This window comes from Microvirga mediterraneensis (assembly GCF_013520865.1).
Lineage (GTDB): Bacteria > Pseudomonadota > Alphaproteobacteria > Rhizobiales > Beijerinckiaceae > Microvirga > Microvirga mediterraneensis.
On sequence record NZ_JACDXJ010000001.1, the window covers coordinates 1,012,882 to 1,125,198 of the forward strand.

105 protein-coding genes and 1 tRNA gene (2 of these 106 cut by a window edge) are annotated in these 112,317 nt (G+C 65.3%); 57 read left to right on the forward strand and 49 right to left on the reverse strand.

The genetic code is table 11. From position 1 onward, the window contains the following. The 6 genes in view from H0S73_RS04785 to H0S73_RS04810 are tightly spaced (at most 17 nt apart) and all read left to right on the forward strand, a layout consistent with a single transcriptional unit that may run on beyond the window. Positions 1-667 carry the 3' portion of an ABC transporter substrate-binding protein gene (locus H0S73_RS04785; RefSeq protein ID WP_181051088.1) on the forward strand. The gene continues 341 nt to the left of window position 1, outside the view, so only the last 667 of its 1,008 coding nucleotides appear in the window; its start codon lies off the left edge, out of view; the stop codon is at positions 665-667. 17 nt (positions 668-684) lie between these two features. Further along, entirely contained in the window at positions 685-1,497 is an 813-nt protein-coding gene (locus H0S73_RS04790) for an ABC transporter ATP-binding protein (RefSeq protein ID WP_181051089.1), read from the forward strand. A 5-nt stretch (positions 1,498-1,502) separates the two neighbouring features. Continuing rightward, positions 1,503-2,891, forward strand: a complete 1,389-nt coding sequence (locus tag H0S73_RS04795; protein WP_181051090.1) for an enolase-like domain-containing protein — start codon at positions 1,503-1,505, stop codon at positions 2,889-2,891. Between the two features lie 10 nt (positions 2,892-2,901). Beyond that, on the forward strand, positions 2,902-4,089 hold the full coding sequence (locus H0S73_RS04800) for a Gfo/Idh/MocA family protein (protein WP_181051091.1): 1,188 nt from the start codon (positions 2,902-2,904) through the stop codon (positions 4,087-4,089). Further along, a complete protein-coding gene (locus tag H0S73_RS04805) occupies positions 4,076-5,266 on the forward strand; it encodes a dihydrodipicolinate synthase family protein (protein WP_181051092.1) in 1,191 nt (396 codons plus the stop codon). The genes H0S73_RS04800 and H0S73_RS04805 overlap by 14 nt, the downstream gene beginning before the upstream one ends. A gap of 3 nt (positions 5,267-5,269) precedes the next feature. Next, a complete protein-coding gene (locus tag H0S73_RS04810; RefSeq protein ID WP_181051093.1) occupies positions 5,270-6,136 on the forward strand; it encodes a sugar phosphate isomerase/epimerase family protein in 867 nt (288 codons plus the stop codon). A 188-nt stretch (positions 6,137-6,324) separates the two neighbouring features. Here the strand turns inward: H0S73_RS04810 and H0S73_RS04815 are convergent, their stop codons facing one another. Both H0S73_RS04815 and H0S73_RS04820 read right to left on the reverse strand, forming a co-directional pair. Beyond that, positions 6,325-7,437 (reverse strand): Ldh family oxidoreductase, encoded by a 1,113-nt coding sequence (locus H0S73_RS04815; protein ID WP_181051094.1) that lies wholly within the window; start codon positions 7,435-7,437, stop codon positions 6,325-6,327. A 78-nt stretch (positions 7,438-7,515) separates the two neighbouring features. Then, on the reverse strand, positions 7,516-8,766 hold the full coding sequence (locus H0S73_RS04820; protein ID WP_181051095.1) for a Gfo/Idh/MocA family protein: 1,251 nt from the start codon (positions 8,764-8,766) through the stop codon (positions 7,516-7,518). A 363-nt stretch (positions 8,767-9,129) separates the two neighbouring features. Between H0S73_RS04820 and H0S73_RS04825 the strand changes: the two genes are divergently transcribed. From H0S73_RS04825 to H0S73_RS04850, 6 genes are all read left to right on the forward strand, one after another. After that, complete coding sequence (locus tag H0S73_RS04825; RefSeq protein ID WP_181051096.1) at positions 9,130-10,410, forward strand: ABC transporter substrate-binding protein; 1,281 nt, start codon at positions 9,130-9,132, stop codon at positions 10,408-10,410. A gap of 86 nt (positions 10,411-10,496) precedes the next feature. Next, entirely contained in the window at positions 10,497-11,438 is a 942-nt protein-coding gene (locus tag H0S73_RS04830) for a carbohydrate ABC transporter permease (RefSeq protein ID WP_181051097.1), read from the forward strand. Next, positions 11,431-12,291 carry a carbohydrate ABC transporter permease gene (locus tag H0S73_RS04835; RefSeq protein ID WP_181051098.1) on the forward strand — a complete coding sequence of 287 codons (861 nt, stop codon included), beginning with the start codon at positions 11,431-11,433 and terminating at the stop codon, positions 12,289-12,291. Before H0S73_RS04830 ends, H0S73_RS04835 begins: the two co-directional genes overlap by 8 nt. Before the next feature lie 11 nt (positions 12,292-12,302). Further along, positions 12,303-13,334 carry a Gfo/Idh/MocA family protein gene (locus H0S73_RS04840; RefSeq protein ID WP_181051099.1) on the forward strand — a complete coding sequence of 344 codons (1,032 nt, stop codon included), beginning with the start codon at positions 12,303-12,305 and terminating at the stop codon, positions 13,332-13,334. After that, positions 13,334-14,212 carry an SMP-30/gluconolactonase/LRE family protein gene (locus H0S73_RS04845; protein WP_181051100.1) on the forward strand — a complete coding sequence of 293 codons (879 nt, stop codon included), beginning with the start codon at positions 13,334-13,336 and terminating at the stop codon, positions 14,210-14,212. The genes H0S73_RS04840 and H0S73_RS04845 overlap by 1 nt, the downstream gene beginning before the upstream one ends. A 125-nt stretch (positions 14,213-14,337) precedes the next feature. Next, positions 14,338-15,141 carry an NAD-dependent epimerase/dehydratase family protein gene (locus H0S73_RS04850; protein ID WP_181051101.1) on the forward strand — a complete coding sequence of 268 codons (804 nt, stop codon included), beginning with the start codon at positions 14,338-14,340 and terminating at the stop codon, positions 15,139-15,141. Positions 15,142-15,213: 72 nt separating this feature from the next. Here the strand turns inward: H0S73_RS04850 and H0S73_RS04855 are convergent, their stop codons facing one another. Beyond that, positions 15,214-16,314 (reverse strand): Gfo/Idh/MocA family protein, encoded by a 1,101-nt coding sequence (locus H0S73_RS04855; protein ID WP_181051102.1) that lies wholly within the window; start codon positions 16,312-16,314, stop codon positions 15,214-15,216. 307 nt (positions 16,315-16,621) lie between these two features. Between H0S73_RS04855 and H0S73_RS04860 the strand changes: the two genes are divergently transcribed. Together H0S73_RS04860 and H0S73_RS04865 are read left to right on the forward strand one after the other, a co-directional pair. After that, positions 16,622-17,677, forward strand: a complete 1,056-nt coding sequence (locus tag H0S73_RS04860; RefSeq protein WP_181051103.1) for a sn-glycerol-3-phosphate ABC transporter ATP-binding protein UgpC — start codon at positions 16,622-16,624, stop codon at positions 17,675-17,677. 157 nt (positions 17,678-17,834) lie between these two features. Then, positions 17,835-18,929 carry an FAD-dependent oxidoreductase gene (locus H0S73_RS04865; protein ID WP_181054241.1) on the forward strand — a complete coding sequence of 365 codons (1,095 nt, stop codon included), beginning with the start codon at positions 17,835-17,837 and terminating at the stop codon, positions 18,927-18,929. Here H0S73_RS04865 and H0S73_RS04870 read toward each other — a convergent pair. Further along, entirely contained in the window at positions 18,919-20,325 is a 1,407-nt protein-coding gene (locus H0S73_RS04870; protein WP_181051104.1) for a sodium:proton antiporter, read from the reverse strand. The two genes, H0S73_RS04865 and H0S73_RS04870, sit on opposite strands and share 11 nt — an antisense overlap. Positions 20,326-20,582: 257 nt before the next feature. Between H0S73_RS04870 and H0S73_RS04875 the strand changes: the two genes are divergently transcribed. Beyond that, entirely contained in the window at positions 20,583-21,371 is a 789-nt protein-coding gene (locus tag H0S73_RS04875) for a class II glutamine amidotransferase (protein ID WP_181051105.1), read from the forward strand. Positions 21,372-21,404: 33 nt separating this feature from the next. Here the strand turns inward: H0S73_RS04875 and H0S73_RS04880 are convergent, their stop codons facing one another. The 6 genes from H0S73_RS04880 to H0S73_RS04905 all read right to left on the reverse strand — a co-directional run bounded on the left by H0S73_RS04880 (position 21,405) and on the right by H0S73_RS04905 (position 31,024). Further along, entirely contained in the window at positions 21,405-21,686 is a 282-nt protein-coding gene (locus H0S73_RS04880; RefSeq protein WP_181051106.1) for a hypothetical protein, read from the reverse strand. Positions 21,687-21,776: 90 nt separating this feature from the next. After that, complete coding sequence (locus H0S73_RS04885) at positions 21,777-22,487, reverse strand: glutathione S-transferase (protein ID WP_181051107.1); 711 nt, start codon at positions 22,485-22,487, stop codon at positions 21,777-21,779. A gap of 185 nt (positions 22,488-22,672) precedes the next feature. Next, positions 22,673-25,099, reverse strand: coding sequence for a calcium-binding protein (locus H0S73_RS04890; RefSeq protein WP_181051108.1), 2,427 nt, complete (start codon positions 25,097-25,099; stop codon positions 22,673-22,675). 1,063 nt (positions 25,100-26,162) lie between these two features. Next, a complete protein-coding gene (locus tag H0S73_RS04895) occupies positions 26,163-26,645 on the reverse strand; it encodes a GNAT family N-acetyltransferase (protein ID WP_181051109.1) in 483 nt (160 codons plus the stop codon). A gap of 27 nt (positions 26,646-26,672) precedes the next feature. Continuing rightward, positions 26,673-29,732, reverse strand: coding sequence for a DNA polymerase I (polA, locus tag H0S73_RS04900; protein ID WP_181051110.1), 3,060 nt, complete (start codon positions 29,730-29,732; stop codon positions 26,673-26,675). A gap of 74 nt (positions 29,733-29,806) precedes the next feature. Beyond that, positions 29,807-31,024 carry an ROK family protein gene (locus H0S73_RS04905; protein ID WP_343058232.1) on the reverse strand — a complete coding sequence of 406 codons (1,218 nt, stop codon included), beginning with the start codon at positions 31,022-31,024 and terminating at the stop codon, positions 29,807-29,809. A gap of 215 nt (positions 31,025-31,239) precedes the next feature. Between H0S73_RS04905 and xylF the strand changes: the two genes are divergently transcribed. From xylF to H0S73_RS04925, 4 genes are all read left to right on the forward strand, one after another. Then, positions 31,240-32,283, forward strand: a complete 1,044-nt coding sequence (xylF, locus tag H0S73_RS04910; RefSeq protein ID WP_181051112.1) for a D-xylose ABC transporter substrate-binding protein — start codon at positions 31,240-31,242, stop codon at positions 32,281-32,283. A gap of 157 nt (positions 32,284-32,440) precedes the next feature. Further along, complete coding sequence (locus H0S73_RS04915; protein ID WP_181051113.1) at positions 32,441-33,742, forward strand: sugar ABC transporter permease; 1,302 nt, start codon at positions 32,441-32,443, stop codon at positions 33,740-33,742. A gap of 11 nt (positions 33,743-33,753) precedes the next feature. Continuing rightward, a complete protein-coding gene (locus H0S73_RS04920) occupies positions 33,754-34,533 on the forward strand; it encodes an ATP-binding cassette domain-containing protein (RefSeq protein ID WP_181051114.1) in 780 nt (259 codons plus the stop codon). Positions 34,534-34,667: 134 nt separating this feature from the next. Further along, the gene (locus H0S73_RS04925; protein WP_181051115.1) at positions 34,668-35,420 is read left to right on the forward strand and encodes an SDR family NAD(P)-dependent oxidoreductase; all 753 of its coding nucleotides are present in this window, start codon (positions 34,668-34,670) and stop codon (positions 35,418-35,420) included. Positions 35,421-35,605: 185 nt separating this feature from the next. On the opposite strand, the gene H0S73_RS04930 is transcribed toward H0S73_RS04925, so the two are convergent. The 5 genes from H0S73_RS04930 to H0S73_RS04950 form a co-directional block, all read right to left on the reverse strand. Beyond that, a complete protein-coding gene (locus tag H0S73_RS04930) occupies positions 35,606-36,958 on the reverse strand; it encodes an AmpG family muropeptide MFS transporter (protein WP_425488213.1) in 1,353 nt (450 codons plus the stop codon). Between the two features lie 55 nt (positions 36,959-37,013). Continuing rightward, positions 37,014-37,727: an SGNH/GDSL hydrolase family protein gene (locus H0S73_RS04935; protein WP_181051117.1), complete on the reverse strand. Its 714-nt coding sequence runs from the start codon at positions 37,725-37,727 to the stop codon at positions 37,014-37,016. Positions 37,728-37,777: 50 nt separating this feature from the next. Then, positions 37,778-38,935 (reverse strand): OpgC family protein, encoded by a 1,158-nt coding sequence (locus H0S73_RS04940; protein ID WP_181051118.1) that lies wholly within the window; start codon positions 38,933-38,935, stop codon positions 37,778-37,780. Positions 38,936-39,260: 325 nt separating this feature from the next. Then, positions 39,261-40,109, reverse strand: coding sequence for an S-formylglutathione hydrolase (gene fghA / locus H0S73_RS04945; protein ID WP_181051119.1), 849 nt, complete (start codon positions 40,107-40,109; stop codon positions 39,261-39,263). A gap of 14 nt (positions 40,110-40,123) precedes the next feature. After that, positions 40,124-41,236 (reverse strand): S-(hydroxymethyl)glutathione dehydrogenase/class III alcohol dehydrogenase, encoded by a 1,113-nt coding sequence (locus tag H0S73_RS04950; RefSeq protein WP_181051120.1) that lies wholly within the window; start codon positions 41,234-41,236, stop codon positions 40,124-40,126. Between the two features lie 117 nt (positions 41,237-41,353). On the opposite strand from H0S73_RS04950, the gene H0S73_RS04955 reads away from it, so the two are divergent. Further along, on the forward strand, positions 41,354-42,019 hold the full coding sequence (locus H0S73_RS04955; protein ID WP_181051121.1) for an MBL fold metallo-hydrolase: 666 nt from the start codon (positions 41,354-41,356) through the stop codon (positions 42,017-42,019). 222 nt (positions 42,020-42,241) lie between these two features. Here the strand turns inward: H0S73_RS04955 and H0S73_RS04960 are convergent, their stop codons facing one another. Beyond that, positions 42,242-43,708 (reverse strand): catalase, encoded by a 1,467-nt coding sequence (locus H0S73_RS04960; RefSeq protein ID WP_181051122.1) that lies wholly within the window; start codon positions 43,706-43,708, stop codon positions 42,242-42,244. Positions 43,709-43,805: 97 nt separating this feature from the next. Between H0S73_RS04960 and H0S73_RS04965 the strand changes: the two genes are divergently transcribed. Next, positions 43,806-44,717 (forward strand): LysR substrate-binding domain-containing protein, encoded by a 912-nt coding sequence (locus tag H0S73_RS04965; RefSeq protein WP_181051123.1) that lies wholly within the window; start codon positions 43,806-43,808, stop codon positions 44,715-44,717. 24 nt (positions 44,718-44,741) lie between these two features. Here the strand turns inward: H0S73_RS04965 and H0S73_RS04970 are convergent, their stop codons facing one another. Next, positions 44,742-45,977 (reverse strand): YeeE/YedE family protein, encoded by a 1,236-nt coding sequence (locus H0S73_RS04970; protein ID WP_181051124.1) that lies wholly within the window; start codon positions 45,975-45,977, stop codon positions 44,742-44,744. 216 nt (positions 45,978-46,193) lie between these two features. On the opposite strand from H0S73_RS04970, the gene H0S73_RS04975 reads away from it, so the two are divergent. After that, positions 46,194-47,225, forward strand: a complete 1,032-nt coding sequence (locus H0S73_RS04975; RefSeq protein ID WP_181051125.1) for a cysteine synthase A — start codon at positions 46,194-46,196, stop codon at positions 47,223-47,225. A 175-nt stretch (positions 47,226-47,400) separates the two neighbouring features. Here the strand turns inward: H0S73_RS04975 and H0S73_RS04980 are convergent, their stop codons facing one another. From H0S73_RS04980 to H0S73_RS04995, 4 genes are all read right to left on the reverse strand, one after another. Continuing rightward, positions 47,401-47,871, reverse strand: coding sequence for a hypothetical protein (locus H0S73_RS04980; protein ID WP_181051126.1), 471 nt, complete (start codon positions 47,869-47,871; stop codon positions 47,401-47,403). A 129-nt stretch (positions 47,872-48,000) separates the two neighbouring features. Next, entirely contained in the window at positions 48,001-48,768 is a 768-nt protein-coding gene (locus tag H0S73_RS04985) for a sulfite exporter TauE/SafE family protein (RefSeq protein ID WP_181051127.1), read from the reverse strand. Positions 48,769-48,881: 113 nt separating this feature from the next. After that, positions 48,882-49,418: a GNAT family N-acetyltransferase gene (locus H0S73_RS04990; RefSeq protein WP_181051128.1), complete on the reverse strand. Its 537-nt coding sequence runs from the start codon at positions 49,416-49,418 to the stop codon at positions 48,882-48,884. Positions 49,419-49,426: 8 nt separating this feature from the next. Beyond that, positions 49,427-50,026 carry a helix-turn-helix domain-containing protein gene (locus tag H0S73_RS04995; protein WP_181051129.1) on the reverse strand — a complete coding sequence of 200 codons (600 nt, stop codon included), beginning with the start codon at positions 50,024-50,026 and terminating at the stop codon, positions 49,427-49,429. 181 nt (positions 50,027-50,207) lie between these two features. On the opposite strand from H0S73_RS04995, the gene H0S73_RS05000 reads away from it, so the two are divergent. The 4 genes from H0S73_RS05000 (at position 50,208) to minE (ending at position 52,595) form a co-directional block, all read left to right on the forward strand. Then, positions 50,208-50,465 carry a hypothetical protein gene (locus tag H0S73_RS05000; RefSeq protein WP_181051130.1) on the forward strand — a complete coding sequence of 86 codons (258 nt, stop codon included), beginning with the start codon at positions 50,208-50,210 and terminating at the stop codon, positions 50,463-50,465. A 315-nt stretch (positions 50,466-50,780) separates the two neighbouring features. Continuing rightward, the gene (gene minC, locus H0S73_RS05005) at positions 50,781-51,503 is read left to right on the forward strand and encodes a septum site-determining protein MinC (protein ID WP_181051131.1); all 723 of its coding nucleotides are present in this window, start codon (positions 50,781-50,783) and stop codon (positions 51,501-51,503) included. Positions 51,504-51,519: 16 nt separating this feature from the next. After that, entirely contained in the window at positions 51,520-52,335 is an 816-nt protein-coding gene (gene minD, locus H0S73_RS05010; RefSeq protein ID WP_181051132.1) for a septum site-determining protein MinD, read from the forward strand. Next, positions 52,332-52,595, forward strand: a complete 264-nt coding sequence (gene minE / locus H0S73_RS05015; protein WP_009763025.1) for a cell division topological specificity factor MinE — start codon at positions 52,332-52,334, stop codon at positions 52,593-52,595. The genes minD and minE overlap by 4 nt, the downstream gene beginning before the upstream one ends. Positions 52,596-52,647: 52 nt before the next feature. Here minE and H0S73_RS05020 read toward each other — a convergent pair whose 3' ends face one another. From H0S73_RS05020 to H0S73_RS05035, 4 genes are all read right to left on the reverse strand, one after another. Then, entirely contained in the window at positions 52,648-53,760 is a 1,113-nt protein-coding gene (locus H0S73_RS05020; RefSeq protein WP_181051133.1) for a thermonuclease family protein, read from the reverse strand. Then, the gene (locus tag H0S73_RS05025; RefSeq protein WP_181051134.1) at positions 53,753-54,556 is read right to left on the reverse strand and encodes a hypothetical protein; all 804 of its coding nucleotides are present in this window, start codon (positions 54,554-54,556) and stop codon (positions 53,753-53,755) included. Before H0S73_RS05025 ends, H0S73_RS05020 begins: the two co-directional genes overlap by 8 nt. Positions 54,557-54,717: 161 nt before the next feature. Further along, positions 54,718-55,050 carry a septal ring lytic transglycosylase RlpA family protein gene (locus H0S73_RS05030; RefSeq protein ID WP_343058443.1) on the reverse strand — a complete coding sequence of 111 codons (333 nt, stop codon included), beginning with the start codon at positions 55,048-55,050 and terminating at the stop codon, positions 54,718-54,720. Positions 55,051-55,318: 268 nt separating this feature from the next. Continuing rightward, the gene (locus H0S73_RS05035; protein WP_181051136.1) at positions 55,319-56,551 is read right to left on the reverse strand and encodes an MFS transporter; all 1,233 of its coding nucleotides are present in this window, start codon (positions 56,549-56,551) and stop codon (positions 55,319-55,321) included. A gap of 259 nt (positions 56,552-56,810) precedes the next feature. Here H0S73_RS05035 and H0S73_RS05040 point away from each other — a divergent pair, with 259 nt between their 5' ends. Then, positions 56,811-57,737 carry a DMT family transporter gene (locus tag H0S73_RS05040; protein ID WP_181051137.1) on the forward strand — a complete coding sequence of 309 codons (927 nt, stop codon included), beginning with the start codon at positions 56,811-56,813 and terminating at the stop codon, positions 57,735-57,737. 6 nt (positions 57,738-57,743) lie between these two features. Here the strand turns inward: H0S73_RS05040 and H0S73_RS05045 are convergent, their stop codons facing one another. After that, on the reverse strand, positions 57,744-58,028 hold the full coding sequence (locus tag H0S73_RS05045; protein WP_181051138.1) for a hypothetical protein: 285 nt from the start codon (positions 58,026-58,028) through the stop codon (positions 57,744-57,746). Positions 58,029-58,260: 232 nt separating this feature from the next. On the opposite strand from H0S73_RS05045, the gene H0S73_RS05050 reads away from it, so the two are divergent. From H0S73_RS05050 to H0S73_RS05070, 5 genes are all read left to right on the forward strand, one after another. Further along, positions 58,261-58,599, forward strand: a complete 339-nt coding sequence (locus H0S73_RS05050) for a hypothetical protein (protein WP_181051139.1) — start codon at positions 58,261-58,263, stop codon at positions 58,597-58,599. A 281-nt stretch (positions 58,600-58,880) separates the two neighbouring features. Next, on the forward strand, positions 58,881-59,090 hold the full coding sequence (locus H0S73_RS05055; RefSeq protein ID WP_181051140.1) for a cold-shock protein: 210 nt from the start codon (positions 58,881-58,883) through the stop codon (positions 59,088-59,090). Between the two features lie 89 nt (positions 59,091-59,179). Further along, positions 59,180-59,398 (forward strand): hypothetical protein, encoded by a 219-nt coding sequence (locus H0S73_RS05060; protein ID WP_343058233.1) that lies wholly within the window; start codon positions 59,180-59,182, stop codon positions 59,396-59,398. A gap of 61 nt (positions 59,399-59,459) precedes the next feature. Then, positions 59,460-60,374 carry a class I SAM-dependent methyltransferase gene (locus H0S73_RS05065; RefSeq protein WP_246388731.1) on the forward strand — a complete coding sequence of 305 codons (915 nt, stop codon included), beginning with the start codon at positions 59,460-59,462 and terminating at the stop codon, positions 60,372-60,374. Continuing rightward, positions 60,371-61,120 (forward strand): pseudouridine synthase, encoded by a 750-nt coding sequence (locus tag H0S73_RS05070; protein WP_181051141.1) that lies wholly within the window; start codon positions 60,371-60,373, stop codon positions 61,118-61,120. The genes H0S73_RS05065 and H0S73_RS05070 overlap by 4 nt, the downstream gene beginning before the upstream one ends. 30 nt (positions 61,121-61,150) lie before the next feature. Here the strand turns inward: H0S73_RS05070 and H0S73_RS05075 are convergent, their stop codons facing one another. Then, positions 61,151-61,570, reverse strand: a complete 420-nt coding sequence (locus H0S73_RS05075; protein ID WP_181051142.1) for a nuclear transport factor 2 family protein — start codon at positions 61,568-61,570, stop codon at positions 61,151-61,153. 283 nt (positions 61,571-61,853) lie between these two features. Here H0S73_RS05075 and H0S73_RS05080 point away from each other — a divergent pair, with 283 nt between their 5' ends. The 4 genes from H0S73_RS05080 (at position 61,854) to H0S73_RS05095 (ending at position 64,176) form a co-directional block, all read left to right on the forward strand. Then, complete coding sequence (locus H0S73_RS05080; protein ID WP_181051143.1) at positions 61,854-62,198, forward strand: hypothetical protein; 345 nt, start codon at positions 61,854-61,856, stop codon at positions 62,196-62,198. 193 nt (positions 62,199-62,391) lie between these two features. Next, positions 62,392-63,072 (forward strand): TerC family protein, encoded by a 681-nt coding sequence (locus H0S73_RS05085; RefSeq protein ID WP_181054244.1) that lies wholly within the window; start codon positions 62,392-62,394, stop codon positions 63,070-63,072. 172 nt (positions 63,073-63,244) lie between these two features. Then, positions 63,245-63,321, forward strand: a tRNA-Arg gene (locus H0S73_RS05090). Positions 63,322-63,765: 444 nt separating this feature from the next. Then, positions 63,766-64,176: a hypothetical protein gene (locus tag H0S73_RS05095; protein ID WP_181051144.1), complete on the forward strand. Its 411-nt coding sequence runs from the start codon at positions 63,766-63,768 to the stop codon at positions 64,174-64,176. Between the two features lie 44 nt (positions 64,177-64,220). Here the strand turns inward: H0S73_RS05095 and H0S73_RS05100 are convergent, their stop codons facing one another. Further along, positions 64,221-64,388 carry a YqaE/Pmp3 family membrane protein gene (locus tag H0S73_RS05100; protein ID WP_181051145.1) on the reverse strand — a complete coding sequence of 56 codons (168 nt, stop codon included), beginning with the start codon at positions 64,386-64,388 and terminating at the stop codon, positions 64,221-64,223. 191 nt (positions 64,389-64,579) lie between these two features. Between H0S73_RS05100 and H0S73_RS05105 the strand changes: the two genes are divergently transcribed. Further along, a complete protein-coding gene (locus H0S73_RS05105) occupies positions 64,580-65,032 on the forward strand; it encodes a host attachment protein (protein ID WP_343058234.1) in 453 nt (150 codons plus the stop codon). Between the two features lie 15 nt (positions 65,033-65,047). Here the strand turns inward: H0S73_RS05105 and H0S73_RS05110 are convergent, their stop codons facing one another. The 5 genes from H0S73_RS05110 to H0S73_RS05130 form a co-directional block, all read right to left on the reverse strand. Then, positions 65,048-65,239 carry a hypothetical protein gene (locus H0S73_RS05110; RefSeq protein ID WP_181051147.1) on the reverse strand — a complete coding sequence of 64 codons (192 nt, stop codon included), beginning with the start codon at positions 65,237-65,239 and terminating at the stop codon, positions 65,048-65,050. A 56-nt stretch (positions 65,240-65,295) separates the two neighbouring features. Next, positions 65,296-66,099 carry a 5-deoxy-glucuronate isomerase gene (gene iolB / locus H0S73_RS05115; protein ID WP_181051148.1) on the reverse strand — a complete coding sequence of 268 codons (804 nt, stop codon included), beginning with the start codon at positions 66,097-66,099 and terminating at the stop codon, positions 65,296-65,298. 12 nt (positions 66,100-66,111) lie between these two features. Continuing rightward, the gene (iolE, locus tag H0S73_RS05120) at positions 66,112-66,996 is read right to left on the reverse strand and encodes a myo-inosose-2 dehydratase (protein WP_181051149.1); all 885 of its coding nucleotides are present in this window, start codon (positions 66,994-66,996) and stop codon (positions 66,112-66,114) included. 22 nt (positions 66,997-67,018) lie between these two features. Then, positions 67,019-68,866: a 3D-(3,5/4)-trihydroxycyclohexane-1,2-dione acylhydrolase (decyclizing) gene (gene iolD / locus H0S73_RS05125; RefSeq protein ID WP_181051150.1), complete on the reverse strand. Its 1,848-nt coding sequence runs from the start codon at positions 68,864-68,866 to the stop codon at positions 67,019-67,021. 91 nt (positions 68,867-68,957) lie between these two features. Continuing rightward, complete coding sequence (locus H0S73_RS05130) at positions 68,958-70,871, reverse strand: bifunctional 5-dehydro-2-deoxygluconokinase/5-dehydro-2-deoxyphosphogluconate aldolase (protein ID WP_181051151.1); 1,914 nt, start codon at positions 70,869-70,871, stop codon at positions 68,958-68,960. Between the two features lie 146 nt (positions 70,872-71,017). Between H0S73_RS05130 and iolG the strand changes: the two genes are divergently transcribed. Further along, positions 71,018-72,007, forward strand: coding sequence for an inositol 2-dehydrogenase (iolG, locus tag H0S73_RS05135; protein ID WP_181051152.1), 990 nt, complete (start codon positions 71,018-71,020; stop codon positions 72,005-72,007). A gap of 766 nt (positions 72,008-72,773) precedes the next feature. Here iolG and H0S73_RS05140 read toward each other — a convergent pair. Beyond that, entirely contained in the window at positions 72,774-73,619 is an 846-nt protein-coding gene (locus H0S73_RS05140; RefSeq protein ID WP_181051153.1) for a MurR/RpiR family transcriptional regulator, read from the reverse strand. Between the two features lie 281 nt (positions 73,620-73,900). Here H0S73_RS05140 and H0S73_RS05145 point away from each other — a divergent pair, with 281 nt between their 5' ends. The 4 genes from H0S73_RS05145 (at position 73,901) to H0S73_RS05160 (ending at position 78,126) form a co-directional block, all read left to right on the forward strand. Continuing rightward, on the forward strand, positions 73,901-74,842 hold the full coding sequence (locus H0S73_RS05145) for a sugar ABC transporter substrate-binding protein (RefSeq protein WP_181051154.1): 942 nt from the start codon (positions 73,901-73,903) through the stop codon (positions 74,840-74,842). Between the two features lie 72 nt (positions 74,843-74,914). Further along, positions 74,915-76,057: an ABC transporter permease gene (locus H0S73_RS05150; protein ID WP_246388732.1), complete on the forward strand. Its 1,143-nt coding sequence runs from the start codon at positions 74,915-74,917 to the stop codon at positions 76,055-76,057. Further along, the gene (locus H0S73_RS05155; protein ID WP_181051155.1) at positions 76,057-76,842 is read left to right on the forward strand and encodes an ATP-binding cassette domain-containing protein; all 786 of its coding nucleotides are present in this window, start codon (positions 76,057-76,059) and stop codon (positions 76,840-76,842) included. The genes H0S73_RS05150 and H0S73_RS05155 overlap by 1 nt, the downstream gene beginning before the upstream one ends. Positions 76,843-77,013: 171 nt before the next feature. Next, positions 77,014-78,126, forward strand: coding sequence for a Gfo/Idh/MocA family protein (locus tag H0S73_RS05160; protein ID WP_181051156.1), 1,113 nt, complete (start codon positions 77,014-77,016; stop codon positions 78,124-78,126). A gap of 58 nt (positions 78,127-78,184) precedes the next feature. Here H0S73_RS05160 and recQ read toward each other — a convergent pair whose 3' ends face one another. Together recQ and H0S73_RS05170 are read right to left on the reverse strand one after the other, a co-directional pair. Beyond that, entirely contained in the window at positions 78,185-79,987 is a 1,803-nt protein-coding gene (gene recQ / locus H0S73_RS05165; protein WP_181051157.1) for a DNA helicase RecQ, read from the reverse strand. After that, complete coding sequence (locus H0S73_RS05170; protein ID WP_181051158.1) at positions 79,984-81,258, reverse strand: TIGR03862 family flavoprotein; 1,275 nt, start codon at positions 81,256-81,258, stop codon at positions 79,984-79,986. The genes recQ and H0S73_RS05170 overlap by 4 nt, the downstream gene beginning before the upstream one ends. 152 nt (positions 81,259-81,410) lie before the next feature. Between H0S73_RS05170 and H0S73_RS05175 the strand changes: the two genes are divergently transcribed. Beyond that, a complete protein-coding gene (locus tag H0S73_RS05175; RefSeq protein WP_181051159.1) occupies positions 81,411-81,875 on the forward strand; it encodes a CAP domain-containing protein in 465 nt (154 codons plus the stop codon). 60 nt (positions 81,876-81,935) lie between these two features. Continuing rightward, the gene (locus H0S73_RS05180) at positions 81,936-83,714 is read left to right on the forward strand and encodes an SLC13 family permease (protein WP_181051160.1); all 1,779 of its coding nucleotides are present in this window, start codon (positions 81,936-81,938) and stop codon (positions 83,712-83,714) included. Between the two features lie 60 nt (positions 83,715-83,774). On the opposite strand, the gene H0S73_RS05185 is transcribed toward H0S73_RS05180, so the two are convergent. Next, positions 83,775-84,026 carry a hypothetical protein gene (locus H0S73_RS05185; RefSeq protein ID WP_181051161.1) on the reverse strand — a complete coding sequence of 84 codons (252 nt, stop codon included), beginning with the start codon at positions 84,024-84,026 and terminating at the stop codon, positions 83,775-83,777. 234 nt (positions 84,027-84,260) lie between these two features. On the opposite strand from H0S73_RS05185, the gene H0S73_RS05190 reads away from it, so the two are divergent. Next, positions 84,261-84,995 (forward strand): hypothetical protein, encoded by a 735-nt coding sequence (locus H0S73_RS05190; RefSeq protein ID WP_181051162.1) that lies wholly within the window; start codon positions 84,261-84,263, stop codon positions 84,993-84,995. Between the two features lie 69 nt (positions 84,996-85,064). Next, positions 85,065-86,024: a DMT family transporter gene (locus tag H0S73_RS05195; RefSeq protein ID WP_181051163.1), complete on the forward strand. Its 960-nt coding sequence runs from the start codon at positions 85,065-85,067 to the stop codon at positions 86,022-86,024. Here the strand turns inward: H0S73_RS05195 and H0S73_RS05200 are convergent. Next, positions 85,987-86,946, reverse strand: coding sequence for a hypothetical protein (locus tag H0S73_RS05200; RefSeq protein ID WP_181051164.1), 960 nt, complete (start codon positions 86,944-86,946; stop codon positions 85,987-85,989). The two genes, H0S73_RS05195 and H0S73_RS05200, sit on opposite strands and share 38 nt — an antisense overlap. A gap of 255 nt (positions 86,947-87,201) precedes the next feature. On the opposite strand from H0S73_RS05200, the gene ribA reads away from it, so the two are divergent. Both ribA and H0S73_RS05210 read left to right on the forward strand, forming a co-directional pair. Next, positions 87,202-88,314 (forward strand): GTP cyclohydrolase II RibA, encoded by a 1,113-nt coding sequence (ribA, locus tag H0S73_RS05205; protein ID WP_181051165.1) that lies wholly within the window; start codon positions 87,202-87,204, stop codon positions 88,312-88,314. Between the two features lie 157 nt (positions 88,315-88,471). Beyond that, the gene (locus H0S73_RS05210) at positions 88,472-90,154 is read left to right on the forward strand and encodes an L-lactate permease (protein WP_181051166.1); all 1,683 of its coding nucleotides are present in this window, start codon (positions 88,472-88,474) and stop codon (positions 90,152-90,154) included. A 122-nt stretch (positions 90,155-90,276) separates the two neighbouring features. Here H0S73_RS05210 and H0S73_RS05215 read toward each other — a convergent pair whose 3' ends face one another. The 6 genes from H0S73_RS05215 to H0S73_RS05240 form a co-directional block, all read right to left on the reverse strand. Continuing rightward, positions 90,277-91,446, reverse strand: a complete 1,170-nt coding sequence (locus tag H0S73_RS05215; RefSeq protein ID WP_181051167.1) for a M20 aminoacylase family protein — start codon at positions 91,444-91,446, stop codon at positions 90,277-90,279. Positions 91,447-91,537: 91 nt separating this feature from the next. Next, a complete protein-coding gene (locus tag H0S73_RS05220) occupies positions 91,538-92,749 on the reverse strand; it encodes a peptide ABC transporter permease (RefSeq protein ID WP_181051168.1) in 1,212 nt (403 codons plus the stop codon). A gap of 332 nt (positions 92,750-93,081) precedes the next feature. Continuing rightward, positions 93,082-93,972 carry a 3-hydroxyisobutyrate dehydrogenase gene (gene mmsB / locus H0S73_RS05225; protein ID WP_181051169.1) on the reverse strand — a complete coding sequence of 297 codons (891 nt, stop codon included), beginning with the start codon at positions 93,970-93,972 and terminating at the stop codon, positions 93,082-93,084. A 46-nt stretch (positions 93,973-94,018) separates the two neighbouring features. Continuing rightward, the gene (locus H0S73_RS05230; RefSeq protein WP_181051170.1) at positions 94,019-94,390 is read right to left on the reverse strand and encodes a DUF5367 family protein; all 372 of its coding nucleotides are present in this window, start codon (positions 94,388-94,390) and stop codon (positions 94,019-94,021) included. After that, positions 94,387-95,538 (reverse strand): isobutyryl-CoA dehydrogenase, encoded by a 1,152-nt coding sequence (locus tag H0S73_RS05235; RefSeq protein ID WP_181051171.1) that lies wholly within the window; start codon positions 95,536-95,538, stop codon positions 94,387-94,389. Before H0S73_RS05235 ends, H0S73_RS05230 begins: the two co-directional genes overlap by 4 nt. 149 nt (positions 95,539-95,687) lie before the next feature. After that, positions 95,688-97,184, reverse strand: a complete 1,497-nt coding sequence (locus H0S73_RS05240; protein ID WP_181051172.1) for a CoA-acylating methylmalonate-semialdehyde dehydrogenase — start codon at positions 97,182-97,184, stop codon at positions 95,688-95,690. Positions 97,185-97,305: 121 nt separating this feature from the next. Here H0S73_RS05240 and H0S73_RS05245 point away from each other — a divergent pair, with 121 nt between their 5' ends. Both H0S73_RS05245 and tal read left to right on the forward strand, forming a co-directional pair. Beyond that, positions 97,306-98,196: a LysR family transcriptional regulator gene (locus tag H0S73_RS05245; protein ID WP_181051173.1), complete on the forward strand. Its 891-nt coding sequence runs from the start codon at positions 97,306-97,308 to the stop codon at positions 98,194-98,196. Positions 98,197-98,390: 194 nt separating this feature from the next. Beyond that, the gene (gene tal / locus H0S73_RS05250; RefSeq protein ID WP_181051174.1) at positions 98,391-99,362 is read left to right on the forward strand and encodes a transaldolase; all 972 of its coding nucleotides are present in this window, start codon (positions 98,391-98,393) and stop codon (positions 99,360-99,362) included. A 69-nt stretch (positions 99,363-99,431) separates the two neighbouring features. Here tal and H0S73_RS05255 read toward each other — a convergent pair whose 3' ends face one another. The 4 genes from H0S73_RS05255 to H0S73_RS05270 form a co-directional block, all read right to left on the reverse strand. After that, complete coding sequence (locus tag H0S73_RS05255; protein WP_181051175.1) at positions 99,432-99,689, reverse strand: YjhX family toxin; 258 nt, start codon at positions 99,687-99,689, stop codon at positions 99,432-99,434. Positions 99,690-99,867: 178 nt separating this feature from the next. Further along, positions 99,868-101,547 carry a thiamine pyrophosphate-binding protein gene (locus tag H0S73_RS05260; protein ID WP_181051176.1) on the reverse strand — a complete coding sequence of 560 codons (1,680 nt, stop codon included), beginning with the start codon at positions 101,545-101,547 and terminating at the stop codon, positions 99,868-99,870. A gap of 75 nt (positions 101,548-101,622) precedes the next feature. After that, entirely contained in the window at positions 101,623-103,173 is a 1,551-nt protein-coding gene (amaB, locus tag H0S73_RS05265; RefSeq protein ID WP_181051177.1) for an L-piperidine-6-carboxylate dehydrogenase, read from the reverse strand. A gap of 317 nt (positions 103,174-103,490) precedes the next feature. Further along, entirely contained in the window at positions 103,491-104,624 is a 1,134-nt protein-coding gene (locus tag H0S73_RS05270; protein WP_181051178.1) for a saccharopine dehydrogenase family protein, read from the reverse strand. 114 nt (positions 104,625-104,738) lie between these two features. On the opposite strand from H0S73_RS05270, the gene H0S73_RS05275 reads away from it, so the two are divergent. Both H0S73_RS05275 and H0S73_RS05280 read left to right on the forward strand, forming a co-directional pair. Next, the gene (locus H0S73_RS05275) at positions 104,739-105,167 is read left to right on the forward strand and encodes an Lrp/AsnC family transcriptional regulator (protein WP_181051179.1); all 429 of its coding nucleotides are present in this window, start codon (positions 104,739-104,741) and stop codon (positions 105,165-105,167) included. Beyond that, positions 105,164-106,372, forward strand: a complete 1,209-nt coding sequence (locus H0S73_RS05280) for an NAD(P)/FAD-dependent oxidoreductase (protein WP_181051180.1) — start codon at positions 105,164-105,166, stop codon at positions 106,370-106,372. The genes H0S73_RS05275 and H0S73_RS05280 overlap by 4 nt, the downstream gene beginning before the upstream one ends. On the opposite strand, the gene H0S73_RS05285 is transcribed toward H0S73_RS05280, so the two are convergent. Beyond that, positions 106,369-107,091, reverse strand: a complete 723-nt coding sequence (locus tag H0S73_RS05285; RefSeq protein WP_181051181.1) for a hypothetical protein — start codon at positions 107,089-107,091, stop codon at positions 106,369-106,371. The two genes, H0S73_RS05280 and H0S73_RS05285, sit on opposite strands and share 4 nt — an antisense overlap. Positions 107,092-107,296: 205 nt before the next feature. Between H0S73_RS05285 and ugpB the strand changes: the two genes are divergently transcribed. From ugpB to H0S73_RS05310, 5 genes are all read left to right on the forward strand, one after another. Then, entirely contained in the window at positions 107,297-108,604 is a 1,308-nt protein-coding gene (gene ugpB / locus H0S73_RS05290) for a sn-glycerol-3-phosphate ABC transporter substrate-binding protein UgpB (protein WP_181051182.1), read from the forward strand. A gap of 126 nt (positions 108,605-108,730) precedes the next feature. Then, positions 108,731-109,612, forward strand: coding sequence for a sn-glycerol-3-phosphate ABC transporter permease UgpA (gene ugpA / locus H0S73_RS05295; RefSeq protein WP_181051183.1), 882 nt, complete (start codon positions 108,731-108,733; stop codon positions 109,610-109,612). Beyond that, positions 109,612-110,457, forward strand: coding sequence for a sn-glycerol-3-phosphate ABC transporter permease UgpE (ugpE, locus tag H0S73_RS05300; RefSeq protein ID WP_181051184.1), 846 nt, complete (start codon positions 109,612-109,614; stop codon positions 110,455-110,457). The genes ugpA and ugpE overlap by 1 nt, the downstream gene beginning before the upstream one ends. 114 nt (positions 110,458-110,571) lie before the next feature. Continuing rightward, positions 110,572-111,648, forward strand: a complete 1,077-nt coding sequence (locus H0S73_RS05305) for a sn-glycerol-3-phosphate import ATP-binding protein UgpC (RefSeq protein WP_181051185.1) — start codon at positions 110,572-110,574, stop codon at positions 111,646-111,648. A gap of 275 nt (positions 111,649-111,923) precedes the next feature. Then, a protein-coding gene (locus H0S73_RS05310; protein ID WP_181051186.1) for an HAL/PAL/TAL family ammonia-lyase crosses the window boundary here: on the forward strand, positions 111,924-112,317 show its beginning. 1,238 nt of this gene lie beyond the right edge of the window; the window shows 394 of its 1,632 coding nt (coding positions 1-394); it begins with the start codon at positions 111,924-111,926; its stop codon lies beyond the right edge, outside the window.

The following is a 112,317-nucleotide window of genomic DNA, read 5'->3' on the forward strand; positions in this document are numbered from 1 at the left end:
GTCCGTGATGGGCTTCTCCGAGAAGAACATCCGTAAGGCCGAGGACCTGCGCGGCAAGACGGTGGCGACGACACCGGGCGATTCCATGTCGCAGATCTGGCCGCTCTTCCTGAAGAAGGCTGGCCTCAAGGAGAGCGAGATGCGCATCGTGTCCGGTGATGCGCAGACGAAGCTCAATGCGGTGATCAACGGCCAGGCCGACGTTCTCCTCGGCTATGTCATGGACCAGAGCATGAAGATCAAGGACGCGACGGGCAAGAACGTCACGCCGGTCATGTTCGCGGATTACGGCGTCAACCTCGTGTCCTCCGGCATCATCGCGCACAAGGATACCCTGAAGGACAAGGCCGACCTCGTGCGCCGCTTCATGAGCGCCACCACCAAGGCGATCGAGGGCGCGGAGAAAGCCCCGACCGAGGCCACGCAGGCCGTGCTGAAGGCCCTGCCGAAGGCCGGAAAGCCCGATACGCTGCAGGAGGGCTTCGAGCTGACGATCCCGCTCTACCGCACGGAAGAGACGAAGAATCAGCGCCCGTTCAACGTCACCGACGCCAACATGGCCGAGACGGTGAATCTCCTCATCGAATACGGCGGACTCGATCCGGCCGCGAAGGAGAATCCCAAGGCGTTCTACACCCGCGACTTCCTGCCGAAGGCCACGCAGTGAGCAGGACCGCGCGCGCCATGGCACATCTTCGTGTCATACCAAAAAGCGAGGCGTCCGCGCCTCGCAACATGATCGAGATCCGCAACCTTGCGAAAACCTATCGCACCCGGGGCGGCGACGTTCCATCCCTGCGGCCGATCAACCTCGACATCACCGACGGCGAGTTCGTCGCCGTGGTCGGGCCGTCGGGCTGCGGCAAGTCCACGCTTCTGAAGCTCGTGGCGGGCCTCATCCCGTCGAGCGAGGGCGAGGTCCAGATCGGCGGTGTCGCCGTCCGCGAGCCGCCGGACGACGTGGGCATCGTGTTCCAGAGCCCGGTGCTGCTGCCCTGGCGCTCGGTGCTGCGCAACGTGATGATGCCCGTGGAGGTGCGAAAGCTCGACCGGGAAACCCATCTCGCCCGCGCCCGCAAGCTCCTGTCGATGGCCGGGCTCGAGGACTTTCAGAACAAATATCCCTGGCAGCTTTCCGGCGGCATGCAGCAGCGCACCGCCATCTGCCGGGCGCTGGTGCATGATCCGAAGATCGTGCTCATGGACGAGCCTTTCGGCGCGCTCGACGCCATGACGCGCGAGCGCATGAATCTCGAATTGCAGCGCATCCACCACGAGACCGGGAAGACGATCCTCCTGATCACCCACTCGATTCCCGAGGCGGTGTTTCTGGCGGATCGCGTGGTCGTCATGTCCGAGCGGCCGGGTGCGATTGCGGCGATCTACGACGTGACGCTGCCGCGGCCGCGCAACCTGGAGATCATGGGGCACCCGACCTTCGTCGATCTCACGCAAAGGATCCGCGCTCATTTCTACGCCCGCGGTCACTTGGACTGAAGACCATGTCAGGCATCAGGCTTCGCATTCGTGACATCGAGATCTTCGAGCGCCCCATGCGGTTCGCACGGCCGTTCCGGTTCGGTCTCGTGACCGTCGACGAGGCGCCCCAGGCTTTCGTGCGGGTCGTGGTCGAGGTGGAAGGCACCGGAACCGCGACCGGCGTCACGGCCGAGATGATGATGCCGAAATGGTTCGACAAAAACCCGGCGAAGTCCCCGCAGGACACGATCGCAGACCTGAAGGCGAGCCTCGGTGAGGCTGCCCGCAACTATGCACAGGCTGAGGACTGGGACACGGCCTTCGGCCACCATGCAGGCGGTTTCGCGGCCCAGAAGATGTGGGCGGCCGACCACGGGCTTCCGGGACTCGTCGCCTCCTTCGGACCCGCGCTCGTCGACAAGGCGGTCGCCGATGCGCTCCTCAAGGCCCTGGGCCTCGACTTCGCCGAGGGTCTGCGTCGCAATGTCTTCGGCATCGACGCTCGTCTTACGACGGACCTCGCGGAGGAGCGTATCCGGTCCTTCCTGGCGGACGTCCGGCCGGTTGGCGATGTTCTTTTACGGCATACGGTCGGGCTGCTCGATTCCCTCGACGGCGCGGGCGGTCTCGAAGACGAGATCCGGCTGGCGACGCTAAGGCTCTTCAAGATCAAGATCGGCGGCGACGTTGATGCGGATATCGCGCGCTTGGCGGCCATCCATAACCTCCTGTCGCGGCACGTTCCCGACTACCGCGCCACCCTCGACGCCAATGAGCAGTACGATCCGCAGCGCCTGCGGGTTCTGCTTCAGGAAATGAACAGCGGCGCCTTGCGCGCCTTCCGCGATCATCTTCTCTACATCGAGCAGCCCTTCGACCGGGCAGGGACCTTCGCCGCCCCTTTGGGCGACCTCGCGGACGAGATCCCGTTCATCATCGACGAGGCGGACGGCGATTACGATGCTTTCCCGCGCGCGGTGGAACTCGGCTATCGCGGCGTGTCCTCGAAGGCCTGCAAAGGGTTCTACAAATCCGTTCTGAACGCCGTCCGCGTATCGGTTTTGAATGAGACGCAGCCGGCGAAGTTCTTCGTCTCCGCCGAGGATCTCACCTGTCAGGCGGGGCTGGGGATCCAACAGGATACGGCGCTCGTCGCGGCGCTCGGCCTGTCTCATGCCGAGCGCAACGGACATCACTACGTCGAGGGTTTCGGCCCGGCATCGGACGCGGAAGCGGCGCGCTTCTTAGCCGCGCATCCCGATCTCTACCGGAAGCAGGGCAAGCGGATCGGCCTTGCCTTCGAGCGAGGATCGCTCCCGACCGTTTCTCTTCTGTCCGCTCCGGGCTTCGCCAGCGGCGCCGAGCCCAACTGGGACAGTCTCGTTCCGCTCGCACAACACCATCTTTCATAGGGGATATATTATGGCACAGCGCAGATTGGGCATCGTGATGCACGGCATCACCGGCCGCATGGGCATGAACCAGCACCTCATCCGTTCCGTCGCGGCGATCCGCGCCCAGGGCGGTGTCACGCTCTCGGACGGGTCGAAGGTGCAGCTCGATCCCATCCTGGTCGGCCGCAACGCGGACAAGATCCAGGAGCTCGCCAAGACCTACGGCATCGACCGCTGGACGACCGACCTGGATGCCGCCATCGCCGATCCGAAGGACGAGATCTTCTTCGACGCGGCCACGACCCAGATGCGCCCGACCCTGCTGGAGCAGGCGATCAATGCCGGCAAGCACATCTATTGCGAGAAGCCGATCTCCACGAACCTGCCGGAGGCCTTGAAGATCGTCCGCCTCGCCCGTGAGAAGGGCGTGAAGAACGGCACCGTGCAGGACAAGCTGTTCCTGCCGGGCCTGCAGAAGCTGAAGATGCTGCGCGATTCCGGCTTCTTCGGCCGCATGCTCTCCGTGCGCGGCGAGTTCGGCTATTGGGTGTTCGAGGGCGATTGGGGCCAGCCGGCGCAGCGTCCGTCCTGGAACTATCGTGCCGAGGACGGCGGCGGCATGATCCTCGACATGGTCTGCCACTGGCGCTACGTGCTCGACAATCTCTTCGGCGAGGTCCGTTCGGTCTCCTGCATCGGCTCGACGCATATTCCCGAGCGCGTGGACGAGAAGGGCAAGACCTATCAGGCGACAGCCGACGATTCGGCCTATGCCACCTTCATGCTCGATGGCGGCGTGATCGCCCACATCAATATGTCCTGGTGCACCCGCGTCTATCGCGACGATCTCGTCACCTTCCACGTGGACGGCACGCACGGCTCGGCCGTCGCCGGCCTCACCGATTGCGTGATCCAGCCGCGTCAGGCCACGCCCCGCCCGGTCTGGAACCCGGACCAGAAGCAGACCATCGATTTCTACGACACCTGGCAGCCGGTTCCTGACAACACGGTCTACGACAACGGCTTCAAGACCCAATGGGAGATGTTCGTCCGCCACGTGGTCGAGGATGCACCCTACAAGTACACGCTGGTGGAAGGCGCCAAGGGCGTGCAGCTCGTGGAATGCGCGCTGGAAAGCTGGCGCGAGCGCCGCTGGGTCGACGTGCCGCCGCTGAACGTGGGCGCCGCGAAGGAGAAGCAGCATGAACCGGCCTGAGTCCATCAGCGCCCTGTCGATCCGCCTGCCGCAGACGGATCGCAGTCTGGAGACCTACAAGCTCTCCGCGCCGAAATCCTTCCCCGAGAAGGCAAACGGGCCGATGAACCGCATCGCGTTCTCGGCCGCCCATGTGGTGGCCGATCCGCTCGCCGATGCGGATCCGTGGCTGCAGGCCGCCATCGACTGGGACAAGACCATCGCCTATCGCGAGCGCCTGTGGGATCTCGGCCTCGGCGTGGCGGAAGCGATGGACACCGCGCAGCGCGGCATGGGCCTCGACTGGCCCACCTCCCTCGAACTGATCCGCCGCTCGGTTGGCGCCGCCAAGGCGCGCGGCGATGCCCTGGTGTTCTCCGGCGCCGGCACGGACCATCTCGCACCCGAGGCGGCGCGCAGCATCGACGACGTGATCCGTGCCTACGAGGAGCAGTTCGCCGCCATCGAGGCGGTCGGCGGACGCATCATCCTCATGGCCTCGCGGGCTCTCGCGCGCGTCGCCCAATCGCCGGACGATTACGTCAAGGTCTACAACCGGATCCTCGGCCAGGCGAAGGAGCCCGTGATCATTCACTGGCTCGGCGACATGTTCGATCCGGCCCTTGCGGGCTATTGGGGCACGGCCGATCTCGATGCCGCCATGGACACGGCCGTGTCGATCATCAACGACAACGCGTCCAAGGTCGACGGCGTCAAGATCTCCCTCCTCGACAAGGACAAGGAGATCGCCATGCGCCGTCGCCTCGACGGGCGCGTGCGGATGTATACGGGCGACGACTTCAACTATGCGGAGCTGATCGCCGGCGATGATCAGGGCTATTCGCATGCGCTGCTCGGCATCTTCGATGCCATCGCGCCCGCGGCTTCGTCCGCGCTCGTGAGTCTCGCGGCCGGTGATCTCGATGCGTTCCACGAGACCCTCGCGCCGACAGTCCCGCTGTCGCGGCACATCTTCCGGGCGCCGACGCGGTTCTACAAGACCGGCGTGGTGTTCATGGCCTACCTCAACGGCCATCAGGACCATTTCACCATGGTCGGCGGACAGGAGAGCGCGCGCTCGACCCTGCATCTCGCCGAACTCTTCCGTCTGGCGGACAAGGCCGGCCTGCTGCGGGATCCGGATCTCGCGGTGGAGCGCATGCGCTTCGTCCTCGCCACGCACGGCGTGGAGGCGTGACGCATGCGTGACTTTTCCGGCGATCACCGCGCCCTGTCGATCAACACGGCGACCGTGAGAAAGCAGGGCGATCTCGTGGCCATCACGGAGGCCTGCGCCCGGGCCGACATCAAGGCGATCTCGCCCTGGCGCGATCAGGTGGCGCATGTGGGTCTCAATCGGGCCGTGGCGGCCGTGAAGGATGCGGGGCTCGAACTCTCCGGCTATTGCCGCGGCGGCATGTTTCCGGCCGATGCGGCACGGATGCAGGAAGCCACCGACGATAATCGCCGCGCCGTGGACGAGGCGGTCGCCCTCGGCGCTCCCTGTCTCGTGCTCGTGGTCGGCGGCCTGCCGCAATATTCGCGGCCGGGCTGTCACGCCTCGAAGGACATCGATGCCGCCCGCGCTATGGTGGAGGACGGGATCGCGACCCTGCTCGAGTATTCCCGCCAGGCCGGCCTGCCGCTCGCCATCGAGCCGCTGCATCCCATGTATGCGGCGGACCGCGCCTGCGTGAACACCATGCGCCAGGCGCTCGACATCTGCGACCGGGTCGATCCGGAGCGGACCGGCATGCTCGGCCTTGCGGTCGACGTCTATCACGTGTGGTGGGATCCGGAGCTGAAGGAGCAGATCCGGCGCACGGGACAGGACCGGCTGCTCGCCTATCACGTCTGCGACTGGCTGGTGCCCACCACGGACCTGCTGCTCGATCGCGGCATGATGGGCGACGGCGTCATCGACCTGCGCGGCATCCGTGAGGCCGTCGAGGCGGTCGGCTTCGCGGGCTACTCGGAAGTCGAGATCTTCTCGGAAAACAATTGGTGGAAACGTCCGATGGAGGAGGTGCTCGCCACCTGCATCGAGCGTCACCGCACGGTCGTCTGAACCGACGCTATTAGAGCATCGTACGGAAAAGTGGATCCGGTTTTCCGTACGAACGATGCTCTCATCTGAGAGGAAGCATCGGATTCGATCCCAAAAGTGCAAGTCCACTTTTGGGTCCGATGCTTTAGGATCTTTGACATCGTGTCTTTGAACATTGGCTCCCGCCTACGGGCGGGAGCCGCACAATCTCACGCGGCGAGAACGGATCGCAGCAGATACGGCGCACCGGCTGCCTCCGCGATCTCCTGCACTTTCAGTTTCAATGTCTCGGGGATCGGGATGCCCGTTGCGAGACGCTCCTCTCGGGCCGCCCATTCCGGTTCGCCCGGTATCAAGACCGGCTCGTCCTCACGGATGGGCTTCGTGGCATGGAGCGTATCGACGATCGCTTCCACGTCGGCCTGGAACTCATCGAACGGCCTGAAGGCCGCCGGGTTCAAGGCCATGAAGAAATGGCCGATATTGTCGGGATCGGACGGCTTCTGCGTCCGGTTCCTCACCGGCGAGAAGGATGCGCCGGACAGGGTGCCCGACAGGATCTGGGCGATCAGGCCGAGCCCGTAGCCCTTATGGCCTCCCATATCGCTGCCGTCGCCCCCGATGGGAGTGAGGCCACCCTCGCGGCCCTCGAAAATCTGGCGAAAAGCCTGTCCTGAATCGGTGACCGGCTGCCCCTGGCCGTCGATCACCCACCCAGGGGGAAGCTCCTTGCCCTGGAGGGCATAGACCTTCACCTTGTTGGCCGCCACGACGCTGGTGGAAATGTCGACGCAGATGTCCGCATGGGATCCCGCCGGCACCGCGACCGCGATCGGGTTCGTGCCGAGCACGCGTTCGACCCCGTTCGTCGGCACGACGGAGATGACGCGGGTCGTGGAAGAGACGACGCCGATCAGCCCGCGTTGTGCCGCCATCGTGGCGTAGTAACCGGCGGCGCCGAAATGGTGGGAATTGAACACCGTCACGATGCCGACATCGTGCGCCAGCGCCTTCTCGATGGCGAGATCCATGCCCATCAGGGCGGCGGGATGGCCGAGGCCCGCTCCGCCGTCGATCAGGGCCGTGCTGGCACTCTGCCGGACGATCCTGGGCTCGGCCCGAAGCCGCAGCTGACCGGCTGTCTGCATCTGGGCATATTGGGTCAGCATCGAGATGCCGTGCGAGTCGATGCCGCGCAGATCGGTCTCGACCATCACTTCGGCGGTCAGGCGCAGCTTGTCCTCGCCCATGCCCCAAGCGCGCAGGATCGCCTCGATCTGGGCGCGAATCACATCCGCCGAGAAATTCTCGCTCGCGACCATCGCCTGTTCTCTCGCGTTTAAAGTCGTGGCTCCCCTAGGGAGCCGGTGCGGAGGTGGCCTGCGCCACCTCCTTGTTCATCAGGCCGCGATGGCCTGCGCCGGGTCGAGCAGCTTCGAGACGCTGACCAGCTGGCCCGTCTTCGCGCTCTGGAGCGCCGCGATGCCGCACAGGACCGACATGGCGCCGGCGCGCGAACCGGCGCGCTGGTTCAGCGGGTCCGGCGTATCCGGCTTGAAGAGCATGTCCTGCAGCTTCGGGTCGCCGCCGAAATGCCCGCCCGGCTCATGCGGGACCTTGATGGTCTCGGCGCCGCCGAAGTTCCGCACCAGCAGGATCTCGTCGTGCTCCGGCGTCTCCCAGGGCTGACGTTCGAACTGGCGCATCTGGATGCGGCCCTTCGTTCCGTCGAAGGCGATGAAGTGGCCTTCGATCGGCATGTAGGTGTTCACCGAATAGGTGACCTGCACGCCCTTCCGGTAGCGGATCATGGCCGACATGGTGTCGGGGATGTCGATCTCCTCGCGGAATACGCAGGCGTCGCGCACATAGCCGTCCTCGCGCGAGGGATCCTCGTAGAGAGCCTCGAGCCAGGGATCCTGGCTGATGTCCATATAGTAGTCGCAATAGCTGGCATGCGGGCAGGTCTTGCAGCGCTCGCCGCGGAAGGGGCCGGCCTTGCCGTATTTGCGCAGGCTGGCGAATGCGGACACGTCCTCCGGGTCATCGTCCAGGTACCAGTTCATCAGGTCGAAATGGTGCGTGCTCTTGTGCACGAACAGGCTGCCCGAATTCTCCTCGATGGCGTGCCAGCGGCGGAAGTAGTCGGCCCCGTGCTTGTTGTCGAGGAACCAGTGGAAATCGATGGAGGTGACGTCGCCGATCACGCCCGAAGTCAGGAGTTCCTTGATCTTACGAACGGTCGGGGCGTAGCGGTAATTGAAGGTCACGTCGACGCGCTTGCCCGTGCGCTTCTCGGCTTCGAGGATGCGGCGTACCTTCTCGGCCGTCGTGGTCATCGGCTTTTCGGTGATGACGTTCACGCCGGCTTCGAGCGCCCGCACGATCATCTCGTCGTGGTTCGAATCGCGTGTGCAGATGATGACCGTGTCCGGCTTGATGGCCGCGATCATCTCCTGGGCGTCGGCATAGATCGGGGCATCGATTCCCAGGAAGCTTCTGGCGCGCTCGGCGCGAAGCCTGTTGATGTCGCACAGGGCGACGATCTCAACGAAGTCGCTGTAACCCTTGACGACGTTGATCCCCCACATGCTCGTGCCGCGATGGCCTGTGCCGATGAGGGCAATGCGTTTCCTGTTCGCGCGGTCCATACTCTTGGGTTCTCCTGCTGCTTCGCTCGTGGGCGTTCGCTGAGCGATTGATTTGTCAGACAAATATGAGCTTCATTTATTGGCAAACCAGAGGGGAGGGATCTTCTCTGTCTGATCTTTCTTAGGGAAGCTTCCGTAAAGGAGCTTAGATCGGCAAATTACATCATACAACTGGTTGACATACAACCATTCTAAATTTTAGCTTCATGTCGGATGGCGACAAACGAAAAGCGCACGCGTAGCGTACGAGGCGGAGGGATCGAAGCCTCGGCGCGCCGCAAGCCAAAGAAAAGAACTGTCGCCAAGTAAGAGGCAACAAGGCCGGGCGCCCGCCAAGCGGCGCCCAAGAGGGAGATACGCCACATGACTCATGACCTTAACCGTAGGACTCTGTTGAAGGCGGCCCTCGGGTCTGCCGGCCTCAGCGCTCTGGGAAGCCTTCCGGCTTTCGCGCAGGATGCGCGCATTCGCCTGTACTGGTGGGGCTCGAAGGAGCGCGCCGACCGCACGCTGAAAGCGGTCGGGCTCTACCAGGAGCGGAACCCGGGCGTGAAGATCGACGGCGAGACCCTGGCCTGGGGCGATTACTGGCCCCGGCTCGCCACCCAGGCTGCCGGCCGCAACGCTCCCGACCTGATCCAGATGGATTATCGCTATGTCGCGGAATATGCCCGGCGCGGCGCCCTGATGCCGCTGGACGAGTTCATGGGAAAGTCGCTCACCATCGGCGATTTCGACAAGGCTTCCCTCGACAGCTGCAAAGTCGACGGCAAGCTCTACGGCATCAATATCGGCAACAATTCGAACGCTTTGATCTACAACAAGGCCGCGTTCCAGAAGGCCGGCGTGCCCGAGCCGATCGACGTGAGCTGGGACAAGTTCTTCGAACTCGCCGCCGCCGTCACGAAGGCGCATAACGGCGAATACTTCGGGACGTCGGACGGAAGTTCCGAGGAGACAGCCTTTGAGAACTGGCTCCGCCAGCGCGGCAAGGCGCTCTACACGGAGGACGGCAAACTCGGCCTCACCGAACAGGACGCGACCGACTGGTTCGCCATGTGGGCCAAGGCGCGTGAGTCCAAGGCCTGCCCGCCGGCCGACCTGCAGGCGCTGGACAAGAACAACATCGAGACGAACCTGCTGACCCAGGGCCGCGCCGCTTGCGCGTTCAACCACTCGAACCAGTATGTCGGCTATCAAGTTCTCAACAAGAACCCGCTCGGCATCACCATGTACCCGCAGGGCGCGGGCCCGAACCCCGGCCACTACCTCAAGCCGTCGATGATGTGGAGCATTTATGCCCGCTCCAAGGTGGCCGAACAGGCGGTGAAGTTCGCCAACTTCACCGTGGAGGACGTGGACGGCGCGAAGGTTCTCGGCGTGGAGCGCGGCGTGCCCGCCTCGCCCAAGGTCCGTGACGCGGTATCGGCGGAACTCGACGACATGGGCAAGCTCGTCGTGGGCTTCATCGCTCACGTCACGCCCAAGGTCGGGCCGATCCCGCCCGCTCCGCCGAAGGGCGCCGGCGAGATCCAGACGATGCAGCGCCGGATTGCCGAGCAGGTCAGCTTCGCGCGCCTGTCCCCGGCCGATGGCGGCAAGCAGTATGTCAGCGAAGCCCAGGCCATTCTGAGCCGCGCCTGACGCGACCGCCTTTGACTCACCAGGCCGACCCAGCCGAACCGGGTCGGCCTGTCCGTCTATCATGACATTGCTGTGAGCCATTCCGTATGACAACAACTGCTCAAATCCCTTTGACGATCAGCGAGCCGGAAAAGCGCAGCAAGCGCCGCGGAAGTTTGTCCCGGGCGCTTGTGTCGTATTCCTTTCTCGCGCCCTGGCTCATCGGCTTCCTCGGGCTGACCCTCGGCCCGACGCTCGCATCCCTTTATCTGTCCTTCACCAATTTCGACCTGCTGCAGGATCCGCAGTTCATCGGATTGGCCAATTACGAGCGCATCGTCACCAACGACGTGAAGTTCTGGCATTCCATGCAGGTGACGTTCACCTACGTCATCCTGGCGGTTCCGCTGAAGCTTGCCTTCGCGCTCGGCCTCGCGATGGTGCTCAACCGCGGCATCGCCGGCCTGCCCCTGTACCGGGCTCTCTTCTATCTGCCCTCGCTGCTCGGCGCGAGCGTCGCCATCGCGGTGCTGTGGCGCCAGCTCTTCGCCAAGGACGGCCTCGCCAACGTGGCGCTGGGCCTCTTCGGCATCCAGGGGCCGAGCTGGATCTCCGACCCGAACTACTCCCTCTACACGCTGGTGCTGCTCAGTGTCTGGCAGTTCGGCTCGCCGATGATCATCTTCCTCGCCGGCCTGCGGCAGATCCCGCCTGACGTGTACGAGGCTGCGAACATCGACGGCGCCAACAAGATGCAGCAGTTCTTCAAGATCACCCTGCCGCTGCTCACGCCGGTGGTGTTCTTCAACGGCATCGTGCAGACCATCGATGCCTTCAAGGCCTTCACGCCGGCCTTCATCATCAGCGAGGGCACCGGCGGCCCGATCGACTCGACCCTCTTCTACACCCTGTACCTGTATCAGGAAGGCTTCGCCTATTTCCGCATGGGATATGCGTCGGCTCTGGCATGGATCCTGCTGATCATCATCGCCTGCTTCACCGCCTTCTCGTTCCTCACCTCTCGCTACTGGGTCCATTACAATGACTGATGCTGCAGCTACGACGCAGAAAGTCGGCGGCGCCCGCTCGCTTCTGTACCATGTGATCCTGTGTGGCGTGTCGCTGATCATGCTCTATCCGCTGCTCTGGATGCTCGCGAGCAGCTTCAAGCCGGATGACGAAATCTTCGGCAACGCCTCGCTGTGGCCGGACAGCTTTACCCTCGACGCGTATATCCGCGGCTGGAGCGGCCTGACGGTGAGCTTCGGAACCTTCTTCTGGAACTCCCTGGTGATCGCAGTGCTGAGCGTGATCGGCAACGTGATCTCCTGCTCGCTGGCGGCTTATGCCTTCGCGCGGCTGAGATTCCCGCTGAAGAACTTCTGGTTCGCCCTCATGCTCGGCACGCTGATGCTGCCGTATCACGTGACTCTGATTCCGCAATATGTGCTGTTCCTGAACCTCGACTGGGTGAACACCTTCCTGCCGCTGGTGGTGCCGAAGTTCCTGGCTGCAGACGCCTTCTTCATCTTCCTGCTCTACCAGTTCTTTCGCGGCATCCCGCGCGAGCTCGACGAGGCGGCGATCATCGACGGAGCGGGCCCCTGGCGCATCTTCTGGAGCGTCATGCTGCCCCTGTCGGTGCCGGCGCTGGCCACAGCCGCGATCTTCACCTTTATCTGGACCTGGGACGACTTCTTCGGCCCGCTCATCTACCTGAACGACGCGAGCCAGTACACGGTCCAGCTCGGTCTGCGCACCTTCGTGGACTCGACGGGCAAGTCCGACTGGAGCGCCCTGTTCGCCATGTCGGTGGTCGCTCTGATCCCTGTCCTGCTGTTCTTCGGTGTCTTCCAGCGCCTTCTCATCGAAGGCATCGCGACCACGGGCCTTAAGGGTTAAGGATCGAGCGAATGTCATCATCCGGTATTCGCTTTGCCGTGATCGGCATCAACCACAACCACATCTTCGGTCAGGTCGATGCCCTTCTCGGCGCCGGGGCCACGTTCGTGTCGTTCTTCGCCCCGGAGGACGACCTCGCGGCGCCCTTCGCGGAGCGCTATCCGCAGGCGGAGCGTGTTCATGATGCCCGCCGCATCCTGGAAGACGACGGCATCGCCCTCGTGCTGAGCGCCGCGATCCCCAGGGATCGCGCGCGCATCGGCATCGAAGTGATGCGCCACGGCAAGGACTACATGGTCGACAAGCCGGGCATGGTAACGCTGGAGGAGCTGGCCGAAGTCCGCCGGGTCCAGCGTGAGACGGGGCGCATCTACTCGATCTTCTACTCCGAGCATTTCAACAGCCGCGTCACCAACAAGGCCGGCGAGCTGATCCGCGGCGGCGCGATCGGCAAGGTGGTGAACACGCTCGGCCTTGGTCCGCACCGGCTCAATGCGCCCATCCGCCCGTCCTGGTTCTTCGAGCGCGAGGCCTATGGGGGAATCCTGACCGACATCGCGTCCCATCAATGCGAGCAGTTCCTGTTCTATACGGGCGCGAAGGACGCCGAGGTCACCTACGCGATGGTGGCCAACCGTAACAATCCTCGGACGCCGGGCCTCCAGGATTTCGGCGAGATGACGCTCAGGTCGAACGACGCCACCGGCTATATCCGCGTGGACTGGTTCACTCCGGACGGCCTGCCGACCTGGGGCGACGGGCGCGTCATGGTCGTAGGGACCGACGGGTACATCGAGATGCGCAAGTACATCGACATCGCCGGGCGCGAGGGCAAGGATCACCTCTTCCTCGTGGACAAGACAGGCACGCGCCATCTCGACTGCTCCGGCGAGGATCTGCCTTACGGGCGTGATCTTCTCAACGACGTGCGGGACCGGACCGAGACCGCCATGGGCCAGGAGCACTGCTTCAAGGCCATGGAGCTGACCCTCAAGGCGCAGGCGCTGGCGGAAGCGACGCTGCCCGGGCAGGGGCCCCGCTGATGCTCGCGTTCGGCCTGCTCAAGGATGTGCGGTGCGGGATCGGCGAGAGCCCGGTCTGGGACGATCGCCGCGAGGTCCTGTTCTTCGTCGACATCAAGGCTCCGGCCATCCATTCCATCCGGCTCAACGGCTCGGAGCATCGCACCTGGACGATGCCCCGGGTCGTCGGCTCCATCGGACTCGGCGCCAGCGGCCGCCTGGTCGTGGCGCTCGAGCGCACCATCGCGGTCTTCGACCCGGATGCCGAGAGCCTCGACATTCTCGCGGAGCTCCCCGGCGAGCCCTCATGGCACCGGCTGAACGACGGCAAGGTCGGACCCGACGGCGCGTTCTGGGTCGGGTCGATGGACGACCGCCCACAGAAGGAGCCGCGCGGCTCCCTCTACCGGATCGATGGGCGAGGCCGGGTGACCCGCGTTCTCGAACATGTCTGCCTCGTGTCGAACGGGCTCGCCTGGTCGGCCGATGGCCGCACCATGTTCCACTCGGATTCCCGTGGCCCCTGGATCGATCGCTACGACTTCGAGTCCGCCTCGGGCCGCCTCGCGAACCGGACGCGCATCGCCACGCTCGACGAGACGAGGGGGCGGCCGGACGGCGGCGCCTGCGACGCAGAAGGGTTTTACTGGAGCTGCGGGGTATCGGCCGGGCGGCTGAACCGGTTCTCCCGCGAGGGAGAGATCGTGGAATCTCATCCGGTTCCCGTTCCCGCGCCCACCATGCCGTGCTTCTGCGGCGACGACCTCAAGACGCTCGTGATCACGTCCCTCAAGCCGGACGATCCCGACGCTCTGGCCGCCGCCCCGCAATCCGGAAGCCTGTTCATCGCGTCGTCTCCCGTGGCGGGCGCACGGATCGCCCGGTGGGCGGACGCCTGACGGGCCGGCCTGATCGATAAGCGCATGAATTCAGAGCAATCTGCCGGGATCGGGGCGTCACTGTTCGAATAATTCATCATATATCCTATAAATATCCTTTCGATCATCAGCATCGTGAACCAGCCATGACCTCGAACCGAATCCTGATCACCGGGGCCGCCGGCCGCCTTGGAACGATCCTCCGCCAATCCCTTGCCGGACGCTTCGCCTTGCTGCGGCTGTCCGACATTGTTCCCATGGAGGCGTCCGGAGAGGGCGAACAGGTCGTTCCCTGCGACCTTGCCGACGCGGCGGCCGTTCGGGATCTGTGCGAAGGCGTGGATGCCATCATCCATCTCGGCGGCATCCCTTATGAAACCGGATGGTCCGAGATGCTGCGGACCAACATTGCGGGTACCGTCAATCTCTATGAGGGCGCGCGGCACGCCGGCGTCGACCGTGTGATCTTCGCCAGCAGCAACCATGCCACCGGCATGTATCCGAGCGACCGGACCCTGTCCGGCGACAGTTCGCCCCGTCCCGATTCACGCTACGGCCTGACGAAGGCCTTCGGAGAGGATCTCGCGGCGCTCTACGCCTACAAGCACGGCATCCGCAGCCTCTGCCTGAGGATCGGGTCGTGCCTGCCGAAGCCTGACAACAGGCGCGCCTTGTCCACGTGGCTGTCCCATGACGATTTCGTCCGCTTGATCGAGGTGGGCCTGAGCGCCGATTACGTCCACGAGATCGTCTACGGCGTCTCCCGGAACACGCGCTCCTGGTGGGACAATTCCGCTGCGTATCGTCTCGGCTACGAGCCGCTGGACAACGCGGAGGTTTATGCGGCGGAGGTCGAGAGCATCGAGCTCAAGGCGGAGCTTGCCCGTCTCTATCAGGGCGGGAACTTCGTGCCGGAGGAGTTCACGAGCCGCAAGGAATGGCTGGGCTGAGACTGCGTCTGCCATCGACCAAGAAAAGCCGGAGCGCCGCGAGCGCCCCGGCTTTTGACATGCGATCGAGAATTACGCCCGCGCCGCGTAGCGCAGGATGTCGGCGCCTTTGTTCGCGAGGCTCCAGTTCTGATAGCGCGGATGATCCGGGCCGACCTGCAAGGTCTGCGGGCGCTCGGTCTCGATGGATTGATAGAACGCCGTCAGCAGCTCCAGCGAGCGGCGCGCATCGGCCAAGGTGATGGGAAGTTCGCCACCCGTAACGAGCGCCTCGTGATACGGGGCGAACAACCCTTCGAAGCGCGTCGGAACGAACTTCCATCCCTCGAAGGCCCGATCGATTTTCGCCTGCACCTCGGGCGATGCGGGGATGATCTTCCACGGATCGTCGCCAGGGGCATAGGGCTTCTGGCAGCTCTCGAACGTCACGTTCTCGAAACAGAAGCGCAGGCGGCTGATCTCGTCCTGGGAGCCTAGGGTCGCGGCCGTGGACGCCAGGGCGCCATTCTGCATCTCCAGGCTGCCGACGACGCAATCCTCCACCTCGATGTCGTTCACGCGGGTCGCCGCGCGGGCGAACACGGATTTGACCGGGCCCATGATGAAGGTGAGCAGGTCGTGCAGGTGGATCGCATGGGTGACGAGAACGCCGCCGAGTTCGGTTTCCCAACGCCCGCGCCAGGGATTGTCGTAGTACTTCGCGGTGCGCTTCCAGAACACTTCGACGGAAGCGAGATAAGGCTTCCCGGCGATGCCCTGGTCGATGAGGTGCTTGGCTTTCATGATGCCGTTGCCGTAGCGATACTGAAAGATCGGCAGCACCCGGCCTTTGGATTGCGTCTCGGCCGCGATCACCTTGTCCACGTCCGCCACGGACCCAACGAGCGGCTTCTCGCAGACCACGTTCTTGCCGGCGGCGAGCGCCGCCAGGATCTGTTCCAGATGGACCGCCGGAGGCGTGCAGACATCGACGATATCCACATCCTCCATCCGGAGAACGTCTGCGAAATCCTTGGTCCGCCGCTCGATGCTGAACTCGTCGCCGATGCTCGCCAGGCGCTCGTCGTTGAGGTCGCAGATGGCGACCACACGGAATTTGTCCGGATGAGCCGCATAGGAAACAATGTGAGTGCGGCCAATTCCGCAGCCGACGACCGCAACATTCTTGATCATAAGCGCATTTCTCCCTTCGCTCCGGACCGTGCAGGCTTCTCGGAGCTTGCCGATGCAAAACGGCTCCTGTGCATCATGGCAGATTGATCTGCGAACGAACGACAGTGGCTCATTGCGGCTGAGCTTCAGGAACCGTAATCTTCGCGATGCAACGTCACTCCGGCTTGCATGTCAAGATTTGTCGTGCAACATGATATGTGCTTAACTTGATCAAGCCGTAAAAATACATACGTTAGCGTAGCCGCATCAGGGTTCTGCAGGGCACCCTGAGAGGGCCGCAAACGCACAAAGTTTTGGAGGAAGCCCCGTGGCCTCAGTTGAGATCCGCAACATCCGCAAGAATTTCGGAACGGTACCGGTCATTCACGGCGTTTCCATCGACATCCAGGACGGGGAGTTCGTGATCCTCGTCGGGCCGTCGGGCTGCGGCAAGTCCACCCTGCTGCGGATGATCGCCGGACTGGAGAGCGTCTCCGGCGGCGAGCTGCGCATCGGCCCCAAGGTGGTCAACGACGTCCCGCCCAAAGAGCGCGACATCGCCATGGTGTTCCAGAATTATGCGCTCTACCCGCATATGACGGTCGCCGACAACATGGCCTTCTCGCTCAAGCTCAAGAAGGCGCCGAAAGCCGAGATCAAGTCCCGCGTCGACCGCGCCGCCGAGATCCTCGGGCTGGGCAAGCTCCTCGACCGCTACCCGCGCCAGCTCTCCGGCGGCCAGCGCCAGCGCGTGGCCATGGGCCGGGCCATCGTGCGCGACCCGCAGGTCTTCCTCTTCGACGAGCCGCTCTCCAACCTCGACGCCAAGCTGCGCGTGGCCATGCGCACCGAGATCAAGGCCCTGCACCAGCGCCTGAAGACCACCACCATCTACGTCACGCACGACCAGATCGAGGCCATGACCATGGCCGACAAGATCGTGGTGATGCACGACGGCGTGGTCGAGCAGGTCGGCGCGCCGCTCGAGCTCTACGACCGCCCGGCCAACCTGTTCGTGGCCGGCTTCATCGGCTCGCCGGCGATGAACTTCCTCAAAGGGCACCTGCAGGGCGGGCACTTCGTGACCGCGAGCGGCACCACCCTTCCGGTGGCGAACGCGCCGGCGGCTTCGGACGGCCAGCCGATCATCTACGGCATCCGGCCGGAGCATTTCATCCTGGACGATTCGAACGGGATGCCGGCGGAGGTGGCCGTCGTGGAGCCGACCGGCTCGGAGACGCAGGTGTTCGCCAAGTTCGGCGGCTCGGACGTGGTCGGGGTGTTCCGCGAGCGCGTCAACGCGCAGCCCGGCCAGCAGATCCGCGTCACGCCCGACCCCAGGCTCGTTCATCTCTTCGACGAGCAGACCGGCAAGCGTCTCTGAACGGCAAGCCATGTGAGGGCGGCCCGCAAGATGCGAGGCCGCCTTTTTCGTGAGACCGGCAATGCGGTCATGGCCGGGGTGCCGCGGCTGCCGTGGCTCGTCCGGCCGTTTCGTTCTATGCCCCGGCACGGTGAATTCCGCAGAAGGGGAGGCGGTCATAGACATCCTGGTGATCGGCGCGGGAGTCGTGGGGCTTGCCGTCGCGCGCGCGCTCGGCCTCCGCGGCCATAGCGTGATCGTGGCGGAAGCGACCGGCGGCATCGGCAACGGCGTGTCCTCGCGCAACAGCGAGGTAATCCACGCCGGCATGTATTATCCCTCCGGCTCCCTGCGGGCGCGTCATTGCGTCGAGGGGCGGCGGATGCTCTACGCCTTCTGCGAGAGCCACGGGGTGCCGCACGCGAAATGCGGCAAGCTGATCGTCGCCACCAACGATCTCGAACAGGCCAAGATCGAGGGCATCTACGAGCAGGGGCTGGCGAACGGCGTCGAGGGGCTCGCCTTCCTGACGGGTGAGGAGGCGCGCGCCCTCGAACCGAACCTCGCCTGCACGGGCGCCGTGCTGTCGCGGGAAACGGGGATCGTCGACAGCCACGCCCTCATGCTCGCCCTGCAGGGCGATCTCGAGAATGCGGGCGGCGTCATCGCCTTTCACGCTCCGGTGAAACGCATCGCGCGGAACGGAACCGGATGGGACGTGCATGTCGGCGGGGCAGAGCCCGCCGAACTCACCGTCGATGCGGTGATCAACGCGGCGGGGCTCGGCGCACAGGCGCTCGCCCGCGCGACGGAAGGCTATCCCGAGGAGCGCGCCCCGCCGCTGGTGCTGGCGAAGGGCAATTCCTTCGGCTGCCTCGGCAGGCCCGCCTTCTCGCGCCTGATCTATCCGGCTCCCGTCGACGGCGGGCTGGGCACGCATGTGACGCTCGACCTTGCCAGCCGCATGCGCTTCGGCCCCGACGTGGAATGGGTCGCGCGGGAGGAATACGAGGTCGATCCGCGCCGGGCCGAGAGCTTCTACGCCTCCATCCGCCGCTACTGGCCGGGCCTCCCCGACGGCGCTCTCGTGCCCGATTATTCCGGCATCCGCCCCAAGCTCACGGGCGCCGGCGAGAAGGCCGCCGATTTCATGATCGACGGCCCGGCCGAGCACGGCCTGCCGGGCCTCGTGCATCTCTTCGGCATCGAGAGCCCGGGCCTGACCTCGTGCCTGTCGATCGCCGAGGACGTGGCCGCGAGGCTCACCCCCTGAAGAACAGCAGCGTCACGAGCAGGAAGGTCGGGATGAGGATCGCGCCCGACCAGAGCAGGTAGCCGAAGAAGCTCGGCATCTTCACGCCGCCTTCGCGGGCGATCGCGTAGACCATGAAGTTGGGCGCGTTGCCGATATAGGAGTTGGCGCCCATGAACACGGCGCCGGCCGAGATGGCGCTCAGCGTCAGCGCGCCCGCGGTCATCAGCTTCTGCGGGTCGCCGCCGGCGAGCTCGAAGAACACCAGGTAGGTCGGCGCATTGTCGAGGAACGAGGACAGGCCGCCCGTGAGCCAGAAATAGGCCGCGTTGTTGGCGCTGCCGTCCGGATTGGTCACGAGGGCGACCAGGGGCGCGAAGGCGCCGTCCGCGCCGGCCTTCAGCATGGCGAGCACCGGGATGATCGCGATGAAGATGCCGGCGAACAGCTTGGCCACCTCCTTGATCGGCCCCCAGGAGAAGCCGTTCTCGATGCGGTTGGCCTTCGGGGTCGTCTTGAGGGAGATGATCGTGACCACGATCATGATGAGGTCGCGCAGGGCATTGGCGAGCTCGATCTGAGCGCCGAGCAGGGTCACGCGGCCGAGATCGACGGTGGCGCTCATGAGGATGGCCGCGATGATGACGAAGATCAGCAGGAAGTTCATGCCGCCCGTGACGCGCACCGGATTGTCGGGCGTCGGGTCGGGGCGGACGCGGCCTTCCTTCTTGTAGATCGCCAGATCGATCACGAAGAAGAGGGCGAGGAGGAGAAGGCTCGCGAACAGCGTTTCCGGAAACAGGTGCGTGGTGGTCCAGAAGAATTCCACGCCGCGCAGGAAGCCGAGGAAGAGCGGCGGATCGCCGAGCGGCGAGAGCGAGCCGCCGATATTCGACACCAGGAAGATGAAGAACACGATCACATGGACGTTGTGCATCCGGTCGTCGTTGGCGCGCATGATCGGCCGGATCATCACCATGGAGGCGCCGGTCGTGCCGATGAAGCTCGCGAGCACCGTGCCGATGGCGAGCAGAATCGTGTTGGTGCCCGGCGCGCCATGGATGTTGCCGCGCACGAGGATGCCGCCCGCCACCGTGAACAGGGCCAGCAGCAGCAGGATGAACGGGATGTATTCCAGGAATGCCGTGTGGGCGAGGGCATGGATCGCCGTCACCGGGCCGAAGGCGAACGCCATCGGGGCCAGCACCAGCAGGCCCCAGGCGGCTGCGATCTTGCCCTGGTGATGCTCCCAGAAATGGGGGGCCAGCAGGGGGAACAGGGCGATGGAGAGCAGGATCCCCGCGAAGGGCAGGGCCCAGGCGAAGCCGAGGCTCGCCCCGTCGAATTCCGCCGCGAAGGCTGCCTGGGGCAGGAGGATCAGCGCGGCGGCCGGCGCCAGGCTCGAGAGGCGAAGCATGTTGTCGGGTTCCCCATGCCGGCCTGGCCGGCTTTTTATCGAATGATTGCGAATGCTTTTATGGGAATCGCCATGGTGCCGCAACGGCCCGCGCACCGAAGGGTGCGCTCGTCCAGGACCGAGCATCGGACAGATCCCGAAGGGGCAACTCCACGTTCGGGTCAGATGCTTTGCCCGTTAACCGGCTATTCACCATAAGTCAAAGATAGTACAACATCATTACAGGCCTCGCTGGGGTAAGGGGTTGCCGTCAAACCATGTGCCGCTTTCTCGCCTATAAGGGAGAACCCATCTTCCTCGACGAACTCGTCTGCGCCCCGGCCCATTCGCTGGTTCACCAATCGCTGCATGCGGTCGAGGCCAAGACGGAGACGAACGGGGACGGGTTCGGCATCGGCTGGTACGGGGAGAGGAGCGAGCCGGGCATCTACCGGGAGGTCCGCCCGGCCTGGTCCGACGAGAACCTGAGAAGCCTGTGCGAGCAGGTGCGGTCAAAGCTCTTCTTCGCCCATGTGCGCGCCTCCACGGGCACCTCGACCACGCGGGCCAATTGCCATCCCTTCGCCCATGGCCGTTATCTCTTCATGCATAACGGCCAGATCGGCGGCTATGGACGCATCAAGCGGCGGCTGGAAGGCCTGATCCCGGACGAACTTTACGACCGCCGCCTGGGCACCACGGATTCGGAGGCGATCTTCCTTCTCGCTCTCGCCAACGGGCTGCCCGAGGAGCCCGTGACCGCCATGGCGCGAACCCTCAAGCAGGTGCGCGGCCTCATGGATGATGCCGGCATCGACGAGGCTCTGCGCTTCACCGCCGCCTTCACCGACGGCGAGAATCTGTGGGCCTATCGCTGGGCCTGCGATGCCAAGCCTCCGACCCTCTACTTCCGCGAGGTCGACGGCAACCTGCTCGTGGTTTCCGAGCCCATCGACGACAAGACCCGGGGCTGGCGCGAGGTGCCGAAGGGCTGCAGCATCGTCGCCCGCTCCGGCAGCGTCACGGTCGAGTGCCTGAACCAAGCCATGGGGTGCCTGGCTGCCTAAAGCATCGGACGCAAAAGTGGGAACCGGTTTTCCTCAGTTCAGGCTGTCTCCCGGCCGCGCGATCAGGGACATCAGGGCGCCTTTCAGCGCTTCCATCTGAAGCTCCGTCTCGGTCCGGGATGATCCGTCATCCGGGCTGGCGAGGGACCTGAGCCGGGCATTCTCCGTGGCGAGCCGGTCGTTCTCGGCCATGAGGATCGCGATCTTCTCCTCGGCGATCCGAAGGCGGGCCTGGATCTCGTTCCGCTCCTGCTCGCGCAACTGCGCGCGGTCGCGCCAGAGACGGATCGCAACGCCCTCGGTGTCGTCGTTCATGGTCTGCTCCTGATTGCCCGTTAAATTCGAGAGGCAGCGTGGAGGAATTGAGGCATGACACCATCAGTCCTGCCGATCCTTAAAAAGCATTTAAGCATCCAGTTCGGGATAGTGCCGGAAGATGCCCTCCTGGTTGAACGGGATGCGGCGTAGGCTGCCGAGATAGGCTTCGATCCGCGGGCGCCTCGCCACCGCGGCATGGAGAGCGGCCACGCGCGGGGTGTCCTTCAAGGCGCGCCGCGCGGCCCTGGGGAAGGCGTAAGCCAGCCCCTCCACGACCTGGAACAGGGAGAGGTCCACATAGGTCAGCGAGCGGCCCACGAGATGCCCGTCGCCTGCGGGGTTGCGGGCGAGGATCGTCTCGAACCAGTTCAGGAATTTCGGGATCCGGCTGTCGCGGAATTCCCGGGCGCGCCGGAGCGCCTCGCTCATCTGGTCCTCGTAAGTGAGGCCGACGCCGACGGGATGATGCGTATCGTGAGCCTCGGCGACGACATCAGCGATGGTGAGCTGGATCTGGTGCGTCCAGAGTCCTCCGGCCGGATCCTTGGGAGCAAGGCCATGCCGCGCCCCGAGATAGAGCAGGATGGCCGCGCTCTGCCCGATGATCGTCTCGCCATCCTTGAGAAAGGGCGGCGCGAAGGGCGGGCGCTCCGCGTCGTCTATCATCCGCATCATCGCCGCGAGGCCCTCCGGTTCCCGGGCCACGTCGACATATGCGGCCCCGGCCTCTTCCAGCGCCAGCCTGACGAATTCCCCGCGCCCCTGGATGCTCGGCCAATAATAGAGTTCATAGGACATGGTGATCTTCCCGTATGGCTCTGACACCAAGGACGATGGGCCCCGAAGGGTTCCGCCCGACGCGCCGCGCCTGACCGGATCGTCCGATCGCATGGCGGAGCACCGCCGGGATGCAAAAAGGGCGCCCCGCGAAGCAGGACGCCCTGGGAAGCCGGGCCCGGCCCGAAGAGGCCGGGGAGCTCGGTTTAGATGACGAAGAAGTCCTTGTAGGTCATCTTCAGGTTCTTGGAGAGTGTGGCGATCTTGACCTGCGCCGCGGCGCCGTTGCCGTCCGCGTCGTAGTACAGGATGCCCTTCTTGTTGTCGTAGATGATCCGGTCGTCCGCGTCGTGCGCCTTCGCACCCTTGTAGAAGTGCTTGCCCGCCATCTGCTTGGGCTTCGTGAGCGTCCCGGAAGGCGTGACCTTGAAGTACTTGTTCTCCAGGTAGATCGAATCGTCCGCGACGTTGAAGTCCGAGATCCTGTCGACGTTGTTCGACTTGTGCGGCTTCTTGTCGAACACGAAGATGTCGCGCCCGGTGCCGCCCATGAGGATGTCGTTGCCATCGCCGCCGTGAATGCGGTCGTTGCCCGCGCCGCCGTTCAGGATGTCGTTGCCAGCATTACCGTAGAGGATGTTGGCCCCGTCGTTTCCGGTGAACACGTTGTTGCCGTCGTTGCCCGTCAGCGTGATGTCGATGGCGCCGATGCCCGTGATGTTCTCGATGGTGCCGAGGCGCGCGATGTCGTAGCTCACGGCGAGATAGACGGTGTCGACACCGGCTCCGTCGACGATCTGGTCGTTGACGTCGTCGATGTAATAGACGTCGTTGCCCGCGCCGCCGACCATCACGTCGGCTCCTGCGCCGCCATTGATCACGTCGTCGCCGTCGCCGCCATCGAGCCTGTCGTTGCCGTCGCCGCCGCTGAGGTTGTCGTTGCCCGCGCCGCCGGCCAAGGCATCGGCTCCGGCTCCCCCATCCAGCACGTCGTTGCCGTTGCCGCCATCGAGGTTGTCGTCGCCGCTTGCGCCGCGCAGGGTGTCGTTGCCGCCGCCGCCGATGAGCTGGTTGTTCGCCTCATTGCCGACGATGAGGTTGTCGCTCTCGTTTCCGGTGAGGTTGATGGCATTGGTACCCGTGGCGAACAGGTTCTCGAGATGAGCGGCCAGCGTGTAGGTGGCGTCGCTGTAGACCGTGTCGGTCCCGCCGCCCGCCGTCTCGACAAGCGTCGTGCCGGCCTTGACGAAATACACGTCGTCGCCCGCGCCGCCCTGCAGCGTGCTCGCGCCGTTGCCGCCCGTGAGCGTGTCGGCGAAATTCGAGCCGATGACCCTCTCGAAGTTCGTGTAGGTGTCGCCCGCCGCAATGCCGGCCGTTCCGACGCCCGCCGTGAGATCGACCGCCACGCCGCTGCCTGCCGCCTGGAAGGTCAGGGTATCGATGCCGTTGCCGCCATCAAGGGTGTCGTCGGCATATTCGGATGGAGCGTAGATGTCATCGCCGCTGGTACCTGTTACTGAGATATTGGCGGTTCGTGCATCGACAATGGTCGTAGAAAGATTGTCGCCGTTCCCAGCGCTGCTTGTGGGATCATACCAAGAGATTGAAAGACGACCGTCCGCCATTTCCGAGATTGTCGGAGTCCTCTGTGACATGAAGGAGTCTAGAGTATTCCGACCATTGACTTTGAGCGGTTGACCCACATTGCCGCTGGCATCGATGACCGTGATGTAGACATCTCCGAGGTCTCCAGCAGCAGGATCTGCCGCGATGTACGCAAGGGCGATACCACCCGTCTTCAATGCGACAGCTGAGGCGCAATCGAAATCCGAATTAGGCTTTGCATTCGCAATCAGGATGGGCCCGCCCACATTATCGCCCCCAGAATTAATCTTCTGAGCCGTGATTGTGGTGCCGTTGTCGTTGATCACATAGAACTCACCAGTCGGGGCGTGCGTCGCGGGATCGCGCAACGCCACAACGTCCATTGCTACCACTGATGCGAGGTTGGCAAGATTGCTAACCGTGGTGCCGTTCACGACATAAAGATCGGAGCCATTATTGGATTGATAGGCAACAATGTACTTTGCTCCACCAAGCCAAGTCACATCGAGCCCTGTCGATGCGCCCGCTATCGCGACAGGTACCGGATTGCCAACGGGATCGCCAGAGGAGTTGAACTCTCTGAAAACAACGTTTCCATTGTCGATATAAGCCGTGCCCCAGCCGCCGGTAGCATTCGAAGCCATTTGCGCTCCGCTTTTACCGGTTCCATTAGCAACCGTGACAGTTGCTGTCGGAGAGCCTCCGTTCGGGTCGTACGTTCTGCTATAAAGAGAAACGTTGCTGACCCCGCCCTCTGACCAAGTAACCGCAAAGCGTCCTTCCGAACCAATTGCTTCAACAGTTGCAAACCTCGGAGTTTCACTGGAAGCTGCGGCGACGACCTGGGGCTCTGCCCACATCGCATCTCCGTTGCCGTTGTAAAGCTGAAAGGCAAATTTCGTCCCGCCTTCCAACCACATGACGACATAGCTGCCATTGGGTAGGGCAGTGATGGAAGGCAGCGTCGGTGAAACGCCAGGCAAAGTCCGAACGACGTCTTCAGTACCCCAGATCTTGAGAGTCATTTGTGTATCCTCCTGAAAGGCGAATGCGCCAGATGATGAGAGATGGTGTGCACCGCCGAGCCTGGACTCGTCGGTGGCTACAGGCGTGGAGAACCCGGCCTTGGCCGGACTCGATGAAAGCAGAGTGAGCTTTGCCCTGTCGTGTCTTCGTTCAGACGCCGCTCTCTCGACCCGCAGCCGTTCAGGCTGCCGATTCATCGGAGCGATTTACGTAACGCTATATTGGCGGAGATTCGGCCTCACAACTCTCCGTTCAGAGAGGTGCGACCGAAAGAAGGGGCGATCTCCGGTGCCGAAGCCCGCCCAGATGTCTGCCAAGTGCTTGTCGCTGCATCAGGAAAGTCGCTGCCGACGGCGATGGACAGAGTCTCCGAGACCGAGCTTGGCTGTGTGCTGACGCACATCTTCATGCCTCCCTCCTGAACCCTCTCCGGCCTCATCCTGAGGAGGTCGCAGAGCGACCGTCGCGAAGGAGGGGCTGGAGGCGCCCTGATCCTTCGAGACGCCGCTGCGCTGCTCCTCAGGAGGAGGGCGCAGGGGGAAAGGCGATGTTGTGTTCTCACTTTGTTCTTGACAGGGCGGATAACCTTGGCTATATCGTTGCCCTAGATCTGCTCTGACGAGGGGCGCGCTCGCGAGGCGTCGCAAGAGTGAGAGCAGGCACGGTCCCGCCGCAGGCCTCGCACGCCTGTGGTCGCGGGAGGTCGACCTTGGGGGCTCCCCAGCTGGTCCACCTGAAAAGAACCGTGCGTGACGAGCAGTTCGGCTCTTCCATCAACACACACGAGCGAGCCGGGCTGCCCGACGCGCCACCCTCGAACCCGAAAGGCTCGCAGCGCAAGCTGCGGGCCCCAAGGGGCTGGCTCTTTGACACAAGCATCGGCTCCACCCGCGTCATGACCGGCCCCGGACTTGATCCGGGGATCAGTCCCGGCCACCGACGTCCTGGGAACCGCACCGCTGCCAAGGCGTGGGCTTGCCCCGACCGTCATCCCGGGGCCGCGCAGCGGAACCCGGGACCCAGATCCGCCTGCGCGGGGATAACAGCGTGGTGTTTACGACGTCAGATCCTGGCCAGATTCGAAAGGGCTTCTCCCTCAAGGCGCAGATGCCTGTGATGAAGGTCGCGCATTCCGATCCGTTCGTAGAAGGAGAGGGCGGGCCTTCCCTCCTCGACGAAGAGTTCGATCCGGATCCACCCGCGCTCCAGGGCGATCCGGGCGACCCCGGCCATCAATGTCCGCGCCGCTCCGGAGCGGCGCTCCTCCGGCAGAACGTAGAGGGCATGGACGATGCCCATGGGCTTGCCGCGCCAGCCGGCATAGCCGCGAAAGAACGAGACGAAGCCGATCGGCTGGTCATCGCGCTCGGCGATCAGGGCCTCGAAGAGCGGGTCGGAGCCGAAGCCGTTGATCTTGATATCCTCCACCGAAACCCAGGGCGGCTGTCCCGGCAGATGATCCTCGATCAGGCCCGCCGTGAATCGGAAGATCGTCTCCGCATCGCCGGCCACGGCCTTGCGCACGATGAGCGAGGAAGCCTGCATGTCAGGCATCCCGCGTGCTCATCCCGCTCAATGCGCCTCATCCCAGTTCTGCGCCGCGCGGGCTTCGACCGCGAGCGGGACCTTGAGGGTCACGGCCGGGAAGGGGGCTTCCGTCATGACGCGGGAGATCACCGGCAGCGAGGCGTCGACCTCGTCGTCGGGGACCTCGAACACCAGTTCGTCGTGCACCTGCAGCAGCATGCGGGCGGAGAGGCGCTCGGCCTTCAGCGCGTCCTCCATGCGCACCATGGCGCGGCGGATGATGTCGGCGGCGGTGCCCTGGATCGGCGCGTTGATCGCCTGGCGCTCCACGCCCGCGCGCTCGGAAGGATTGCCCGACTTGATCTGCGGGTAATGGCACACGCGCCCGAACAGCGTGGTCACGTAGCCCTTGTCCTTACAGAAGCGCTTCGTCTCGTCGATATAGGTGCGGATGCCGGGGAAGCGCTCGAAATACTGCTTGATGAACGCGGAGGCTTCCTGGTTCGCGATGCCGAGGCGCGTCGCGAGGCCGAAGGCCGAGATGCCGTAGATGATGCCGAAATTGATGGTCTTCGCCTGACGGCGCAGGTCGCCGGTCATCTGGTCGAGCGGCACGCCGAACATGGCCGAGGCCGTCGCCGCGTGAATGTCGATTCCTTGCGCGAAGGCTTCCTGCAATTGCGGAATGTCGGCGATATGCGCGAGCAGCCGCAGCTCGATCTGGCTGTAATCGGCCGAGATGATCTTGTGGCCTTCCTGGGCCACGAAGGCCTTGCGGATCTTGCGCCCGGCTTCCGTACGGATCGGGATGTTCTGCAGGTTCGGATCGGACGACGACAGGCGTCCCGTCGTGGTGGCGGCGAGCGAGAACGAGGTGTGCACCCGCTTGGTCTCGGGATGCATGTGCTCCTGCAGCGTATCCGTGTAGGTGGATTTCAGCTTGGAGAGCTGGCGCCATTCGAGGATCTTCGCGGGCAGCTCGTGGCCGGCCTGCGCCAGCTCGTCCAGGAGCGTCGCGGGCGTGGCCCATTGTCCGGACGGTGTCTTCTTCGCGCCGGGCAGGCCCATCTTGCCGAAGAGGATGTCGCCGATCTGCTTGGGCGAGCCGAGGGCGAACTTCTCGCCCGCCATCTCGTGGATCTCGTCCTCGAGCCGCGCGAGCGTCTGGGCGAAATCGCCCGACAGGCGGCTGAGGATCTGCCGGTCGACCATGATGCCGCGCATCTCCATGCGGGCGAGCGTGTCGACCATGGGGCGCTCCAGCGTCTCGTACACCGTGGCGCGGTGCTCGGCGGCGAGGCGCGGCTTCAAAAGCTGCCACAGGCGCAAGGTGACGTCCGCGTCCTCCGCCGCATAGGCGGTGGCCTTGGAGATCTCCACCTTGTCGAAGGTCACCTTGTTCCGGCCCGTGCCCGCCACCTCGGAGAAGGTGATGGGCGAGTGGCCGAGATGGCGGCGCGAGAGCTCATCCATGCCGTGCGAGCCCTTGCCCGCATCGAGCACGTAGGAGATCAGCATCGTGTCGTCGAAGGGCTGCACCTCGATGCCGTGGCGCTTCAGCACGACCCAGTCGTATTTCAGGTTCTGGCCGATCTTGAGGACGGACGGATCCTCCAGAAGCGGCCGCAGGGCGTCGAGCGCTTCGGTGATCGGGATCTGGCCCTTCACGAGACCGCCGCCGAAGAGATCGGATTCATCGCGGTGCTGGAGGGGCACGTAGCAGGCCTTGCCCGCTTCCAGCGCGAGCGAGAAGCCGACGAGATCGGCCCGGGTCGCGTCGAGGTCGCTCGTTTCCGTATCGACGGCGACGAAGCCCTGCTCGCGCCCCTGCGCGACCCATTCCTTCAGCCGTTCCAGGCTCGTGACGGTCTCGTAGGCCGTTACGTCGAAGGGCAGGGACGATGCTTCCGTTGCGCGTTTGGCTGCAAGCTGCGAGGGCGTGCCGATGCCGTCGACGGGCTTGCGCGGGGTCGCGGTCTCCGGCAGGTCGAGACCCGCGAAGGGATCGACCTCACCCGCAGCGGCATCGGCCTTGCCGAAGAACGGCACGGCGTCGTCGGTCGGCGCCGTCACGCCGGTTCCCTGGCCGTTGCGCTCCCAGCGGATCGCCTCGCCGCCGGGCATGAGGCGCGGGTCGGGCCCGATGGCGGCCGGGTCCGCCTCGTAGAGCTCGGCCACGCGCCGGGTGAGCGTGTTGAACTCCATGGCCTTCAGGAAGCCGATCAGCGTCTTCGGATCGGGCTCCGGCAGGCGCAGGTCGTCGAGGGGCACCGGGACCGGGGCCTCGCAGTCGAGCGTCACGAGCTTCTTGGACAGGCGCGCCGATTCCGCATTGTTGATGAGCGTCTCGCGGCGCTTGGGCTGCTTGATCTCGGGGGCGCGCTCCAGCAGGGTTTCGAGGTCGCCGTATTCCTTGATCAGCTGGGCGGCAGTCTTCAAGCCGATGCCCGGCACGCCCGGAACGTTGTCCGAGGTGTCGCCCATGAGGGCGAGCACGTCGCCGATCTTCTCCGGCGGAATGCCCTCCCACTTCTCGATGACGGCGGCCTCGTCCAGGTTGCGCTCGGGCCGGTAGCCCGGCTTGCCCTTGGAGCCCGATTCAAAATCGTAGAAGCACACCTTCGGGCCCACGAGCTGCATCAGGTCCTTGTCGGACGAGATGATGAGCACGTCCGCCCCGCGCGCTTTTGCCTGCTGGGTATAGGTGGCGATCAGGTCGTCGGCCTCGTAGCGCTGCAGCTCCACCGGTTCGAGCCCGAAGGCCCGGATCGCTTCGCGCATGATCGGCATCTGGACCTTCAGGTCCTCCGGCGCGTCCGGCCGGTGACCCTTGTAATCCTCGTAGAGCTCCTTGCGGAACGAGCCCTCGGACTTGTCGAGCACGATGGCGAGATGCGTCGGCTTCAGGCCCGCGGCCCCGTCGCGCATGAACTGCAGGAGCTTGGACACGAAGAGCCGCACGGCTCCCGTGGGCATCCCGTCCGACGAGCGGGCATTGTACTTCTGGTCCTGGTTCATGGACTGGAAGTAGGCCCGGAAGATGAAGGAGGAGCCGTCGACGAGGAAGACGTGGTCGCCGGCTTGGACGGGACGGGAGGAAGCCATGGGTCTCTTTTGGTGAGAAATCGACCCGTAACAGATAGTGTTTTTGAGGCCCGATGGCTACGCCCGTGGCGGGGTTATGCAGCCTTGAGGCGGGCGAGGTCCAGGTCGAGTTCGCGCAGGGCCTGGATCACCACCCCTTCCGTCAGCAGGTCCATGGAGGATTCCACCACATGGATGGCGGCGAGCGCCCGCAATTCGGGAATGGTCTGCGATTCGAGCGCGGCCTCGAAGGAGGGGCGCAGCAGGTCCATGGCCCGCGTGCCGGGGCCGCAGAGGACGATGTGGTCGGGCTCGAGCGTCTGGATCAGAATGCCGACCGCATCGCCCAGGACTTCGCCCGCCGCCTGGAAGAGATTGAGCAGGGCGGGATCGCCCGCCCGGGCCTGCTCGACGATGGATCCCATCGCGTCCTCGCCCGGCAGCAGCAGGGTCGGGGCGGGGCGGTGGTCGATGAGCTGGGCGTCCCGGTGCAGGGCGTAGTCGGCCAGATAGGCCTCGATGCAGCCGCGGCCGCCGCAGCGGCATTGCGGGCCGCCGCGGCGCAGGCGCACATGGCCGAACTCGCTGCCGCCGAAACGGGCGCCGCGATAGAGCTCTCCCTGGATGAGGAAGCCGAGACCCACGCCGTCGCCGATCATCAGGCAGGCGGTGCGCCCGGAGCGCAGCTCCGCGTTCCGCTGCGTGATGGCGAAGGCCATGGCGCTGGCGTCGTTCTCCATGAGGACGGGCTTGCCGAGCCTTTCGCCAAGCCCTGAGGCCAGCGGCAGGTCGCGGGTGCCGAGCACCGGGCTCCAGGCGACGATGCCGTCCCGCGTGTCCACATAGCCCTGGCAGGCGAGGCCGATGGCCTTCACGTCGTGGGCGCCGGTCTCCTGAGCAAAGGCCGTGATCGTGTCCGCCAGAACGTCCATCAGCTCCTCCGCCCCGAGATTGCGCAAGGGACGTTCGATATGGCGGCTGGCCCGGTTGTGCCCGGCGCTGTCCACGAGCCGCAGCTCGATGCGGTTGAAGCCGGTCCAGACGCCGATCACGGCGCCGAGGGTTTCGGCGAAGTAAAGGCGGGTCTTGGGCCGTCCGCGAATCAGCCCGGAAGCCTGATCGGCCGTCTCTTCCGCGACCAGGATCCCCTCGTCGAGGAGGCTCGCCGTCAGTTCGGACACGGAGGCCGGGCTCATGCCGAGATGCTGGCCGATCTCCACCCTGGCCATGGGACCTTCCCGGCGCAGAGCATCGAGCAGGCGCCGCCGGGCCGATTCTCGTGGGGAAAGAGGGATTAGGGTTATCGCGGTCATTTGTTCGATCTACGAATAAAACTATTCCAGTGTGATTGGATATCAGACGAAAAGATAAGCTCGATGGTGCTTGAAGGCGGTCATGGCTGAGATAATTATTTCTCCGCTCGAACTATAAAGCATGGCAGAGCGAGCCTTACCGTCGATCCGGCTGGATCGACAGCCTGCCATGAGCCACGGACCTGCAAGGGAACGCAAGGTCCAGGAGGAAGCCGATGCTATCGAAGAAACACGCCCTGATCAGCCTTGCCGCCCTGGCTCTGTCCGCCACCGCCGCCTTCGCCCAGAAGGGCCCGGTCATCGGCGTCAGCTGGTCGAATTTCCAGGAGGAGCGCTGGAAGACCGACGAAGCCGCCATCAAGGCCGCCGTCGAGAAGGCCGGCGGCACCTATGTGTCGGCGGATGCGCAATCCTCGCCCGCCAAGCAGCTCACCGATATCGAGAGCCTCATCTCCCGCGGCGCCAAGGCGCTGATCGTGCTTGCCCAGGATTCGGACGCGGTGCGCCCGGCCGTCGAGAAGGCCATCGCGGAAGGCATCGCGGTCGTCGGCTATGACCGCCTGATCGAAATCCCGCAGGCCTTCTATCTCACCTTCGACAACGTCGAGGTCGGCCGCCTCCAGGCCCGCGAGGTCCTCAAGGTGAAGCCCGAGGGCAACTATGCCTTCATCAAGGGCTCGGGTTCCGATCCGAACGCCAACTTCCTGTTCCAGGGCTCGATGGAAGTGCTGAAGCCCGCCATCGATGCCGGCAAGATCAAGAACGTGGGCGAGGCCTACACGGATGGCTGGCTCCCGGCCAACGCGCAGCGGAACATGGAGCAGTTCCTCACCAAGAACAACAACAAGATCGACGCGGTGATCGCCGCCAACGACGGCACCGCCGGCGGCGCCATCGCGGCTCTCGCGGCGCAGGGCCTGGCCGGTTCAGTGCCGGTTTCCGGTCAAGACGCCGACAAGGCGGCTCTCAACCGCGTCGCGCTCGGCACGCAGACCGTTACGGTCTTCAAGGACGCGCGTGAACTCGGCCGCAACGCGGCGGAAATCGCCGTGCAGCTCGCAGGCGGCAAGAAGCTCGGCGAGATCCAGGGCGCGAAGCCGTGGAACCTCGGCCCGAAGAAGCAGAACATGACCGCTCTCTTCCTCACCCCGGTGGCGATCACGAAGGACAATCTCGACGTGGTCATCAAGGCCGGCTGGGCGTCCAAGGAGGTCGTCTGCCAGGGTGTGAAGGCCGGCACCGTGAAGGCCTGCGACTGATCGAAACTTGCTCCGTATCATCCCCGGCGAGCCTTCAGGCGAGGGAAAGGGATCCATAGCGCAAAGCGTGCGAATGGATCCCCTTCCCCTCCGCTGACGCTCCAGCCGGGGATGACATTTTTCATGAGACTTTTCATTCGTCTTTCAGCGTGACGTCATGACCGCACCCATTGCCACGACAGCCCCGCCGCCGCCGAGCACCGCGTCCGGGTCGCTCCTCTCGAAACTCGAAATCGACGTTCGCATGCTCGGCATGCTGGCGGCGCTCGCCGTGATCTGGATCGGGTTCGACATTCTCTCCGGCGGCGTGTTCCTGACGCCCCGCAACCTCTGGAACCTCTCGGTCCAGACGGCCTCCGTGGCCGTCATGGCGACCGGCATGGTGCTGGTCATCGTCACGCGCAACATCGACCTGTCGGTCGGGGCGATCCTCGGCGTCGTCGGCATGATCATCGGCGTCGCGCAGGTGCAGTGGCTGCCGGCCTATCTCGGCCTCGAGCATTGGCTGACGGCGCCGCTTGCCGTGCTGATCGCGCTCGTGGCCGGCGGCCTCATCGGCCTGTTCCAGGGCTGGCTCATCGCCTATCTCGGCATTCCCTCCTTCATCGTCACCCTGGGCGGCCTGCTCGTGTGGCGCGGCGCGGCCTGGTGGGTCACGACGGGCCAGACCGTCGCGCCGATGGATTCGCGCTTCAAGGCCTTCGGCGGCGGCGTGGAAGGGGCGCTCGGCGCCACGACCACCTGGATCATCGCGGCGATTGCCTGCGGGCTCATCATCGTGGGCCTGGGCCTGACGCGCCGCCGCCGCCTGCGCTTCGGCTTCCCGGTCCGTCCCGGCTGGGCCGACGCGGTGATCGCCATCGTCGCCTGCGGGGCCGTTCTCGCGACGGCTGCGGTCTTCAACGCCTATCCCATGCCGATGGGATCGGCCCGGGCCTGGGCCGAGGCTCGCGGCATCGCCTGGCCCGAGGGCGGGCTGTTCATCTCGCAGGGCGTCGCCCTGCCGGTGCTGATCGCCGTCCTGGTCGGGTTGGTGATGACCTTCATCGCCACGCGCCGGCGCTTCGGCCGCTACGTCTTCGCCATCGGGGGCAATCCGGAGGCGGCCGAGCTGTCGGGCATCAACACCCGCTGGACACTCATGAAGGTGTTCGGCCTCATGGGTCTGCTCTGCGGCATCTCCGCCTGCATCTCGACCGCGCGCCTGAACGCGGCCACGAACGCGGCCGGAACGCTCGACGAGCTGTACGTGATCGCGTCCGCGGTGATCGGCGGCACGTCGCTCGCCGGCGGCATCGGGACGATCGCGGGCGCCATGCTCGGCGCCCTCGTCATGCAATCGCTGCAATCGGGCATGGTGCTGCTGGGCGTCGACACGCCGCTGCAGAACATCGTCGTCGGCGCCGTGCTCGTGCTGGCAGTCTGGGTCGACAGCCTCTATCGCCGTCGCATCAAGTAGGGAGGCGCATCATGCACACCAATGGAACGACGCCTCTCGTCGAGATGCGCAACATCTCCATCGCGTTCGGCGGCATCAAGGCCGTGGACGGCGTGTCCGTCGATCTTCGCCCGGGCGAGGTGGTGGGCCTGCTCGGCCACAACGGCGCCGGCAAGTCGACACTGATCAAGATCCTGTCCGGCGCCTACAGGCCGGACTCGGGCGAGATCTACGTCAACGGCGAACAGGCCGACATCGCGACACCCCGCGACGCCAAGCGCTACGGCATCGAGACGATCTACCAGACGCTCGCGCTCGCCGACAACATCGACGCGGCGGGCAACATCTTCCTTGGCCGCGAGGTTCTCACACCCTACGGCACCCTCGACGACGCGACGATGGAGGCCGAGACCCGCAAGGTCATGGCGCGCCTCAACCCGCATTTCCGCCGCTTCAAGGAACCGGTGAAGGCGCTCTCCGGCGGCCAGCGCCAGTCCGTGGCGATCGCGCGCGCAATCTACTTCAATGCGCGGGTGCTGATCATGGACGAGCCGACGGCCGCGCTCGGCCCGGCCGAGACGCAGCAGGTCGCCGACCTCGTGCTGCAGCTGAAGAAGGAGGGCATCGGCATCTTCCTCATCAGCCATGACATCCACGACGTCTTCGGCCTCGCCGACCGGGTGAGCGTGATGAAGAACGGCAGGCTCGTGGGCTCGGCTAACGTGCAGGACGTCACGCAGGACGAGGTCCTCGGCATGATCATCCTGGGCAAATGCCCGCCCGGCGCAACGCCGGGACCGGGCGCGAGCTGATCACGTCATCCCGGACGAAGCATAGCGAAGATCCGGGATCGGTTGCAGAATGAGGCCCGATTCTGTTCTGTCGTCCTGGATTCTGCGGCGCAGCTCCGGGATGATGGAACGCCATTTCAATCAAGTGAGAAATCATGACCCAAACGACTTACGGCTCCCTGAAGGGAAAAACCGTTCTCATTACCGGCGGCGCCAGCGGCATCGGCGAGAGCATCGCGCGCTCGTTCCACGCGCAGGGCAGCAAGGTCGCCATTCTCGACTACAATGCCGAGGCCGGTCAGTCCCTGGCGAAGGAGCTCGGCGAGCGCGTGCATTTCGAGCACAGCGACGTGCGCGACATCCCGGCCTTCCAGGCGGCGATCCGCCGCGCGAGCGAGGCGCTGGGGCCCATCACGATCCTCGTCAACAACGCCGCGCGCGACGACCGCCACACCATCGATCAGGTGACGCCGGAATATTGGCGCGAGCGCTTCGCCACCAATCTCGACCACCAGTTCTTCGCAGCCCAGGCCGTGCTGCCCGACATGGAGAAGGCCGGTGGCGGCTCGATCATCAACATGGGCTCGACGAGCTACATGGTGAGCGACGATTCCTTCGCCGCCTACAAGACGGCGAAATCCGCCGCAATCGGCCTCACCCGCGCCCTCGCGCGCGAGCTCGGCCCGAAGAACATCCGCGTGAACTGCCTGGTGCCCGGCTGGATCATGACCCAGCGCCAGATCGATCTGTGGCTCACGCCGGAAGGCGAGAAGGAGCTGCTCAAGCGTCAATGCGTGAAGCGCAAGCTCGTGCCGCAGGACATCGCGAACTTCGCCCTGTTCCTCGGCGCGGACGATTCCAGCGCCATGTCGGCGCAGACCTATCTCGTGGACGGCGGCTGGGTTTAATCCAAAGCCTTGAGAGACGTCGCCGGACGCAGCCGATAAGGAATGCTCTCCGTCATGGCCGGGCCTGTCCCGGCCATCCCGATCGGAGGAGCGCGGCGCCGTTCAAATCGAGATCACCGGCACAAGGCCGGTGATGACGTGGTGGGTGCCATGACCAATCACGCTTACTGTCATGACGCCCGACCTCAAGCCCTCGAGCCGGCGCCGACCGGCGCGGTTTCGAGTCCGGCCGCTTCCTCTTTCTCCGCGACCGTCTTCATCGTGTCCCGCCGGATGACGATGCACAGGATCACCAGCGGAATGGCGATGGTGGCCGTGCCGGTGAAGAGGGTCGGATAGCCGAAGTTCTCCACCACGGCCCCCGAAGCTCCGCCGATGAGCTTGCCCGGCAGGGCATAGAGCGAGCTGAGAAGCGCGTATTGCGTCGCGGCGAAGCCGGGTGAGGTCAGGCCCGACATATAGGCGACGAGGGCCGCACCCGCGAAGCCTCCGGCGAAATTGTCGACGCTGATGGAGAGCGTGAGGCCCCAGAGCGTTGCGTGTCCGGAGGCGAGCCAGGAGAACATCAGGTTCGATCCGGCCGCGATGACGGCGCCGATGAGCAGGGTCCACCACAGGCCGATGCGGGTGAGCGCCAGTCCGCCGGCGAAGGCGCCGATGATGCCGATCCAGACCCCGTAGAGCTTCGACACGTTGGCGATGTCGGCCTTGCTGAAGCCGAGGTCGATGTAGAGGGGATTGGCCATGATGCCCGACGCATAATCGGGAATCCTGTAACAGGCGATGAGCGCCAGGATGGGGATCAGCATCGGGCCCTTGCGCCGGAAGAGGTCGACCAGCGGCTCGACGATGGCCTTGGCGATGGGCAGGCGTTCCCGGGCCGGTCCTTCGTCGATGCGGGGCGCGAGCAGGGTGCCGATCAGGCCGACAACCATGAGCCCGGCCATGGCGAGGTAAGCGCTGCGCCAATTCGCGAACTCGGCAATATACAGCGCGCCGGCGCCGGCCGTGATGAGGGCGAGCCGATAGCCCAGCAGCAGGGCCGCCGCCATCATGCCCTGGCGCTCGGTCGCGGCGGCATCGATGCGCCAGCCGTCGATGACCACATCCTGGCTCGCCGAGGCGAAGGCGACGAGAACGGCGAAGAGGATCGTGAAGGGAAGGCCCGATTGCGGATCGGTCGATGCCATGCCGATCAGCCCGGCCGCGACCCCGAGCTGCGTCAGGACCATCCACCCGCGCCGTCGCCCGAGAAGGCGGGAGAGAACAGGAACGTCGTAACGATCGACGACGGGAGCCCAGAGGAATTTGAGGGAATAGGCCAGGGCGACCCAGCTCATCATGCCGATGACGGTCAGCGAGATCCCCGCTTCCCGGAGCCATGTCGACAGGGTGCTGAAGACGAGCAGGAAGGGCAGCCCCGAGGAGAAGCCGAGGGGCAGCATGAGCGCGACGCGTCCGTCGGTCAGGACGTCGCGCAGGGACAGACGGCGTTTGGCTGAGGCGGTGATGGGAACCCCCGAACATGGTTGCCGCAGGCCCGCCCCGGAATGGGCGAGCGAGCGGTTCTTCCGCTATCGTCCCGCAGAGGCGTTAACGATCTCTCACGGAAGCGGCGGCCGTGACGGTCGGCTTGGCCTCGGCGACGGACTGCTCCACCATGGCCTGAAGGGCGCCAGCCATGCAACCGGCCAGGTGATCGTAGCCCTTGTCGCCCATGTGGAAGCCGTCCGCGGAGAGCATGGAGCGCAGCTCCTCGGGGGAGCGGCTGTTCCATTCCTTCATGAGGGCATAGCGCGAGAACACGCCGACCTTGCGCTCGAGGCCGGTCACGCTGACGGCGTTCACGAACCGCTCGTAACGGGCGAGGTCCTTGATCGAGGGAAAGTATTGCTGGTCGAGGAGAACCATCTCGGTCCCGGCCTGCCGGACGGCCGAGATGCCCCGGTCGAGCAGGGCCCGGAACGATTCCTCGTCGACGCCCTTGATGGCATCGTTCGTGCCGACCTGCCAGATCACGAGGTCGTACCTGTCGGCCTTGAGGGCGGCCTCCAGGCGCTCGATGGTCTGGATGACGGTTTCGCCGCCCTTGCCGGAATTCACCACCGTGACCGGCTCCTTCCAGAGCGCCGCGAGGTCGTCCTCGAGCTGGGCCGGATAGGTATAGTCGGGCGAGGAAGCGCCGATGCCCTCGGTCGAGGAGGAGCCGATGGCCAGGATGCGGATGGGCTGGTGCCGGGACAGCTTGCCGGCCAGGGCCGGGATGGCGCTCTGCCCCTTCAGCCGGGCGGCGACGCCGGAGCACATGGGGGCGTTCTCGGCTCCGGCCGGAGCGCCTGCCCCCAGGAATGCGAGACTTAGGAGAACCGCCCCTGAGAGGCGGGCAATCCGAGATCCTTTGCCATTCCCTTCGGAGGAGCGGCCACGTTGAGCTTGTTCCATTCGAGATATCGCGCCAGCGCAAGAAGACCAATGATGCCGATGATGGTGAATACCATCCCGATCATGTGCGGACTAGCGGAGGATTTCACGGCGGCCAGCGTCATGGTGACCTGTCCCAGGGCGCTCAGGAGCGACCCGGCGGCGAAGATCATGAGCGCATTGCGGCCCAGTCGCTTCAGGTCGGGGCCGACGAAGGTGCGCTTGAGGACATCGCCCACGGGGAACTGGGTGAGGACATAGGCGAGGGCGAGAAAATGCACGATCCGGCCGAGCCCCAGGTCGTGCTTCGTCAGGTCGAAGAGCGCCTGGGCCGTCTCGGGCAGATGCGGGAAAAGCCCGAAGCCCGCCGTCGTGAACAGCAGCGACAGGGCCACGACGAAGAAGGACGCGAGCATCAGGGGGCGGCTGTAGAAGCTCTGCCGCCGGAACATAAGGATCCCTGTCACGATCCCCATGGTGAACAGGACCTGCCAGGCGAAGGGATTGAAGAACCAGGTTCCCGGCTCCGGCCAGCTCCGCAGGGTGAGAAGCTCCAGGCGGGCGAGGCCGTAAATGCCGGCTGATACCGCGAGGGCCAGGCCGAGATGGATTCGCGCCAGGACCAGCGCCACCGGAGCCCATAGCATGAGCATGATGTAGAGCGGCAGGATGTTGAAATAGCCGAGCTGGTGGCCGAGCAGGAGGATCCCGGTCACGCCCTTCGCCGTGTCGCCGAAGACCATGCTGCGGCCATGCTCTTCGATGAGGCCGATCTCCTCGCTCAGCTCATAGCCGATGGAGAAGAGCGCGATGGCGCCGGCCGTGAGGAGGAGATGCATGCGATAGAGTTCGAAGGCCCGCCTCAGGCATCGCTTCACGACGCCGACGATGTCGCCCTGCGGGATTTTCGGATAATAGACGAGTGCGACGGACAGGCCGGAGATGAAGATGAACGCCTCGGTCGAGTCGGAAAATCCGAAATTTCGCGGCGTGACATGCTCGATGAGATTGCCGGGAATGTGATTGACGAAGATGATCACGAGGACAAGCCCGCGCCAGAAATCGATCGTCGTGTTGCGTCCCAAGACCTTCATCGACCCACTCTTGAACTTGTCCCCGATGGCAACGCCAACAAGGCAAAGGGGTTGCCCAGGAGCAAACGCGCCTGTGCAGGAACCCCGCGAATCTTCTTGAATGGATGAGTTCTAGCACAAAAGCTTGACGGGTCGAGATGCGGCGTCATCACACCTGTATGATCGGGCCCGGATCCCGGGATCAGGTCCAGTGATGTGATCACGTGAGGATCTAGGGATGTCTCCACGAAAGTGGAAACATCTATCTTCTTTGCCGAGCCGCATTGTCTGACGGTGAACCGGATCCACTTCACCGAAAATGCTTTAACAATCGCCGTTCAAGCTCTCAGCTCGCGCCGAGCCGCTGCGCATGCCAGCGCAGATGGTCCTCGATGAAGGTTGCGATGAAGAAATAGGAATGGTCGTAGCCGTCCTGCATCCGCAGCGTGAGAGGCTGGCCCGCCTTGGCGCAGGCGGCTTCCAGGAGCTGCGGTTTCAGCTGACTGTCCAGGAACCCGTCGGCCGTGCCCTGATCGACCAGGAGATCCGGGAGCCGGGCGCCGCCTTCGATCAGCGCGCAGGCATCGTAGTCGCGCCAGGCCGCGCGGTCGGGCCCGATATAGCGCGACAGCGCCTTCTCGCCCCAGGGGCAATTCAGGGGCGAGGCAATCGGCGCGAAGGCCGAGACGGCCCTGAAGCGCTCAGGGTCGCGCAAGCCGATGGTGAGCGCGCCATGGCCGCCCATCGAATGGCCCATGATGCCCTGCCGGCTCATGTCGGCGGGCAGGTGCTCGGCGACGAGGTCCGGCAGCTCGCGCTCCAGATAAGAGCGCATGCGGTAGTTGCGCGCCCAAGGCTCCTGCGTGGCATCCACGTAGAAGCCGGCGCCCAGGCCGAAATCGTAAGCGCCTTCGGGATCGTCCGGTACGGCCTCGCCGCGGGGGCTGGTATCCGGGGCGATCAGGATCAGGCCGAGCTCAGAGGCCACCCGCTGCGCGCCCGCCTTCACGGTGAAGTTCTCTTCCGTGCAGGTGAGCCCGGCGAGGAACCACACCACCGGCACCTTGGCGGCGGCGGCCTGCGGCGGCACGAAGACCGCCACGCGCATGGGCGTGCCGGTTTCCTCGGAAAGATGCCGATAGACGAACTGCGTGCCGCCGAAGCTGCGCGCTTGCGAGACGGTCTCGAAACTCAACCCGTATCTCCCGATCAGTACACGATCACGGAACGGATCGACTTGCCCTCGTGCATGAGGTCGAAGGCGGTGTTGATCTCGTCGAGCGGCATCTTGTGCGTGATCAGATCGTCGATGTTGATCTTGCCCTCCATGTACCAGTCGACGATCTTCGGCACGTCCGTGCGGCCCCGCGCGCCGCCGAAGGCCGTGCCCTTCCAGACACGACCGGTCACGAGCTGGAATGGGCGGGTGGCGATTTCCTTCCCGGCTTCCGCCACGCCGATGATGATGCTCTCGCCCCAGCCGCGGTGGCAACATTCGAGCGCCTGGCGCATCACGTCCGTGTTGCCGGTGGCGTCGAAGGAGAAATCCGCGCCGCCGCCGGTCAGATCGACGATGGCCTGCACGACCTTGTCGTTGCCCACCTCTTTCGGGTTGATGAAGTCGGTCATGCCGAACTTCCTGGCCATCTCGACCTTGGCCGGGTTGATGTCGACGCCGATGATCTTGTCGGCGCCGACCATGCGCGCGCCCTGGATCACGTTGAGGCCGATGCCGCCGAGGCCGAACACCACGACGTTCGCGCCGGGCCACACCTTCGCCGTATAGATCACCGCGCCGATGCCCGTTGTGACGCCGCAGCCGATGTAGCAGATCTTGTCGAAGGGCGCGTCCTCGCGCACCTTGGCAAGCGCGATCTCCGGCAGGACGGTGAAGTTCGCGAAGGTCGAGCAGCCCATGTAGTGGAACACGGTCTCGCCGTCGCAGCGGAAGCGGCTCGTGCCGTCGGGCATGACGCCCTGGCCCTGCGTGGACCGGATGGCGGTGCACAGATTGGTGCGGCGCGACAGGCAGGATTTGCAGTTGCGGCACTCGGGCGTGTAGAGCGGGATCACGTGATCGCCGACTTTCAGCGTCGTCACGCCGGGGCCGACCTCGCGCACGATGCCCGCGCCCTCGTGGCCCAGGATCGCCGGGAACTTGCCTTCGGAATCGAGGCCGGAGAGCGTATAGGCGTCGGTGTGGCAGACGCCCGTCGCCATCACTTCCACGAGCACCTCGCCGGCCTTGGGGCCTTCGATGCGGATGGTTTCGATGGTGAGCGGCTTGCCAGCCTCCCATGCCACGGCGGCCCTGGTTTCCATGCTCGTGTCCTTAGCTCGTGATTCGATGCCGGGACTATGTGAAGCCGGGCTCCGCAAGGTCAATAGACGCGAGCCTTTCCAGCCGCCTCCGCAGCACCTATGTGTGGATGCGACACGATGAAGGAATCGCCTGTGCCAGACGTCAGCGCCACCATCATTCCCGTGACGCCCTTCCAGCAGAACTGCACGTTGCTGTGGTGCGAGAAGACGAAGAAAGCGGCCGTGGTCGATCCCGGCGGCGATCTTGACCGCATCCGCGAGGCCATCGCGCAGGCCGGCGTCACCGTGGAGAAAATCATCCTCACCCACGGCCATATCGATCATGCCGGTGGCGCGGCCGAGCTGCGCGAGGACCTCGGCGTTCCAGTCGAAGGCCCCCACGAGGCGGATCGGTTCCTGCTGGAGCGCCTCGCCGAGCAGGGGCAGGTCTATGGTTTTCCCGCCCGCGCCGTCACGCCGGATCGCTGGCTGAACGAAGGCGATACGGTCACGGTCGGGGACCTCACCCTCGAAGTGCTGCATTGCCCTGGCCACTCCCCGGGCAGCGTCGTTCTGGTGTCGCCGTCGCAGCGCTTCGCCCTCGTGGGCGACGTGCTGTTCCAGGGCTCCGTCGGCCGCGTGGATCTTCCCGGCGGCGACGGCAAGGCGCTGATCGCCTCGATCAAGGACAAGCTTCTGCCGCTCGGCGACGACATCGCCTTCATCTGCGGCCATGGCCCCATGAGCACCATCGGCCAGGAGCGGCAGACCAACCCGTTCCTGCAGGGCGAGGGGTTGCTTTGAAGCCCTCCAGTCATTCCGGGGCCGCGTAGCGGAACCCGGAACCCATAACCACAACGTCTCAAGAAAAATCGATCACCATCACGCCTCTCCCTAAACCGTCAGTGGTTATGGGTTCCGGGCTCGCCTGCGGCGCCCCGGAATGACAGTGGTGCGACAAACAAAAAAATCGGCCCGGGATCGCTCCCGGGCCGCTCCGTTTTGCCCCTACGGATATTTATTCGCTTATTCCGCAGCCTGGATCATCACGGCGCCCTTGAGGCCCATGCGGTCCGCCACGCCGAGGCCGTAGGCCTTGTCGGCGAGGTAGAAGTGGACGATCTGCCGTTTCACGATGGCCTCGGGCACGCCCTGCATCGCTTCCGCGATGTTGTCCATGAGCTGGCTCTGCTCGTCGGGCGTCATGAGACGGAACAGGTCGCCCGGCTGTTTGTAGTCGTCGTTGCCGGCGCGGTGGTCGTAGCGGTCGGCATCACCCGAGATCCTGAGCGGCGGTTCGGCCGCGCGCTGCGTCTGCACCGGGCCGCCGAAGGAGTTCGGCTCGTAATAAGCATCGCCGCGGTTCGGGATGTCGAACAGCATCGGGCCGTCTGCATGATAATGGTTCACGGCGCTGCGCGGACGGTTCACCGGCAGCACCTCGTAATGGGTGCCGACGCGATAGCGGTGCGCATCCGCATAGGCGAAGATCCGGCCCTGAAGCATCTTGTCCGGCGAGAAGCCGATGCCGGGCACGATGTTCGACGGTGAGAACGAGGATTGCTCGACCTCGGCGAAGTAGTGCTGGGCGTTGCGGTTGAGCTCGAGAATGCCGACCTCGATCAGCGGATACTCCGCATGCGGCCACACCTTGGTGACATCGAACGGATTGTAGGAGGTCTTCTCCGCATCCGTCTCGGGCATGATCTGGACGCAGAACTTCCAGCGCGGGAAATCGCCGCCTTCGATGGCCTCGTAAAGGTCGCGCTGGGCGCTCTCGCGATCCTTGGCCACGACAGCCTCGGCCTCGCGGTTCGTCCAGGTCTTGATGCCCTGCATGGACTTGAAGTGGAACTTCACCCAGAAGCGCTCACCGGCCTCGTTGATGAACGAGTAGGTGTGCGAACCGAAGCCGTGCATGAAGCGGTAGCCCTGGGGCAGGCCGCGATCCGAGAACAGGATCGTCACCTGATGCAGGCTCTCGGGGCTGAGCGACCAGAAATCCCACATGGCGGTCGTCGAGCGCAGGTTCGTCGCGGGATGGCGCTTCTGCGTGCGGATGAAGTCGGGGAACTTGACCGGGTCGCGCACGAAGAACACCGGCGTGTTGTTGCCGACGATGTCCCAGTTGCCCTCTTCCGTGTAGACCTTGAGCGCGAAGCCGCGCACGTCGCGCTCCGCATCGGCCGCGCCGCGTTCGCCGGCCACGGTGGAGAAGCGCAGGAACACCTCCGTCTGCTTGCCGATCTCGGAGAAGACCTTCGCCTTGGAATATTGCGTGATGTCGTTGGTGATGGTCAGGGTGCCGTAGGCGGCCGAGCCCTTGGCATGGACCACGCGCTCGGGAATGCGTTCCCGGTTCTGGTGCGCCAGCTTCTCGATGAGCTGGTAATCCTGGAGCAGCAGAGGGCCGCGGGTTCCGGCCGACAGGCTGTTCTGGTTGTCTGCAATCGGCGCCCCCGCCGTCGTGGTCATGGTGGGTGTTTTTGTCATCGTCGTCCCCATTGAGTGCCGCGCACCATGCCGGAGAGGCCCGATAAGGTCCAATTGGATTGATTGCGGTGAGCGATCAGATATTCTGATCCATGTCATGATCACCCTCCGACAGCTCCGATATTTCGAAACACTCGCGCGCACGAAACACTTCGGCATGGCGGCCGATCAATGCGCCGTCACGCAGCCGGCCTTGTCCATGCAGATCAAGGAGCTGGAGCGGGAACTCGGCATCGCGCTCGTGGAGCGGCGGGGAAACACGGTGGCGATCACCACGGCCGGTCAGGACATCGCATCGCGGGCCGAGGCGATCCTGAACCAAGTGCGCGAGCTGTCGGAATATGCGCACCAGCACCAGGGTGTCCTGACGGGGCCGCTTCGGCTCGGGATCATCCCGTCCATCGCCCCCTATCTTCTGCCGGCGATCCTCACCGAGGTGGCGCGGCATTACCCGGCTCTCGATCTCCAGATCCGCGAGACGCAGACGGGGGCGCTCGTCGAGGAATTGGTGCGGGGCGATCTCGATGCGGCCCTCCTTGCGCTGCCTATCCCGCAGCCGCAGGTGGAGACCATGGCGCTGTTCGACGACCGGTTCCTCATCGCCGTGCAGAGCAAGGCGGCCAAGGGCTGGACGGGCGGCGACCTGCGCGCCCGCATGGAGCGGGAGCGCCTGCTTCTCCTGGAGGAAGGACATTGCCTGCGGGATCAGGCCCTGCAGTTCTGCCACATCGCCAATATGCAGGCCCGCAAGGCACTGGGCGCCGCGTCGCTCACCACCATCATGCAGATGGTGGCGGCGGGCCATGGCATCACGCTGCTGCCCGAACTCTGCGCCCAGACCGAGGTCGACCGGCAGCGGGTCGCTCTCATCGAGTTTCCCGAGGATGCGCCCATGCGCAAAGTCGGGCTGGCGTGGCGGCGCAGCTCGACCCGCAAGGGCGATTTCACCGCCTTGGGCGGCCTGATCCGGGCAATCAAGCAGCCGGACGGGGAGATGGACAGGGGCTGAGATCGATCTCAGCCCCTTGTCTGTTCAGCAGCCGGTGAGCTTCACGCGCTCCACTTCGAGGCCGAAGAGGGGGCGCAGGCGTGTGCCGAAGACGTTGCCGGCGAAGGCGGCGACGAGCCAGACCCAGCCGTGGAAGCTGCCTGACGCGATGCCGGAGAAATAGGCCCCGATGTTGCAGCCATAGGCGAGCCGCGCCCCGTAGCCGAGAAGCAGGCCGCCGACGATGGCCGCGACGGCGGAGCGCAGCGGCACCTTCCAGGTGGGGGCGAAGCGGCCGGCGAGGGAGGCGGCGAAAAGCGCCCCGAGGATGATGCCGAAATTCATCACCGTGGTGATGTCGTTGAAGATGCTGCCCTCGAGCGCGGCCCGGCTGGCCGGGCTCGACCAATAGGGCCAGCTCGCCACATCGAAGCCGATGGCGGCCGCGATCTTCGAGCCCCAGAGGGCGAAGGCGGAGGTCACGCCCCAGGGACGGCCCGCGAGATAGAGCGTCACGAAGTTCAAAAGCGCCAGGGCCACCGCGCCCGCCACCAGCGGCCAGGGGCCGCGCGTGAACCGCGCGAGGCCTTGACGCGGAGAGGGGGCGGGCTGGATCAGCTGCCCATGGCGGCGCTTCTCGAGCGCTACGGTCACGGCCGCGATGAGGGCGAAGACGGCAAGCTGCACGGCGAGCGCCGTCCAGGGACCCCACAGCTCGATGATCGAGATCTTGGGCAGGCTCGGCAGCGCCGTCCACCAATGCAGGTGCGCCGCTCCGATGGCCGATCCGGCGATGAAACCCGCGAGCGTGATCAGCATGCGGGTGGAACCGCCGCCGACCGTGTAGAGCGTGCCCGAGGCGCAGCCGCCGCCCATCTGCATGCCGATGCCGAAGATGAAGGCGCCGAAGACCACCCCGATGCCGGCCGGCGAGACGTTGCCGGCCACCGGCTGGCCGAAGAGCGTCCCGGAGGCGAGGACGGGGAAGAACAGGATGGAGGCGATCGCCAGCATCACCATCTGGGCCCTCAGGCCCTCGCCGCGGCGGTCCGCGATGAAGACCCGCCAGGCGGAGGTGAAGCCGAAGGCGGCATGGTAGAGCACGAGGCCCAGCGCCGCGCCGAGGACGTAGAGAGCGGCCTGCTTCGGGTTGATGGCGGCCCCCAGAAGGGCCGCGCCGCCGATGATGCCGGCTGCGGCCGCCAGGGAAGCCGGGGTGTTGATGGTCAAGCTTGCACGGTTTCCGGCGGAAAGAGGCGAAGCTACGGCAGAGCTGGACATGGTCGCTCCTGAGCTTTCGTGAAATGATGGACATCCAGGAGCCTGAGGCTCTTGCATCCACACAATGTGGTTCGATATAAAGAACGTCAAGTGATGTATTTTAATTTATATTCACATGTGACCATGTGAATATCGACCGTGATCGTTCTTCCTGAATGGATTACACCTGATCCTTCAGGTTCGCGGACCTCTTCCCGGAACCAGCAGCTAGGCGCCATGACCATCCAGCCCGACGTCCCCGCCGCCATCGGCAACACGCCCCTGATCAAGCTCCGCCATGCCTCCGAACTGACCGGATGCACCATCCTGGGCAAGGCCGAGTTCATGAATCCCGGCCAGTCCGTGAAGGACCGGGCCGCCCTGTTCATCATCCAGGATGCGGTGAGGCGCGGCGCGTTGCGCCCGGGCGGCGTGATCGTCGAGGGCACGGCGGGCAATACCGGCATCGGCCTCGCCCTCGTGGCCAATGCGCTCGGATTCCGGACGGTGATCGTGATCCCGGAGACGCAGAGCCAGGAGAAGAAGGACATGCTGCGGCTCGCCGGCGCCGAGCTGATCGAGGTCCCGGCCGTGCCCTACGCCAATCCCAACAACTACGTGAAGGTCTCAGGCCGGCTGGCGGAGCGTCTCGCGGCGTCCGAGCCGAACGGAGCGATCTGGGCCAACCAGTTCGACAACGTGGCGAACCGGCAGGCGCATATCGAGACGACGGGACCGGAGATCTGGGAGCAGACGGACGGCCAGGTCGACGGCTTCATCTGCGCGGTCGGCACCGGCGGCACGCTCGCGGGCGTCGGCATGGCCCTGAAGGAGCGCAACCCGAAGATCGCCATCGGGCTCGCCGACCCGATGGGCGCGGCGCTCTACAGCTACTACACGACCGGCGAGCTGAAGGCGTCCGGTTCGTCGATCACGGAAGGCATCGGCCAGGGTCGCATCACGGCCAATCTGGTCGATGCGCCCATCGACGTGGCGTTCCAGATTCCGGACGAGGAGGCGCTGCCGGTCATCTTCGACCTGCTGGAGCATGAAGGACTGTGCCTGGGCGGATCGTCGGGCATCAACGTGGCGGGCGCGATCCGCCTCGCCCGGCATCTCGGCCCCGGGCACACCATCGTGACGATCCTGTGCGATTACGGCACGCGCTACCAGTCGAAGCTCTTCAATCCGGATTTCCTGCGCTCGAAGAACCTGCCCGTTCCCGCATGGCTCGAGAGGAAGAGCACCATCGATCCGGGGCTTGTCTAGCGCATCGGACGCAAAAGTGGGAACCGGTTCTGCGTGGAAAGATGCGCAAGATCAAAAGCATCGGACGCAAAAGTGGGAACCGGTTTTGCGTGGAAAGATGCGCAAGACCAAAAGCTAAAGAAACACATGCAAGCGCCGCGTTCGATGTCACACGAACGCGGCGCTTTTTGAAGGATCACGCGGCCGACGATGTGGCCGTTTCCGAACCCGTGGAAGACGTCGTGCCCGACGCGCTGCCGGTGTCGTCGGAACGCTGCTGCTGCGGGCGGCTGAGATTGGCCGGCGAGCGACCGGTCGTCGTTGTCGTCGTCGTCGCAGACGGCTTATGCGCGACGCTGTGGAGATCGGACTGGATGCTCTCGATCAGGTCGACCAGCCATGCCTCGCCGCCGTGAATGCGCTCGCGCAGCGCCGATTTCGCGATGTCGAGTTTGGCGGAAATCTCCATCGTGCTGCGCGACGGCAGATCGCTGAAATCCTGCTCGATGGCCGACAGCTCGCGCAGCAGCTCGTCGCGCAGCGGGCGCTGCTCCTCGGCCGTGATCAGCGGCGAGTTCAGCATGCCGCGCAGCGCAGCCCAGCGCAGGCCGAGAGCGCTTACCGATTGCGTTCCGTCCTGTCCTGTGAAGTTTTGGGAATCGGCCACAAGCATTTCCTTTTTTTGCGAGCGTTGAGAATCGAGTGTCGCAGGAAGGAGCATGGTTGTGGCGTGAATCGGGCAGCCACCCTCAAAAAGCGGCCCGACCGTGCGCTATTTCGAATATGGTTATCGAATTCACCGAATAAAGAAATACAGTGTCAGTGCCGCGCCGACCGCGATGACGAGCCAGCGGATCACGCTCGCGGGCAGACGTCGGCCGAACACGACTCCGAGATAGCCGCCGATCACGGAGGCGGCGCCGACGATCACGGTCTCGGGCCAGCTCACGAGGCCGGCCGCGATGAACAGAATCACGGCGACGAGCTGGATCAGCGTGGAGCACAGATGCTTGGCGGAATTGATCAGATGGAAATCGTCGCCCTCGGTGATCGCGAGTGCCGCCAGCATGACGATGCCCATGCCCGCGCCGAAGAAGCCGCCATAGATGGCGACGCATGTCTGGAAGGCCAGGCCCGCCGCCCACGCCTTATTGGACGGGTGAGGCCCTTCCTGCTTTCCGATCGCGCGGGCGAGCGCCACGATCTTCGGGCTCGCGGCAAAGAGCAGGGTCGCGAACAGCAGAAGCCACGGCACGAGCTTGCGGAAGGCATCGTTGTTGGTGACGGTGAGGATGTAGGCGCCGATCACGCCGCCGATGAGGCTGACGATGCCCAGCGCGGCAAAGCGCTTCACATTCGCCGCGAGTTCCCGCCGGTAGGCCCAGGCGCTCGACAGGTTGGCGGGCGTGACCGCGACCGCGCTGGTGGCATTGGCGACGACGGGCGGCAGACCTGCCGCCACCAGGGCCGAGAAGGTGAAGAAGGTGCCGCCGCCCGCGATCGCATTGACGAGGCCGGCCGCGAGGCCCGAGGCGGCGAGAAGCGCCGCAGTGGAGAGATCCATGGTTTTATCTGACGGAGAGCACGAAGCGGGAAGGTCGACGATGACCAGCCCATAGCATGGCGGGAGGACCAGGTCCCATTAGGCCAATGTCTAGGACTCCGGTCTATTCCCGGTCAATCCGCCGAAAGCAGCTTGTAGAACACGGTCGTGTCGCAGAACCCGCCCTTCGGCCAGAGGGCATAGTTCGGAATGATGCCGGACCGCGTCCAGCCCGCGCGTTCGTAGAGGCGTTCCGCGTCGCCTCCCGTCACCGTATCGAGCACGAGCACGGTCTTGCCGGCCGCCCGGGCGGCGTCTTCGGCAGCCCTCATCAGGGCCGCGCCGATACCGCGTTTGCGGGCCCGTCCGTGAACGAGCATCTTGGCGATGTCGGCCCGATGGGGCTGGTTCTCCGGCTGCTTGAGCACGATCTGCACGGTCCCGACGATCCGTCCGCCCGCCTCCTGGGCGACGAGAAGGATGCGATCGCCCCGGGCGACACCCTCGGCGACGCCCTGCCAGAAGGCGTCGGCTCTCTCCTGCGTCAGCGGGGACATGAAGCTGACCGAAGCCCCGCCCTCGACGCAGTCGATCAGGACGGCGGACAAGGCTTCGACCTGCTCGCCGGCCTCCAGCGGCGAGAGAGGGCGGATGGCGATCGGTTCGCTCATGGGATTCCTCAGCGTTGGGAACCGGTCCCGGTGCGCGCATCGGTGACGAGCGCCACCAGATAGCGGGCGGGTCGCTCGGTTCGGTTGTGAAACAGGGTCGGCCGGTCGAGGCGCATGGACAGGCAGTCGCCCGTGTCCAGGCAGTAGGTCTCCTCGCCCAGGGTAAGTTCGATCGCGCCTTCGACGATCCAGATCTGCTGGTGGACCACCGATGCGCGATGGCCGGTGTCGTAGGCCACGCGGGCGCCGGACGGCAGGATCACCTCGACAAGTTCCATGGGCGAGGGGAAGCCCGGAGCGGAAAGGTTGCGGCGCAGATAGCCGCTGTCCGGATCGCGCCAGACGCGCTGGTCGGCGAAACGGGCCAGCGGAGCGGCCTCCCGGCTGTCGGGCTCGGCGAAGAGGGATGCCAGGGTCACGCCCAGCCCCGCGGCCAGCTTGTCGAGCACGGCCGCAGTCGGGCTGCTCTCGCCGCGTTCGATCAGGGAAATCATCGAGCGGCTCACGCCGGTGCGCTCGGACAACCCGTCCAGGGTCATGCCGCTTTCCGCACGTAGGTCGCGCAGGCGCTTGGCCAGGTGGGCGTGAACGGCGGAGACGATTTCCATTAAAATAGAAAATCATTCCATTATGCTGGAGTCAACGGCCCTCTCCAGGAATCGTTCTGGGGCTCGGATGTGCAAAAAAGCCTTCGCCAGGAAGCGTGACAGCCTTTAAGGCTGCGGTTTGCTGTGGATCGCGCCCGGGTCGTCCATTGCTCTTGGCGGAACAAAAGAAGATTTTCAAAGCATGTCGAACGTGATCCCTCTCGCTCCGCGCCTGAAGCAAGGACGCCTGCCTGTCGTCGAGGCAGAGGAGAGGGCCGCGCTCGCTTCCGACCTGATCGAGCTGATCGAGCGGGTCAGGGAGCTGACCGAGCACGTAGCCGGCCTTCCCGGCCCGGCTCTGCAGATCCAGCAGACGGCCCAGCAGCTGCTCGATGCCGGCACGGCGCTCGAACGCGCCGTGGATTCCCTGACCGAAGGCGGCGAGTGGGTGCCGTTCTGAATTCCTCCTTCGAGGCTTCCGTCCCTTAAAGCATCGAACCGGAAAGCGGGCTTGCACTTTTTGGATTCGTCCGATGCTCCATCGTCTCAGCATCGCATCGTGCGAGGCGGAAAACCGGCCCTCCTTTCCGCGCCGAACGATGCGCTGTTCAGGAGCGGAGCTCCGCGCAAGGTCCCAGCAAGGGTCGGCGCATCACATTGCCGCGCCCCGGCGGCACCGCAGCCCCGAAAATTCTTATCGACCGCCGGCTCCCTTTAACGGTCCGTTAACCATAAGCGGTCGAAATCATGGGGTATTAAAGGAATCTGAACTCCCGTGACCATTGCCGTTCGCACCCGTCCGTCTCTTCGCTTCCGTGGCAGGTCCTTCATGGCCCTGGTCCTCGCGCCCGAAGTGCCGCTGAGGGACTGGCTCGAAGACCTCGATGCCGTGTCCGAGCGTTCGCCCGGGTTTTTCACCGGACGACCCATCATTGCCGACGTCTCATCGTTAAAGCCTTCCAAGTCCGAGCTGAAATTCCTCCTGGCCGCCTTCAAGATGCGCAACATCCGCATCATCGGCCTCGAGGGCGCGGCTCCCGAGAACGTCGATGCCGACATGCCGCCGCAGATCGCCGGCGGTAAGCCCACGGGCGAGATCGACGTGCCGGACGCAGCCAATGCGGCCGTCGCCGCGACCGCGTCGCCCTTCGCCGATGCGCCCGTGCCGGAGAAGTCGCTTCTCATCGAAGGCTCCGTGCGCTCGGGTCAATCGATCCTGCATCCGGAAGGCGACGTGACCGTCCTCGGATCCGTCGCGTCGGGCTCCGAGATCGTGGCGGGCGGCTCGATCCACGTCTATGGCTCCTTGCGCGGCCGCGCCATCGCGGGCTGCACGGGCAATGGCCGCGCGCGCATCTTCTGCCGCAAGTTCGAAGCCGAATTGATTGCGATCGATGGGCTCTACAAGACCGCTGACGATCTGGGGGGCAAGTTCCTCGGTCAGCCTGTGCAAGTGAACCTGGATGGCGACTCGATCATCCTGAAAACAATGGATTGAGAGAAAGAGGGCGACAATGGCCAAAGTCTTGGTCGTAACTTCCGGCAAGGGTGGCGTTGGCAAGACAACGTCTTCGGCGGCTCTGGGCGCGGCGCTGGCGCATGGCGGCGACAAGGTCGTCGTGATCGACTTCGACGTCGGCCTGCGCAACCTGGATCTCGTGATGGGCGCGGAGCGCCGCGTGGTGTTCGATCTCATCAACGTGGTGCAGGGCGACGCGAAGCTCAATCAGGCGCTCATCCGCGACAAGCGGCTCGAGAACCTCTCCCTGCTGCCCGCTTCGCAGACCCGCGACAAGGACGCATTGACGGAAGAGGGCGTGGCCCGGGTGCTCGATGAGCTGCGCCAGAAGTTCGATTGGATCATCTGCGACAGTCCGGCCGGTATCGAGCGCGGCGCCACGATGGCCATGCGCCATGCGGACGTGGCCGTCGTCGTGACGAACCCGGAAGTCTCTTCCGTCCGCGATTCCGACCGCATCATCGGCCTCCTCGATTCCAAGACCGAACGGGCCGAGAAGGGCGAGCGCATCGAGAAGCACCTGCTGCTCACCCGCTACGATCCGGCCCGCGCCGAGCGCGGCGAGATGCTGAAGGTCGAGGACGTGCTGGAGATCCTCTCGATCCCGCTGATCGGCATCATTCCCGAGAGCGAAGAGGTGCTGCGCGCCTCGAACATGGGCTCGCCGGTGACGCTGAACAATCCTGCCAGCGCCCCGGGCCGCGCCTATTTCGATGCGGTGCGCCGGCTCAAGGGCGAAACCGTCGAACTGACCGTCCCCACCGACAAGAAGGGATTGTTCGGCAAGCTGTTCGGACGGAGAGCTGCATGAGCCTTCTGAGTTTCTTCAACCGGCGCACCTCCGCGCCCGTCGCCAGGGAGCGCCTGCAGATCCTGCTGGCGCACGAGCGCGGCATCGTCGGGGGCAAGCCCGACCTCGTGGCGCAGCTGCGGGAGGAGATCCTGGCCGTCGTCCGCCGTCACGTCATGGTGGAGCAGGACAACGTTCAGGTGAAGATGAACCGGGATGCCGACATCTCGACCCTCGAGATCGAGGTCGAGATTCCCGGTCCGGCCGAAATCCGCATCTGACATGCGGGGCCATGAGAGGTGAGCCGCCCTGGCAAGCGCCGGGGCGGCTTTCTCATGGCTGCTGCTTGCTCCAGACGCCGATCTTCGCCTCGCGGGCCTTGTCGGCCGCGGCCTTGAGCTCGGGCGTCGCATCGTCCGTGGGACGGCCGCCGCCGTTGAACAGCACCACGCGGGACAGGTCCTGGCTGCCGACCTGGCACCGGTAGACGTCGTTCCCGCCCGCCGGGTCGCAGGACACCTCGCGCCCGTTCAGATACTGGGTCAGGTCTTCGGGCTTGCCCGCGCCGGGGGCCCATTCGACGCCGAACAGGCGCACCACCTCGCCGTTCAGCGACAGGGTCGCCGTATCGATCACGTCCGGCACGCCACGCAGCGATCCGACCGAGCCTGTCGAGCCCGTCGTGACCGGCTCCGGTTCCTTGATCGGGCCGGAGGCGGCCGGCGCCGTGGCGCTGGCTTGCGGGGCCGGCGCTTCATGCCCCCGGAACAGGAAGGCCCCGACGCCGAGGAGCGCGAGGAACGACACCGCCGCGAGGGCGACGGCCGGTCGCGCCCAGGAGCGCGCGGGCGTTTCGCCGAAGACATTCCGCTCATGCTCTTCGACGACGGGAATGGAATGATCCTCGGGCCGCTCCTTGGGCTCGGGCGCGACGGAAGCTCCCAGAGGCTCGACCGTGCTGTGCGCCCGTTCCGGAAGCGACGGGTTCGCGCCTCGATCCTGGGGCATAGCGCCGGCATCCTCGACCGGCCGGGATTGTTCGGGATTGATGTTCAGCCAATCGCGCTTCGGGGTCTCGCGCGGCCGCGGCGTCTCGTTCTCCTGCGCAAGCTCCGCCGCATCGGGCTTCGCCGGGCGGAACAGTACCGGATACTTGACGCGCAGCTCGTCCAGGAGATCCTGGAGCGTGAACTCCGCCGTCTGCCCATCCTTCTCGATCGTCCGGGTCTTGCCGTCGTGATCGATGATGGTGAGCTTCAGCGCGCCGTTCTCCTCGGACGGGCGCACCGAGGATTCGATGATGAGTTCGAGGGCGCGGCGCGCGTCGTCCGTGGGATGGATCCTGTCGAGCTGCGCATGGATGGCCTCGCGCATCCTCTCTCGCATCCGGGCCCAGTTGCGCCGCGGATCGGCCTTGGAATCGGGCGTGGTGGAATCGTCAATCATGCGAGACACCCTCCTGGACGAGATCTCTCCTGCGCTCCTGACCGAGAAGCGTGCTGTGTTCCGCGACAATGACCGGCTTGTCGCCGATGAAGTTTACAATGAGCTGAAGGGCGCCGGTACCCTGGGAGACGCGTCGCCGCTTGGGACTCGTCGCCTTGAAGTCGAACACCGCGTGCACCGTGCAGACTTCGCCCGCCGGGTTGCACGTGGCCCCGATGGCATCCTGGCGCGGACGATAGTCGCGCTCCGGCCAGCGCTGCGCGAAGCGCCGCTTCTCGTTGAAGAGCCGCTTCATGGTCATCTCGCGCCCATGGAACAGAATGCGCGGCGCATAGAAGGCGGCCGTGGCCTCGAGGGCGACCTCGTTCGAGGCGGACCAGGATTCGAGGTACTCGACGGCGAAGTCCCGCGCGGCCGAGGCCCGGGCTGAACGCTTGCCGCCCTCCGGCTCCCCGGGTGGTTGAGCGGCGACGGCCGGGGCCGAAGGTTTGGCCGCGGGCGGCGTCTCGGTCTGAGCCGAAGCCGGCGCTTCGGGTTTGGCCACAGGCTCCTGCGGCTGGGCCGTCCGCCCGGGCGGAGCCGTCGGCCCGGGAGCCGGCGTCGCGGCCTGAGGCGGAGGGTTTTCGGGCTGTGGGGCCGGAGGAGCTGGCGGCCGCGGCGGCGCCGGTTCGATCCGGGCCGGGGGGTCGACCCAGGTCCGCCCCGTCTGCGCGGCGGCCATGGGGGAGACTGCCGCCGTCAGCGTCAGGAGGGCGGTTATCGATGTCAGCGACCGGCCGATCTGCATGCGTTCCAAAAGGCCTCTTCTTGAGAGAAAGGGACCGGGGAAAAGCGGGTAAAAGGCTTGTCGGTTCCATGGTCCGCCCCGGCAAAGGTGTCCTGCCGGGGCGGCTGGCAATGGTTCAGGCGTAAAATGAACTAGGTGATGAAATAAACGGCGGACCCGAAAATCGGTCCTTAAAGCTGGGCGACGTCCACCGAGGCGACGCCGGAAAGCCCGATCGCCTGCGCGGAGGCTTTTGACAGATCGATGACACGTCCGTGGGCATAAGGACCACGATCGTTGATACGAACCACCACTGACCTGCCAGTCCTCTTGTTCACGACCCGGACCTTCGTGCCGAAGGGCAGGGTGCGGTGCGCGGCGGTCAAATCGTTGGTGTTGAAGGTTTCGCCGCTCGCGGTCCGCCGGCCGTGGAAGCCTGGCCCATACCAGGAAGCGCGGCCGCTCTGAATGACTTTACCGGTAGATCCCGCCGGTTCGGCGGAGGCAGCTTGGGGTAAGAAGATGGTCGATCCGGAGATGAACAGACTTGCGAGTACGAGCGATACCTTGCGTTGATCCACAATGCATTCCCTTGGTTGTTATCGATGGGCTGCAAAATGAAGGCTAATGGGGCAACATTAAGACGATATATTTGGCTAGCGTTTAACGGGTATAGCCTGAGTATCGAAAGACCTTGTTCAGTTAACCTATAAAAAATCTTTTCGGTATCGCGTTGTCGTTGAGTTTGACGCAAATAATATGATGCGCGGTTGCTTGCCCGGATCGGAATTTTTATTGCCCGGGAGGCCGCTTGGCTTCCCTTGGGGGAAGAACCATCAGTCGAAGGGCCAGGACGAGCGCCGCGATCAGCAGGAGGGCCACGAGGGCCGAAACCCCGGCCCAGCCCCCATGGGTCCAGAACACGCCGCCGAGCGTGCCGACCGCGCTGGAGCCGAGATAGTAACAGAATAGGTACAGGGCCGAGGCCTGCGCCTTCGCGCCCAGAGCCCGGTTGCCGACCCAGCTGCTGGCGATGGAATGGGCCCCGAAGAAGCCGAAGGTGACGGCCACGATCCCGGCCAGGATGAGCGTAAGGTGATGGAAGAGCGTGAGCGCCAACCCGGCAAGCATGATCGCGATCATGGCCCAGAGAACCCGCCTGCGGCCCAGGCGCCCGGCTAGTTCCCCGATCCAGGCCGAGCTCAGGGTGCCGATCAGGTAGGCGGAGAAGATTGCCCCGATGGCCGATTGGCTCAGGGAATAGGGAGCTTCCGTCAGGCGATAGCCAAGATAATTGTAGATCGTCACGAACCCGCCCATGAGGAGGAAGGCTTCCGCGAACAGGGCGCGCAGGCCCGGGTCCCTCAGATGCTCCCCGAAGGAGCGCAGCAACTGCCCTGGACGCGCCGGACGGGGGTGAAAATGAGCCGAGGCCGGCAGGCTGCGCCAGGCCGCGATGGCCGAGGCCAACCCCACGATTCCGATCAGCCCGATGGCCAGACGCCATGAACCGAGATCCGTCAGCACGCCGCTGATGATCCGCCCGGCCATGCCGCCGACCGCATTGCCGCCGATGAACAGCCCCATGGCGAGGCCGATGGATTTCGGGTCCACTTCCTCGCTCACATAGGCCATGGCGACGGCGGGAAGGCCGCTCAGGGTGATGCCGATCGCCATGCGGGCGAGGAGCAGGCCGGTCCAGTTCGGGGCCGCGGCGGACAGCAAGGTCAGGAATGCCGAGGCGAACAGCGAGGCCACCATGACGGGCTTGCGGCCCCAGACCTCCGATAAGGAACCGGCCACCAGCATCGCGACCGCGAGAAGGCCGGTCGATAGCGACAGGGACAGGCTGCTGACCGCCGCACTGACATGAAACTCCTGCGAGAATTCCGGCAGCAGGGGCTGGACGCAGTAGAGAATGGCAAAAGTCGAGAAGCCGGCGGCGAACAAAGCCAAGTTCAATCGACGGAAGGCAGGCGTTCCGCTCACCAGGCGGCTCGGCGTTTCCGGCAATTGCTCCAGCATGGATTCTTTCCGCGCCTGCCGATGAAGCAGGTCCTGATCGGCCGACCCCGAGATCAGGGCAGGCTCCGAGACGTTTATGCTTAAGGAGCAAGTGTAAGCCAGTCGACGAGGCGATCCATTCACTGAGAGCATGGACTATGTGTCGTCTTTGCACTTCTCCTGCGGAAGAAACGGTATTTTATGGAGCCACATGACCTTCTCTCTTTGAGACCCTCAGGCTCGCCGCATCGTTGCGCGAGCCTCATTTTTTGAGAGCTCCATGACCTCCGCCCCCGCTGCTCGGGACAATGCGGCGCCGGAGACGCCCGGCATGCCCGCCTCTCCGTTACGGGGCATCCTGTTCCTGATCGCATCCACGGTCGTATTTTCCGTAGCGGACGTCATCACCAAGCAGCTCGCCTCCACTCTGCCGCCGCCGGAAGTGGCCTGGATGCGCTACGTCACCTTTGCGCTCGTCATCATTCCCGTCGTGCTGATCAAGGGCGGACCGGCCCTTTTCTGCTCCCAGCGGCCTGGCCTCCAGGTGGTCAGGGGGCTGGGCATGGTGGGCTCTTCGATCATGTTCATCCAGAGCCTGCCTCATCTGCCCGTGGCCGATGCGACCGCCATCTTCTTCGTCTCGCCGATCCTGATCATGGCCCTGTCGGTGCTCTTCCTGGGAGAGACCGTCGGCTGGCGGCGCTGGACGGCCGCCGCGATCGGGTTGATCGGGGTGATGATCGTCGTGCGGCCCGGCACGGGCGCCTTCCAGCCGGCGGCCTTCCTGCCGATCGTCAGCGCTTCGAGCTGGGCCGTCGGCGCCGTGGTCACCCGCAAGATCACGGGCGACCATGCGCTTACGACGCTCGCCTATTCAGCCTCGGTCGGCAGCATCGTGCTGAGCGCGCTCCTGCCCTTCAACTGGGTGACGCCGAACGGAACCGAGATCGCGCTGGGCCTGTGCATGGGCGTTTTGTTCGCCATCGGCCACTGGTTCGTGGTCATGGCCTATCGCCATGGCAACGCGTCGCTGATCGCGCCGTTCTCCTATGTCCAGCTGATCTGGGCAGGCGCGCTCGGCTATCTGGTATTCGGATCGCTGCCGGATTCCTGGACGATCACGGGTGCCGGCCTCATCTGCATGAGCGGCTTCTACACGGCCTATCGCGAGCGCATCCGCGCCATGCAGAAGAAGTTTTCCGCCTGACCCAGATCAGGTTCCCGAATGAACGACGCGCAGGCGCGGGCGCGCCGTGCGGCTGTAGAAATTGAGCTCCACGAATTCCCCGTCCGCCTGGCCTTCGACTAGGCGATAGCCGAACTGCTCCACCAGGGCCCGCACCTGACCGAGGTTCTCGTTCGAGATCCTGCGGGAGAATTCCGTCAGATCCTGGCTCATCAGCGCGGCCACGATGCCGATCTCGACGCCCTGATCGAAATCGGCGCTCCGCGCCGGAAAACGAAGCCGCATACCCTCAGCGAGATGGATGTGGTGCATGGGACCCTGGTCAATTTACGCCTAACAACTCGCCGCGTTTATCGGGCACAAGATCCTACCGGTTGCTTAAAGTCCGGCCTGGGGTAGAGGGCGCCCGGGAGCGTGGTTAATCCTTCGTAGAGACGCCCGCGATGGATCCCGAAGGGCAGCTTTGCATTATCCTCGACAGGTTCCTCCCGCGGGTTCCGACCTGAGCGAACCGGTCTTTCGGGAAATGGCAGCGAGGCGCAGCATGAAGCAGGTTTTGATAGGGATCGCCCTGGCGGCCGGTCTGGTGGGATCCGCAGCCCAGGCGGCCGATCTGATGACCGTGTCCCGGTTCGAAGCCACCCGGATCCAGCCCGGGCGCGCCATCGCCCGGCTCGCCGATCAGGGGCTGGGCTATTCGGTCCTGCACGATGCGCCGAGCGGTCCGCAGGGCTTCTACCGCGTACATGTGACCTGTGCCATCGACGAGAGTTTCATGCAGACCTATTGTCCGACGCCGGTCTATGCCTCCTACTGCCCCAGGGCTCGGATCTACTGTGCCGACGGCGGCGCGAGCGTCCAGGCGCTGCGGCTGAAGTACTGAAGCGGACCGTCCCTAAAGCGACGATCCAAGCCCTTGCTCGCGGGGATTGCCCTTGCGGAAGCCACGAAGGTCGTCTGCTTTTCCGGCTGCCTGCCTTGTATTCGCCGTAAGTCGGCATTACATGAGGTTCATCGACATTTGGCCGGACAATCGGGCCGTTACGCCTTGGCCTTCCAGGCGCACGTTCAGACCCCCTTCCCAAACATCGACGAACCCGAGCGCGGGCGTGCCTCCGCATGCCCCGGGCTCACGTGCATACAAGCCTCTCCAAGGATATTCCCATGATTTCGGGCACCGTGAAGTTCTACAACGATCAAAAAGGCTTCGGCTTCATCCAGCCGGACGACGGCAGCAAGGACGTGTTCGTGCACGCCACCGCGCTCGAGCGCGCCGGCATCCGCGGCCTGCGCGAGGGCCAGAAGGTGTCCTTCGACACCGCCGCGGACCGCCGCTCCGGCAAGGTCGCCGTCAACAACATCCAAACGGCGTAATATCCGTTGGATCAGGCCCGGCCTCCGAGCCGCCTCGCAAAGCCGCCCTTCGAGGGCGGCTTTTTGCTTTTTCCCGAAAGGAGATTTCCGTGAGTCACAAATACACCATGGGCCAGCTCGTTCATGCCGCTGCCGCCCATTTCGCCGATCGCACGAGCGGGACCTACGAGATCGTTCGCCTGATGCCGGAGAACAGCAGCGGCGAGCTGGGCTACCGGATCCGCGATACCCTGAGCGGCGCCCAGCGTGCGGTGGGTGAATCGGAAATCCGTGCTGCCGGGACAAAGCAGGCTCGGCAGGATCATTGAGACTTACCTTCCGGATCGCAGCATAATAAGAACGCCTGCGTTCAGCGTGGGCTCAGTCACCTTGCAAGATTCACAACCAAGCGGCGTCTACGGCACGCCACCGGCCGAACTGGCCGAAACCCCCAATGGGGCGATTCAGTTCTCGCCTTTGATCCCCGGCTCCGAACGCCTGGAAGAGCAAGGGGAGGGGGCACTCGGCTCCATGGTCGTGCTGGCCCCACCCGGCACGGTGGAGCGGCGCTACACGACCGCCCTGGCCTTGCGGGCGCTCGCGCCCGGCGGGTCCCTGACAATCCTGGCGCCCAAGGACAAGGGCGGCTCGCGGATCGCCAAGGAGCTCAAGGCGTTCGGCTGCGACGTCGCCGAGACCTCCCGCCGTCATCACCGCATCTGCGCCTGTCCGCGACCGGCCCTTCTCACCGGGATCCAGGAAGCCCTGGCCGAGGGCGGGCCTCGCCTGGACGAAGGCTTGGGGCTCTGGACCTGGCCCGGCGTATTCAGCTGGAACCGGCTCGATCCCGGCAGCGCCCTCCTGGAGCAGAGCCTGACCGCCTTGAGCGGGCGCGGGGCGGATTTCGGCTGCGGCATCGGCATCCTCGCCCGCGCGATCCTGGCCTTCCCCAAGGTCGAACATCTCGCCATGATCGATATCGACCGTCGAGCCGTGGACATGGCGGCGCGCAACATCGGCGACCCGCGTGCGGAGCTGCGCTGGGCCGATATCCGCAGCGGCACCGGAATGAAGGGCCTCGATTTCGCCGTGATGAATCCGCCTTTCCACGATGGCGGTGCCGAGGACCAGAGCCTGGGCCAAGCCTTCATCCGCCGGGCCGCGGAGGCCCTTCGGCCGGGCGGCGTCCTCTGGCTCGTCGCCAACCGCCATCTGCCCTATGAGGCCGTGCTGAGAAGCCTGTTCAAGCGGGTGACGCCGAAGGTCGAGGCGAACGGCTACAAGATCTATGAGGCCGTCAAATGAGCAAGGTCCCGACGCTGCGCCTCGATCGCCTCCTCGCCAACATGGGCTATGGCTCGCGCCGCGAGGTTCAATCCCTTGTCAATGCGGGTCTCGTCATGCTGGACGGGGCCGAGGTCGAGGATGCGGACCGGCGCATCGCCGTGACGCGCGACCTGTCGGAGCGGATGCGCATCCAGGGCAAGCCGCTCGATCCGCCGCCAGGCCTCGCCCTGATGCTGCACAAGCCGCTGGGCGTCACCTGCTCGCACAAGGAAGCCGGTCCTCTGGTCTATGGCCTGCTTCCGGACCGGTGGCGCCGTCGCGACCCGGCGATCTCGACCATCGGACGGCTCGACAAGGACACGTCGGGGCTGCTGCTCATGACCGACGACGGAAACCTGCTGCACCGGGTCATCTCACCCCGGGCCAACATCTCCAAACGCTACAGGGTCGAACTCGATCGTCCCTTGCGTGGGGACGAGGCGGAGATTTTCGCGTCCGGGACGCTGATGCTCGAGAGCGAGGACAAGCCGCTGATGCCGGCTCTGATGGAGGTGATCTCCGAGACCGGCGCCTACCTGACCCTGGCGGAAGGCCGCTATCATCAGGTCAGGCGCATGTTCGCGGCTGTCGGCAACCATGTCGCGGCCCTGCACCGCGACCGGATCGGCGGTCTGACTCTGCCGGAGGATCTCGGGCCCGGACAATACCGCCTGCTCGGCGAGGCCGATCTCGCCCTCCTTCTGTCGTCCGCAGCGGGAGCGTGACCCTTCGGACGGGGCGGGCCCGGGGAAAGCCTATGGCGTCGCGGCTGCGATCAGTCCGGCGGTGTCGTAGAACTCCTCGAAATCCACCGCCTTGCCGTTATGGAAGCGCCAGATGTCGACCTTCCGGGTGTCCGCCACCTTGCCCGTCCCCTTGTGGCGCCAGACGGCCCGCCCGACCACGGCCACCCGGTCGCCCTGGGCGATGAACTCGTTCATGCTGTGGGAGATCATCTCCCAGTCGCGCATGAGGTCTTCGAGATAGGCGCGCACGCCGGACTTGCTGCTCCGGCGCATGGTGAAGGGAACTTCCGGCGAGCCTTCGGCCAGCGAGCCGAGGGAGACATCGTCCGCAATGATGTCCATCCAGCATTCGCAATCGCTGCCTTTGGTGTCGACCCACCGGGCATAGGTCTCGCGGAGTATGGAAACGGGATCATCCTGGGCTGCCATTGAGCTCTCCTATGGAAAGCAACCTTGAGCGAGTCGCCCGGACGGAATGGTGAAGCACGATCGGCCGCCTGCACAATGTCTATTCCGATCTAGCGCAACGAATGCAAAAGCGAGACCCACGATCTGCGTGAAAAGATGCGCAAAGCCAGACCCTTGGGGCATCGGACCTGAGTGCGCCATGACATTCCCGGGCTCCTGCTCAGGTTGCCCTAAGGCTATTGGCCGGGTTAGGGAGGGGTAGGTTTTCCGCTTGGGAGCCCTATCCGCTCGCATGGACAGAGCATTGGCCCGACCCCGTATTTTGCTTCCCGTCATGCAGGCACTGCTCGGGCTGGTCCTGCTCGCGTGGCTGCCGGCGATCGATCATGCGAATTCCGGGGCCTCTTTCCTCATCCAGGTCGAGGAAGCGCTTTCGCTCTCGGGCCTGTCCGATGGAGGCGAAGGGGATGGGGAGGCCTGTCCGGACACGTGGAAGGACGGTACGGGCGGCCCTGACGCTGTCCTGGCCTGGGACCTTTCCTGCCGTTCGAGAGGTAGGGCCGGGCAAGGCGTCCGTCTCGATTCTCCGCAATCCGGCAACGCCGCTCTTCTGGGCTCTCTGCGCGCGACGGGCCCCCCGCGCCCCTGAGCTGAGTTCAACCCGGCCGCAAGCTTCGCCTCGGAGGCTGCGGGCCGATCGTGTCGCGCGCCGAAAATGGCGCCATTCTCTGTCTCCGCGAGCGCCTTTGAACCGCAGGGCCCGGCCTTCATTCAGGCCATGGTCGACTTTCAGGCAGGCTCCGGTCGCTGTTCATCTCGAACGGCCAATCAAGTTCCCCGTGATGGAAGACCTTTTTCCCCAAATCCTCAAACTCCTCGGCATCATCTGGATCAACATCATCCTGTCCGGAGACAATGCCGTCGTCATTGCGCTGGCCTGCCGCGGCCTGCCGGAAGACAAACGCCGTATCGGCATGGTGCTCGGCGCCGGTGTGGCGGTGGGCCTGCGCATCATCTTCACCATCGTCGTCGCGGCGCTCCTGACGACACCCTTCCTGAAGATCGCCGGCGGGCTTCTCCTGCTCTGGATCGCCGTGAAGCTTCTCCAAGGCGACGACGAGGAGGGCGGCGTGAAGGAAACCGACCGCCTCTGGCATGCGGTCTGGACCGTCGTGGTCGCCGATGCCGTCATGAGCCTCGACAACGTCCTGGCCATTGCAGCGGTGGCGCAGGATTCCACCGTTCTGCTCGCCGTCGGCCTTGCCATTTCCATCCCCCTCATTGTGGCCGGCGCCGCCCTCATCATGGCGCTCCTGGACCGCTTTCCCCTGCTCGTCTGGGCCGGAGCGGCCCTTCTGGGCTGGGTGGCCGGGGAGATGCTGATTTCCGACCCTTGGCTGATTGGGCAGCTCGGCCAGGACATCAGCCACAAGGCCGAAATCCCCATTGCCATCGTCGGAGCCATCCTGGTGCTCGCCATCGGCTACGTCTCCCGGCAGCGGGCGGCAACCGACGAGGCCTAGAAACCCGCAGGATCCGTTCCGTCTGAACGCTGGGCAGGCCCGGTCTCGGGCAGGACGATCTAAAGGTCCAGTGCGGCCGTCTCGAGAAGGAGACGGCCGCACTCTCTCATATCGGCAGAGGTTGCCCTGCCGTTCGTAATCGGGTAGGGAAGAAACAGGCCCATCGCCTCAAGCACCCGTAGCTCAGCTGGATAGAGCGTTGCCCTCCGAAGGCAAAGGTCACACGTTCGAATCGTGTCGGGTGCGCCATTCCCCTTCCCGATCTTCAATCGCCAGAGTCATCCTGCTCCCGAGTTCTACCGTATGGATCCGGTTCGCAGGCGACAGCTGTCTCCTGCCGAAGCTGTGGGGCTTCCTCGTCAGGGAGAGCGCCCTCGTGCGAATTGCGCGGCTTCGCAGACGGGGCGATGGCAACCTGCTTGCCGGAGATGGGATCGAGAACAGTCATCGGGTCTGGTCTTTCGGTCTTGCGTGCTGCAATGCCGTACGCAGGACATGAACGTTTCACGTCCCCCTCCGTTCAGCTGTTCCATCGTGTCACGTGCGCTGCGGCACCATAGGGAATATCGGGCGGCATTACGGACCCATCTTCATCGGCACGTCACTCGTCCTCCGCCGGTCGCGTGGGGCTTCGGTTGGAACGCGGCCCAGCATGGGAACGTTGTCCACGATCGTAACCTGCCGGAGAGTGCAATGTTTTCTTCGCGTATCCTGAAGACCTGTGTGCTGGCCTTGGCCCTGTCCGGCGCGGCCACGCTTGCCTCGCTCCCGGCACAGGCCGGCGAAAGCACCGGCACCTGGCGGAACGGCATGGTGAGCGGGCCTTACGGCGTTGGCTGGTATGGGCCGGGCGGGGTCACTTATGAGCATGCCCGGACCGTGCGTCGCAGAGCCTATGTCCCACCGCGCCACCGCTACAATCGATCTTACCGTTCACATCGCTACGCGCCGAACCGCTATTACCGCGATCGCTACTATGGAAACCGCTATTACGGGAATCGGTATTACGGAAACCGGTACTATCAGCGCCGCGGATATGGCTGGTACGGGGAGCGCCCGCGTCCGGGCCGCGTGGATCGGGCGCTCGAGCAGGGGAGCCGATAGGAGGGGGACCCCTCCTCATTCTCTCGGCTCAGCCTAGGCCTCCCTCAACGCGCCCGCCGCGCGATGATCCAGACCGCATGAACGATGCCTGGGATATAGCCCAGGATCGTCAGGAGGATGTTGAGCCAGAACTGCCCGCCCAGACCGACGGTGAAGAAGACGCCGACCGGCGGGAGCAGGATGGCGAGAAGGATGCGAAGAAGGTTTGCCATGGGATCGACAGGAGAGCGTGGGACCATGGAATGAACGGAAACGTGGCCGTTCCGTTCCAATGGCCGATCATCGTCAGGTGCCTCGATACGGTCGACTCATGCGCAACATCCTCTTGGCCGCGATATGATCTGGATCAAGGCGCCGCCCGCCCGGGCGCCGAAGAATGTCTCCCGTAACAAGGAGCATGGCCGTGAACAAAGCTCTCAAGCTTCCGCATGACGGATTGGTTCTCGTCAGCGATGGCAGGAAGGCCCTTTTCCTGAAGAACAAGGGTGACGAACTTTATCCGAACCTCCAAGTAGAACGCGTCCTGGAGGCCCCGGACAACCTGCCGACCCATCTGCAAGGCACGGACAAGCAAGGCCGGACCTGGATGAACGGTCAGCGAAGCGCGGTCGAGCAGGTCGATTGGCACGATCTTGCCGAACGCAAGTTCGCCGGGGAGGTGGCCGAAGAGGTCAACGTGGCCTGCTCCGGCGGCAAGGTGAAGCACATCATCGTGGCTGCGCCTCCGCGCACCCTTGCCGAGCTGCGCACCCATTTCTCCGATGCCGTGAAGCAGCGGATCCTGGCCGAGGTGAACAAGGATCTGACGAAGCATCCGGTCTACGAGATCGAGCAGCACCTGGTGGCGAGCGCCTGACTTCTCGAGAGGCGTTCAGCGGTCCCACTTGATGGTGAGGATGCTCGCGACGAGCCGGTCGATGAGGACCGGCGCGTCGGCCGCCAGGCGCTCGATTCCCGTCACGGCTTGGCGCGTCATGCGCCCGTTCAGGAATGCGTAATCCATCACGATCGCGCTGACGAGCGCGATCACGGTTTTGAAGACGCGCGCGGCGAGATCGGACATCGTCAGGGACCTCTGGGGAAGTTCCCCATGGCTCATGCCTGATAGAGCCGGATGGATCAAGCTTTTGCGAGCATCCACTCGTGATCCGGATCGTTGTGGAACTTCCAGATCCGCTTCGGACCGGCCATCACGTTCAGGTAATAGAGCTCGTAGCCGTGGGGCGCGCCGACGGGGTGGTATCCCTTCGGCACAAGCACCACGTCGCCGTCGCTCGCGGCCAGCGTCTCGTCGAGGGAGCGGTCGTCCGTATAGACCCGCTGGAGCGCGAAGCCTGAGGGCGGATTGAGCCGGTGGTAGTAGGTCTCCTCCAGGAGGGACTCGTTCGGCAGCATGTCCCGGTCGTGCTTGTGCGGCGGATAGCTCGACCAATGGCCGGACGGCGTGATGACCTCGACCACGAGCAGGCTTTCCGCCGCTTCCGTTTCCGGCAGGATGTTGCGCACATGGCGCGTGTTGGTGCCCTGGCCGCGGGTTTCCTGACCGACCTGGTCGGGCCGGATCACGCGCGCCGGAAGCTTGCCTTCGGCCGGAGCGGTGCAGACAGCGATCTCACAATCGGTCTGCGCCTCCAGGGACCATTCGGAGCGGGCTGGCGCGTAGAGCGACCACGGATCCGGCTCGAATGGCGAGTTGCGGCTGCCGATCACGCCGAAATCCTGGCCCGAGGCCGCCACGCGCGCCTTGCCGGAGAGCAGCACGATGCAGGCCTCCCGGTTTTCCGTCTGCTGCTTCAGGGACTGCCCGCTTTTGAGCCGGTAGACCTCGAAACCCACATAGGTCCAGCCGGCGGTGTCCGGCGTGATGGCGTGGATCCGCCCGGTCGAATCCGGCTTCGACGGTTTGATGAGAAGCTTCGACATCGCACAGGCTCCTTAACGCAGGCCGGCTTCCTTGAGGTACCGGGTGAGATTGGCATAGCCCATCTTGGCATAGGTGAGCGGATGAGCCTTCTTCGGGTCCTGCTCCGCCTCGATCACCACCCAGCCGCTGTAGCCCGGCAGTTCCTTGAACACGGAGACGAAATCCACCATACCGTCGCCCGGCACCGTGTAGACGCCCTCGAGGACGGAATCGAGGAAGCTCCAGTTCTCCACGCGGGACTTCTCCATCACGCTTTTACGCACGTCCTTCGTGTGCACGTGGCTGATGCGGCTGCGATAGCGGCGGGCGAGCGCGGCAGGATCGGCGCCGCCCCAGGTGGCGTGGCCGGTATCGAGCAGGAGATGAACGGCTTCACCCGTGGAGCGCATGAACGCGTCGATATCGGCTTCCGATTCCACGATGGTGCCCATGTGGTGATGATACACCACGCGCACGCCCTCCTGGAGCGTCCGCTCAGCCACCTGTGTGATGCGGCGGCCGAACTCGGCCCAGTCGCCCTCCTTCATCACCGGGCGTTGGGACAGGGGCTTGGAGCGGTCGCCGTGAATGGCGTTCGACGTCTCGGCGAAGACGAGAACGTTCGAGCCCATGGCCTTCAGGAGGTCGAGATGCGGCCGCAGGGCCTTCATCTCCGCATCCGCGTCGCGCTTCAACAATTCGGCGGAATACCAGCCGGACACGCAGGCGAGCCCGAAGGGCGCCAGCGCTTGTTTAAGCGCTTCCGGCTCGCGCGGAAACTTGTTGCCGAGCTCCATGCCCTCGAAGCCCGCCTCCTTGGCCTCGGCGAGGCAGACCTCCAGCGGCGTCTCGCCGCCGAGTTCGAGCATGTCGTCGTTGGACCAGCCGATGGGATTGGCCCCGATGCGGATCGTCATGTTGTTGTTCCTTTCGTCCTGATCAATCGCCCACGCGCTGCGCCGCGAGGGCCGTCTCGTAATCCTTGCGGGCCGTCTTCACCTGCTCGCGTGTCGAGACTTCCGGCACCGCCACGTCCCACCAATGGCCGCCCGCATCGGTCGACGCGAGAGGATCCGTGTCGATGACGATGACGGTGCTGCGCTCGGCGCTGCGTGCCTTCCGCAGCGCATCTTCGAGTTCCGCGATGCTCTTCACCTTCATGGATTGCGCGCCGAGGCTGGCCGCATGGGCGGCGAAGTCGATGTCGGGCAACGTCACATGATTGGTGTGCTGCAGCAGGTTGTTGAAACTCTCGCCCCCGGTGGCGCGCTGCAGGCGGTTGATGCAGCCGTAACCGCGATTGTCGAGGAGCACGACAGTGAGCTTCTGGCCGAGCATCACGGAGCTGGCGAGTTCCGAGTTCATCATGAGATAGGAGCCGTCGCCCACCATCACGATCACTTCGCGGGATGGATCGGCCATCTTCACGCCGAGCCCGCCCGCGATCTCGTAGCCCATGCAGGAATAGCCGTATTCCATATGGTAGCCCAGCGCCGTGCTCGCCTTCCAGTGCTTGTGCAGCTCCCCCGGCAGGCCGCCGGCCGCGCAGACCACCACGTCGGTGGGCGAGGAGGTGCGCTGGACCGCGCCGATCACCTGCGCGTCGGAGGGAAGCTCTGCGTTGGTCGGGTCCGTGTAGCGCGCGGCGGTCTCGAACCAGCGTGCCTTCTCGTCCTGCGCCTTCGCCGTCCAGGCCTCCGGAGCTTTCCAGTTACCGAGGGCGCGGCTCAGCTCCTCGAGGCCGACACGGGCATCCGCCACGAGCGGAACCGCATTGTGCTTGGCGGCATCGAAGGTCTGCACGTTGAGGCCGACGATGCGCCGGTTCGGATTCTTGAACAGCGCCCAGGAGCCGGTGGTGAAATCCTGCAGGCGCGTCCCTACGGCGATCACCACATCGGCCTCTTCGGCGAAGGCGTTGGCGGCGCCCGTGCCGGTGACCCCCACGGCGCCGAGGCAGGCCACATGGTCGTGAGGCAGGCTCGATTTGCCGGCCTGCGTTTCTCCGACGGAGAGGCCGTGCTTTTCGGCGAAATCGGCCAGGGCCTTTTCCGCTTCCGAGTAGAGTACGCCGCCGCCTGCGACGATGAAGGGCTTCTTCGCCTTGCGGATGAGGTCTGCCGCCGCAGCGAGCTCCGTCTCGTCCGGCCGGATGCGGCGCGGGCGCCAGATCTTCTCCGCAAAGAAGCTCTCGGGATAATCGTAGGCCTCGGCCTGCGTGTCCTGGCAGAGTGCGAGCGTCACCGGGCCGCATTCGGCGGGATCCGTGAGGACGGTCATGGCGCGCTGGAGCGCCGGGATGATCTGCTCGGGACGCGCGATGCGGTCGAAATAGCGGGAGACGGGCCGGAAGCAGTCGTTCGCCGAGACCGTGCCGTCGGAGAAGCTCTCGATCTGCTGCAGCACCGGATCGGGCCTGCGGTTGGCGAACACGTCGCCGGGAAGCAGCAGCACGGGCAGGCGGTTCACATGCGCCACGGCCGCCGCCGTCACCATGTTGGTGGCGCCGGGACCGATCGAGGTGGTGCAGGCCATCATGCGCCGGCGGCGCGAGGCCTTGGCGAAGGCGATGGCCGCATGGGCCATGCCCTGCTCGTTATGGGCGCGGTAGGTCGGAAGCTGGTCCCGTACGCCGTGCAGGGCCTCGCCCATGCCGGCCACGTTGCCATGGCCGAAGATAGCCCACACGCCGCCGAAGAGCGGCAGGACTTTTCCGTCGATCTCCGTCTTCTGTGCCGTCAGGAAGCGGGCGACGGCTTGCGCCATGGTCAGCCGGATCGTGCTCATGCGTGTTCCTCTTAGAATGGCGTCGCAGCGTTTTCAGGTTTTCGCATACATGAAAAGAGGGCGCAGCCTTTCACAGGCCCCGCCCTTCGTCTTAGGCGGCTTTCGAGCGGGCGGAGACCCGCTGCCAGGCGTCGACGAGACGCTGGAAGCGGCCCGCCATGTCGGCGATCGCGGCCTCGTCCGAGATCTCGCCCTTGAGCCAGCGCCGCGCGGCGTCGTTGAAGATCGTGCGGCCCACCGCAAAGCCTTTGACCTGCGGTTCGCTCGCCGCGGCCGCGAAGGCAGCTTCCAGCTCGTTCTCGGGCGCTTCGAGGCCGAGGAGCACGATGCCACGGCAATAGGGATCGTTCTGCGTGATCACGTTGCCGATGGCATGCCACGCCGCTTCATCGCGCTGCGGTTCGAGCTTCCACCAATCGGGCTTGATGCCGAGATCGTAGAGGCGCTGCAGGATCCCCGCGACCGTGTCGGCCTTGAGCGGTCCGTGCTTGCCCGCGATGATCTCCACCAGCAATTCCCGGCCGATGCGGCGCGCGGCGTCGTGCAGGCGCAACAGGTCGCGCTCCTGGCGCTCCTTCAGCTCCGGCGGATCGTCCGGATGGTAGAAGCACAGGCATTTGATGGTGTGGCCGACCGGCCATTCCACCAGCTTGGCGCCGAGCGACCCGCCGCCTTCGAAATCGAGCGGCCGCGAACCCGGAAGCTCCACGGGACGGCCGATCCAGAACGGATGATCGGCGGCGCGGAACAGCGCCTCGCGGCCGAAAGTGCCGTCGATCAGCATGCCGAAGCCGGGGCGGCCCTCCGCCACGCGGGCGGCGGCGTGGACGGCCAGCACCTTGAAATCGGGGATGCGCTCGACGGGAGCGCCGATCTCCTTCGCCATCGCTTCCAACTGCATGCGGTGGTCGATGGCGAGCGCCATGAGCGTGTCGGGCTGCGGTCTGCGCGTCGTCGCCCAATGGATGTGGTTGATGTCCTCGTCGAAGCGCAGCGCCTTGTGGCGGCTGCCGGTCTTCAGGAAATGCTGCAGCTCCGGGAAGGTCGGGATCTCCGGCGAGCAGAGCAGGCGCGAGACCGCGAAGGCGCCGCTCGCATTGGCGTAGGCGCAGCAGGTTTCAAGCTCCTCTCCTTTAAGCCATCCACGCAGGAAGCCGGACAGGAACGCGTCGCCTGCTCCCAGCACGTTGTAGACCTCGACCGGGAAGCCGGGCCCCTTCACGCCGTCGTCCAGCGAATCCGGAATGGCGCCCGGGAACACCACGCAGCCCATGGGACCGCGCTTGCACACGATGGTGGCCTTCGAAATGGCCCGGATGGCCCGGATGGCCGTGAGCGTGTCCTCGGAGCCGCCGGCGATGTGCAGCTCCTCCTCCGTGCCGACGACGAGGTCGCAATCGGCCAGGATGGGTTTGAGATGTTCGGTCACCGCGTCGGAGCGCACATAGCGCGACTCGCCCGCGCCATGGCCGAGAAGGCCCCAGAGGTTGGGGCGATAATCCACGTCGAGCACCACCTTGCGGCCGTTCGCCTTGGCGATGCGGATCGCCTTCTTCTGCGCGGCGGCGGTTGTCTCACGCGAGAAATGTGTGCCCGTCACTACGATGGCGGCCGCGGATGCGATGAAGCCTTCGTCGATGTCGCTCTCATCGAGCGCCATGTCGGCGCAGTTGTCGCGATAGAAGATCAGCGGGAAGGAATCCTCGTCCCTGACGCCGAGGATCACCAGGGCGGTGAGGCGCTCCCTGTCGGTGACGATGCCTTCGGTGGCGACGCCCTCGCGCCCCATCTGCTCGCGGATGAAGCGGCCCATGGCCTCGTCGCCCACGCGGGTCACGAGGCCCGATTTCAGGCCGAGCCGCGCCGTGCCGATGGCGATGTTGGCCGGGCAGCCGCCGACGGCCTTGGAGAAGGACGCCATGTCCTCCAGCCGCCCGCCGACCTGCTGGCCGTAGAGATCGACCGAGGCGCGGCCAATGGTGATCACATCCAGGGCTGGCTTCATGCTATTCCTCCCGCTCCCGGCCGAGTAAAGCGTATGCGAGCCGCGCTCCCGGCTCTTGCTGTTATAGAACGTTTATTCTATTAGCATCCTATCGTGGAATTTCAATTCCAAACTTGCCGTGAGCCGGCAAAGGACCAGGGGGAAACATGATCAGAATCGCTGTTCTGGGCGCCGGCCGCATCGGCCGCATCCATGGGCGCAACGCCGCCAGCCATCCCGATGCCCGCCTCGTGGCGGTGGCCGACCCCCATGCGCCCGCCGCGCAGGAGCTCGCGGCCGCGACGGGCGCCGAGGTCGCGGCGCTGGATGAGATCGTCGAGCGCTCCGACGTGGACGCCATCCTCATCTGCACGCCGACCACGACCCATGCGGACCTCATCGAGCGCGGCGCCCGCGCCGGCAAGGCGGTCTTCTGCGAGAAGCCGGTGGACCTGTCGAGCGAGCGCATCGAGACCTGTCTCGCCACGGTCGAGAAGGCCGGCACGCCCCTGATGATCGGCTTCAACCGTCGCTTCGATCCGAACTTCGCGGCCTTGCGCCGCCGGCTCGCCGATGGGGAAGTGGGCGAGGTGGAGCTCGTGACGATCCTGTCGCGCGATCCCGGCCCGCCGCCCGTGAGCTACATCGCCACCTCCGGCGGCCTGTTCCGGGACATGATGATCCACGATCTCGACATGGCCCGCTTCCTGCTGCTGGGCGACGAGCCCGTGGAGGTGCATGCGGTCGGCTCGTCCCTGGTCGATCCTGCCATCGGACAGGCCGGCGACGTGGACACGGCCGCCGTGATGCTGAAGACCGCCAAGGGCAGGATCGTGCAGATCTCCAATTCCCGGCGCGCCACCTATGGCTACGACCAGCGCGTCGAGGTCCATGGCTCCAAGGGCATGATCCGCGCCGGAAACATCCACCGCACGACGGTCGAGGTGGCGAACGCCGCGGGCGTGACCGCCGATCCGGTGCAGGACTTCTTCCTGGAGCGCTATGCGGATGCCTATCGCGATGAGCTGACCACGTTCCTGAACGCCGTCCGCGACGGCAAGCCGTGCAACCCGACCGGTCGCGATGGCCTCATGGCGCAGCGTCTGGCCGATGCCGCCACCGAATCGGCGCAGAGCGGAAAGCCGGTGCGGCTGTAATTCTGCACGTCATTGCTTCCCCGGACGTGATTCGGGGATTCGTGCCGGTGATCCCGATGGCCTGAAGCGCCGCGCCTCATCGGATCAGGTCCGGGGCCGGTCATGACGTGAGAGGGTGCTGATCCGTTCGTGTCAAAGAGCCAGCCCCTTGGGGCCCGCAGCTTGCGCTGCGAGCCTTTCGGGTTCGAGGGTGGCGCGTCGGGCAGCCCGGCTCGCTTGTGTGTGTTGATGGAAGAGCCGGACGGCCGCTTCGCGCACGGTTCTTTTCAGGTGGACCAGCTGGGGAGCCCCCAAGGTCGACCTCCCGCGACCACAGGCGTGCGAGGCCTGCGGCGGGACCGTGCCTGCTCTCACTCTTGCGACGCCTCGCGAGCGCGCCCCTCGTCAGAGCAGATCTAGGGCAACGATATAGCCAAGGTTACTCGCCCTGTCAAGAACAAAGTGAGAACATAACATCGCCCCGATGACATTCTCCGCCCCCATCCTGAGGAGCAGCGCAGCGGCGTCTCGAAGGATCAGGGCGCCTCCAGCTCCTCCTTCGCGACGCCACGGCGTGGCGCCTCAGGATGAGGCCGGAGGGATGGCAAGCAGAACGTGCGTGGCCGGCACGAGGCCAGCCATTCACGAGAGGGTGTCATCCTCACGTTGGTTGCTGCAGGGGAAGGGGATCCGCGCTCCAGCGCCGAGCGATGGATTGCCTCCCTCTCCGCTGTACGTCCATCCGGGAATGACCCCTAGGCTGCTCCAGGGTATTGGGATATCCCGCCTACCCCTCGGCCCGCTTCTCCGCCGTGCCCACGGCCAGCGCCATCGCCAGCGCGAACGAAGCGGAGAGCGACCGGAAGGCGCCGAAATCGGCTTCCGCGACCTCGAGCCAGACGTCGGCATTCGTCACCAGGGGGCTGAAGGCCGAATCGGTGATCGCCACCACCGGCACGTCTCGCTGCGCGGCCGCCGCCGCGAGATCGGCCGTGACGGGAGCATAGGGCGTGAAGCTGATGGCCAATACCGCGTCGCGCTTGGACGCGATGGCGAGTTGCTCGGGGCCGAGCTGGCCCACATGGTCGATGAGGATGGCGCGCACGCCGAGCTTGCCGAAGGCATAGGCGCAATAGGCGATGACCGGGAAGACCCGCCGGGCGCCGAGCAGATAGATGGTGTCGGCCTTGGCCAGCGTCTCGATGGCGCGGGACAACTCCTCGGGTCTTACCGAAGCCTGCATCCGCTCCAGGGAAATGGCCGCCGCGTGGGTGAAGCCTTCGAGCAGGGACGCCGCGTGAACGTGGTGTCCCTCGGCGTCGCGCAGGCCGCGCAGGCGCTCGCGGTAATCCGGGAAGCGCTCCCGCAGGCGATCGCGGAAAATCTGCTGCAGGTGGGAAAAGCCGTCATAGCCGAGGCTCTTGGCGAAGCGCACCAGGGTGGAGGGCTGAACCCCGGCATGCTCGGCGATCCCGGCTACCGTGCCGAACGCCATGTCCTCCGGATGCTCGAGCGCGAAGGCGGCGATCTGCTTCAGCCGCTTCGGCATCGCCTCGCGGCGGCTGAGCAGGAGCGCGCGGAGGCCGTCGAAGTCCTCGGGAATGTCCGTCACGACCGCTTCAGCGCTGCCCATGCTGTCCTCTGTCTCCACCGTTGGCCTCAGACATGAGATCGGTCTTGACCCGATCCTACAAAAATGGAATAAAAATTCCAATATAGAAACAAAAAGGTTCTGACGTTCCGTTTAGTCATGCGGACGATCGGATCGGCAGAGGGAACGCTGTAAAGACGGTGATTCGCCTTTCGGCTCATTTGTTTTCTCTCTGCCCTTTGAGGCAAGCGGCAAGGCCGCGGCGGCCGCCGCAGCGCACAGGCGTTGCGGCGCTCGCGTGAGGACCATCTGGGAGGAAGAGCATGAAAGCGTTTGTTACCGGTCTGGCCGCAGCAGCGGCCCTGACCCTCGCCACCGCCGCCCCGGTCGCGGCGCAGCAGAATACCCGCATCATCGTCGTCAGCCACGGGCAGGCCAACGATCCGTTCTGGTCGGTGGTCAAGAACGGCGTGGCGGCGGGCGGCCAGGACATGAAGGTCCAGGTCGACTACCGGGCCCCCGAGACCTTCGACATGGTCGGCATGAGCCAGCTCATCGATGCGGCTGTGAACCAGAAGCCGGCCGGCCTGATCGTCTCGATCCCCGATGCCTCGGCGCTCGGCCCGTCGATCCAGAAGGCGGTGGCCGCCGGCATTCCGGTGATCTCCATGAATTCCGGCTCCGACGTGTCGAAGAAGCTCGGCGCGCTGCTCCATGTGGGCCAGGACGAGGTCGAGGCCGGGCGCATCGCCGGCGCCAAGCTCAAGGAAATGGGCGGCAAGGTCGGCCTGTGCGTGAACCAGGAGGTCGGCAACGTGTCGCTCGACCTGCGCTGCAAGGGCTTCACGGAAGGCTTCGGCGGCAAGGTGACGGTGCTGCCGGTCACGAACGATCCGGCCGATGTCCGCGCCAAGGTGAAGGCGGCGGTCTCGGCGGACAGCTCCATCGACACGATTCTGGCGCTCGGCGCCGGGACGGCGGGCGAGCCGTCGGTTGCGGCCGTGAAGGAGGCCGGAAAGACGGGAGCCATCCGCGTCGCCACGTTCGACATGTCGGCCGGCTTCCTTAAGTCCGTGGCCGCCGGCGAGGCGGTGTTCGCCATCGACCAGCAGCAATATCTGCAGGGCTACCTGCCGGTGGTGTTCCTGGCGAACTATGCCAAGTACGGCCTCATGCCGGGCGGCGACGTGGCCTCGGGCCCGAATCTGGTCACGAAGGAAAAGGCCGCCCAGGTGATCGATCTGTCCGCCAAGGGCATTCGCTAAAACAATCATGGAAGCCCGCGACCATACCGGTCGCGGGCTCTTTATTTCCTGCATTCATTCGGGGAGGCTCCCATGGTGAACACCACCCAGCCGACCGCGGATCTGTCTCCGGCTTCCGCCGTCGAGAAGATCCAGGACGAGCGCCTGCGGGAGGTCTCCCTCCTCACCAAGATCATGCGGCGGCCGGAACTCGGGGCGCTCGCCGGCCTCGTCCTCGTGACGATCTTCTTTCTCTCCACCGCCGATGCATCCATGTTCACGCTGGCGGGGATCATGAACATCCTCTCGCCCGCGGCCCAGCTCGGCATTCTCGCCATCGCGGCGGCCCTGCTGATGATCGGCGGCGAGTTCGATCTCTCCATCGGCTCCATGGTGGCCTTCACGGGCCTCGTCTTCGGCGCCTTCATCACGCTCAGCGGCTGGCCGCTCCTGCTCGCCATCGCCGGGACCTTGGTCGTGGCGGCCGTGCTCGGCGGGCTGAACGGCCAGATGGTGATCCGCACGCGGCTGCCCTCGTTCATCGTCACGCTCGCGTTTCTGTTCATCCTGCGCGGCCTCTCGCTCGTCGGGCTGAAATGGGCCACCGGAGGCTCGACGCAGATGCGCGGCATCGGCGATCAGGCAGGCGAGGGTCTCGTCCGCGAACTCTTCTCAGGCGTCGCCTTCGAGGGCGTATTCTCGTGGCTCGCGGCGCACGACGTCATCGGCAAATTCCCGAACGGAACGCCGACCGTGACGGGCGTTCCGGTCTCCATCGTCTGGTTCATCCTCTTCGCACTCGCCGCCACATGGCTTCTCCTGCGTACGCGCGCCGGCAACTGGATCTTCGCGGCGGGCGGCGACGCCAACGCGGCGCGCAATTCCGGTGTGCCGGTGGACCGGGTCAAGACGGCTCTCTTCATGCTCACCGCCTGCGCGGCTGCGCTGGTCGCCATCCTGACTGTGCTCGACGCGGGCTCGACCGATGCGCGGCGCGGTTTCCAGAAGGAATTCGAGGCCATCATCGCGGCGGTGATCGGCGGGTGCCTGCTCACCGGCGGCTACGGCTCGGCCATCGGGGCGTTCTTCGGCGCCATCATCTTCGGCATGGTGTCCATCGGGCTCACCTACACGCGGTTCGATTCCGACTGGTTCCAGGTTTTCCTCGGCGCCATGCTGCTGCTGGCGGTGCTGTTCAACAACTTCATCCGCCGCAAGGTGACGGGAGAGCGCTGATGGACAACGAAACGCCCCTCATCGACATCCGCAACCTCGTCAAGCATTTCGGCTCGGTCATCGCGCTCTCCGGCGTCTCGCTCACGGTCCATCGCGGCGAGGTCATGTGCCTGCTCGGAGACAATGGAGCCGGCAAGTCGACGCTGATCAAGACGCTGGCCGGCGTGCACCGGCCGACCTCGGGCGAGTTCTTCGTCGAGGGCCAGCCGGTGGCCTTCGCGAGCCCGCGCGATGCGCTCGATGCGGGCATCGCGACCGTGTACCAGGACCTCGCCATGATCCCGCTCATGTCGGTCACGCGCAACTTCTTCATGGGCCGCGAGCCGGTGAAGGGCATCTGGCCCTTCCGCAACGTGGATTTCGACCATTGCGACGAGGTCACCCGCGAGGAGATGCACAAGATCGGCATCGACGTGCGCGATCCGCATCAGGCGGTCGGCACGCTCTCCGGCGGCGAGCGGCAATGCGTGGCGATTGCCCGCGCGGTCTATTTCGGCGCCAAGGTGCTGATCCTCGACGAGCCCACGTCGGCGCTCGGCGTGGCGCAGACCTCCATGGTGCTGAAATACATCCATCAGGTCCGCCAGAAGGGTCTCGGCGTGATCTTCATCACGCACAATGTGCGCCACGCCTACGCGGTGGGCGACCGTTTCACGGTGCTCAACCGCGGCAAGACGCTGGGCACCTATGCGAAGTCTGAAATCCAGATCGAGGAACTGCAGAACCTCATGGCCGGCGGCAAGGAATTGCAGGCGGTGTCGGAGGAGCTGGGCGGGATGGTGTGAAGGGCTGCGTGTCCTGCCGGGAACGTCACCCGCAACGTCGTCACCGGGCTTGTCCCGGCGATCCCGAACGGACGAGCGCGGCGCTTCAAACAAGCGGGATGGCCGGGACAAGCTCGGCCATGACGTAGAACCATTGGCGCCAAGCCGTGGATCGTTTCAGGAGCATCGCGCATGAAGTCTCTGAACATCGGCCTCATCGGCACAGGCTACATGGGCAAGTGCCATGCACTGGCCTGGAACGCCGTCGCGGCCGTCTTCGGTGACGTTCCTCGACCGCGCCTCACGGTGCTGGCCGAAGCCTCGCAGGATCTCGCGGAGCGCAAGGCGCGCGAACTCGGCTTTGCGCGCGCCACCGGTGACTGGCGCTCCCTCGTGGCGGATCCCGAGGTCGATGTGGTGTCGATCACCACGCCCAACGCCTTTCATCCCGACATGGCGATTGCCGCCCTGGAAGCGGGCAAGCATGTCTGGTGCGAGAAGCCGATGGCGACGAGGCTTTTTGATGCGGAGCGCATGCTGGCTGCCGCGCGGGCGTCGGGCAGGGTGGCGGCGCTCGGCTACAATTACATCCAGAACCCGGTCATGCGCCTGATCCGCCGCCTCCTCGATGAGGGGCAGATCGGTGAGGTCAATCATGTGCGTGTCGAGATGGACGAGGACTTCATGGCCGACCCGGAGGAGCTTTTCTATTGGAAAAGCGAAGCCTCATCAGGCCATGGCGCTCTCGACGATTTCGCGGTCCATCCTCTGAGCCTGCTCTGGACGCTCGTGGGCGGGGTGCGGCGGGTGTGCGGCCACATGGCGAAGCCTTACGCCGACCGTCCGGTGCAGGGCGGCGGCCGCCGCGCGGTGGAGACCTACGACATTGCGACGGTCCTGATGGAGCTGGAGAGCGGTGTGTCGGGATTGCTTGCCGTCAACCGCTCCGCCTGGGGACGAAAGGGTCGCATCGCCGTGCAGATCTTCGGGTCGAAAGGCACCATCGTGTACGACCAGGAGCGCATGAACGAGGTCCAGCTCTACACGGCTGATGGGGGCAAGGAAACACAGGGCTTCCGCACCATTCTCGCCTCGCCGCATCACCCGCCCTATGACAAGTTCATCCCCGCGCCGGGGCATGGGCTCGGCTTCAACGATCTGAAAGTCATCGAATGCCGGGAGCTGATCCGCCGTATTGAGGGCGATGCCGCGCATCTGATCACGTTCGAGGAGGGCATCCTTATCGAGCGAACTGTCGATGCCATGGCGAGAAGCGCGCATGAGGGACGGTGGGTGGAGGTGTGATCATCCAGCGTCATGCCGGATCGCCTGCGGCGTCCGGGATGACCGCATGTGCCTGGTCTTACGCGGCATGTGCCTTCAGCACTTCGAGGAACGCATCCGCGTAGCGGTCGAGCTTGGCCTGCCCCACGCCGTGAACCTCGCCGAAGGCGCGCGCGGTGGTCGGGCGCTTGGCCGCCATGTCGATGAGGCTGCGGTCGGAGAAGATCACGTAGGCGGGCACGCCCTCCTCCTTGGCGAGGCGCGTGCGCAGGCCCTTCAGGTCGAGGAGCAGCGGATCGTCGGACGGAACCACCGATTCCGCTTCCATGCGGCTGCGCCTGCGGCGGCGCTCCGCGGGCTTCATGAGCACGTCGGAGCGCAGCTCGATCCGCTCCTGGCCCTTGAGAACGGCGACGCCCTTGTCGGTGAGCGTCCAGCGGCCGTATTCCGCAAGCTCGAGGCCGACGAGCCCGGCCGCATAGATCTGGCGCAGGAGCGAGCGCCATTCGGCCTTCGAGCGGTCGTTGCCCACCCCGAAAGTCTTCAGCTTGTCGTGGCCGAAGCGGCGGATGGAATCCGTCTCCTCGCCCACGAGGATGCTGATGAGATGCTCGGTGCCGAAGCGCTCGCCGGTGCGCACGATGGCGGAGAGGAGCTTCTGCGCCTCGATGGTGCCGTCGAACGACATGACGCCGTCGATGCACAGGTCGCAGTTCCCGCACGGCTCGGTGCTCTCGCCGAAATAGGCGAGCAGCGTCTGGCGGCGGCAGCGCGGCGCCTCGCACAGGGCGACCAGCGCATTGAGCCGCTGGCGCTCCACGCGCTTCTGCTCGTCCGATGCATCGCTCTGCTCGATCTGCAGGCGGCGCAGGCGCATGTCGTCGAGACCGTAGAGGGTGAGCGTGTCGGCGGGCGCGCCGTCGCGGCCCGCGCGGCCGATCTCCTGGTAATAGGCCTCGATGGATTTCGGCAGGGCCGCATGCGCCACGAAGCGCACGTCGGGTTTGTCGATGCCCATGCCGAAGGCGACGGTCGCGACCATCACGACGCCGTCCTCCTGCAGGAAGATGTCCTGGTTCTTGGCGCGGTCTGCTTGAGGCATGCCCGCGTGATAGGGCATGGCGCGATAGCCCGCCTGGCTCAAGGAATCGGCGAGCTTCTCTGTCGCATCCCGGGACGAGCAATAGACGATGCCGCTCTCGTGCCGGTGCTTGTCGAGGAAGGAGAAGAGCTGGCGCCTCGAATGCTCCTTGGCCTGCATGGCCAGGCGCAGGTTCGGCCGGTCGAAGCCGTGGATGAAGAGGCGCGGCTCCTCCTCGAACAGGCGATGCATGATGTCGCCGCGCGTCGCCACGTCGGCGGTCGCGGTGAGCGCGATGGTCTGCACGTTGCCCAGCCGCTGGCGCACCTCGCCCAGCATGGCGTATTCCGGCCGGAAATCATGGCCCCATTGCGAGACGCAATGGGCCTCGTCGATGGCGAGCATGTTCACGCCGGCCCGCGCCAGCCACTCGGTCGTGCCGGTATTCGCCAGCCGCTCCGGCGAGGCATAGAGGAGGCGCATGCGCCCCTCGCGCACCGAATCCACCACGCGGCGGTTCTCGTCCGAATCGTTGGCGGAGTTGAGGCTTCCGGCCTCGACCCCGAAATGGCGCAAAGCCGCCACCTGGTCGCGCATGAGGGCGATGAGGGGCGAGACCACGATGGTCAGGCCCTCGCGGGCCAGCGTGGGCAGCTGGTAGCAGAGGGACTTGCCCGCGCCGGTCGGCATGACGGCCAGAACGTCCTCGCCGGCCAGAACCGCGCGCACGATCTCCTCCTGTCCTTCACGGAAGGAGGGGAAGCCGAAAACGTCGTGGAGAATCTTGGCGGGGTCGATCACGAATGCCGTGTGGCCGATGACGGATTCAAGGTCAATGCGTCATCGGGAATCTGCCGGAAAGCCAGGACCCCCCTTGCGGCGGCCAGGCCGGTGGCGAAAGCCGCCTGGAGCAGGTATCCGCCGGTGGGCGCCTCCCAGTCCAGCATCTCGCCGGCCACGAAGACGCCCGGCATCCGCTTGAGCATCAGGTGATCGTCCAGTTCCGCGAACGGCACGCCCCCGGCGCTGGAGATGGCCCGGTCGAGGGATTTCATGCCCGTCAGCGTCAGAGGCACGGCCTTGATCAGGCGGGCGAGGGCATCGGGTTCGGCGGGAAGGGTCGGAGAGGCCTCCCGGAGCAGGGCGATCCCGACGGGGCTCAGTCCGGTGCTCTTGCGCAGGAAGGTTGAGGCGGACTGGCCCTTGCGCGGGGCGCTCAGGCGCTTCACGAGCGCCTCCCCGGACAGGTCAGGCCGGAGATCCAGGTGCAGGGTGGCGTGACCCGACCGCTCGATGGCGTCGCGCAGCACGGCGGACAAGGCATAGACGGCCCCGCCCTCGATCCCGTCCGCCGTCACGATGGCCTCGCCCTTTGCGGTTCGGCCCTCGAAGGTCAGGGCGATTCGCTTCAGGGGCTCGCCTTCGAAGCGGCTGCGCATGATCTCCGACCAGGCATGGGTGAAGCCCATATTGGCCGGACGCAGGGGCGAGACCGCGATGCCGCGCCGGGACAGGAGCGCGACCCAGCTCCCATCGGAGCCGAGGCGCGGCCAGCTCGCGCCACCGAGCGCCAGGATGGTGGCCGCGGGTTTGATTCGGACCGATTGCCCGGCCGGGTCGGTGAAGATCAGGCCGCCATCCTCATCCCAGCCTTGCCAGCGATGGCGGAGCGCGAAGCGGGTTCCGAGCGTCTCGAGCCGGGCCAGCCAGGCCCGCAGGAGCGGAGAGGCCTTGAAGGACTTGGGGAAGACCCGGCCGCTGGAGCCCACGAAAGTCTCCTGGCCCAGGCCCTCGCACCAGGCGCGCAGGTCCTCGGGACGGAACGCCTCGATGAAGGGCCGCAGCTGCGGCTGGGCCTCGGCATAGCGGGCAACGAAACGCTCGAACTCTTCCGAATGAGTCAGGTTCAGGCCGCCCCGTCCCGCCATGAGGAGCTTTCGCCCGACGGACGGCATCCGGTCGTAGACGGTGACCGTGAGGCCCGCGCGTCCGAGAACCTCCGCGGCGATCAGGCCGGCGGGGCCGCCGCCCACGATGGCGACTTCGGGGGGAGAGGAGGGCTTTAAGGACATGCGGTCAGCTGACGCGGGAGGGTGTGGAATCTGGACCCTCACGCTTCAACATGGCATGCAGCGTCATCGGGCTCATGGGTTCTGCACATGAACGCCACAGACTGTTTTTGCAAGGGGAGCGGCGCCTGAACGCCGCCCGAAGGGGATTTTCGATGCGTGCTCTCATCATCTCGGGCCTCGTTGCCCTGGGGCTGGCCGGCTGCGCGGGCGATCTGGCTCTCACCCCCAAGGACGCCGTCCTGGCAAGTTCCACTAGCGACGCCGCAGAGGCCGCCCGGCTGATCTCGGCCTACCGCGTGGCGCAGGGCCTGAGCCCGGTGACGGTGGACTCGACCCTGAACAAGGCCGCGGAGCATCAGGCCCGGGCCGTGGCGGCGGCAGGCCGGCTCAGCCACGGCAGCTTCGTCAGCCGCATGAACGATTACGGCATCATCGGCTACTCGGCCGAGAATCTCTCCGCCGGATCGGACACGGTGGACGGGGCCATCGGTCGCTGGAAGGCTTCGCCCGGCCACAACAGCAATCTCCTGATGCCTCAGGCCCGCAAGATCGGGCTCGCCCGCGCCGATGCGAACAACCGCTACGGCCGCTATTGGGCGCTCGTTCTCGGGCAATGACGAAGGCACAAAAGGAAGGTTGAAGCGTTAGGATAGACCTTCCTCTCCTTTGCGTTTCGCATGACCCATCAACAGATGCTCTCCTTCGCCATCGTCGCCGGGATGATGGCGCTCTTCGTTTGGGGTCGCTTCCGCTACGATCTCGTCGCCGTCCTGTCGCTGCTGGTGGCCGTGCTCGTCGGTATCGTCCCGCCCGACAAGGCCTTCGTCGGCTTCAGCGACGACATCGTCGTGATCGTAGCGAGCGCCCTTCTGGTGAGTGCCGCAGTGGCGAAGTCCGGCATCCTCGAGGCCGGGCTCAACCGGGTCGGGCCGTATCTGCGCACGACGCAGATCCAGGTCATCGTGCTGGTCGGCGTGGTGACCGTTCTTTCGGCCTTCGTGAAGAACATCGGCGCGCTGGCGATGATGATCCCGGTGGCGTTCCAGATCGCCCGTCGCACGAACACGCCGCCTTCGAGCTTCCTCATGCCGATGGCCTTCGGATCGCTTCTCGGCGGCATCGTCACCCTGGTGGGAACCTCGCCCAACATCATCGTCTCGCGGATGCGGCAAGAACTTCTGGGCGAGCCGTTCGGCATGTTCGACTTCACGCCCGTGGGAGTCGGCATCGCGCTTGCGGGAATCGTGTTCCTGGCCTTCGGCTATCGCCTGCTGCCCCAGGGCCGCAAGGGAGCCGCTTCCCTCGACGCGGCGCTCGACATCAAGGACTACGTGACCGAGGCACGCGTCACGTTCGAGTCCGACGTGGTCGGGCAGACGGTGGCGGATCTTCACAGGCTCGCCAACGGGGAGGTGAAGGTCGCGGCCATCATCCGCAACGAAACCCGCAGTTCCTCCCCTCTCCCGGATGCGAGGATCCAGGAGAACGACGTCCTGATGCTCGCGGGCGAACCAGATGCGCTCGAGAGCGCCGTCGCGCGGGCCGGCTTGCGGATGAGCCGCGAACACCGGTTGCCCGAAATCGACGAGGCCACGGACGAGATCGGCGTCATCGAGGCCATCGTCGGGCCGAATTCCGTCCTGAGCGGCCTCTCGGCCGAGCGGATCGGCCTTTACGAGCGCTTCGGCGTCAACCTCATCGCGGTCAGCCGAAGCGGCGAACGGTTCAAGGAACGGCTGCGCACCATTGTGCTGCGTCCGGGTGACGTCATCGTGCTTCAGGGTAATCTCAAACGGCTCCCCGACACCCTGCGCGATCTCGGCTGCCTGCCGCTGGCGGAACGGGAGATCCGCCTCGGCAGCGCGCGCAGGAGCCTCCTGCCGGCCGCGATTCTCGCCGTCACCATGATCCTGGTCGCCTTCAACATCCTGCCCGTCGCCATCGCGTTCTTCGGTGCGGGCGTGCTGCTCGTGCTGTTCGGATCGCTGACCTTGCGCGAGGCCTACGAGACCATCGAATGGCCCATCATCGTCATGCTCGGGGCGCTGATTCCCGTCAGCGAATCGATCCGGACGACGGGCGGGACGGACCTGATCGCCGGCTGGCTCTCCTCGACCGCCAGCATGCTGCCGCCGACCGGGGCGCTCGTGCTCATCATGGTGGCCGCCATGGCCGTGACGCCGTTTCTCAACAATGCCGCGACGGTGCTGGTGATGGCGCCGATCGCGGCGAGTTTCGCCACCCAGCTCGGCTTCCGGCCCGACGCCTTCCTCATGGCAGTGGCCATCGGGGCGGCCTGCGATTTCCTCACGCCCATCGGGCACCAGTGCAACACGCTGGTGATGGGGCCAGGCGGCTATCGGTTCGGCGATTACTGGCGGCTAGGGTTGCCGCTTTCGATCCTGGTGGTTGTGGTCGGCGTGCCGCTCATCATGCTGGTCTGGCCGCTGCGGTAGAGCATCGGCCCCGAGAGTGGGAACCATTCTCGGGACCAATCCGCTGCGTCATTCTCGCGGTCAGCGCAGGATGGCCGTGAGGAGCAGGGTGGTGCCGGCCACCGACGTCGACAGGGCGACGATCATGGCCCAGAGATGCAGCCGGTCCCGCTCCTCCTGATTGAGCAGGGGCCGGTAGCGCGCATCCGAGCGGCCGAAGATGAAGCTGGCGTTCCGGGCCGGCCGGGGATCGTGGGGCAGCACGCAGAAGCTCGACCGCGCCGTCTGAGGGCGGGCGCTGTAGGTCGGTTCGCGGGAGAGCTGCTGGGTCATGGTTCAAGCGCTACACAGGACTGGATTGCGAGCGCGAGGTTCGCCCTGAAGCCGTGAAGGAGTGGTAAAGGCGTGAGGTCACTTTCCGCCATCGTAAACCAAACCTTTCTCGCTCCGGGAATTTTTGCTGTGGATTGTCGGGATGCCGGGAGGGCCGCCGTTTCAATCTCTGCGTCTCTATAGCTACATTATGACGTAACTATGGAGCGGAGCTTGGTCAGGACTGCGACCCGATTGGGTGTTTTTGCAACGATGCTCGTCCTGGCGGCCTGCAATCAGACGGGAGCGCGATCGGTTGGCCTCGGCATCGCGGCTGATCTCGATCCGACGGGGTTCTCCCGAGAGGCCGTCGATCTCGCCGAGAGCGTTCCAACCGTGCAGGAGCCGGGCGCGCGGGAGATCGATTACAGCAAGTTCGCATCACGTCTCGCCGATGTGGCCGCCGGCAACACGGCGCGACCGAACTATCTCAGTGAACTCGACCGTCATAACAGCATGATGATGGCCATGCAGACGGCCGGGATCACGCAATCGGTGGCGCATGCGGCCATCGGCGGAGCGTTAAGCAATGGCGTCAGTTTGGTGGGCGCGATTCCCTCGCTTGCCAATCAAGCCGTGTCGGCGGGCATGTTGGCCGACCGCATGGCCCAGGTGAGGGCGCAGTCCAGTGCCGCCGCCGCCCGACTGGAGGCCGAGCGGGCGGCCGAGCAGATCGTTTCCGACGTGGACCGCCCGGCGGAGGCCCAGGCCGTTCTGTCCATCCTCGACGGCACCAGAGCTTCCAGTGCCAGCTGGTACAATCCCCAGACCGGGTCTTCCGGCAAGGTAAGCTTGAGTCCGGTCAACCGGACGATGCCCAAGGTGATGGATTGCCGCATCATCAAACGGGAATTGCGGTCCGGCAGGACGACGCGAAAGGGCGAGATGCTGGCGTGCCGCAGCAACGGGGAATGGTACGACGTCTCCTGACCGCAGAAATCGGGTCGTGCGGCGCTCTCGTTTGTGCCATTCCGGCTCGCGACTTGCGGGAAAGACACCATGGCACAGGCATCCATTCAGAAGAGCATGAATGCGTCCGATTGGGCGCTGTTGGCGATCCTCTCCGTCGTCTGGGGCGGCTCCTTCCTCTTCATCGGAGTGGCTGTCCGCGAGCTGCCGCCCCTGACCATCGTGGCGCTTCGGGTCGTCACGGCGGCCTCGGCGCTGCTCCTCGTCCTGAGGTGCATGGGGGTGTCGCTGCCGCGCGGCCGTCAGGCCTGGACGGCCTTTCTCGGGATGTCGATCCTCAACAACGTCATCCCGTTCACCCTCATCGTCTGGAGCCAGGGCCACATCGCCAGCGGCCTGGCATCCATTCTCAACGCGACCACGCCGCTCTTCACGGTCATCGTGGCCCATTACTTTACGGACGATGAGCGCCTGACAGGCCAGCGGCTCGCGGGCGTGATCGTCGGGTTCGTCGGCGTCGCCGTGATGATCGGGGCCGCGGCGTTCGCCTCGTTGGACGCGAGCATTCTCGCGCAGCTCGCGGTTCTCGGCGCGGCCCTGTCCTACGGCTTTTCAGGAGTCTTCGGGCGGCGCTTCAAGACCATGGGAATCCCGCCGCTCGCCACGGCGACCGGCCAGGTCACGGTCTCGAGCGCGCTTCTCTTGCCCACCGCGCTGATCGTCGACCGGCCCTGGACGCTGGCGATGCCGAGCACGGTGGCGATCCTGTCCCTCGCGGCTCTCGGCCTGGTCTCGACGGCCTTCGCCTATCTGATCTTCTTCCGCCTGCTCGCGCGGGCGGGCGCCACCAATGTGGGCCTCGTGACGTTCCTCATCCCGGTCAGCGCCATCGTGCTCGGCGTGCTCGTTCTCGGCGAAGCCCTGGCGGCCCGGCACATGGCCGGGATGGCCCTGATCGGGGCAGGGCTCATCCTGATCGACGGGCGGCTTGTCTCGATGCTGGGCGCCCTGTTCAGCGCGAAGCGTCCGGCTGAGCACGGAAGCGGTTGAACATCATGTCGGGTGCGCTGGTGTTGTGGCGGGAAGGAACGAGCCGTCCCATCCACGCATCGGTCGCCTTGCCGCCCTGGAAGTTCATGATCGGCTCCTCGCGCCAGGAGCGGGCCTTCTCCTCACGCACGGCGATCCGGGCCACATCCGCGTTGAACTCGGTCACGTACATGGAGCGAAGCCCCGCGAAGGGCAGGCCGGAGACGCCCTGATCGAAAGCGACGTCCAGGGTCATGCGCTCCTCGTTGAGAGCCTTGACGGCGACACTCGCCTTGCCGCCCTTCGCCAGGGTCAGCATGAAGGTCATGGTCTTCGGGTCGAAGGCGACATCCTTCAGGTTCACCACGGGGCGCTGGTCGAACTCCACCGGGCCGACGAGAAAAGAGGAGCCGTAGGACGTCCAGTCCAGGTGCTCGGGCGGGAGCGGCTTGATGCGCCAATAGCCATCGCCCGGATAGATCACGAGCACCTCCACGGCCTTGTCGCCGCGCTTCTTGAGCAGCTGCAGGAGATGGATCTTCGGCGTGACCTTGTCGCCGATGGTCACCGTGACGTCGCTCGGGCGCCAGAATTCGGTGAAGGACAGGCCCATGATGCGGATTTCGCCGTCCTCGTAGAGGGTCGACATGGTCGGGTGCGGCTTGGCCGAGGTTTCCTCGGAGATGTCCTCGCAGGCCGTCCAGTCCGGCTCCCACCGATCCTGGCGCAGGGAACCCAGATAGGCTGGATGCACGGCCTCGATCTGGAAATGCTTCACCTCCGGCGACGCGAAGTTGATCGCCACATTGTCCTTTTCGGCGCACAGCACCGGTTCGCTCGCGTTCGTCACGTCGACGGCCAAGCCGTCGAGGGTGGCGGCGGTCGCCGTCGAGGCAAGGCCGAGGAATCCGAGGGCGAAAAGCCGGGACAGGAAGAGGGGCATCGATTATGTCTTTACGGAAGCTGAAGCGCAGGGAAGCGCCAGAGATAGCGCGCTCCGACTATGCCGTCGAGCCAAGAGGCCTTTGCAGGCGAGCCTGTTGATTAGGTATGGCAGCCATCGCATCTATGGGGTTAGGGATCAGGGAGGCCTGTGGTAGGGTGAAAACCGTCCTGAAGCGTGGCTTTAAGGGCCTTTCGGCCCTGAAGATCCCCGTCTCCCGCCAGATTTGAGGCTGTTTGCCCGAGTGTTTCGAGAATGCGCCTGACCTTGAGCCTATCCGACAATCCCGCCACGGCTTCGGTCGAGCGGGCGATCATGGAGTTTCGCAGCGCCCGCCCCGTGGTGATCGATGGGGCTGAAGGGAGCGCGCTCGCCATCGGCGTCGAGGACCTGGACGAGGCCATGGGCGCCGAGATCGAGGCCGTTGCCGGCGGTCGAGCCCATCTCGTCCTGCCGGCGGCCAGGCTTCGCCGCCTCGGCCTCGAGCGGGAGGTTCCCGGCCGGGTTGCCCTGCCGGTGGTGGAGCGCAGCCGCGTGGAAGCCCTGGCGCTCCGGGTCGACAGCCGCATCGACGCGCCGGTCCGTCCGGCCGATGAGCTGGACGGGGAGGCCCTTGAACTGGCCCGCCTGTCCCTCGTGCTGCCGGCCGTGGTCGTCGTGCCCCTGGCGAAGGGTATCGAGATCGATCCGTCTCTCGTGCGCGTGTCGGGCGAGGCCATCCGGGGCTATCGGCGGGCCCGGGCAGCCGACCTCAAGATCGTCAGCCGGGCACCGGTCCCGCTGGAGGGAGCGCCTACCAGCGAATTCGTGGTGTTCCGCGGCGGCGAGGGGTTGCGCGACCAGGTGGCGATCGTGGTCGGCAAGCCGGATGTCTCGAAGCCCGTGACCGTGCGCCTGCATTCCGCGTGCCTGACGGGCGATCTCTTCGGCAGCCTCAAATGCGATTGCGGCGACCAGCTGCGCGAGACCGTGCGCTTCATGGCCTCGCACGAGGGCGGCATCCTGCTCTATCTCGACCAGGAGGGGCGCGGGAACGGCATCGCCAACAAGATCCGCGCCTACAAGCTCCAGGCGCAGGGATTCGACACCTATGACGCCGACGAAGTGCTCGGGTTCGAGACCGATCAGCGCCGCTTCGATTTTGCCGCCGTGATGCTCAAGGAGCTGGGCGTCGGCAAGGTTCGCCTCATGACCAACAACCCCGAGAAGATCGACGCGCTGGCCAAGGCCGGCCTCGAGGTCATCTCCGACCACCGGGTCCTGGGTCGTCCGACGGCGGAGAACGTCAGCTATCTCGCGGCCAAGCGCGACCGGGCCGGGCACTACATCGATCTCGACGGCATGCTGGCCTGCTCGCAGAAGGATTGAGCGCCCGTCGCGCCTCATACCTCACAAGATCCAACTTTCGTTTCTATTGCCGCTGTAGAACAATATCCTAGCTTTTTCCTGAGGCGGAAAGACCGCTTCGGCCCGACCGCCACGCCATGGGCGCCAGCCAGCGCTGGCGGGTACAGGGGAAAAGCTCATGTGGAGCCAAGTCTACAATCCATTCGGCAACGCGACGTTGTCGACCATTGCGGCGGCCATCCCGGTCGTCCTGCTCCTGGTGATGATCGCGTCCGGCAAGGTGAAGGCTCACATCGCCGCCGTCATCGCGCTTCTCGCGGCAATCGCGGTCTCCGTCTTCCTGTTCACGATGCCGGCCGGGCTTGCCACGCGCGCCGCCCTGTTCGGCGTCGCGACCGGCATGTTCCCGATCGGCTGGATCATCCTGAACGTCATCTTTCTCTACCGGCTCACGGTGGAGAGAGGATGGTTCGCGACGCTTCAGCAATCGGTCGGCGATCTCACGACGGATCGCCGCCTCCAGCTGTTCCTCGTCGCCTTCTCGTTCGGGGCCTTCTTCGAGGGCGCGGGCGGGTTCGGCACGCCCGTCGCGGTCACAGGTGCCATTCTCATCGGACTCGGATTCTCGCCTCTTGCGGCCTCCGGCCTATCCTTGATCGCCAACACGGCCCCGGTCGCCTATGGCGCCCTCGGCGCGCCGATCCAGGGCCTTGCCTCGGTCACCGGCTTCGATCCTTACGTTCTCGGCGCGATGGTCGGGCGTCAGCTGCCCTTCTTCTCGGTCATCGTGCCGTTCTGGCTGATCTGGGTCTTCGCGGGCTTCCGCGGCATGCTACAGATCTGGCCTGCCATTCTCGTCTGCGCCGTGTCCTTCGCGATCCCGCAATTCCTCATCTCAAACTACATCAATCCCTGGATCGTCGACATCGGCGCATCCCTGATCTCGATGGCCTGCCTCGTCGGTTTCATGCGGATCTGGCGGCCGAGGGAGATCTGGACCTCGCCGGCGCTTCGCACGCACGACATCTCGGCCGGCACCATCACGCGTCCGGCCCCGTTGGGCGCCGGCACGGCCAACGTGACGCCGAAGGCGAGCCGCAACGAGGTCATCCGGGCCTGGGTGCCGTGGATCATCCTGTCGGTGATCGTCGCCATCTGGGGCACGGGCTGGTTCAAGGCGCTCGTCAACCCGATCTTCACCTGGAACTATCCGGTTCCGGGCCTGCACAACATGGTGCAGAAGGTTGCGCCCATCGTGGCCAATCCGACGGCGGAGCCTGCCGTCTTCGCCTTCACCTACATGTCCTACACGGGCACGGGCGTGCTGATCGCGGCGATCATCGCCGGCTTCGTCATGGGCTTCTCGCCCCTGCGGCTCGTCACGGCCTGGTTCGAGACGATCTGGGTGCTGCGCTACTCGCTCATCACCATCGCGGCGATGCTCGCTATCGGCACGCTGACGCGCTTCTCGGGCGTCGACGCGACGCTCGGCCTCGCCTTCGCCGGGACGGGAATCCTCTACCCGTTCTTCGGCACCCTGCTCGGTTGGCTGGGCGTGGCGCTGACGGGGTCCGATACCGCATCCAACGTGCTGTTCGGCGGTCTCCAGAAGATCACGTCGGAGCAGCTTGGATTGTCGCCTGTCCTCATGGCGGCGGCGAACTCGTCCGGCGGCGTGATGGGCAAGATGATCGACGCGCAATCCATCGTCGTGGCGTCCACGGCGACGAACTGGTTCGGCCATGAGGGGAGCATCCTGCGCTTCGTGTTCTGGCACTCCATCGCGCTCGCCTGCCTGGTCGGCGGCCTCGTCATGCTGCAGGCCTATGTCTCGCCGTTCACGAGCATGGTCCTGCACTGACCGGATGACGGAAGACAAAACAAAACCGCCGCCGGATCTCTCCGGCGGCGGTTTTGCCGAGTGGATTTAAGCGTCTCGCATCCTTTCACGCAAAACCGGTTCCCGGTTTTGCGCTCGATGCTCTATCGCGCCGGCATGCCGGTTTCGACGATCTTCGCCCAGAGCGAGACGCCGTAGGGGCTCGCCTCGTCGTTGAAGTCGTAGGCCGGGTGGTGGACGCCCGCCGTGTCGCCGTTGCCGAGGAAGATGTAGGCGCCCGGGCGCTCCTCCAGCATGTAGGAGAAATCCTCCGCGCCCATGAGCGGGAGCACCGTGGTGTCGACGGCGTTCTCGCCCGCCACGGTGCGCGCGACATTCGCCATGAACTCCGTCTTGTCCGGGTCGTTCATGGTCACCGGATAGCCGCGGTCGTATTCGACCTCGGCCTTGGCCCCGAAGGCCGCGCAGACGTTCTCCACGATGGCGCGGATGCGGGTCTCGGCGAGGTCGCGCACCTCCGGCGAGAGGGTGCGCACGGTGCCGAGCAGGGTCGCAGTCTGCGGGATCACGTTGAACGCCTCGCCGGCCTTCACGGTGCAGACGGAGACCACCACCGAATCGAGCGGGTCGGCGCTGCGCGACGCGATGGTCTGCAGGGCCGTGATGATATGGGCCGAGATGACCACGGGATCGATGCAGTCGTGCGGGCGCGCCGCGTGGCCGCCCTTGCCCTCGATCTGGATCGTGAACCGGTCGGCCGCGGCCATCATGGCGCCGGGCCGGATGGCGAACTGGCCCACGGGAATGCCCGGCATGTTGTGCATGCCGTAGACCTCATGCACGCCGAAGCGCTCCAGCAGGCCGTCCTTGAGCATTTCGTTGGCGCCCCCGCCGCCTTCCTCCGCCGGCTGGAAGATCACCACCGCGGTGCCGTCGAAGTTGCGGGTTTCCGCCAGATACTTCGCGGCGCCGAGCAGCATCGCCGTGTGGCCGTCATGGCCGCAGGCATGCATCTTGCCCGGCACCTTGGACTTGTGGGGAACGTCCGTCGCCTCTTCGATGGGGAGCGCGTCCATGTCGGCGCGCAGGCCGATCACCTTGCCGGAAGTGTTCGACCGGCCCCTGATCACGCCGACGACCCCGGTTTGCCCGAGGCCGGTCACGACCTCGTCGCAGCCGAAGCTCTTCAGCTTCTCGGCCACGATGCCGGCCGTGCGATGCACGTCGAACAGCAGCTCCGGGTTTTCATGGAAGTCGCGACGCCAGGCGGTGATTTCATCGGCGAGATCGGCGACGCGGTTGATGATCGGCATGTCGTTCCTCAGGGGCAAGAATCCGGAAGCCGCCAGCCAAGCAGAGGCAATGCCCCTCCGTCAATCCTTCCCCGAGCAGAAGACAGCCGTATTAATTTGTGCGGCGCAGAACGGCCTTGGGGCGCTTCGTGCGGAACTGCCCGCGCTCGATGGCGACGAAGATGAGGACCAGGACCAGGAGCGCCGTGAACCACCAGACCTGGGTGGTGCCGATGCCGAGGCAGCCCAGGGTATAGGCACAGGCGAAGGCGGCCATGATGCTCGGCGCCACGGTGGCGCGATGACTCTCGGCGCCGACGACGACCTGATACAGCAGGACGCTGCCGGCCACGGCGCCCACGAGGCCGAGCTCGTACCAGATCTCGAACAGCAGGGTGGACGGAGCGCTCGGCGGCAGCAATCCGACGAAGCGTCCGCGCAGGGCCGTCTCCAGGCCATGTCCGGTCAGAAGCCGCAGCGGCTCATCGAGGACGATCTGGCGCCACGCCTCGATGCCGAGCGCCGTCGGCGAGCCGGCGCCGAGGAGGCCTGCCGCCAGGGGCTTCAGGAGGAAGGGCAGGGCCGGCGCGAACAGCAGCAGCCCCGCCATGACGAATCCGGTCAGGCGGGCGCCGAAAACCGGGTTCCAGGCCGTGATGACGAAGACGACGGCGCCTGCGGCCAAACCGTAGAGGGGCAGGCCGTCCCGGGTGAGGAGGGAGCAGACGGCCACGGCGAGCGCAAGGACGAGAGCCTCCAGGTTGCGCCCTCGCGAATGGAGCCATGCGATGGCGGGCCAGAGCAGCAGGACGAGCATGAGCATGCCGCGCTCCAGGCTCGGGCCTTCCGGATCGAAGCGGCTGCCGCCGGTCAGTTTCAGCCCGATGGCGATCACGGCCGCAAGGCCGACGCCGACGGGAAGAAGATAGAGGTTGGCCGAGCGCATCCGCTCTGGAATGGCGAGATACCCGCCAAGGCCCATGAGGGCCATGCCGATGATGTTGAGAAGCCGCTCGGACGCCTGCGGCAGGAAGGGGGTCCAGGCCAGGGACAGCCCGGCCCAGAGCAGCAGGACGAACCCCGCGATGCCGCCGGGGGAGGTGGCAAGGCCAATGAGCTTATCCCAGGCGTTTCTGGCGCTTCCTTCGAGCACCGAGGCGAGGACGAGGAGGATGACAGCCAGGGGGGCCATCACGACCAGGGCGCGGCGCGTGAACAGGGCCGCCAGGGGAACGGCGAAGAACAGGAGCGCGAAGCCGAGGCGCCGCAGCATGGCGGCGGCATCGGCTGACGGATTGGCCGCTTGGGCGATGGGACGGATCATGCGGGCGGTCGATCGACGGTTGAGCATTCAGGAGCGGGAAGCCTAGTGGACGAGAGTGTGAAAAGCTGTAGGTGCGATGCAACACACGCCCTCCTTTGTCTCTCCCCCAGGAGGGTTATAGCCCTCCTTCGCCGCTGCCTTCTGATGTCACGTTCCTGGATCCGGCCCGGGAGGTGATGACATCGCGGGTTGTCGTCCCCGGCGCACGCAATGCGGGAAGGGGGCCATGGCGCTGAGCGTGTGGGTGGTTTCCCTTCCCCTCCGCTGCGCTCCGGCCGGGAATGACACCGAGGATGCTTCTCCTGGTTCAGCGCAGCCCAAGTCCGCTTCGCTCAGTCCCTCTGCCCGCGGATGAAGTTGATGATCCCCGAGAAATCGTCGCCCTCGTGCCCGGCATTGTTGAACAGGGCGTAGAGCTGCGCCGCCTCCGCGCCCAAAGGGGTCGAGGCTCCGGACGCGAGAGCTGCCTCCTGGGCCAGCTTCAAATCCTTGAGCATCAGGGCCGCGGCGAAGCCCGGCTTGTACCCGTTATTGGCCGGGGAGGCCGGTACGGGGCCGGGCACCGGGCAATAGGTGGTGAGCGACCAGCATTGGCCCGAGGACGTGGAGGCGACGTCGAAGAGCGCCTGATGCGACAGGCCGAGCTTCTCAGCCAGCACGAAAGCCTCCGCCACGCCGATCATCGAGATGCCGAGGATCATGTTGTTGCAGATCTTCGCCGCCTGGCCGGCGCCCGCCTCGCCGCAATGGACGACCTTCTTGCCCATGCTGGACAGGATCGGTTCGGCCCGGTCGAAAGCCTCTTTCGTGCCGCCCGTCATGAAGGTGAGCGTGGCGCCCTTCGCGCCGCCGACGCCGCCCGACACCGGAGCGTCGAGGCTCGCCAGATCGCGTCCCTGCTCGCGCGCCATCACGTGGGCCTTGCGGGCACTCTCCACGTCGACAGTGGAGCAGTCGATCAGCAGCGCGCCTTCCTTTACGGAGGGCAGAATGTCCGCCCAGACCGAGAGCACATGCCGGCCCGCCGGCAGCATGGTGACGACGATGTCCGCATCCCTCACCGCATCGACTGTCGAAGCGGCGATGCTTGCGCCGTCGCTCCGGGCCTGATCGCAGGAGGCGGGCGACAGGTCGAATCCGGTGACGCTGTGGCCCGCCTTGACGAGATTGGCCGCCATGGGGCCGCCCATGTTGCCGAGACCGATGAACGCGATGGTGGTCATGAGAATCCTCCCGTCTTGTTATGCGATGTTGCGATGAGGGCCGCCGTCACGCGCCGCGCGCTCTCCAGAGTGCCCCGGCCAAGGCAAAGCCGTAGAACCACAGCATGAGTGAACCGAAGACCTTGTCGAGCGCCGGGTTCAAGCCCGGAAAGAATACGGCGAAATGGGACCCGACGGCCGCCATGATCAGCATGCCCGGAACGGCGACGAGCGTCATGGCGCGCAGCCCGGCTTTCGCCGGAACGCGCAGGATCGCCGGAGCCGACAGTCCGAGCACCAGGCCGAGCGCTCCTCCGATCGTGAAGTTGAGCTGGAACGGTCGGCGTCCTTCCAGGAAGAACCATGGGCCCGCGACATGGAACAGCGCGAAGATGACGGCCGCGAGGCCGAAACCGAGACCGAGGGATCGTACGATCATCGATTGCCGCGTCCAACCAGATCGCGCGCCACGATGAGCCGCATGATCTCGTTGGTGCCTTCCAGGATCTGGTGCACGCGCAGGTCGCGCACGATCTTCTCGATGCCGTAATCGGCCAGATAGCCGTAGCCGCCATGGAGCTGCAGGGCGTCGTTCGCCACCTGGAAGCCCACGTCGGTGGCCATGCGCTTGGCCATGGCGCAGAGCTTCGTGGCGTCGAGCGCCTTGGCATCGAGCGCGGAGGCCGCGCGCCACAGGAAGGTGCGGGCCGCTTCGAGTTCGGTCGCCATGTCGGCGAGCTTGAACTGCAGCGCCTGGAACTCCGCGATGCGCCGGCCGAAGGCCTTGCGGTCGTTCGTGTAGGCAAGCGACTTGTCGAGTGCGGCCTGGGCGCCGCCCAGCGAGCAGGCGCCGATATTGAGGCGTCCGCCGTCGAGGCCCGACATGGCGATCTTGAAGCCCTGGCCCTCGTCGGAGAGCCGGTTGGCGACGGGCACGCGCACGTCCTCGAAGATCACGGCGGCGGTGGGCTGCGCGTTCCAGCCCATCTTCTTCTCCTGCGCGCCGAAGGACACGCCTTTCATGTCCTTCTCGATCACCAGCGTCGAAATGCCGGAAGGACCGTCCTCGCCGGTGCGCACCATGGTCACGTAGATGTCCGAGGTGCCCGCACCGGAGATGAACTGCTTCACGCCGTTGACGATGTAATGATCGCCGTCGCGCACGGCCCTGGTCTTGAGCGCCGCCGCGTCCGAGCCCGAGCCCGGCTCGGTCAGGCAGTAGCTCGCGATCAGCTCCATGGTGACGAGGCGCGGGATGTAGCGGCTCCGCTGCTCCTCCGAGCCGTAGCGGTCGATCATCCAGGTCGCCATGTTGTGGATCGACAGATAGGCCGAGACGGCCGGGCAGCCGGTGGCCAGCGCCTCGAAGATGAGCGCCGCGTCGAGCCGCGTCATGCCCGATCCGCCCACATCGTCGCGGGTATAAATCGCCGCCATGCCGAGGTTTGCCGCCTCCCGCATCACGTCCACGGGAAAATGCTTCTTCTCGTCCCATTCGAGGGCATGGGGCGCGAGATTGTCCGCCGCGAAGGCAAGCGCCATGTCGCGGACGGCGATTTGGTCTTCGGTGAGAGAGAACTGGGTCATGGTCCTAAATCGTCACGGCAAGCGCGCTTCGTGCACCCCGACTTTGGATCTAGGGCATCCTGCAGCGAAGTTGCCCCGGTTCGCAGCCAAAAAGATGCGGTCATAAAAACAAATGGCCGGGGGATCGCCCCCGGCCATCATGATCACGCTCACTTCATCGTCGGAATGGAGAATTCGGCGCCTTCCTTGATGCCGGACGGCCAGCGGGACGTGACCGTCTTGGTCTTGGTGTAGAACCTTACCGCATCAGGGCCGTGCTGGTTGAGGTCGCCGAAGCCCGAGGCCTTCCAGCCGCCGAAGGTGTAGTAGGCGAGCGGCACCGGGATCGGCACGTTGATGCCGACCATGCCGACGTTCACCCGGGAGGCGAAGTCGCGGGCGGCGTCGCCGTCGCGGGTGTAGATCGCGACGCCGTTGCCGTATTCGTGGTCGGAGGGCAGGCGCAGGGCTTCGTCGTAGTTCTTGGCGCGCACGACCGACAGGACGGGCCCAAAAATCTCTTCCTTGTAGATGCGCATGTCGGTGGTCACCTCGTCGAAGAGGCAGCCGCCCATGTAGAAGCCGTTCTCGTAGCCCTGCATCTTGAAGTCGCGGCCGTCGACCACGAGCTTGGCGCCTTCCTGGACGCCGAGATCGACGTAGGAGCGCACTTTCTCCATATGGGCCCGGGTCACCATCGGGCCGAAATCGGCCGACGGATCGGTGGAGGGGCCGACCTTCAGGCTCTCGACGCGCGGGATCAGCTTGTCCATGAGCGCGTCGGCCGTCGCCTTGCCGACGGGAACCGCCACCGACACGGCCATGCAGCGCTCGCCCGCCGAGCCGTAGCCGGCGCCGATGAGCGCGTCCGCCGCCTGGTCGAGATCGGCGTCGGGCATGATGATCATGTGGTTCTTGGCGCCGCCGAAGCACTGGGCGCGCTTGCCGTTCGCCGCGGCGCGGGAATAGACGTATTGGGCGATCGGCGAGGAGCCGACGAAGCCCACGGCCTTGATGTCCGGATCGTCGAGGATCGCGTCCACCACTTCCTTGTCGCCGTTGACCACGTTGAGGATGCCGGCGGGAAGCCCCGCCTCCATCATGATCTCGGCAAGGCGCATCGGCACGCCGGGATCGCGTTCGGACGGCTTCAGGATGAAGGCGTTGCCGCAGGCGATGGCGGGCGAGAGCTTCCACAGCGGGATCATGGCCGGGAAGTTGAACGGCGTAATGCCGGCGACGACGCCGAGCGGCTGGCGGATCGAATACATGTCGATGCCGGGGCCGGCGCCTTCCGTGAACTCGCCCTTCAGGAGATGCGGGATGCCCGTGCAGAACTCGGCCACCTCGACGCCGCGCTGGATGTCGCCCTTCGCGTCGGCGACCGTCTTGCCATGCTCGCGGGCGAGCATGTCGGCGAGGCTGTCGGTCTCCTTGGCGATGAGTTCGAGGAACTTCATCATCACGCGGGCGCGGCGCTGCGGGTTCGTGGCGGCCCAGGCGGGCTGCGCGGCCTTGGCGTTCTCGACGGCCTGGCGCAGCTCGTCCTTGGAGGCCAGCGCCACCCGGCCGAGGACCTCGCCGGTCATGGGCTGGAAGAATTCGGTGCTGCGACCCGACTTGCCGGCAACCTGCTTGCCGCCGATGAAATGTCCGACCTCGCGCATGGCGTCGTCTCCTCCTGAGGATGTTTTTCGTGCTCTTCTTCTATCATTGTTGAAATCGCACGACTATGGGTGAAACCAAAGCACCATTGTGCGAAAATACCAATACGGCCAAGGTGAGCCCATGAGCGCTTTCGATTGGGACGATCTCCGCTTTTTCCTGGCCGTCGCCCGGGCCGGCCGCCTCACCGTGGCCGCGCGGCAGCTGGAGGCCGACCACACCACTGTGTCCCGCCGTATCTCGGCCCTGGAGGCGGCGCTCAAGGCCAAGCTGTTCGAGCGCAGTCCGCAGGGCTACACCCTGACCGAGCCGGGTGAGCGACTCCTGAGACATGCCGAGAGCATGGAGACGCAGGCGCTCGCCGTCGCAAGCGAGCTCGGCGGAGCGGATCTCGCGCTCTCGGGCACCGTGCGAATCGGCGCGCCGGACGGGATCGGCACCTACTTTCTTGCGCCAGAACTCGGGGCGCTGGCCGAGCGGCATCCGGGCCTGACCCTGCAGCTCGTGGCCCTGCCGCGTACCTTCTCGCTCTCCAAGCGCGAGGCCGACATCGCCGTGACCCTGGAGCAGCCGACGGAAGGGCGGCTCGTCTCGCGCAAGCTCACCGATTACCGCCTGAGGCTCTATGCCTCGCAGGATTATCTCGACCGCCACGGGCCGGTGACGGAACTGGCCGATCTCGCAGGCAAGACCCTCGTCACCTATGTGGCGGATCTGCTCTACAGCCCGGTGCTCGATTATTTCTCGGGCCTTGAGAAATATACCGCCCGCCGCTTCGAATGCGCCAGCGTGGTGGCCCAGGCCGAGGCTGTCCGCGCGGGCGTCGGCATCGGCATCCTGCACGATTACGCCGTGCGCCAGTTTCCGGAGCTGCGGGTGGTGCTGCCCGACGTGTCGTATCTCCGCACCTACTGGCTCGTCACCCATGCGGATGTGCGCTCCTTACGCCGGGTGGAGGAGGTTTATTCCTTCATCCTGAGCCGGGTGAGAGCCAACCGGGGGCTTTTCGTGTGAAAACGCCGTGTCATCCCCGGCGCACGCAGTGCGGGAAGGGAGGTCCACGATCACGCGCTGAGCTGGGGATTCCCTCCCCCTCCGCTACGCTTCGGCCGGGAATGGCAAGCGACATGACATCCGTCGCTTTGCCCTTCACGCGAGCCCCTTATGGGACTAAGTCAAACGCCAAAGGACAACCCACGGAGATCCCCATGCCCTCCAAGCTCGACCAATTGCGCGCCATGACGGTCGTCGTCGCCGATACCGGCGACCTCGACGCGGTGCGCCGCCTGAAGCCCCAGGACTGCACCACCAACCCGACCCTGCTTCTGAAGGCGGTCGAGACCCCCGCCTACGGCCATATCATCGAGGAGGCCCTGGCCTGGGGCCGGTCCCAGGGCGGATCGCGCGAGGACGTGGTCGCGGCCATCTGCGATCGGCTGGCGGTGGCCTTCGGCGCCGAGCTTGCGAAGATCGTGCCCGGCCGGGTTTCCACGGAAGTAGACGCCGACCTCTCTTTCGATACCGAGGCGACGGTCGCCAAGGCCAGGGCCATCATCAAGGCTTACGGGGAGCGCGGCATCGGGCGCGAGAAGATCCTGATCAAGATCGCCTCCACCTGGGAGGGCATCCGCGCCGCCGAGATTCTCCAGAAGGAAGGCATCGACTGCAACCTCACGCTCCTGTTCTCCCAGGCCCAGGCCCAGGCCTGCGCCGAAGCGGGCGTGTTCCTGATCTCGCCCTTCGTCGGCCGCATCCTCGACTGGCACGTGAAGGCGGGCGGCGGTCCCTACACGGGAGAGACCGATCCCGGCGTGCTGTCGGTGCGCAAGATCTATGCTTCGTACAAGGCGCAGGGGATCAAGACCGTGGTGATGGGCGCGTCCTTCCGCAACATCGGCGAGATCGAGGCTCTTGCCGGCTGCGACCGCCTCACCATCTCGCCCGCGCTCCTCGACGAGCTGGCGAGCGCTGAGGGCGACCTGCCGCGCAAGCTCTCGGCCGAGAACGTGGAAAAGGTCCAGCCCCTGCCGCGCATGGACGAGAAGAGTTTCCGCTTCGCGCTGAACGAGGACGCGATGGCAACCGAAAAGCTCGCCGAGGGCATCCGCTCCTTCGTGAAGGACCTGCGCAGCCTGCGCACGCTCGTGGCGCAGCGGCTCGACGAGGCGAAGGCGGCCTGAGAACGCTCCACGTTCTGGTGAAAAGGGAGGCGATGATCTCGCCTCCCTTCTTGTGACCGAGGAGCCGGTTCAGCGATTGTCCGGCCGACTTCTCACCGCCTGCAATCCCTCCCGCGTGATGCGGTAAGGACCTCCGTTCGATGATGCGATAAGCCTTTTCTGGCGCAGCATCTTGAAGAGATCCATCGTGCAGAGCGACATGAGCCACCCTTCGCGGGTGAGGCATTCGATTTCGGAAATGCGGCCGTTCTCGTCTTTGTAATGTCGAATGAGGCCGCCTTGAGCGAGCACGTGCAGCACGCGCTGGCCATTGCGTGAAACGTTCACGGGAAAACCTGAGCTTTGTTCAAGAATGCAAGAGAGGCGCGCGCACGCGCGCATTCGGCTGTGGGATCAGCCGTGCCCGCCTGTCAGGTGGCGGGCTTTACCGGGACTCGGTCTCTCTGCGCATAAAAGCTCCAGGTTGAACGGCTTCCTTATAGAAGCCGTTCTCCGGTCACGTCAATCAGCCGCGGCTTGCCAGTGCCTTCTCGCGGATCTGTGTCAGCGACATGGTCGGCGTAATGACTTCCGGGTCGATGATGCAGTGCAGGATCGCCGGCTTGCCGGAGGTCAGCGCCCGTTGCAGGGCGGGGGCGAATTCCTCCGTCATGGTCACGCGCTCGCCATAGCCGCCGAATGCCTTCGCGTAGGCGGCGAAGTCAGGGTTCTTCAGCATCGTGGCCGAGACGCGTCCGGGATACTCGCGCTCCTGGTGCATGCGGATCGTACCGTACATGCCGTTGTCGAGCAGGATCACCAGGATCGGCAGATCATACTGCACGGCGGTGGCGAATTCCTGGCCGTTCATGAGGAAGTCGCCGTCGCCGGCGAACACCACCACGGGACTGTCGGGCCGGATGCGCTTGGCGCCGACACCGGCAGGCACGCCGTAGCCCATGGAGCCCGAGGTCGGTGCCAGCTGCGTGCCGTATTCGCGGAAGGGCCAGAAGCGGTGGACCCAGGTGGCGAAGTTGCCCGCGCCGTTGCAGAAGATCGTGTCGGAGGGCATCACCTTGCGCAGGTGTGCCATCACCTCGCCCATCTGCAGGCCGCCGGCGGTGCGGATGGCGCTCGGATCGCTCCAGGCCAGATAATCCGCATGCGCGGTCTTCGTGCTCTCGCCCCAGGGAAGCGAGGCCGGGGGATGCACGCCTTCCAGGGCCGCCGTGAAGGCGACCGGCGAAGCGTTGATGGCGAGATGCGGGGAATAGACCCGGCCGATCTCGCTCGGATCGGGATGGATGTGTATGAGCGTCTGCTGCGGCGCCGGAATGTCGAGGAGTGTGTAGGCTTGGCTCGGAATCTCGGAGAGGCGCCCGCCGACGAGCAGGACGAGGTCGGCTTCCTTGATGCGCGCGAGCAGCTTCGGGTTCACCCCGAGGCCGAGGTCGCCGATGTATGAGGCGTGATCGGCGGGAAACAGCATCTGGCGGCGGAACGTGCAGGCGACCGGCAGTTCGAAGCGCTCGGCGAAGCGCACGAAGCGCTGCACCGCGACCTCGGACCAGCGGCTGCCGCCGAGGAGCGCAATGGGCTTCTTCGCGCCGTGCAGCAGCTTCTGCAGCTCGGCCATCTGCGTCAGGCCCGGATGCGTCTCGACGATCTGGTAGCGCGGCGCGTCGGCGACCTGCGCCATCTCGGTGAGCACGTCCTCCGGCAGCGCGATCACGACCGGACCGGGACGGCCCGAGGTGGCGACGTGGAAGGCGCGGGAGATGATCTCGGGGAAGCGCGCCGGATCGTCCACCTCCGTGGCCCATTTGGCGAGCGGGCCGAAGGCGGCGCGGTAATCGAGTTCCTGGAACGCCTCGCGCTCGCGCATGCCGCGCTCGATCTGGCCGACGAACAGGATCATCGGGGTCGAATCCTGCTTGGCGATGTGGATGCCCGGCGAGGCGTTCGTGGCGCCCGGGCCGCGGGTGACGAAGCAGATGCCGGGACGGCCCGTGAGCTTGCCGTAGGCTTCCGCCATCATGGCGGCGCCGCCTTCCTGGCGACAGACCGTCACGTCGATCTTTGCGTCATGCAGCGCATCCAGCGCCGCGAGATAACTCTCGCCCGGAACGCAGAAGATGTGATCGACCCCATGGGTAAGAAGCTGATCGACAAGGATCTGGCCGCCGGTGCGGGAGGACGCTGTCATGGAAGGCTCGCGATGTAAGAGGGCAGATAACAAAACGGAGGGCACTTCTGCCCTCCGTGGTGTCTTTTGGAACGATCAGGCGTCCACGTCGAACTTCACGCCCTGGGCGAGCGGGAGGGTCGAGCCGTAATTGATCGTGTTGGTGGCGCGGCGCATATAGGCCTTCCAGGCATCGGAACCCGACTCGCGTCCGCCGCCGGTTTCCTTCTCGCCGCCGAAGGCGCCGCCGATCTCGGCGCCCGAAGGGCCGATATTGACGTTCGCGATGCCGCAATCGGAACCCGCAACTGAGACGAAGGCCTCGGCCTCGCGCAGGTTGAGGGTGAAGATCGAGGAGGAGAGGCCGGCGCCGACCGCGTTGTGCAGCGCGATCACGTCATCGAAATCCGAATAGCGCATCACGTAGAGGATCGGCGCGAAGGTTTCGCGCATCACCGGGCCGGTCTGGCTCGGCATCTCGACAAGGGCCGGGCGGGCATAGACGCCCTCATTGGCCACGTCCGTGTAGCGTCCGCCGCCATGCACCTTGCCGCCGGCTGCGCGGGCCTCGTCGAGGGCGCGCTCCATGTTGTCGAAAGCCGCCTTGTCGATCAGCGGGCCGACGAGCGTGCCCTCGGCGCGCGGGTCGCCGATCTTCACGCTGCCATAGACCTTCACGAGGCGCGGAACGAGCTGGTCGTAGACGCTCTCATGCACGAAGAGGCGGCGCAGGGTGGTGCAGCGCTGACCCGCCGTGCCCATGGCCGCGAAGGCGATGCCGCGCAGCGCCAGGTCGAGGTCGGCCGAGGGAGCCACGATGGCGGCGTTGTTGCCACCGAGCTCCAGGATCGCGCGGGCGAACCGCTCGGCGAGCTTCGGGCCGACCTGGCGGCCCATGGCCGTGGAGCCGGTGGCGGAGAGCACCGGGACGCGGTGGTCCTCGACGAGGATCTCGCCGATCTCGCGGCCGCCGAGCAGCACTTCGCAGAGGCCTTCCGGCACGCCGCCGAAACGCTTGGCGGCGCGCTCGACGATGGCGTGCGTGGCAAGGGCGGTCAGCAGGGTCTTCTCGGAGGGCTTCCACACCACGCTGTCGCCGCACACGAGGGCGAGGGCCGCGTTCCAGGACCACACGGCCACGGGGAAGTTGAAGGCCGAGATGACGCCGCAGACACCGAGCGGATGCCAGGTCTCCATCATGCGGTGATCGGCGCGCTCGGTCGCGATGGTCAGGCCGTAGAGCTGACGCGACAGGCCGACGGCGAAATCGCAGATGTCGATCATCTCCTGCACTTCGCCGAGGCCTTCCGAGACGATCTTGCCGGCTTCCAGCGTCACGAGGCGACCGAGGTCGTCCTTGGCGGTGCGCAGCTCCTCGCCGAGCAGGCGGATGAACTCGCCGCGCTTGGGCGCCGGGACCTTGCGCCAAGCCTTGAAGGCGGCGTCGGCGCGGCCGATGGCGGCCTTGGCCTCCTCGGGTGTCGTCTCGCGCACATGGGCGATCACCTCGCCGGTGATCGGCGACAGGGCCGGGCGGCCGCCGGACGCGAAGGCGCTCTCCGGCACGCCGAGGCGCGCGAGAATGGCGCGGGCCTCATCCGCAACGGAAGCGGGCGCGGAGGATACAGGTTTCAGGCTCGCGGTCATGTTGGTTCTCCCTGGATGCGGGCTTGGGCCTCTGGCGGCCCACCACCCTCGCTTGTCTTTGAAACGAAACGACGGCGGCACTCATGCCACCGTCTTAATGCATGACCGGGAAGCCTGGGAACTGCTTTTCCCGAATAGGGTCATGCCAATTTGTAAAGAACTCGAAGGGCGTGGCTCGAGATGCTCTGCTCCTCACAAGGGAGCTGTCATCCCCGGCGAGCGCCAGCGAGGGAGGGGGATCCACGATCACGCGCGGCGCTATGGATTCCCTTCCCCTCCGATGACTGCGCCATCTCCGGCCGGGAATGGCATTGCCCTTACGCCACCGCGTCGAGGCGGATGTTCTTCACCGCCGGCTCGCGGCCCTCGTCGAGGCGCTCGCCCGCATAGACGCGGCCGAAGCGGTTGGTGAGAAACCTGTCGAGGTCGACCTCCTCCTGGCGCACGAAGCCCTGCTTCGGCAGCTGGCCCGCCACAAGCAGGTCGAGCATGGCGCAGATGCCGGCCGCCGTGGTCACCTGGATGGCGGTGCGCTGGGTCCCGGCGACCTTCTGGCCGTAGACGCTGCGGGCATAGGTTTCCTGCACGTAGCGGCCGCCGCGCTCGCCGGTCACGGTCACGAAGACGATGACCATGTCCTGCATGGTGGCCGGAACGGCGTTCTCCAGGATGTCCTTCAGGACCTCGCGGCGGTTGCGCAGCTGAAGGTCGTTGAGCAGCACCCGCATCAGGGCGCAGTGGCCCGGATAGCGGATGGTCTTGTAGTTCAGGTTGCGCACCTTGCCTTCCAGGGTCTCGCACAGGGTGCCGAGGCCGCCCGAGGTGTTGAAGGCTTCGTAGCGGGTGCCGTCGAGGGAGAACTCTTCGAGCTCCTCCATGGCGGGGACTTCGCGGAGCTTGCCGTCCACGACCGCCTCGCAGCGCTCGATATACTCGTTGATGACGCCGTCCGTGCTCCAGGTGAGGTTATAGGAGAGGGCGTTCGAGGGATATTGCGGCAGGGCGCCGACGCGCAGGCGCACGGTGTCGAGCTTGTCGAAGCGGCTCGCGATGTCGTGGGCCACGATGGAGATGAACCCCGGGGCGAGGCCGCATTGCGGAATGAAGGCCGTGGTGGCGCCTTCCGCCAGCTCCTTCACCATGCGGGTGGTGGCGACGTCCTCGGTCAGATCGAAATAGTTGACGTCGGCGAGGCGCGCGGCCTGGGCCACGTGGCCGGTGAGGTGGTAGGGGGCGGCGCTGAGCACGGCGTAGCGGCCCTTGAGCGCGTTCTGCAGGGCGACCGCGTCATTGAAGTCGAGCTGGATCGTCTTGATGCCACCCTGGGCGACGGCTTCGAGGGCGGCGGCGGAGGAATCCGCCACGGTGACGTCGTAGTCGCCGGTCTCGTGAAGCATGTCGACGATGGTGGAGCCGATCTTGCCGGCGCCGATGACGAGGATCGAATGCATGGAGTTCTCCCTGTGATCGCCCCAGAAAAAGGCAAAGTGCCGCAGAACGCCATGGACAAGCTGACGGAAAGACGGATATTTTTCGGCACATCGCCATAGTAACTGGTCAGGTTGATGCTCGACGCCACGGATCGTGCCTTGATTGCGCTCCTGCGGGAGAATGCCCGGATCGGCCATGCGGAGGCCGCCCGGCGGCTCAAGCTCTCCCGCACGACCGTGCAGGCCCGCGTCGAGAGCCTGGAGCGCCGGGGAGTGATCGCCGGCTATACCCTGCGTCTGGCCGAGGAGGTCGCGAGCCGCATGGTGCGGGCGCACGTGACCATCGTGGTAGCCCCCAAGGCGTCGGGCGGCGTCGTCTCGGCGCTGCAGCGCATGCCAGAATTGCGCGCGCTTCATTCGGTTGCGGGTGTCTTCGATCTGCTGGCGGTGGTAGAGGCTGAGGACGTTCCCTCCCTCGACGCGGCCATCGACAAGATCGGCGCGGTCGAAGGGGTGGAGCGCACGCAATCCTCCATCATCCTCTCAACGAAATTCGAACGATGACCTCTGCAGCTTCCTCCTCAGCCGATGTCGTGATCGTGGGCGGCGCCGTCATGGGCTCCTCCACGGCCTATCACCTGCTCGCCGATTCCGGCTTCAAGGGACGCGTGGTCGTCATCGAGAAGGATCCGACCTACCAGCTCTCCGCCTCGGCCCTGTCGGCAGCCTCGATCCGCCAGCAATATTCGAGCGCGGTGAACATCCGCATCTCGCTCTACGGCATTGAATTCCTGCGCTCCATCGGCGATCGGCTCGCGGTCGACGGCGAGCGTCCGGAGATCGGCCTGAAGGAGGGCGGCTATCTCTATTGCGCGTCGGAGGCCGGTGCGTCGATCCTCGCCGAGAACCAGGCGCTCCAGGCAGCGGAAGGCGCCGACATCCTGTTCCTGAAGCCGGACGAGCTGAAGGCCCGCTTCCCCTGGCTCAACACGGAGGACCTGGCAGCCGGCACCTGGGGGCGCTCGGGCGAAGGCTGGTTCGACGGCTGGGGCCTTCTGCAGGCCTTCCGCAAGAAGGCCCGTTCCCTCGGCGCCGAATACGTGAAGGGCGAGGTTGCGGAAATCGAGCGGGACGGCGGCACCATCGTGGCCGTGCGCCTCAAGGACGGAACCCGCATCGCCTGCGGCACGCTCGTCAACTGCGCCGGCTCCGGCGGACGGGCCGTGGCGGCCATGGCCGGGCTCGACATCCCGGTCCAGGCCAAGCGCCGCTACGTTTTCACCTTCGCATGCAAGGGACCCGTGGAGAACTGTCCGCTGCTCATCGACACCTCGGGCGCCTATGTACGGCCCGAAGGGGAGGGGCACTTCATCTGCGGCGCCTCGCCGGAAGCGGATCTCGATCCCGACTGGTTCGACGAGGATCCCGCGTCGCAGGAAATCGACCACACCTTCTTCGAGGAGTTCATCTGGCCGAACCTGGCGCACCGCGTCCCGGCCTTCGAGGCGATCAGGCCGGGCCGTGCCTGGTCGGGCCCCTACGACATGAGCCTCCTCGACCACAACGCGATCATCGGCCTTGCGGGCGGGTTCAAGAACTTCCACCTCTGCAACGGCTTCTCGGGTCATGGCCTGCAGCAGGCCCCGGCCGTGGGGCGGGGCCTCGCCGAACTGATCGTCCATGGCGGCTACCGCACGCTCGATCTGACCGAACTCGGCCACGAACGCGTCCTCGCCAACCGGCCGCTGCTCGAGCGGAACGTGATCTAGATCCCGCCTTCCTCGAATGTGCGATAGGCCCAGACCCGGCCGCCGCGGTTCAGGTAGCGCTGCATGAGACCGGGCTGGCTGGCATCCGGCCGGGTGTCGACGGCGAGTTCGTTGACGCCCTCCCGGTCGGCCCGCTCGTCGCCGCGGCGCGCGCCGGTGCCGGTCGTCGTCCCCGAGCCCTGATGGTCTTGAGCGAACCGGTCCGTCCTGAGATCCGTGGTGCCCAAATCGTCCGAGCCTTCGGCCACGAGGCCCATGCCGGGCAGGGCGCTCGTGTTGGTCATGCCGCCGGTGGCGCCTCCGGCGATTCCGGCTCCGAGCGGTGCGCCCGCGTCGGCTCCGGAACCGCCGGAGGCGTGCTCGTTCAGCCATTCGCGGCTGCTGGCGTCGAGATCGACCGGGTCGAACATCTCCAGCACCCGCAGGGCCTCCTCGACATTGTCCTGGTCGACCTGCGCGGCGATCAGGGCGCAATGCCTGTGGATACCCTGCGCGAAGAGCCGCTTGTCGGCTTCCGGCAGGTTCAAATCATGGAGAGCGTCCAGGGTCTCGTCCCGCGCCGAGAGGGCGCGAAAGCCCGAGATCGACGAGATCTCGCGCGCCTCCGCATTGCCGGCGGCAACGATTCGGTTCTGGGCGATGCCCATTTCCAGCAAGGATTGAAGGGCTTGGCGGGCCTGGGCGGGATCCCTGAACAGGGCTGCGATCATCTGGGGCATGGGTTTCTTCCGTTGAGTTAATCCCTCAACGAAGAGGCGTTCCGGCTGTTCCCGGGGGCGGCCGTTAAGTCTTTTGGCGGAAAGGGCTTCCATTTTGAAGCCGGCTATGATTGTCATGTTTTCGTCATAGAAACGTCATCCGGCCTTAATGCAGGGGTGATGAACGACAAGAAGTCCCCGACGGGATGACATGGGAGAGATCACTATGATGAAGAAGTCACTCCTCGGCGCTCTGGCCTTCGGCCTGGCGACGAGCACCTCCGCCTTCGCCCAGACCGAGATCCAGTGGTGGCACGCCATGACGGGCGCCAACAACGAGGTCGTGAACCGGCTGGCGGACGAGTTCAACAACTCGCAGAAGGACTACAAGGACGTCGTCAGCTACAAGGGCCAGTACGCCGACACGCTGAACGCCGGCATCGCGGCCTTCCGCGCCGGCAACGCTCCCCACATCCTGCAGGTGTTCGAAGTCGGCACGGCGACCATGATGGGCGCCCGGGGTGCCGTGAAGCCCGTCTACCAGATGATGGCCGAAGCCGGCGAAAAGTTCGACCCCAAGGCCTACCTGCCGGCGATCACCGGCTATTACTCCACGGCCAAGGGCGAGATGCTCTCCTTCCCGTTCAACTCCTCCTCGATGGTCATGTGGATCAACAAGGACGAGCTGAAGAAGGCCGGCGTGAACGAGATCCCGAAGACCTGGCCTGAGGTTTTCGAAGCCGGCAAGAAGCTCAAGGCCGCCGGCCACGACACCTGCGGCTTCTCGAACGCCTGGGCTTCCTGGGCCAATGTCGAGCAGTTCTCCGCCTGGCACAACATCCCGATGGCCACCAAGGCCAACGGCCTCGACGGCTTCGACACGGAGATGAAGTTCAACTCTCCGGCGCACGTGAAGCACCTGCAGAACCTCGTGGACCTGCAGAAGGACAAGACCTACGACTATTCGGGCCGTGACTCGAAGAGCGAAGGCCGCTTCACCTCCGGCGAATGCGCGATCTTCCTGACCTCGTCGGGCTTCTACGGCAACGTGAAGGCCAACGCGAAATTCGACTTCACCTCGGTGCCGATGCCGTATTACCCGGACATCCAGGGCGCTCCGCAGAACTCGATCATCGGCGGCGCATCCCTGTGGGTCATGGGCGGCAAGAAGGCCGAGGAATACAAGGGCGTGGCCAAGTTCTTCGCGTTCCTGTCGGACACCGACCGCCAGGCCAAGCTGCACCAGGAATCGGGCTATCTCCCGATCACCAAGGCGGCCTACGAGAAGACCAAGGCTTCCGGCTTCTATGAGAAGAACCCGGTGCTCGAGACGCCCCTGAAGGAGCTGACCAACAAGGAGCCGACCGAGAACTCCCGCGGTCTGCGCTTCGGCAACATGGTCCAGATCCGCGACGTGATCTCCGAGGAGATCGAGGCGGCTCTCGCCGGCCAGAAGCCTGCCAAGGACGCCCTGGACGCGGCGGTCACCCGTTCGAACCAGATCCTGCGTCAGTTCGAGCGTACCGTTCGCTAACCCCGAACGACTGAAAACAGTTTTTCATCCCGGGCGGCCGAAAGCCGTCCGGGATGATCTTATAGGACAACCTCGCAGACCGGTGGACGCCGTCATCTGCACCGTCACCGGACAACCGTAAGCGCGATGGAAAAACGAGCTCATTTTTCAGGGTGGACGCTGCCTCTGCTGCTGATCCTTCCGCAGATGGCGATCACCGTCATTTTCTTCTACCTGCCGGCCTCGCAGGCGATCTGGCAGTCCTTCCTGCGCGAGGACGCCTTCGGTCTCGCTTCCGAATTCGTCGGCCTCGAGAACTACATCGCGGTCTTCGAGCAGCCTGAATATTACCGGGCGATGATCACGACCGTGATCTTCTCGACGCTTGTGGCCTTCTTCTCGCTCGCCGTCGCCCTTCTCTTCGCCACCCAGGCCGACAAGAGCCTGCGCGGTGGTCACGGCTTCAAGACCCTGCTGATCTGGCCCTATGCGGTGGCCCCGGCCATCGCGGGCGTGTTGTGGATGTTCATGTTCCATCCGACGCTCGGCATTCTCGGCCGCCCGCTCAACATCATGGGATTCCGCTGGAATCCCATGCTCGACGGCAATGACGCCATGATCCTGCTCGTACTCTCCGCCACGTGGAAGCATGTCAGCTACAACTTCCTGTTCTTCCTCGCGGGCCTGCAGGCAATCCCGAAGAGCGTGATCGAGGCCGGCGCCATCGACGGCGCGGGACCGCTCCGCCGCTTCTGGACGATCATCTTCCCGCTTCTGTCGCCGACCACCTTCTTCCTTCTCGTCGTGACCATCGTCTACGTGTTCTTCGAGACCTTCGGCATCATCGATGCCGTGACGGGCGGTGGCCCGGCCGGACAGACGACGACTCTCGTCTACAAGGTTTATGCGGACGGCCGCTCCGGCGGCGACCTCGGTCTCTCGGCCGCGCAATCGGTGGTCCTCATGGTCATCGTGATCGCGCTCACCGCCGTCCAGTTCCGCTATGTTGAACGCAAGGTGCAGTACTGATGGTCGAGAATCGTCCCTTTCGAGATTTCATGGCCTACCTGACGCTGGTCATCGGCGTCGTCCTGGTGGCCTTCCCGGTCTATATCGCCATCATGGCGTCGACCTTCGACACCGCCACCATCATCAACGGCAACATGCCATTGACCCCAGGCGACCAGGCGCTCGAAAACTACTCCCGCGCCCTGTTCTACGGCGGCAAGACGGCCCGCGAGCCCGTGATGGGCATGATGCTCAATTCCATGATCATGGCTCTGGGTATCGCGTTCGGTAAGATCCTGATCTCGATCCTGTCGGCCTATGCGGTAGTCTACTTCAAGTTCCCATTCCGCAGGACGGCGTTTTGGGTGATCTTCATCACCCTGATGCTGCCCGTCGAAGTGCGCATCTATCCGACCTATAAGATCGTCGCGGATCTGGGTCTTCTCGACACCTATTCCGGTCTCATTCTGCCGCTCATCGCGTCGGCCACCGGCACGCTCCTGTTCCGGCAGTTCTTCATGACAATTCCGGAGGAGCTTCTGGAGGCCTCGAAGATCGACGGCGCGGGCGCGTTCCGCTTCTTCAAGGACACGCTGCTCCCGCTGTCGATGACGACGATCGCGGCGCTCTTCGTGATCCAGTTCATCTATGGCTGGAACCAGTATCTCTGGCCGCTGCTGATCACCACGAAGAGCTCGATGCAGACCATCGTGATCGGCATCAAGAAGATGATCACCACGACCGATGCGCTGACCGAGTGGAACATCGCCATGACGACGGCCGTGCTCGCGATGATCCCGCCGGTCCTGGTCGTCATCTTCATGCAGAGGCTCTTCGTGAAGGGCCTCGTCGAAACGGAAAAGTGACGCGGGGAAGACCCGCAGGACCCTCCCGGAAAAGCCGGGCGGGTCCGTTCTCACAATGTTGGAATTTCGCCCGATGCCCCTGTGGCCCGGGCAACGGTCAAAAGGAATGGAACGATGGCAGGGGTAACCCTCGATACGGTCAGGAAGATCTATTCGGGCAACGTGGAAGCCGTGAAGGGCGTATCGCTCGGCATTGAGGACGGCTCCTTCTGCGTGCTCGTCGGCCCGTCGGGCTGCGGCAAGTCCACGCTTCTTCGCATGATCGCGGGTCTCGAGACGATCTCCGCCGGCGAGGTGAAGATCGGCGACCGGGTCGTGAACCAAGTGGAGCCGGCGGATCGCGACATCGCGATGGTGTTCCAGAACTACGCGCTCTACCCGCATATGAGCGTCTACGACAACATGGCCTACGGCCTGAAGAACCGGAAGACGCCCAAGGACGAGATCGAGAAGCGTGTGAAGGAAGCGGCCCGCATTCTCGCGATCGAGTCGTTCCTCGAGCGCAAGCCGCGCGCGCTCTCCGGCGGCCAGCGCCAGCGCGTGGCCATGGGCCGGGCCATCGTGCGCAAGCCCCAGGTCTTCCTCTTCGACGAGCCGCTCTCGAACCTCGATGCCAAGCTGCGCGTGCAGATGCGCGTCGAGATCAAGCGCCTGCAGAAGGCCCTCGGCGTGACGTCGATTTACGTGACCCACGATCAGGTCGAGGCGATGACGCTCTCTGACAAGCTCGTGGTGATGTCGGGCGGCCAGATCGAACAGGTCGGCAGCCCGTCCGAGGTCTACCGCCGTCCCGAGACCCGCTTCGTCGCCACCTTCATCGGCTCCCCGCCCATGAACATCCTGCCCGGCAAGGTCGAAGGCCCCGGCCGCGTGTCGGTCGGCGGACAGGTGATCGCCGTGTCGGACATGCGTGACGGCCTCACCCCCGGCTCCGCCATCGAAGTGGGCCTGCGCCCCGAGGACGTGCAGGCGGGCAGCGTGGGCTCCAGCTCCCTGTCCATGGATGTGGATTTCGTCGAGGAACTCGGCGCGACCCAGCTCTTCCACGGCAAAGTCGCCGGCGCTGACTTCGTCGTGCAGGCCTCCACCGGCCAGATCGCGGCCGACACCCGCAAGCTGGCCCTCGCGGTCGACCCGGCCAACGTCCACCTTTTCGATCCCCAGACCACGAAGCGCCTCGGCCGCGCGTGACGGCGGAATTGCCGGTTCGATGAACATCAAGAGGCCTCGGCACAGCCGGGGCCTTTTTCGTTGAGGCCTCCGTTTCGGACACCCTCCACGTCATGGCCGTCCCCGGACTTGATCCCGGGATCGGCCCCGGCCATCCCGCCGACGTGAAGCTCGGCGTTCCATGCCATCGGGATCACCGGCACGAGGCCGGTGATGACGTGGTGTGAGGAATAGGCCCGAGGTTGCGCCGCGTTCGAAGCCTCGGTATCCCTGTGTATCCAACGTGAGGAACAGTGATGACGGTCAAGCTTGATGGCGCCACTCTCGGCATTCAGGACGTGGTGCGCGTCGCGCGCCCCGATGCTGAAGGGACATTCGCCGCGGCCGCCCTGGCGCCGGAAGCGCGTGAGCGCATCGCCGCCACGCGGGACTATATCGACCGCACCTGGATGCATGACGACGCGCCGCTCATGTATGCCTTCAATACCGGCGTCGGCCTGTTCAAGGACCAGCGCGTCCTCATCAGCGACATGGCGGCCTACCAGCGGAAAACCGTCTATGCCCACGCCACCGGAGTGGGCGAGCCGTTCTCCGAGGACGTGACCCGCGCCATGATGCTCCTGCGCGCCAATGCCTTCGCGTCGAACTATTCGGGCCCCCGCGTCGAGCTGGTGGAGCGCCTCATCGCCT

Bases quoted from the DNA above. Each gene is read 5' to 3' on its own strand.
- H0S73_RS04790 (WP_181051089.1), top strand. From the start codon at position 685: ATGGCACATCTTCGTGTCATACCAAAAAGCGAGGCGTCCGCGCCTCGC.
- H0S73_RS04795 (WP_181051090.1), top strand. From the start codon at position 1,503: ATGTCAGGCATCAGGCTTCGCATTCGTGACATCGAGATCTTCGAGCGC.
- H0S73_RS04800 (WP_181051091.1), top strand. From the start codon at position 2,902: ATGGCACAGCGCAGATTGGGCATCGTGATGCACGGCATCACCGGCCGC.
- H0S73_RS04805 (WP_181051092.1), top strand. From the start codon at position 4,076: ATGAACCGGCCTGAGTCCATCAGCGCCCTGTCGATCCGCCTGCCGCAG.
- H0S73_RS04810 (WP_181051093.1), top strand. From the start codon at position 5,270: ATGCGTGACTTTTCCGGCGATCACCGCGCCCTGTCGATCAACACGGCG.
- H0S73_RS04815 (WP_181051094.1), bottom strand. From the start codon at position 7,437: ATGGTCGCGAGCGAGAATTTCTCGGCGGATGTGATTCGCGCCCAGATC.
- H0S73_RS04820 (WP_181051095.1), bottom strand. From the start codon at position 8,766: ATGGACCGCGCGAACAGGAAACGCATTGCCCTCATCGGCACAGGCCAT.
- H0S73_RS04825 (WP_181051096.1), top strand. From the start codon at position 9,130: ATGACTCATGACCTTAACCGTAGGACTCTGTTGAAGGCGGCCCTCGGG.
- H0S73_RS04830 (WP_181051097.1), top strand. From the start codon at position 10,497: ATGACAACAACTGCTCAAATCCCTTTGACGATCAGCGAGCCGGAAAAG.
- H0S73_RS04835 (WP_181051098.1), top strand. From the start codon at position 11,431: ATGACTGATGCTGCAGCTACGACGCAGAAAGTCGGCGGCGCCCGCTCG.
- H0S73_RS04840 (WP_181051099.1), top strand. From the start codon at position 12,303: ATGTCATCATCCGGTATTCGCTTTGCCGTGATCGGCATCAACCACAAC.
- H0S73_RS04845 (WP_181051100.1), top strand. From the start codon at position 13,334: ATGCTCGCGTTCGGCCTGCTCAAGGATGTGCGGTGCGGGATCGGCGAG.
- H0S73_RS04850 (WP_181051101.1), top strand. From the start codon at position 14,338: ATGACCTCGAACCGAATCCTGATCACCGGGGCCGCCGGCCGCCTTGGA.
- H0S73_RS04855 (WP_181051102.1), bottom strand. From the start codon at position 16,314: ATGATCAAGAATGTTGCGGTCGTCGGCTGCGGAATTGGCCGCACTCAC.
- H0S73_RS04870 (WP_181051104.1), bottom strand. From the start codon at position 20,325: ATGCTTCGCCTCTCGAGCCTGGCGCCGGCCGCCGCGCTGATCCTCCTG.
- H0S73_RS04875 (WP_181051105.1), top strand. From the start codon at position 20,583: ATGTGCCGCTTTCTCGCCTATAAGGGAGAACCCATCTTCCTCGACGAA.
- H0S73_RS04880 (WP_181051106.1), bottom strand. From the start codon at position 21,686: ATGAACGACGACACCGAGGGCGTTGCGATCCGTCTCTGGCGCGACCGC.
- H0S73_RS04885 (WP_181051107.1), bottom strand. From the start codon at position 22,487: ATGTCCTATGAACTCTATTATTGGCCGAGCATCCAGGGGCGCGGGGAA.
- H0S73_RS04890 (WP_181051108.1), bottom strand. From the start codon at position 25,099: ATGACTCTCAAGATCTGGGGTACTGAAGACGTCGTTCGGACTTTGCCT.
- H0S73_RS04895 (WP_181051109.1), bottom strand. From the start codon at position 26,645: ATGCAGGCTTCCTCGCTCATCGTGCGCAAGGCCGTGGCCGGCGATGCG.
- polA (WP_181051110.1), bottom strand. From the start codon at position 29,732: ATGGCTTCCTCCCGTCCCGTCCAAGCCGGCGACCACGTCTTCCTCGTC.
- H0S73_RS04905 (WP_343058232.1), bottom strand. From the start codon at position 31,024: ATGACCGCGATAACCCTAATCCCTCTTTCCCCACGAGAATCGGCCCGG.
- xylF (WP_181051112.1), top strand. From the start codon at position 31,240: ATGCTATCGAAGAAACACGCCCTGATCAGCCTTGCCGCCCTGGCTCTG.
- H0S73_RS04915 (WP_181051113.1), top strand. From the start codon at position 32,441: ATGACCGCACCCATTGCCACGACAGCCCCGCCGCCGCCGAGCACCGCG.
- H0S73_RS04920 (WP_181051114.1), top strand. From the start codon at position 33,754: ATGCACACCAATGGAACGACGCCTCTCGTCGAGATGCGCAACATCTCC.
- H0S73_RS04925 (WP_181051115.1), top strand. From the start codon at position 34,668: ATGACCCAAACGACTTACGGCTCCCTGAAGGGAAAAACCGTTCTCATT.
- H0S73_RS04935 (WP_181051117.1), bottom strand. From the start codon at position 37,727: ATGTGCTCCGGCGTCGCCGCCCGGCTGAAGGGGCAGAGCGCCATCCCG.
- H0S73_RS04940 (WP_181051118.1), bottom strand. From the start codon at position 38,935: ATGAAGGTCTTGGGACGCAACACGACGATCGATTTCTGGCGCGGGCTT.
- H0S73_RS04950 (WP_181051120.1), bottom strand. From the start codon at position 41,236: ATGGAAACCAGGGCCGCCGTGGCATGGGAGGCTGGCAAGCCGCTCACC.
- H0S73_RS04955 (WP_181051121.1), top strand. From the start codon at position 41,354: ATGAAGGAATCGCCTGTGCCAGACGTCAGCGCCACCATCATTCCCGTG.
- H0S73_RS04960 (WP_181051122.1), bottom strand. From the start codon at position 43,708: ATGACAAAAACACCCACCATGACCACGACGGCGGGGGCGCCGATTGCA.
- H0S73_RS04965 (WP_181051123.1), top strand. From the start codon at position 43,806: ATGATCACCCTCCGACAGCTCCGATATTTCGAAACACTCGCGCGCACG.
- H0S73_RS04970 (WP_181051124.1), bottom strand. From the start codon at position 45,977: ATGTCCAGCTCTGCCGTAGCTTCGCCTCTTTCCGCCGGAAACCGTGCA.
- H0S73_RS04975 (WP_181051125.1), top strand. From the start codon at position 46,194: ATGACCATCCAGCCCGACGTCCCCGCCGCCATCGGCAACACGCCCCTG.
- H0S73_RS04985 (WP_181051127.1), bottom strand. From the start codon at position 48,768: ATGGATCTCTCCACTGCGGCGCTTCTCGCCGCCTCGGGCCTCGCGGCC.
- H0S73_RS04990 (WP_181051128.1), bottom strand. From the start codon at position 49,418: ATGAGCGAACCGATCGCCATCCGCCCTCTCTCGCCGCTGGAGGCCGGC.
- H0S73_RS04995 (WP_181051129.1), bottom strand. From the start codon at position 50,026: ATGGAAATCGTCTCCGCCGTTCACGCCCACCTGGCCAAGCGCCTGCGC.
- H0S73_RS05000 (WP_181051130.1), top strand. From the start codon at position 50,208: ATGTCGAACGTGATCCCTCTCGCTCCGCGCCTGAAGCAAGGACGCCTG.
- minD (WP_181051132.1), top strand. From the start codon at position 51,520: ATGGCCAAAGTCTTGGTCGTAACTTCCGGCAAGGGTGGCGTTGGCAAG.
- minE (WP_009763025.1), top strand. From the start codon at position 52,332: ATGAGCCTTCTGAGTTTCTTCAACCGGCGCACCTCCGCGCCCGTCGCC.
- H0S73_RS05020 (WP_181051133.1), bottom strand. From the start codon at position 53,760: ATGATTGACGATTCCACCACGCCCGATTCCAAGGCCGATCCGCGGCGC.
- H0S73_RS05035 (WP_181051136.1), bottom strand. From the start codon at position 56,551: ATGCTGGAGCAATTGCCGGAAACGCCGAGCCGCCTGGTGAGCGGAACG.
- H0S73_RS05040 (WP_181051137.1), top strand. From the start codon at position 56,811: ATGACCTCCGCCCCCGCTGCTCGGGACAATGCGGCGCCGGAGACGCCC.
- H0S73_RS05045 (WP_181051138.1), bottom strand. From the start codon at position 58,028: ATGCACCACATCCATCTCGCTGAGGGTATGCGGCTTCGTTTTCCGGCG.
- H0S73_RS05050 (WP_181051139.1), top strand. From the start codon at position 58,261: ATGAAGCAGGTTTTGATAGGGATCGCCCTGGCGGCCGGTCTGGTGGGA.
- H0S73_RS05055 (WP_181051140.1), top strand. From the start codon at position 58,881: ATGATTTCGGGCACCGTGAAGTTCTACAACGATCAAAAAGGCTTCGGC.
- H0S73_RS05070 (WP_181051141.1), top strand. From the start codon at position 60,371: ATGAGCAAGGTCCCGACGCTGCGCCTCGATCGCCTCCTCGCCAACATG.
- H0S73_RS05075 (WP_181051142.1), bottom strand. From the start codon at position 61,570: ATGGCAGCCCAGGATGATCCCGTTTCCATACTCCGCGAGACCTATGCC.
- H0S73_RS05085 (WP_181054244.1), top strand. From the start codon at position 62,392: ATGGAAGACCTTTTTCCCCAAATCCTCAAACTCCTCGGCATCATCTGG.
- H0S73_RS05095 (WP_181051144.1), top strand. From the start codon at position 63,766: ATGTTTTCTTCGCGTATCCTGAAGACCTGTGTGCTGGCCTTGGCCCTG.
- H0S73_RS05100 (WP_181051145.1), bottom strand. From the start codon at position 64,388: ATGGCAAACCTTCTTCGCATCCTTCTCGCCATCCTGCTCCCGCCGGTC.
- H0S73_RS05110 (WP_181051147.1), bottom strand. From the start codon at position 65,239: ATGTCCGATCTCGCCGCGCGCGTCTTCAAAACCGTGATCGCGCTCGTC.
- iolB (WP_181051148.1), bottom strand. From the start codon at position 66,099: ATGTCGAAGCTTCTCATCAAACCGTCGAAGCCGGATTCGACCGGGCGG.
- iolE (WP_181051149.1), bottom strand. From the start codon at position 66,996: ATGACGATCCGCATCGGGGCCAATCCCATCGGCTGGTCCAACGACGAC.
- iolD (WP_181051150.1), bottom strand. From the start codon at position 68,866: ATGAGCACGATCCGGCTGACCATGGCGCAAGCCGTCGCCCGCTTCCTG.
- H0S73_RS05130 (WP_181051151.1), bottom strand. From the start codon at position 70,871: ATGAAGCCAGCCCTGGATGTGATCACCATTGGCCGCGCCTCGGTCGAT.
- iolG (WP_181051152.1), top strand. From the start codon at position 71,018: ATGATCAGAATCGCTGTTCTGGGCGCCGGCCGCATCGGCCGCATCCAT.
- H0S73_RS05140 (WP_181051153.1), bottom strand. From the start codon at position 73,619: ATGGGCAGCGCTGAAGCGGTCGTGACGGACATTCCCGAGGACTTCGAC.
- H0S73_RS05145 (WP_181051154.1), top strand. From the start codon at position 73,901: ATGAAAGCGTTTGTTACCGGTCTGGCCGCAGCAGCGGCCCTGACCCTC.
- H0S73_RS05150 (WP_246388732.1), top strand. From the start codon at position 74,915: ATGGTGAACACCACCCAGCCGACCGCGGATCTGTCTCCGGCTTCCGCC.
- H0S73_RS05155 (WP_181051155.1), top strand. From the start codon at position 76,057: ATGGACAACGAAACGCCCCTCATCGACATCCGCAACCTCGTCAAGCAT.
- H0S73_RS05160 (WP_181051156.1), top strand. From the start codon at position 77,014: ATGAAGTCTCTGAACATCGGCCTCATCGGCACAGGCTACATGGGCAAG.
- H0S73_RS05170 (WP_181051158.1), bottom strand. From the start codon at position 81,258: ATGTCCTTAAAGCCCTCCTCTCCCCCCGAAGTCGCCATCGTGGGCGGC.
- H0S73_RS05175 (WP_181051159.1), top strand. From the start codon at position 81,411: ATGCGTGCTCTCATCATCTCGGGCCTCGTTGCCCTGGGGCTGGCCGGC.
- H0S73_RS05180 (WP_181051160.1), top strand. From the start codon at position 81,936: ATGACCCATCAACAGATGCTCTCCTTCGCCATCGTCGCCGGGATGATG.
- H0S73_RS05185 (WP_181051161.1), bottom strand. From the start codon at position 84,026: ATGACCCAGCAGCTCTCCCGCGAACCGACCTACAGCGCCCGCCCTCAG.
- H0S73_RS05195 (WP_181051163.1), top strand. From the start codon at position 85,065: ATGGCACAGGCATCCATTCAGAAGAGCATGAATGCGTCCGATTGGGCG.
- H0S73_RS05200 (WP_181051164.1), bottom strand. From the start codon at position 86,946: ATGCCCCTCTTCCTGTCCCGGCTTTTCGCCCTCGGATTCCTCGGCCTT.
- ribA (WP_181051165.1), top strand. From the start codon at position 87,202: ATGCGCCTGACCTTGAGCCTATCCGACAATCCCGCCACGGCTTCGGTC.
- H0S73_RS05210 (WP_181051166.1), top strand. From the start codon at position 88,472: ATGTGGAGCCAAGTCTACAATCCATTCGGCAACGCGACGTTGTCGACC.
- H0S73_RS05215 (WP_181051167.1), bottom strand. From the start codon at position 91,446: ATGCCGATCATCAACCGCGTCGCCGATCTCGCCGATGAAATCACCGCC.
- H0S73_RS05220 (WP_181051168.1), bottom strand. From the start codon at position 92,749: ATGATCCGTCCCATCGCCCAAGCGGCCAATCCGTCAGCCGATGCCGCC.
- mmsB (WP_181051169.1), bottom strand. From the start codon at position 93,972: ATGACCACCATCGCGTTCATCGGTCTCGGCAACATGGGCGGCCCCATG.
- H0S73_RS05230 (WP_181051170.1), bottom strand. From the start codon at position 94,390: ATGATCGTACGATCCCTCGGTCTCGGTTTCGGCCTCGCGGCCGTCATC.
- H0S73_RS05235 (WP_181051171.1), bottom strand. From the start codon at position 95,538: ATGACCCAGTTCTCTCTCACCGAAGACCAAATCGCCGTCCGCGACATG.
- H0S73_RS05240 (WP_181051172.1), bottom strand. From the start codon at position 97,184: ATGCGCGAGGTCGGACATTTCATCGGCGGCAAGCAGGTTGCCGGCAAG.
- H0S73_RS05245 (WP_181051173.1), top strand. From the start codon at position 97,306: ATGAGCGCTTTCGATTGGGACGATCTCCGCTTTTTCCTGGCCGTCGCC.
- tal (WP_181051174.1), top strand. From the start codon at position 98,391: ATGCCCTCCAAGCTCGACCAATTGCGCGCCATGACGGTCGTCGTCGCC.
- H0S73_RS05260 (WP_181051176.1), bottom strand. From the start codon at position 101,547: ATGACAGCGTCCTCCCGCACCGGCGGCCAGATCCTTGTCGATCAGCTT.
- amaB (WP_181051177.1), bottom strand. From the start codon at position 103,173: ATGACCGCGAGCCTGAAACCTGTATCCTCCGCGCCCGCTTCCGTTGCG.
- H0S73_RS05270 (WP_181051178.1), bottom strand. From the start codon at position 104,624: ATGCATTCGATCCTCGTCATCGGCGCCGGCAAGATCGGCTCCACCATC.
- H0S73_RS05275 (WP_181051179.1), top strand. From the start codon at position 104,739: ATGCTCGACGCCACGGATCGTGCCTTGATTGCGCTCCTGCGGGAGAAT.
- H0S73_RS05280 (WP_181051180.1), top strand. From the start codon at position 105,164: ATGACCTCTGCAGCTTCCTCCTCAGCCGATGTCGTGATCGTGGGCGGC.
- H0S73_RS05285 (WP_181051181.1), bottom strand. From the start codon at position 107,091: ATGCCCCAGATGATCGCAGCCCTGTTCAGGGATCCCGCCCAGGCCCGC.
- ugpB (WP_181051182.1), top strand. From the start codon at position 107,297: ATGATGAAGAAGTCACTCCTCGGCGCTCTGGCCTTCGGCCTGGCGACG.
- ugpA (WP_181051183.1), top strand. From the start codon at position 108,731: ATGGAAAAACGAGCTCATTTTTCAGGGTGGACGCTGCCTCTGCTGCTG.
- ugpE (WP_181051184.1), top strand. From the start codon at position 109,612: ATGGTCGAGAATCGTCCCTTTCGAGATTTCATGGCCTACCTGACGCTG.
- H0S73_RS05305 (WP_181051185.1), top strand. From the start codon at position 110,572: ATGGCAGGGGTAACCCTCGATACGGTCAGGAAGATCTATTCGGGCAAC.